This is a genomic window from Alkalicoccobacillus murimartini (assembly GCF_030813245.1).
Classification (GTDB): domain Bacteria; phylum Bacillota; class Bacilli; order Bacillales; family Bacillaceae_D; genus Alkalicoccobacillus; species Alkalicoccobacillus murimartini.
Window position 1 is genome coordinate 229,663 of record NZ_JAUSUA010000001.1, and the last position, 115,343, is coordinate 345,005.

Sequence of the window (115,343 nt, forward strand, 5' to 3'; positions counted from 1 at the left end):
TCTCAAGATCCATCCTCGTTTCTGGTTACGTTTTTAACTCACTTTTTTAAGGGATATCAGTCGGAGCATTGCCGTATCGAACAGTTTGGAGATTGGATTGAACAGCTACATCCGTTTCTGGCTTACCGGAGAATGTATTCCTATGAATATATGCAACTTTACCTGTCAGTGGAGAAAAAAAGGGAACATCAATCTTATTTCCATAAGATGAAACAAGATATCCTTACGCAATCGCCTGTATTAGAATATCCAAATTCCTTTTTCGAACGAATAATGGATGAGGTTTCCAAAAAAGAGAGAGGGGTATAGTATAATACGGTGGATGAAAGAGTCAACAACTAAGAGCTAAGGAGGTCTTAGAACATGCCAAACGATTTGTTAAAGAAAAAACTACTGCTTGTGAATGGATACGTCTGCTTCTGTTTATCTATTATGATATTGGTCATTTTCACACCAGTTGGAGGGAATAATCTTCATATTTGGTTGGGTGTATTCTTAGTATTAGTTGGGTTAAATCAGCTTGCTAAGTTTCGATTTCGTTACTATTTGACAAAATGGTCAAAAGAAATTACTGAATATAAATACAAAAAGCTTGGATCGATCGAGTGGAAGAAGTGGGATCGTCACTTGTTTTCCATTTGGGGCTGGATGATCCTTGGAGCTATCTATATCATGTCAGGATTGTTCGTTATGCCTCAAGTAGCACTCGAGACTATTCCAATCGCATTACTTCTTGGGGTTTGGCTAATTTTCATTCTTGTGATCAACCTGTATGTAGTGTCGGATAATAAGAGACTCAAAAAACTAATTCAAGGTGAAACGATTGATGCCTAAACAAAAACAGCCACTCTCTAGAAAGGAGAGTGGCTGTAGTCGTGTTAGGATAAGCCTATCCAAACAGCTACAAGTAAACCTAGAATCGCAATAATAATCCAAGCAACAACTAGCTTCCAAATATACTTAAACCAACGAGTATACGGGATGCCAGCAAGTGCTAGGCATGCCATAAGAACACCGTTTGTTGGATTCACCGTACTCATCACGCCGTCTCCATACTGATATGCCAGTACAGCTACCTGGCGCTGTATCTCTAATAAATCTGCAAGAGGTGTCATAATTGGCATGGTAGTAGCGGCTTGTCCACTGCCGGATGGAATAAAAAAATTGATAAAGAGTTGAACAAAAAACATACCGATCACAGCAAAGGCTCCTGGTATTTGACTAATAAGTGCAGAAAGCTGATAGACAATCGTGTCTAATACCTGACCTTGTTCCATCACCACAAGTATGGCCCGAGCAAATCCTACAATTAAAGCCCCATAAGCTACATCCTTCATTCCATTTGTAAAAGCTTCAAACGTGCCGTTAATACGTAGGCCACCAATTAAACCGGCAATTAATCCAATCGCAAGAAACGTACCAGTCATTTCTGTTAAGTACCAATCCCACTCAAAAATTCCGTACATGTTGATGGCAAATCCAGCTACTACAGACAATAGAACAAAGGCATGTCGCCGACTAAATGGTTTAATTTGATCTGGAGTAGACGAAGAGATGGTATCTTGTTGAGGTAAATCAGCTAAATAACTAGATGAAGGGTCTTTCTTTACCTTAGCAGCATATCTCATAACAAGAATAATAGCCGTAAGTAAAAAGAAAACATAGACTACTAAACGAAACCCAATTCCACTGAACAAGGGTACCTCAGCAATTGTTTGAGCAACCCCTACGGTGAATGGATTGGCCATCCCACCAACAAAACCGCAGACAGCACCAAGATTAAGCATTGACATACCAGTGATTGAGTCATAGCCTAATGCTTTGGCTACTGCAATTCCAATTGGCACAAATATAATAACCTCTTCCGATAATCCAATCGTGGCTCCAGGAATAGAGAAGGCAATCATAATAACCGGAATAAGTAATGCGCCGTTATGTTTAAGTCGACTGACTAATCCATACACAGCAGCGTCAATTGCTCCTGTTTTAGTAATTACACCAAATGTACCGCCAATTAAAAAAATATAAAAGATAATTTGTGCAGAGTCTTCCATTCCTAGAGGGATGGCTTGTAAGATTTCAAATGGACTAATAGGGTTGGACTCAACCGTCTGATAACTACCTTCAACAAGGATCGTTCGTCCATCTTGTTCCACTCTTTCGAAGCTTCCGGCTGAAAGAAAATACGTTGATAGAGCTGCTAATACAATCATAAAGGATAATAAAGCATAGGTATGTGGCAGTTCCCACTTACTCTTTTTCTTGTCTAGTTGTTGATCTTGATGTCTCACAATTCCACCTTACCATTCTAGTATAATTATACAGTGTGTTGTATTTTGTCTTTTATAAGAATAAAGGATACAATAAAAAAGTCAAGTTAGTAATTTTCACGGAGGAGATTTAAATGAAAGATCAAATTAAAGTACATATTGAAAATCAACGAGACCGTTATTATGAAATTAGCCAATATATTGGTCATCACCCAGAGCTTGGTCATCAAGAATTTAAAGCAGCTAAAACGCTAACAGATGAGCTCAGCCAACAAGGGTTTAAGGTAACAATGGGAACATGTGGATTGGATACTGCTTTTGAAGCGGTTTATGATAGTGGGAAGCCAGGAGCGAAAATTGGTTTCATGGCAGAATATGATGCCTTACCTGAATTAGGTCATGCCTGTGGTCACAATCTAATTGGAACAATGGCTATAGCCGCTGGAATTGGTTTAAGCAAGGCCATTTCAGAAACTGGTGGAGCAGTGTATGTGTATGGAACGCCAGCTGAAGAAACAACTGGAGCTAAGGTCAATATGTCTGACGAAGGTGTATTATCCCATTTAGATGCAGCCATGATGGTTCATCCTTCAGCTGAGCATATGGCAAGTGGTTCGTCACTCGCAATGGACGCCATTCAATTTGAATTTTTTGGTCGAGCTTCTCACGCTGCTAATTCTCCTCATAAAGGCATTAATGCACTTGATGCTGTTATCCAAACGTTTAATAGCATCAACGCGCTACGTGAGCATTTGCCTTCAGACGTTCGCATCCATGGCATTATTACAGATGGAGGCTATGCGGCTAATATTGTACCTGATTATGCAAAAGCTCAATTTTATGTACGTTCAGCCAAACGATCTGATTTGAATACAATTCTTGAAAAGGTAAAAAATTGTGCTAAAGGCGCATCACTTGCTACTGGTGCAAGGTTAGAGTCTTCATTTTATGAGTTTTCTTATGACGATATGAATACGAATGAGACCCTATCTGGATTGTTTACATCTAATGTTCTAGGCCTTGGTGTAACAAAAGATGAAATTAAAAAGGAAGAGGATGGAGGCTCATTAGATATGGGGAATGTGAGCCAGGTTGTTCCTTCGATCCATCCATACGTAAAAATATCCGATACGAATTGTGATTATCACACGCATGAATTTCGAGAAGCAGCGCTAAGTCAACAAGGGTTTGAGGGACTTATGCTCGGGGCTACGTCTATGGCCTTAACCGGCTATGATCTCATGACAAAACCAGAGCTATTAAAGCAAGTCAAAGATGAGTTTGAAGCGTGGAAGAATAAATAATTTTCTTATAATGAAGAAGATGGACATAACAAGATAAATGAGTGAAGAGGCGACAAATCAAATTTATAGAACATCTCCAGAAAAGCTTTATTAACCTGCAAATAACTCACCCTAGCCCGCGGGTGCGGAATGGATGTCCGGAGCGACTACTATTATCGAACAAAAACCGAAGCGCTATGCCTGTTAAACAGCATAATGCTTCGGTTTTTATAGTGAATAAAACAACTTTGTCTCAGGCTTTTACTTTTTACCTATACCTGTTTATACTTTGAAAATCTCTTCTCAAAATAATTTTGAGGGATGGTTAATAGTGTACATAGGGCCCAATAGATAAATGCTAGCAAGACATACATCGTGAAATAATCATATTCTCGTCCGCCAACTATTTTAGCCATTTGCATTAATTCGGGTACGGTGATCATCGCAGCTAGCGAAGTGGCTTTTACTAAGTCAAGAAACACATTAAAAAGCGGTGGAGTGGCCACAAGTGCACCTTGAGGAATGATAATACGTCTCAAGGTTTGCCAATATGTAAACCCGAGAGTTCGACTAGCTTCCCATTGTCCTCGATCAATCGAGGCAATCGCCGACCGATTAATTTCCGCTGTGTATCCAGCTACATTTAGTGTGAATCCAATTAATGCGGCAGTTACGGCATCAAATTGAATACCGATAGCTGGAAGACCTTGATAAAGCAAAAAAAGCATAACTAGGATTGGCACACCTCTAATAAAAGAAATATAGAGGCGTGCTGGCCAGCTAAGTAAAATAGACGCTGAATTTCTGGCGAGACCAATGAACAATCCGAGAACGAGTCCAATTCCCATACTGACTAAAGCAATAAGCATAGTATAGCCTAATCCTCTTAGTACATAGGGAATGGAGGTAATGGCAAGATCAAGATCAAACATGGTTTGGCTCCATTTGACTATTCCTCAATTTCTACATCTGGTTCTTGAGAAACATCTGCCCCAGCAAAGAATTGTTGTGAAATGTCTGAAATGGTCCCATCGTTAAGCATTTCTTCAATCGCACCATTAATATGCTCTTGCAGCTCTGTTTCATCTTTTTTCATGATTATTGCTTGACTGTTTGGGAAATAAGCCAATGTAGGATGTACAACCACATCGATTTCCGGAAGGGCTTCTACAGCTAAGGTCTGTAAGTAGTAATCATTTAAGACAAGATCAAGTCGACCATTTTCAATGTCACGTAGGTAGGTGTCGTTTGTGACATTATCATAGATGACTTCCTCAGCTCCGTGTTCAACTCCGATTTGCATGTAAACGGTAGTAGCAGCACCGCCTGCTTTTTTTCCTTCAAGGTCATCAAGTGTTTCAATCCCTGATAAATCATCAGCACGAACGACGGCTGAGCCATAAGAGTGTTTATATGGTTCAGAGAATGCAAACTTTTCTTCACGATCTTCAGTAATATCTATATCATTCGCAGCAACATCGACTCGACCATTATTCACAGCAGTTAGCATATTGTCGATGCCCATCTCACTGAACTCAATGTCTAGATCCAGTCGATTTGCTACTTCACGCAGGATTTCAACTTCAAATCCAGTTAATTCGTCACTATCTTCAGCATGGTAGGAAGCAGGATAAAGCGTGCCAGACGTAGCGGCTACTAATTTTCCTTCTTCTTGCACTCGATCCCAGACTGTTTCAGCTGTTTCATCGTTCGAATCAGACTGACCTCCGCAAGCTGCCAATAAACCAACCATAACGGACCCAGCTAATGCACCACTATAATGAAAAGTACGTTTTTTCTTATTAGATTTCAACATTCTAAGTTCCCCCGTAAAAGTAGTTAGATAAAGCCTCCTTAGTGATTATGTCATGAATGAGAGCGTATATCAATGAATGAAAAGGCAAAAAAGTTCAATTTTTGTCGAACGGAAATCCTTGATTAAGTTTTGTTTACTATTATACTAAGAACCAAAGACTTAGTTCGACCGATAAACAAACTTAATTAGGGATATTTTTAATTTACTGGTATTTTAACACTAAAAATGTAAGCGCTATCTTTTGTGCTGATAAGGAGGAAACTATGATACAAAACCCAGTTCTTAAAGGATTTAATCCGGATCCAAGCATTTGCAGAGTTGATGATGATTATTACATGGCAGTTTCAACGTTTGAGTGGTTTCCAGGTGTTCAAATTCATCATTCGAAGGACTTAAAAAATTGGAGACTTATAAGTAGACCGCTTAATCGTACTAGTCAACTTAACATGATAGGCAACCCCGATTCTGGTGGTGTTTGGGCTCCGTGTCTAAGTTATGCTGATGGCCAATTTTGGTTGATTTTTTCAGATGTGAAGGTAGTTGAAGGGAACACATGGAAAGATGGCCATAACTATTTGGTTACGTCAAAAGAAATTGATGGTCAATGGAGTGAACCTACTTACCTGAATAGTTCTGGATTTGATCCGTCCTTATACCATGATCATGATGGGAAGAAATATCTACTGAATATGATTTGGGATCAGCGCACGTATAATCATCGTTTTTATGGAATTGCATTACAAGAGTATGATGTGGCAAAGAATAGGTTGATTGGTGAAGCGGAAGTGATATTCAAAGGAACGGAATTAGGGTTAACCGAGGCACCACACCTTTATTTCATTCAAGGAACCTACTATTTGTTAACAGCAGAAGGTGGGACAAAATACGAACACGCAGCTACCATTGCTCGTTCAAAAACTATTAAGGGACCTTATGAAGTACATCCTGAAAATCCAATTTTATCGAGTTGGTCAAATCCAAGTAATCCTTTGCAGAAGTCAGGTCATGCATCAATCGTAGAAACGAAGGATGGTGAATGGTATCTAGCTCATTTGATGGCAAGACCACTTAAACGAAGAGGTAAAAAACTACTTGAGGAGAGAGGTTACTGCCCATTAGGAAGAGAGACATCTATCCAAAAACTAGAGTGGAAGTCTGGTTGGCCGTATGTAATAAATGGACCAGAACCATCCGAATTAGTTGAAGCTCCTGACTTACCAGAAGTAAAATGGGACCAGGATTTCAATACAATCGATCATTTCAACACAGATGAATTAAATCACCACTTTCAAACCTTGCGTATTCCATTTAATTCAGAAATCGGAAGTGTAACACAACGAGACAGTCATCTTAGGCTATACGGCAGAGAATCGTTACACTCAAAACACATTCAATCTCTTGTAGCACGCAGGTGGCAAAGCTTATCATTTAATGCTGAAACAAGGATAGAATTTCACCCTACTACTTTTCAACAGGCTGCTGGACTAATCTGTTATTATGACACACAAAATTGGGTATCTGCTCAGATTACTTGGTCTGAGAATAAAGGTAAAATCATTGATCTTGTCCAGTGTGCCCATTTTAACGTGACACACCCCATTGCATTTTCTGAGGTTATTGTCCCAGATGGGATATCATATGTTCATTTAAAAGTAGCCGTTCGTGATGAGGCATTTATTTTCTCTTATTCTTTTGATGGAGAAAGCTATAAGGAATTCCCTGTTCAGTTTGAAAGCTATAAGTTATCAGATGATTACATTTCCGAGGGTGGTTTTTTTACGGGAGCCTTTGTTGGAATGCACTGCTTAGATACTTCTGGAGCTAGAACCTATGCAGATTTTGATTCATTCTCGTATGAAGAAATCAACAAGGTATAGAGCGAAGAGGGAGGCACGTTAATGGAAAAAGTAATCGTAAATCCTGCTGATAAACAATCCAAGATTATCTTTTATAAACCATCAAAATGGAAGCGCATACAAAAAGACTGGCAGTTATATTCTCTTTTAATCCTGCCAGTTATCTATTTCATCATTTTTAAATATGGTCCCATGTTCGGAAATATTATTGCATTTAGGCGATTCATACCTGGTGGAAAGTTATACGGGGAGGAATGGGTTGGGCTCCGTTATATTATGATGTTCATTAATGATCCAACCTTTTGGAATGTGTTCAAGAATACGCTTGTTCTAGGTACGTTAAGCCTTGTGATTTGTTTTCCACTACCCATTATCTTTGCCTTATTATTAAATGAATTAACAAGCAAAAAGTTTAAGAAATTCGTACAAACAGTATCCTATTTACCTCACTTTCTATCAATTGTTATTATTGCTGGGATGGTTCTTCAGTTAACATCTGTAAACGGTACGATTAATACATTGGTTGAGTTCTTTACAGGCGAACGAATTAACTTTATGCAGGAAGCCGGATGGTTTCGGACGGTCTACATAAGCTCTGAAATCTGGCAGACTCTAGGATGGGGAGCTATTCTCTATTTAGCCGCTTTAACGAGTATTGATCACGGACTATATGAGGCAGCTAGAATTGATGGGGCCAATCGATGGAAACAAACGATACACATAACGATTCCAGGAATATTGCCAACCATTGTTACGCTACTAATTCTGAATATTGGTACTTTTCTGGCGGTGGGATTTGAAAAAGTTCTATTACTCTATAATCCATTAACCTATCAAACAGCTGATGTCATTTCCACCTATTTATACCGAGTAGGGCTAGAATCAAGTAATTTTAGTTATGCAACAGCTATTGGTCTATTTGAATCAATTATTGGATTAACCTTAATTCTCTCAGCAAATTTCATTTCCAGAAAGCTTACAGAACAAAGTCTTTGGTGAGGAGGGCTCCTATTGAAGGAATCAAGGCAGTATAAAGTATTTAAGGTATTTAATATTATCTTTTTGTTGGTCATTATGTTTCTTACCTTTTACCCATTTTTAAATGTTGTCGCTCAATCATTTAGTAGTGAGTCCTATATTAATGCCGGAGAAGTCAGTTTGATTCCAAAAGGATTTAATGTTGAAACATATAAAACAGTGATGAATGATTCGATGTTTTGGAACAGTTATAAAAATACAGTTGTTTACACCGTGGTGGCTACAGCTATATCCATGTTCATGACAACAATCTTTGCCTATGCATTAGCAAAAAAGCGTTTGATGGGAAGGAGTTTCTTCACAGCATTTGCCGTATTCACGATGTTTTTTAACGGAGGGTTGATTCCTAACTATGTGCTAATTCAATCACTTGGTTTTGGAAATACCATTTGGGCTATCGTTGTTCCTGGTGCCATTAGTGTATTTAACCTGCTAATCATGAAAGCATTTTTTCAGAACATGCCTGAAGAATTGGAGGAAGCTGCAGCTATTGATGGACTTGGAACGTACCGCATTTTATTAAAGGTTGTTCTGCCGCTTTCTAAAGCAGTTCTTGCCACAATGACTTTGTTTTATGCAGTTGGTAATTGGAACTCATGGTTTAGTGCGTTCCTTTATCTAGATAAGCAAGAGATGTTTCCCGTGACTATTTATTTACGCAATTTGATTACTGATGCTACAGGTGGCCTATCGTCAGGAGCGACAAGTGCTGATAACTTAACTCAAATTGCATCAAATATTAAGTCAGTGACGATGGTACTAACGGTGTTACCCATTATCATGGTGTATCCATACATTCAAAAGTACTTTGTTTCAGGCATTATGCTGGGGTCGGTAAAACAATAAATTTCTAGGGGGATTAGGTATGAACAGAAAAAAAGCGATCGTAAGTATGTTGGTGGGGTCCGCTGTTCTGATGACGGCTTGTTCTGGTGATACAGGAACAGAAGCAGAAGTAACTTCTGTTGGTGCAATGGAGAATTATGGGGTAGGAGACACATTCCAAGCGACAGAACCTATTACGTTTTCTCTGTTGTATAGCGAACATCCTAACTATCCATTTAAACGAGATTGGCTGTTTTTTGAAGAACTTGAAAAACGCACGAATATCACATTTGATGAAACCATTGTGCCAATGAGTGATTATGAGCAGAAGCGAAGTCTATTAGTTAGTTCGGGTGATGCCCCCCTTATCCTACCTAAAACATATCCTGGCCAAGAATCAGCCTTTGTGTCTTCTGGTGCTATCCTACCAGTGAGCGAGTATGTGGATCTGATGCCAAACTTCCTAGACAAAGTCGAGAAGTGGGGGCTAGAAGATGAATTGGATGGGTTACGTCAAGAAGACGGAAAGTATTATTTGTTACCAGGGCTCCACGAAGAGCTAAGACCTGATTATACATTAGCTGTTAGAACAGATATTTTTGAAGAAAACAATTTATCTATACCTGAGACATGGGATGAGCTACTTGAGTCACTAAAAGTATTAAAAGATGCCTACCCAGATATTACGCCATTCTCCGATCGCTATAGCTTTAATAGTACATTAAATGTTGCAGCCACGCCGTTTGGAACAATTGGAGGATGGGGATTCTCCTCTGGTTTAACATTTGATTCGGATCGTGATCAATTTGAATATAGCCCAGCAACGGATGAGTACAAAGAAATGCTAACGTACTTTAATGAAATGGTAGAGGAAGGCCTTATTGACCGAGAAAGTTTTACTCAAGATGATGAACAAGCAATTCAAAAGTTTGTAACAGGCAATTCGTTTGTCATCAATGCAAACTCACAGGATATTGTGACGTACCGTAATAGTTTAGATGATCGTTTGGGGGAGGATGAATATTCGATTTCAAAAATTCCTGTACCAGCAGGACCAGCCGGAAATGTGCAAGGTGGCGGGAGATTTGAAAATGGGATTATGATTTCTTCTAAGGCTTTAGAGAGTGAGAACTTTGAGGCGATGATGCAGTTTATAGATTGGTTATGGTACAGCGATGAAGGACTAGAATTTGCGAAGTGGGGCGTAGAAGACGTTACGTATACCAAAGCAGAGGATGGTACACGTACCCTTACAGAGAACATTAATTATATCGGGATGAATCCTGAAGGCACTGAAGCACTTAATGTTGACTACGGCTTCGCTAATGGTGTCTTCGCATATGGAGGTGCAACGGAGCTCACTCGTTCTATGATGAGCGAAGAAGAAATTGAGTTTCAAGAGGAAATGTCTAATAAAGATTCAATAGATCCGAACCCTCCTGTTCCATACTCTGATGATGTGAGAGAACGAGCGACGTTACTAAGTACTCCATTAAAAGATTTTGTAGATCAATCAACATTACAGTTCATTCTTGGAACTAGAGACTTAAGCGAATTTGATCAATATGTAGAAGAGTTAAAAGGAAGAGGCATGGATGAGTATGTAGATCTATCAAATGAAGCCTATGAGAATTATAAAGAAGCAGTTAAATAACATCTAAACAAAGAAGCTGTCTGTGCCTCAGGCAGCTTCTACCAAAGAAAGGTTGTGAGACGATGAACACACCACGAGAACAGGAATTTGGAGCTGGGTTCTTGTTTCAGTTTACAAATCGAGTCTATTGGTTACTCATCCTTAACTTTTGCTTCGTACTTGCAAATGGTCTATTCCTATTTTTTGTGATGTCTCTTCAACCAGATTTGTCTAATGTAATCTTTTATTATCTTGCCTTAATCCCAAGTGGCCCAGCTATTGCAGCACTCTTATATGCAACGCTAAAACTCATTCAAGAGAACGAAGAATCACCATTCCGAGACTTCATTCATGCGTACAAGGTTAATTTTAAAGACACGTTAAAATTTTGGATTCCAATCGTAACTTTTCTGTGTATTAGCATTGTGAATATAAACTACCTATCAAATCAATCGACGGTATTAAGTGAAATAATGACTATGGCGCTGTTTATGGTCATCCTTTTCTTGAGTGTACTGACAATTCAAATGTTTATCATTAACGCTAAGCTAACATTTAAAACAAAAGATTTGTTTCGGGTAGCCATTTATAGCAGTTTTAAAAATATAAAAATTACAGCAGGTAATGCGGCCATCATGTTTTTATTTTGGGTCTTGTTAAGCAGCACATCAGACTTCTTATTACTTTTTCTTGGAAGTGTTTTGGCTTATCTCATTATGTTAAATAGTCGGGCATTATTAAGATCAATTGAAGATCAATTTTGTCATAAGGAGTGATCGTTTTGGAGAAGATTTTGTTTGGTGGAGACTACAATCCAGAACAGTGGCCTAAAGAAATATGGGAAGAGGATCAGCAATTATTTGAAGAAGCAAAGATCGATACGGTTTCTATAGGGATCTTTGCGTGGGCATTGATTCAGAAGGATGAAGAGACCTATGATTTTTCGAAAATGGATGAGATGATGGAATATTTGTATCACACTAATAAGAAGATCATTCTCGCAACAGGGACTGCGGCCCATCCAGCCTGGATGGCCAACCGCTATCCAGATGTAACAAGAGTAGATTTTGAAGGTAGGAAAAGAAAATTTGGACAGCGACATAACTCTTCTCCAAATAGTCCTACGTACAAAAAATACTCTGCATTAATGGCAAGAAAAATGGCAGAGCGATACAAGGATTATGACAATATTATAGCTTGGCATATTAACAACGAATATGGTGGCGCATGTTATTCAGATGAATCTGCAATCGCGTTCCGAAGGTGGTTAAAAGAAAAATATCAATCGTTAGAAAAACTGAACGAAGCGTGGAACACGACTTTTTGGTCTCATACTTTTTATGATTGGGATGAGATCGTACCCCCAAATAATTTAAGTGAACACCTTGGTTCTGAGAATGTGACGGCATTTCAAGGAATTACATTAGATTATATGAGATTTAACTCTGATAGCATGTTAGATAACTTTATCCAAGAAAAAAAAGAAATCAAACGCTATACGCCTAATATCCCTGTTACGACAAACTTTATGGGGATGTATCGACCTTTGGATTATTTCAAATGGGCACCACATCTCGATTTTATCTCATGGGATAATTACCCGCCTGATTTGCAATCCCAGGCAAGGATGGCTTTGACTCATGATTTGATGAGAGGTCTTAAAAAAGGGAAACCATTCTGGTTAATGGAACAAACACCTAGTACAACTGCGTGTAGAGGTTTTAATCCGATTAAAAGGCCAGGCTTAAATCGACTATGGAGTTACCAAGCATTGGCGCACGGCTCTGATTCAGTTTTGTATTTTCAAATGAGAAAATCAAAAGGAGCTTGTGAAAAATATCATGGAGCCATTCTAAATCAGTCAGCTCGAAATGACACAAGAGTATTTAGAGAGTGTAAACAAATCGGGGAAGAACTTGTTACTTTAGGAGATGCATTTGTTCAAGCAGAGACCAAATCAAAGGTAGCATTTGTGTTTGATTGGGATAGCTGGTGGTCTGTTGAAATTTCAGATGGTCCATCCCGTCATGTCGGCTATCAAAAGACAATGATCAAATATTATAAGGCCATGTATGAACTAAATGTCGACATCGATGTCATTGGAGTGGATGATGACCTCACAGGATATGAGGTAGTGATTGCTCCATTGCTTCATATGATTAAAGACAATTATGATGAAAAGATTAAAGCGTTTGTGGATCAGGGTGGAACATTTATTACGACGTATTTGAGCGGGATTGTAGATGAACATGATAATTCCGTTTTAACCGATTATCCGGGGCCATTAAAGGAGTTATTAGGTATTTGGGTTGAAGAGACAGACTCGTTAGATCCAAAAGATTTCAACCAAATACATCTAAAGAATCAAGCAGAAGGCTATCAATCCTCTTATACATGTAACCTCATATTCGATATTATTCACGCTGAGTCTGCTGAAGTTTTTGCTGAATATGGTTCTGACTTTTATAAAAATACGCCAGTTGTGACAAGGAATACGTATGGGAAGGGAAACGCCTGGTATCTGGCTAGCGAGCCGGAATTTCAATTTTTAAAAGATCTATTTAATGATGTATGTGCGAATCATTCCATTCAATCCGCGCTTAATGCTCCATCAGATGTAGAGGTCGTCTCCAGGCATAAAGAGGGATTCACGTACACATTTGTATTAAATCACAACGCTAGTACTACACAAGTAGAGCTTCCGTTTACATGTGAAGATCTATTGAAAAACCGTCAGTATAGTGAAAAGACATCACTTACTATAGACGCTCATGATGCCGTCATTTTGAGATACAGAGGTGACCTTTGATGAATGCTTCTACATTCACGACCTGCTGGCTACCTAATGATAAACAAGTTCCTACAATAAGCAGTCTTCACATTACTCTTTGCTCTCAAGCTAAGGTGTTAGAAAGAGTCTGTTTAACCTATCTAAACAGACTCTACAACAAGATTGAAATAAGTCGAACAATGACGAGTCAATCAGAGATCATCATCGGAACGTTTAATGAAACAAATCAAGAGTGCCAAATTGAAATGGAATTAGATGGTTTTATCATTCGAAATGAGCAACGTAAGACATATGTTTTGTCTCTTTCTGAACAAGGATTGCTTTATGGTACGTTTCATCTAATTGAGCAACTTCAGCTTGGGTCCAAAAGAGAAGATATAAGCGTAGTGCAGAACCCATCGACGCATATTCGAATGTTAAATCATTGGGATAACATGGATGGAACCATTGAAAGAGGCTATGCAGGCCGCTCAATCTTTTTTGATCAAGACGAATTATCCTATGATGCAAAACGAATTCAACAGTATGCAGATTTACTTGCTTCAGTGGGTATAAACAAAATAAGTATTAATAATGTGAATGTTCATCGAGTAGAAACAAAGCTTATTACTGAAAGTAAACTACGTGAATTAAAGGAACTAGCAGATATTTTCAGTGAAAACTATATCACCTTATACCTGAGTATTAACTATGCTAGTCCAATTGAGCTGGGTGAATTACAAACAGCTGATCCATTAGATGATGAGGTAAAAACATGGTGGAAGCAGCAAACAAAACGAATCTATCAAACAATTCCTGGTTTTGGTGGGTTTATTGTGAAAGCAGATTCGGAACATCGACCTGGACCTTTCACCTATGGAAGAACACATGCAGATGGAGCGAACATGCTTGCAAAAGCACTAGCTCCTTTTGGCGGAAACGTATTTTGGCGCTGCTTTGTGTATGATTGTCTGCAGGATTGGCGAGATCGCACAACGGATCGTGCTAGAGCGGCGTTTGATCATTTTCAAAAGCTTGATGGGGAGTTTGACGACAATGTCATTCTACAAATTAAAAATGGTCCGATGGATTTTCAGGTGAGAGAACCCGTTTCTCCTTTAATAGGGGCCTTAAAGGCAACTAACTATGTGATAGAGTTTCAAGTGACTCAAGAATATACAGGTCAACAAATTGATCTCTGTTATCTAATGCCACAATGGAGTGAGGTCTTAGCCTTTGATACGCAAATAAAAGGTGAAGGTACAACGGTTTCTGATATTCTATCAGGGAACGTGTATCCTTCTATACAAACGGGGATAACTGCGGTTGTGAATGTAGGGAATGATTCAAATTGGACGGGTCATGAATTTGCCCAAGCGAATCTGTATGGGTATGGAAGACTTGCCTGGAATCCAAGACTCACTGCTCGTACTATTGCGAACGACTGGGTAAATAGTACGTATCCATCCGTAAACGAAGAAGTAAAGCAAATGATCGAGAAGATGTTGATGGAATCGTGGGTAGTATATGAAAACTATACGGCTCCTCTTGGTGTAGGGTGGATGGTGAAAACAGGTCATCATTATGGTCCTGATGTGAATGGATATGAGTATAGTCCATGGGGTACGTATCATTTTTCTGATCGGGACGGTATAGGAGTTGATCGTACTAAAAGTGGGAGCAACTATGTGAACCAATATACTGAGCCTGTTGCAGAAGTATATGAAGATATGACTACATGTCCTGATGAGCTTTTGCTTTTCTTCCACCATGTTCCGTATACTCACAAACTACACTCAGGGAAAACGGTCATCCAACATATTTATGATTCGCATTTTGAAGGAGTGAAACAAGTCGAACGCCTGATTTTGGCGTGGCAACAATCAAAAGACGAGCTCCCAGATGACTTATATGAACATATAAGTCATAAACTAAATGCTCAACTTGAGAATGCAAAGGAATGGCGAGACAAAGTTAATACGTATTATTATCGAGTGTCAGGAATCCACGATCAACACGACCGAAAGATTTATAGGTAGGATTAAATAAAATTTAGAAGATGATCACATCAAACTTCTTGTACATCTTCAGTAAAACCGAACCATGATGCTCGTTAAACAGCATCATGGTTTTAGTGGATGCCATTTATTTGACTAAAACAAACTAAAACTCATAAACTAGGCAAGTATGTAAAAAAGTTTTATTCCTACTTGACAGATATGATTAAGAGGGACTAAACTAACTAAGCCTATCGAAATTATTTAAGGAGTGGAGATCACTGGATATTTTATTTGTTATTATTATTTTAGCCGTTTTACTTGCCTTTGTAGGGCTGCTTTTCTTTATGCAAAAAAAGCATATATCTTTCTCAAAACGAGTATTTACGGGGCTTGGACTAGGGATTGTGTTTGGTTTGGCTCTTCAATTTTTATTTGAGCCTGACTCGTTTGTAATTGAAACCTCAGCAGACTGGATGAGTATTATTAGTTCTGGTTATGTTCGTTTCTTGCAGATGATTGTTATGCCACTAGTATTCATTTCTATTCTTTCTGCTTTTACTCGTTTGAAATTCACTAATAATCTAGGGAAAATTAGTGCGTTAATTCTTGCCACTCTAGTTGTTACCACAGCTGTTGCGGCAGGTATTGGAATCGCAGCAACAACTATTTTTGATCTGAATGCCGAACAAATTACGCAAGGTGAAGCCGAGACAGCGCGAGGCTCTTCACTTGAAGAAACGTCTGCTGGTATTGAAGCAGATACGTTGCCTCAACAGATTGTACAATTAATCCCATCAAATCCGTTTCTAGATTTAACGGGACAACGAGCGACATCAACTATTGCGGTTGTTATATTCGCTGCTTTTCTTGGCTTAGCTTTTCTTGGTATTAAGAGAAAGCAACCAGAACAGGCAGAGCATTTTGCTAAAATTACAGATACCATTTATAGCATTGTTATGCGTGTTGTAACGTTAATCCTACGTTTGACTCCATATGGTGTTCTCGCTATTATGACTCGAACGGTTGCAACAAGTGACCTCAATGCCATTGTGAGTCTCGGTGAGTTTGTAGCTGCTTCCTATGTCGCTCTTATTGCTATGTTTGTGATTCACTTGGTGATCTTATCGATCATTGGACTTAGCCCGATTACGTATGTAAAAAAAGCTTTTCCAGTGCTTGCTTTTGCCTTTACATCAAGAACAAGTGCAGGTGCCTTACCAATGAATATCCAAACGCAAAAGCAAATGGGTGTTCCTGATGGTATTGCAAACTTTGCAGGTTCATTTGGTCTTTCAATTGGACAAAATGGGTGTGCAGGAATTTATCCAGCGATGCTTGCTGTGATGATTGCACCAACAGTTGGAATCAATCCGTTAGAACCTGGTTTCCTACTCTTCTTAATTTTTGTAGTTGCCATTAGTTCATTTGGTGTAGCTGGAGTAGGGGGAGGAGCAACATTTGCTGCGATCCTTGTTTTATCTGCACTTGATTTGCCAATTGCTCTTGCAGGGGTACTAATCTCTGTAGAACCACTTATTGATATGGGACGGACAGCTTTAAATGTAAGTGGAAGTATGATCTCTGGATTGTTTACTAGTAAGGTGACTAAACAATTGGATCAAGACGTATATCAAGATCCTTCAAAGCGTTTAGATACACAAGAACTAGAAGCATAATAGGTGATGTCCATAAGCTCAGCACATTGAATCATGTGCTGAGCTTTTTTCTGTTATTGTTCTATTTTTATTAAATAGATAAGGGACTTTCTTGTTTAGCATCATCATCTGTTGCTTTTGCATATACTGTTATATGAAGAAATAGCTGAAGGAGCGAATGGTGGATGACCCTAAGACAATTCTATAATCTCCAACAAAAAGATATGACGTTTGAGCAGGTATTTCTTCAGATCAAAGCGTTTATGGAACAGCAGCCGATTGGTCATTATAAATTAATGCTTGGAACAGATTCGCAAGTTCATCCACGACAAACAAGGTTTATAACTGGCGTTGTAATCCAGCGTCTTGGTCAAGGGGTATGGGCCTGTGCGACAAAAACGATCGTCCAACGAAAAATGAATCATCTACACGAACGAATCTCCTTTGAAACCTCATTAACAGAAGAAATCGCAACCCTTTTCACAGAAAATCATAAAAATGAATTAATCCACATCATTCTTCCTCATATATACGATGGTGCTACATTTTCCATTGAAGGTCATATTGATATTGGTGCCGGTCAAAAAAATCGTACAAGAGAATTTGTTCGCGAGATGACAGGACGAATTGAATCCTCTGGACTTGAGCCAAAAATTAAGCCCGACTCCTTTGTAGCAAGCAGCTATGCCAATCGATACACTAAATAAAACAATCATTTTTAGTGCAGGTCACTGGACAGTAGATGCTTACTCACGTAGACTAACGTTGATTTGATTGATTAGAGAGAACGTGGTTTGAAGGAGAGTAAGAGAGATGGTACAAAACCCAACAGGGAAAGAACGGATTGCTTTAGCCTTTTTACTTAGTATGCTAGCTGTGCTAGGCCCGCTAAATATTGATATGTATTTACCTAGTTTTCCGGACATTGCAGAAGACCTGGGTGCACGAGAATCATTGGTGCAACTTAGCTTGACAGCTTGTTTGTTTGGTCTTGCTATTGGACAAGTCATAGTAGGACCCATTAGTGATTCAAAGGGTAGATTAAAGCCTTTAATTATATCGGTTCTATTATTCGCACTAGCGTCGTTGCTTTGTGCACTTGCCCCAAATATTACATGGCTTATTATAGGGCGCTTCCTCCAAGGACTTACGGCTGCAGGTGGTGTTGTTGTATCACGTGCGATCGTGAGAGATGTCTTTAGTGGAGCTGAACTAACAAAGTTTTTTGCACTGCTTATGGTCATAAATGCCGTAGCTCCGCTTGTTGCACCTATTGTAGGAGGGGCCATTCTTTGGTTACCTTTTACTGATTGGAGCACGATTTTTTACTTCTTAGCATTTGTAGGACTTGCTATTGTTGCTATGGTGATGTGGAAGCTAAAGGAGAGTCATCCACCAGAGCGTCGAACACCAAGCTCACTCCCCTTTACGTTAAAAACCTTTGGTGAACTATTTAGAGATAAATCGTTTATCGGTTATGCGTTAACACTTGGATTTGCTCATGGGGGTAGCTTTGCATATGTATCGGGAACACCATTTGTGTACCAAGGTATTTATGGAGTATCCCCACAAACCTTCAGTATTTTGTTTGGTATTAATGGGCTCGCTATTATTGGTGGGACGTGGCTTGTAGGGAGATACGTAGGTAGAATTTCAGAGCAGGCTTTTTTAAGAAGTGGTGTGATTCTCGCAACAGCCGCAACCGCGTTTCTATTAGTGATGACAGTATTAGAAGCTCCACTTGCTCTTATTGTTATTCCTATTTTCATTTACATGACGAGTATGGGAATGATTCTAACAACATCTTATACGTTGGGTATTAAAAAGCAAGCTCACCGAGCCGGAAGTGCGAGTGCACTATTAGGACTGTTTCCGCTTTTAATTGGGGCAATGGTAGCTCCACTTGTCGGTTTAGCAGAAGCATCCGCGGTTCCTATGGGAATCATTTTGTTTAGTACATGTCTAATTGCTCTTGGTTGTTTTTATTTTATTGCAAAAAAAGGTGATCAAGAAGACTCAATGGCAAACGCATAAACCTGAAAATTGCAGAGAGGCAAGCAGAGGTGTATGCTTTTAAAGAGAGATTTGATTTTGTTAAAAGAAATAGGAGGCGCTTCTGATCGACACATCAAATGATATTACCCTACACCTCATTCGTCATGGTCAAACAATTTTTAACTTTCAAGATAAGGTACAAGGATGGTCTGACACACCATTAACTGAAAAGGGACGTACGGTTGCAGCTCGCCTTGGTCGTGGATTAAAGGAAAGAAGTATTGATGCGATCTATTCAAGCGACAGCGGCCGAGCCATTGAAACGGCAACGCTAATACGTGAACATAGTGAAAAGACAGACCTTGCCTTAAAAACAGTAAAAGGACTCCGAGAAATGTATTTTGGAAACTATGAAGGTGGACCTAACCCTGTTTTATGGGACGAAGTGAGAGAAAAAATAGTTCAGAGATACGACAAGGATGGCATCACACGTTCTGACGCTGATATTGATGAAATATGCCAAACCGTTTCATTACTTGATCCAGAGGCCGAAGAATGGGATGCCTATACAAAAAGGTTATTCGATTCCTTGCAAGCCATCGTAGATGACGCTGAAAAGAATGGTCACAAAGATGTATACATTGTTTCGCACGGCCTAAGCATCCGAGTCATTCTTCATGTACTAAAATACGAAAGTGGCTATCTAAAAATCGAAAACACCAGCATATCCGAACTAATCTACAAAGCAGGAGCTTTCTCAGCATTCGGTTCCGTAAACAACACAGACCTACTAGTAGTAGAAGAAGAAATCATAACAGAATAACCTTCATATTAATGAAGAAAAAAACCTCTCAGAACAGTAAACTGAGAGGTTTTTTGATGTTGTTATTTTCTTCTTTGTCCCTCGAACTTAGCGGAAGGGATGGGGAGGCCGACTCCTAATGGAGTAAAGGGCAGTGTTGAAATACACTGGCGTAGCCAGTTTAGTTCAACGCCCGCCATTGGAAAGCGTACCCCCCATCCCTGGAGCGGGTTAGAAGCACTAATGATCGACGCTTCTCAACTTTTGAAAGTATACGTAACCAAAGGTATGCTTTGAATTATACCTTCTCAATAAACTCCACCTTAAATTCTCCAACCTCACCCTCGTGGTATAAATTAGTAATCGACGTAGAGTAAGAATGAATAGTAGCTTGAAAAGATAGCTCTTTTGAAGGAACTTGAATATGAAAATCATTTTTGTAAAGCAACACTGCAATATCATGGTACTGTTCATGTGTAACATCAAAAACAACACCAAGAATTTGTGATTCTCCTTTTGTATCTTCCCAATGTTGCTTCGCTATAATAACCGTATCATTTATGGTAATCGTTAATTGCTCAGACATAATAGTAAGTTCCTCCTTTTTGCATACCAAGTAATCCAGTATAGTGAAAGAGTACCTTAAAAAAAGCTAAGGGGGAATTAAAATGACTCACACAAAATCATGGAAAGATGTAGACTCATATTTTGAAGAGAAATTAATCCCAACAAATTCCGTAGTAGAAGACAATCTCAACAGAAATCGTAAGGCAAACCTGCCAGAGATTGACGTATCACCCACACAAGGCAAGCTGCTTCATTTGCTTGCTAAAATGAATCGATCCACTTCTATTCTCGAAATTGGTACACTTGGTGGATATAGTACAATCTGGCTTGCTAACGCATTGCCTGCAGAAGGACATTTACTTTCACTGGAACTAGAGGAATCCCATGCAGAAGTAGCACGTAAGAATATTCAAGCCGCAGGACTAGAATCTAAAGTGACCGTCCTCGTTGGTAAAGCGACTGACCTGTTACCCACTTTACAAAGGAACGGATATAGTCCGTTTGACTTTATATTTATTGATGCGGATAAACAGAACTACCCCACTTATTTCGAATGGGCTCTGAAGCTTGCTACCAATGGTGCAGTGATCATCGGAGACAATGTAGTTCGCAATGGTGAGGTGAGAAATAAGGATAGTGCTGATGATCGTGTCCAAGGTGTGCGTCACTTTATGGATCTCTTGCAACAATCCGACGAAATAGATGCAACCGCGATTCAAACGGTTGGTAGTAAAGGATATGACGGATTTGTATTAGGGATTGTAAATAAGAAGAATAATGAATAGAAATAGACCCCTTTGCTAATAAAGGGGGTTTTTATGTGTATTCCTAAAAAATAACTGAATTTATATAAAAGGATTTATATAAATTATACAGAATTTATACATACATATGACTTGAGAGGGTGCTGTGTATGAGTTTAAACTTGATTCCAGGTTTTACTGATTTTCAACGTACTTATTCAGAATTATCACAGCTTCCTTTTTTTCGAATAAATGAAGGGATTGCCTCTAATCACATTACAGTGAAAGGTAGAAAAATGATTAATTACTCCACCTATAATTATTTAGGTTTAAATGGAATGAGTGAAATTAATTATGCGGTAATGCAAGCGTTGAATCAATATGGTACCTCTGTTTCCGGTAGTCGGCTTTTAAGTGGGGAAATTTTGCTTCATCAAAAGCTTGAACAAAAAATAGCTGATTTTATTGGAGTTGAGGATTGTCTAGTTCAAGTAGGAGGACATAGCACTAATGTTAATACGATTGGCCAATTAGTTTGTACACAAGATTTGGTGGTATGTGATGCTCTTGTTCACAACAGCATAATTCAAGGTATTCGTCTCTCCGGTGCTAAAATGATTCGATTTAAGCATAATGATATGAGTCATTTGGAACAAATTCTTGAGAGGTTCAGAAAAAAGTTTCAAAATGTATTAGTGATTGTAGAAGGTGTGTACAGTATGGATGGGGATCTTTGTAAGCTACCCGAACTAGTCGTATTAAAGAAAAAATATCAAGCGTTATTAATGATAGATGAGGCTCATTCAATTGGAACAATAGGAGTAGGGGGTAGAGGGATCACGAGTTATTATCAAACTGACGCTGATGAGGTTGATATTCTTATGGGTTCTTTAAGCAAATCACTTAACAGCTGTGGTGGATATATTGCCGGGGGAAAATCATTAATTACGTTCTTGAGATATAATTTATCCGGTTTTGTTTTTAGTGTCGGTATGAGTCCTTCTAACGCAGCCGCAGCCTATGAATCTCTTGATATCATTGAAAAATGTCCTGATCTTATCGAGCGTTTAACAAAGAATGCAGAGTACTTTCTTAAAAAATTGAAGGCATTAGGTGTTGATACAGGTCTAAGCGATCAATCACCCATCATTCCGCTTTTAATTGGAGAATCAGAAAAAGCACTATGGTTTGCCGAAAAGCTGTACGATAAACAAATTAACGCGATGCCCATTATTTACCCCGCAGTTAAGGAAACAGAAGCAAGGATCCGTTTTTTTATGACAGCAGCGCATACAAAGCAGGATTTAGATCAAACAATACAAGCGATCAAAGAGATCTTAGAAGAAGAAAAACACATGCATTCAAATGAATGCTACATTTAAAATGTTCACCTATCGTTTATTCCATTTATAATCTTAGAGGTACAGACACAAGCAAGCCCACTCCAGCATAAGTATAAAAGATAGACTTATAGGAGGTGGGCTTGTGTCGGGAATTCTTGCAGCAATCTCTTTTTTTGTAAAAGAAGTGGTTGTGTTTGTATCTTATGTGAAAAACAATGCGTTTCCTCAGCCATTAAAAAAAGAGGAAGAGCGAAAATACTTAGCGCTAATGGCTGAAGGGGATCCGGAGGCTCGAAATTTACTTATTGAACACAATTTGCGATTAGTTGCGCATATCGTTAAAAAATTTGAGAACACTCGTGAGGATACAGAAGACTTAATCTCAATTGGGACAATCGGACTGATTAAGGCGATTGAAAGTTATTCTGAAGGCAAAGGGACAAAGCTCGCTACGTATGCAGCGCGCTGTATTGAAAATGAAATTCTCATGCACTTAAGAGCATTAAAAAAAGTAAGGAAAGACGTTTCTTTACATGATCCAATCGGAACAGATAAAGAAGGGAATGAAATTACTCTCATTGACGTTCTCCAAGAAGATGCTGCTGACATTGTGGATGTAATTCAAACAAAGATGGAGAAAAAGCAGATCTATGAGTATATCCATGTGCTAGATGACCGGGAAAAAGAAGTGATTGTTGGTCGCTTTGGCTTAAGCTTAGAGGAAGAGCGAACTCAGCGAGAAATTGCTAAAGAGCTAGGAATATCAAGAAGTTATGTATCCCGAATTGAAAAGAGAGCCCTCATGAAGCTGTTTCATGAGTTTTACAAACAAAGTAAAGGCAAAGGTTAATAAAGGAACGAAGACCATCTAGTTTACTGGATGGTCTAATGTGGTTACCTCAAGCATTTATTCATTTCATTCATATAAACATATTGAGTTAGATTAGGTAAAAAAGGGTAATAGAGATTTATAGAAAATATCTTCCGAATAGAAACGGAGGAAAGCTGAGGTGGTAGGGTGCGAGGTCCTGGTAGGGGATTCATTATATTTAATGCTTTGATTTTTTATGTTTGTTTCATTTTTGGTACATCTTTTCTTCTTATGAAAGGAAAAGATTTCATTAAATATGATGTAAGTCCTGGTCCAGTCCCTATACTCACAGTGCTCAGCTTAATTGGAGCGATATGGTTAACGTACCGATATAAAGTGATGAAAAAGAGAGGATTTTAGATTATGATAATGGGATAAATAGGCGGGTAGCTCTTTTAGCTATCGGTCTTTTTTTATTTAAATAATAGACTGAGAAATCAAATAGTTATTTTGAACTGCATTGATTTATGTTTAGTCTAAAGACTTATGTATTATATAAGTCTAAAATACTATAATATAAGTTTTTTATCTTGAATATTTAATACTTATTCTATAAGATACATAATATAGTAATATAATAGTCGTAAAGGAGTATTGTATGAAGTACAACGTAGAAGCATATTCATTTATATTAGTCATTCATCGAGGCATTATCAAACGATATTCGATCCCTTCCCATATGCATGAATCTTTAAGGTCAATGTCTACCTATTGCAAGGATTCAGTTGATACAACGATGTATAGAAAGATGGTTCATGCAGCGGATATTCATCATGATATGAGTAGGTTTAGAAAAATAACGAAACAGAACCTAGTCTTCCTTGATAAATTCTCGAAGGAATTTATTCAGCCATAATGTAAAGACACTTTCAAAGTTATGATTTTTAATAATGGGTTTAAGAACAGAATGATTAGGTTATATGAAGAGGGAAGCGAAATAAAGGGAGTCATGACTATGCTGGATACACTTGAAGTTCAGTTATTAAGAAGAGAGTTAACCCGCTTAAGTAGGGAGCGTTACAAAAATAGCTCTATGAAAAAAGAACTAACCATTCAGATCAACCTCATACGTACGGTGCTACTTTCTGAAGCGACGGGTTAAGGGAATCAAGTATTGTTAGTATTTTTATAAAAAAAGCCATAAGAGCTAACGGTTTGTGCCGACTCTTATGGCTGTTTGTTTTATACAGTTAAGATGGATCTGAAATTTTTACTAATTGTTTTCCAATGTTCTTTCCAGTGAATAAACCGTTAAAAGCTTCAGGGATGCGATCAAAGCCGTCAAGGATTGTTTCCTTAAATACGATCTCTTTGTTTTTTACATATTCGCTGAGCTCACTGTACGCTTTTTCATACTGGTCAGCGTAGTCGCCATAAAGAAATCCTTGCATTCTTGCACGAGTTTTGACTAAGTAGGTTTGGACACGGGGGCCACTATCCTTTTCCCCTTTTTTCAGATTATAAGCAGAGATTGCTCCGCAAACGGGAATTCGTGCTAATGGATTAAGAAGTGGCCAAATATGGTCAGACACTTCGCCGCCGACATTTTCAAAGTAAACATCAATTCCATCTGGACACGCTTGTTTCAGAGCTTCTTCCATATTGTCTTCTTTATAATTGATCGCCGCTGAAAAACCAAGTTCATTCACTAGAAAGTCTACTTTTTCCTGTGAGCCAACAATGCCTACTGCACGAGCTCCTTTTAGGCGTGCTAATTGTCCTGCAATTGAACCAACAGCACCAGCAGCGCCTGAGATGACAACCGTTTCGCCTTCTTTAGGTTTGCCGATATCATCTAGACCAAAATAGGCAGTTAAGCCAGGCATACCAAGAGCTCCAAGCGCCGCTGAAATAGGGGCACCATGCATCTCTAATGTACGTACTTGATCAGGCTTTACAACAACATATTCTTGAAAAGGGAGCAGGCCTGAAACGATAGTCCCTTTAGGTATAGATGATACGTTTGATTCAATTACTTCAGCAATGCTGCCGCCTGAGATGGCTTGGTTTAGTTCGAATGGGGCGATATACGATTTAGCATCGGACATACGGCCACGCATATAAGGATCAACAGAAAGGTACAATGTTTTTACTAATAGCTCGTTGTCATTAGGAGATCCTATTTCAATTTCTTTTGTAGAAAAAGTGTGTTCGTCAGGTAATCCATTAGGACGTTCTTGAAGTTGCAATTGTTTTTGCATGAAAAATCCTCCTGTATTTGAATTCAATCTAATGTAACACGGGTAAAGGTCAAAAATAAAAATATTTGCCTATCTATTCAGAGGAAGGACGGATAAGAATGAAAGCCAAAGGAATCATTATTTTAAGTGGAAGCATTATTGTTGCGGCACTGCTGGTCTTTTTAGTAGTGTCCCAACAAACGGATGAGTATGTAATAGATGAACAGGAGCAAATACCTTCACCCTCTGACGCGCTTTTTACAAAGTCGAATACCGAACAATCATTTGAAGACGAGTTACTTGAACGAGTAGATGGTGAAGATGATTTACAGGTGGCGGTAACTGGGAGCAGTGTGGCAGCTGGTGAAGGGGCCAGTGAGTATAATCAGTCATGGGCCGCACTTTTAGAAGGTGAGTTGAATAGGAATGAATCCTTGCCACCTGTAGAAGTAGAAAATTTTGGAGTGAGTGGGTTCAAGGTCAGTGATCTGCTTGCTGAGGGTGTGATTGATGATATGATCAACTCAGAGCCCGATGTGGTCATCATGGAAACGAGTGTTATCAACAGCTACTTTCATGAAGAACCTCTTGATGAGACGAAGCAATCTATTCAAACGGCTGTAGATCAAATTAAAAACGATCTACCAGATACGTATTTGGTTTTAATCGCTCCAAATCCAATTAGTGAATCGATTTTCTCATTTTCTACGAATGAATTAGAGTTTGAGGAATATGTTCTCGCTACAGAAGAATACATCCTCGAATCCGAATGGGATTATTTTGATAGTTACAATGCGTGGACAGAAGAATTAGAATATAGAGAAGAGGATTTGGATAATTTGCTAGGTGACGGTGTTCACCCAAATGATGAAGGGTATCATTTGTGGTATTCCTTACTTAATGAATCAGTTGTTCAGTATGAATAAAACAAAAAGCATGCTCATGGTTTGGTTAGTCAAACCATGAGCATGCTTGTTTTAATTGATTGATTGAATGTGGAATCTATCGATGTAATCTTGTAATTTAGAAAGATTTTGATTGTCACTGATAAAGGCAAGATGACCATCTGGGCGAATTAAATATAGCGTATCTTTTGTGAATCCAGCTTTTTTCATACTTGAATGCCATGGCCAGTTTTTTAAGGATATTGATGTGTTTTGAGCAAATGACTTTACGTTTTCAGAAGCCTCTCCATAAATATGAACTTGCCAGTCACCACTCTGAAGGGCTTCATAATTGTCTGCTGCTGATGGATCAAGCCATGGTAGCCGATCTCCTCCGCGCAAACGTCCTGATTTTCCGTGACTTAATATGCTTTTTCGATAGCGTATGTGAATTTGTGACATCATTCGAAAAGCTAGTTTACGACTAAATGTCAATCGACTGGCAAGTGGCACAATACGAGGAAGTACGATGCCTCGTAACAAAAGACCTCGCAAATTACGGCTTACCATCGCTTTAAATGCTTGATCCGTCGTAGCAACCAATTGACGTGCAAATCTTCTTCTTTCAGCTGTATATGAAGGAAGAATAGATGCGGCAGCTTTCTTTTTTAAGACGGCAGCAAGCTTCCAAGAAAGGTTCACAGCATCTCCAATGCCTGTGTTCATTCCTTGTGCCCCTGTCGGACTATGTATGTGAGCGGCATCCCCTAATAAAAAGACACGGCCTTTCATAAATTGTGAGGCTACTCGCTTGTGTACTTTAAATGTAGAGAACCAATTCATTTTTTTCACTTGTATGTCTAGAAGACTGTTTAGTGACGGCTGAATATCTTCAAAGGTTATATCGGGTTTTTCAGCTAGCAGTCTAGGAATAATACCGACAAGTCGCTGTGTTCCTTTGCTTCTTACAGGCAATACCATACAAAACCCTTTTTTTGATAGGGCAAGGTTAATATCTGTATTGGAGGTTGCTTGACCTTTTGCTTCTACATCAGCGATATAAAACAGATCCTTATACGTCGTTCCTTCGAATGGGACGTTAAGATCTTCACGAATAGTACTTGTTGAACCATCACAGCCACATAGATAAGCTGCTTGAATCGTTTCCTGACGGCCATTGTGCTCAATTACGGCCTCAACCCGATCGCTATGATTAGCAAATGAAATCAATTCAGTTTCCCAATCAACATGAATGCCAAGGCGTTTCAAATGGTGAACGAGCAGTTCTTCGTGTTCATCCTGAGGAAGACTGAGAACAAAAGGGAAGGGACTTAACCCTTTTCCGATATTACCTAGATTTACGTATCCTACTTCCTTTGATGCTTTATGAATATGAGCAGCTGGCATTTTGATACCTAAACTTACTGCGTCATCTGCAACATTTAATTGATCATAGTATTCGAGTGTTCTTGCGTGAACACCGATTGCTCGAGATTTATGATTGGGACCAGATCTCTTATCAATGATGCGGTAAGGAATCTGATAATGTGTGAGTCTGTGGGCAAGAGCTAACCCTGTTGGTCCTGCTCCAACAATTAATACAAGAGGCTGCGTCATCATTATCTCTCCTCGTCTTGCATCTATATTATTATAACGTTCCCTTAGTTCTACACTTTCAAACGAAAAAAAGAGCCTCGTGTGAAGGCTCTTTCTGGGTGTATTAGTAAACGTAGCTCGCTCCAATAATTACAAGCAAGATAAACAAAACGATGATAAACGCAAAGCCGCCTCCTGCAAAGCCGCCGCCTTTTCCTCCTTCATACTCTCCCATGTTGCCACCACCTTTCAAAAGCATAAGATAGCTTATGCAGAACAAGCGAAAGGGGTACTTAGTTTAGAAAAATCATGAAAAAGTCAATTCTACTCCCAATTCGTTTGGTGATAAGACATCTCCCAGAATAGATATTCAAAGCGGCTTGATGTGATAAATATAGTTTCTAATTGCTCTTGCTCTCTGTCGTTTAAAGAAGAGGCGAGTTGATCAAGTTTAGTACACAACCATTCTGCAATCGCTGCGAACTCATCATCCTGATACATTTGAATCCATTCCCCGTAATGAGCATGTTCGGATGCTCCAGGGATTTCTGCAAGCTTCTTGCCGATCTCTGAGTAGCTCCAAGCACAAGGTAGGATCACTGCAATGAGCTGAGCTAAAGAGCCTTTTTGCGCTTCGCTAATCATATAACTACTGTAAGCGATCGTTGTTGGAGAGGGTTGAGCGTGTTCTAATTCATCCTCAGTAATCCCAAGACGTTTAGCATATGAGCGATGCAAGGACATTTCTTCTGTGAGTGTAGATTGCAAATAGGTTGAAAAGGTAGCCATTGTCTCAAGATCGGGTGCCTTGAAAGCTCCAAGTGCAAAGACACGAGAGTATTCAATTAAATATAGATAGTCCTGTTTCATGTAGTATTTAAATGCTTCAAGATCTAAAGTGCCAGCTCCAATTTCTTGAACAAAGGGATGCTCATGATTCGCTTTCCAAATGGAATCTGCTTTCTGGCGTAATTGTTGGGTAAAAGACATAAGCTCACTCCTTAAAATTTAGGTTTGGCCAGGAAGGCCTTTTAGACGAAAACCCCAGTGGTTCGTTGGTCCATTTCCTGTTCCGAGTTCCAATGTATGAGTAATGGAATCAGTGATAAAAGCTTTTCCAGTCGCAACTGCACTTTCAATGGAGTGACCTTTTGCAAGCTCAGCAGTAATAGCTGCCGAAAAAGTACAACCAGTTCCATGTAGATGCTTAGTATTGGTGCGGTCTGCATGAAGGCGAGTGATTATGCCATTTGCATACAGGACATCTGTAGAATGATCCGTACGATAACCACCCTTTATGACCGCGGCCTGAGCACCAAGCTCATGTACAATCATTTTTGCTGCACGTTCCATATCATCAATTGTTTCAATGTTCATCTCTGTCAGTTCACTTGCTTCAGGAATATTTGGTGTAACAATAGTTGCAAGCGGGACGAGCGTTTGGCGTAAGGATTGTCTTGACTGAGCATCCATAAGAGGGTCGCCACTTTTGGCAATCATAACAGGATCACATATGTATGGAACCTGAAGATTTTTAAGATAATCAACAAGAAATTCCATCATTTCTGGCGTTGCGATCATTCCTGTTTTGACCGCAGAAGGGGGGATGTCGGTAATAACAGAGTCCAGTTGTTTCTCGATTAGTTCTAGCGGCATATGATTAATCATTTGTACACCTGTTGTATTTTGAGCTAAAACAGTTGTAATGACACTCATTCCAAAAACCTCTCGTTCCTGGAATGTTTTTAGGTCAGCTTGAATACCTGCGCCGCCTGTTGGATCCGTACCTGCAATTGTTAAGGCTGTATGAATGGACATGCTTGTTTCCTCATTTCTATTCTTCTCGTTTTGTATTACACCAGGTCGGAATAAACGTCAGCAATGTTTTTGTAAATTGGATGAGCTCATCAATCGAAATTCGCTCATTCACTGCATGTGCATGCGCTAATTGACCAGGTCCATAAATAACCGTAGGAATTCCTGCTTCACCAAGCCAACCTCCATCGTTCACAGAAGTAGACATCGATATCTCTGCTTCTTGCCCTGTGATTCGTTCATGCGCCGCTTTCAGTTCTTTCACACCGGATGACTGTTCATCAATTGCTAGAGAGGGAAATATCTCACCACGCTCTTCAATCATTGAACTACCTCCCCAAACAAAAGTAGGAGGGCATGTCTTCATCCATGGATCAGCTGCCGCCGCTTGCAATAAATGTTCCTCAATTTCTTTTGTGACCGATTCATACGTCTCATTTGGGTAAAAATGTACAGTGATCCAAAGCGAACATTTATCAGCAATAAAGGCAGCATGACGGCCTCCTTCAATAACTGCAGGATTGATGGTGTTTGTTCCGGGTAGAAACCCAGGATACGACTTTGTGACGGCCCAGTGCCGTTCAAGCTCTTGTAGGCTTGTAATTAGTTTAGCCATCTTTTCAATTGTACTAGCCGCGTGTAGATTCCCTCCAGCGTGCAACATCTGCCTTCTTTGACCGTCATGATGTGTTGTTGGACTTTGGAGAGTGATCCAGCCAGTGATGACGCCTCCCTGTCCTTGGATCTTGGAGGCACTTGTATCGGCTACAATAGCAAAGTCAGCTTCGTATCCACGTTCGCAGCACTCTTTGGTTCCGGCTTCTCCAACTTCTTCACCAACAACTGATTGTAAAATGAGGTCGCCTTTTATAGGGATATTGGCTTCGTGAAGCAGTTTCAGTGCAAACAAGCAAGCGGCCATGCCACCTTTCATATCTGCGGTTCCCCGGCCAAAAATGTGTCTATCTTTGACTATAGCTTCAAAAGGGGGAGAATCCCACGGTTCATCTTCTTCAATAGAAGCTACATCCACATGACCATTTAAGATCAAGCTTTGATAGGTTAGATGATCTTGCCCTTGTTTTTTGCCGACAATATTTGGATCACCCGGGTAGACATCCCACTGGTCAACGGAAAAATCGATGCCTTGTAAGTAATCAGATATAAAAGACTGAATGGGCTCGGTATTTCTGGCAGGGGGACTAGCCGTCTGAAATGAAACCAACTTTTTAACAAGTGCTATTAATTCATCTTCTCTTGCTTCAACTTGGTTTGAAAGATCAGTTAAATGACTCATCGTCTTCTCCTTTCCATAAAAAAAACACCGCTTCTAGTAAGAAGCGGTGGGCACGTCTGTCCAACAGATGAACCATACTAAATTATGTATGGAGTATCAAGTGCCACTTTCCTACGCTAGTACTAACTAGATCAGGTAATTAGGGTTAAGGCAACGCCTCTCTCAGCATGGTGCACCCCTAGTGGTTTTTTTGTAAAAGATCATTCTAAGAGTGAGTAGCTTGTCTACTCATCTTTTTCAGAAATGATTAATTAACAGCGTCTTTAAGTTGTTTACCTGGTTTGAACGCAGGGTTTTTTGTTGCTGGGATTTCGATTTCTTCCCCAGTTTGTGGATTGCGGCCTTTACGTGCAGAACGCTCACGTACTTCAAAGCTACCAAAGCCAACAAGTTGTACTTTTCCACCTTCAACTAGTGATTGTGTAATACTGTCAAATACTGCATCTACAGCTTTAGAAGCATCTTTCTTAGAGAGATCAGCTTGCTCTGATACTGCGTTAATCAAATCGGTTTTGTTCATGAGAAAACTCCCTTTCATTCCTTAAATTAGAAAAGACTATTAAACATCAAGTGTGTAACAATCTTGTTTCTGACAAGTCTATAATAACCTGCCCTTCAAATTTACTCATGAATGCTAATGGTGTCAAGACATTAGGGTTAAATAAACGCTTAATAGAGACTTTTTTATCATTTTTTAGCAAAAAACATTGAATGGTAAGAGGGTTCGAGTCTAATTGAATCACTTAATTAAGTGATTCAATTAGATCTTTCGAACACGAAATGGACTGACCATTAAAAGCGAAAGACCAATTATGGCATACATGAATACATAAATTGGAAGGTGATTGACGAATAGAGTCAAAAATGCAAGAATACAACCAGCAGCTGTTATTGGCAGTCCAACAAAAAAGCCACTTGAATCGGTTACATTAAACCTTGCAAGTCTTAATGCTCCACACATAATATAAATAATGGTGAAGATTCCTCCAGTAAGATTAAATTCACTGAGAGCAGCTTGATAGATTAACATTGCTGGAGCTACCCCAAATGAAATAATATCGCTTAATGAATCGAGTTGTTTACCAAGTTCTGACGTGGCATTAAATTTTCTTGCTGCCGCTCCATCCAGTCGATCAAATACTGCAGCAATCGCAATAAGTAGAAGTCCTACTTGTAATTGACCATGAAATACATAAATAATAGCTAAAGCACCAAATCCTAAATTAATCAGTGTCAAGGCGTTAGCGATTTGACCTTTAAGCTTCCTGAGTGAAGCGTCAAGCCGATGTAATAGGAACACCTTCGTTCACACTCCTTTGTTAATGCAAAAACGACCACACAGTTAGTAAAAACTGTATTATTATATAAGTATATCACGAGATTAGTTGAATAGAAACCGAGTCTGATTGAAATAGAAAATGTGATTGATGGGGGAAAGACGTAATGAAAGGTTTTCGCTGGTTCTTTTGTGCCTGTGTTGAATTAAGCAATCGTCCGTTTTTATCAAAACAACTTAAGGCATTTGCGACATCAAGCTTGAGTAAGCCATTTGTTCCTTTATTTGTGAAGACATTCAACATTAATATAGAGGAGGCTCAATATCCACTAAAACAGTATAGCAATCTTCATTCTTTTTTTATCCGTGAGCTTAAGGAAAATAGGCGGACCATTCATGCTCATTCAGATAGTGTAATCAGTCCTGTCGATGGGATCTTGGCGGAGCAAGGAAACTTGAGTGCAGATAGTAGTTTTGTTGTGAAAGGCCAACGCTACTCCATTCAAGATATGCTAGGCTCTGATACGTCTGCTTCGCTGTATGAGGGCGGACAATACCAAGTGTTGTATTTGAGTCCAAGTCACTATCATCGGTTCCATGCGCCACTTTCTGGGGCAATACAGAAGCGTTGGACACTTGGAGCGCGTTCTTATCCAGTGAACCATTGGGGGATGACCTACGGCAAAAAACCATTGTCAGGTAATTATCGAGTGATTTCTGAGTTTGCGACAGCTTATGGTGCAATGGCCATGGTGAAGGTAGGGGCCATGAACATTAATACCATTGAACTGACTCATCAGACAGACAAGCTAGAAAAAGGCGACGAGGTTGGGTACTTTTCATTTGGTTCAACGGTTGTCTTAATATGGAGCAAGGACATGGTGACCCTAAATGACTCAGAGTCTCCTAAAGAGGTTCAAATGGGGGAAGCAATTGGACGAGTGAATGTTCACAAGTCCGCATAAGCAGAAAGAAGAGGCTGAGATAAAAGTCTTCTAATTACAAAAAGGGCCGAACAATGGTTTGTCATTGTTCGGTCCTTTTACTTAAATAAAATGAAACTCTCTAGAAAATCGCTCCGTTTACTGTGGCGAGGGTGAGTCACGCAATACCCAAGTAAAGAAGGGTTCAGAGGTTATCTGAATTGGGGTCCTACGCTATCGCTCCCGAAAATGGGGGGCACGCTTACCGCGGGAAGGCATTGAACTAACCGGGCAAGCCCGTTCATTTCAATATGCCTTTTTATCCCGCAGGTGTCGGCCCTCCATTTTCGTCCGCTTGTTTAGTGGTAGGCGTCCAATTGACTAGACAACTTTAAGATCGTTGCGACTTCTTCTTATTCTTTGTCATACGTTTTCTTAAGGTCATCTACTGACTTAGGATCATGTAATGGAATGCCCACTCGATGGGCAGAGCGAGCAATCATTAATGCAGCCATTGGGGCTGTTAAGAATATAAACAATAAGGCTAATAAAATCTTGCCTACAACCATTTGTTGTTCAATAAGAAAAAACAAGAAAACTCCTATGAGGAGAAGAACAGTACCAAGAGTAGAACTTTTCCCCGCAGCATGTAATCGGGAATACACATCAGGAAAGCGATTTAAGCCAACTGATGCCACTAGACAAAATAGTGAGCCGATAACCAAAATAATTGAAATAACCCATTCAACGGCGTTCAAAGAGATCACCTCTCTCTAGAAACTTCGACATAGCGACTGAGCCAACAAACGCGAGAATCCCGATGACTAAGATGACTTCAGAATAGGCAATGGATTGCTGACTAACCATGATGGTTCCAATGAAGCCGACTAATATTAATCCAAAGGTATCAAGCGCTGCTATGCGATCAAACGTTGTTGGACCGAGCAGGGCTCGAGTGAAACAGAGCAGCATGGAGAGAGCAAGGATAAGTTGCACAACCATTATAACAGTTGAAAACATTAGCGTGTCACCTCCATAATTGCTCGTTCAAACGTATCGTGAAAGCCTTTAATCATCTCTTCCCGATTTGATATATCAAGTGCATGTACATAAATAATTTGGTTGTCCTCAGAAAAGTCCATGGATAATGTACCTGGTGTTAAAGTAATTAAAACCGCAAGTAAAGTAATTTCACCTGGTGACTCGAGTTTTGTTGGAACAGCAATGATTCCTGAATTCACATGGATCTTGGGAGAAAGAACGACTTTCAGCACATCAATATTTGCTTGGATAAGCTCTTTAATGAATAGCAGCAACAGCTTGATGACTGCCCATACTTTGTACAAGTAGACACGGTAGCCAAAAAATCGCTGAAATAGCCATAACGTCCCAATACCAATGACGAAACCGATCGTAAAGTCAACGAATGTAAAACTGTTATTGAATAACATCCAACTGAAGGTAACGATGACATGTATAAAAAGTTGAATACCCATCTGCTTACCCTCCTAGTACGGCTTTAATGTATTCGCTTGGTGTTAACAATTGCTCAGCAACTTCTAAAGAATACTGAAACATTGGTTCTGCCGCAAAACCGAGTACGATGGTTAAAACAACAAGTGGAATCACAGGCAAAAGAAGTTTCGTTGTCGGAATGCTCGCCTGTTCTTCTGTGTGTGCTTGTTTTCCCCAAAACGCATAGATGAAAATCTTTAGCATTGAGAAGAGAGTAAGTAGACCAACAAGTAAGGCTACGCCACCAATAACGTAGTGACCCGTTGTCATACTATCAAGAATTAAAGGAAACTTACTGAAAAAGCCGCTTAACGGTGGAATCCCAGCAAGTGAGATAGCCGAAATAAAGAACATCCAGGCAAGCAATGGGTGGGTTTTTAACAAGCCGCCCATTTTCTTTAAGTCTGTTGTTCCTGTTACATGTTGCGTAACACCGGCTAGCAAGAACAAGGCTGCTTTTACAATAATGTGATGGGCGATGTAGTAGACGGCCCCTGCAATCGCTACTTTTGTAAATAAACCAAGTCCCATAACCATATAACCTACTTGGCTAATGATGTGATAAGACAGAATCCGTTTGAAGTCAAATTGTGACACCGCACCAAGCACACCGAAAAACATCGTAAGACCTGCAAGGATGAGTATAAGTGTGTGGGTAAAGGCGATATCTTGATTAAAAATGAGTGTAAAGACTCGGATAATCGCATAGATCCCAACCTTTGTCAGCAACGCACCAAACAAAGCTGCTACAGCTGATGGAGGCCCGTAATAAGAACGAGGTAACCAAAAGTATAGTGGGAAGAGGGCACCCTTCATGGAAAACACGATCAATAGAATAATGGCCCCGACCTGCAACGCACCAGTTTGCCCAATTTCAGCCGTTCGTTCTGCTAAGTGTGCCATGTTCACAGTACCAGTGATACCATATATATAAGAGACAGCCACTAAGAAGAGAATGGAACCGAATACGTTTATTACAACATATTTAAATGATTCACGAAGTTGATAGCTTGTTCCTCCAAATACAATTAAGATATAGGACGCAATAAGCATAACTTCAAAGAAAACAAATAAATTAAACAAATCGCCTGTTAAAAAAGCCCCATTGACACCAGTTAAAAGAAAGAGGTAGAAGGGATAATAAAAAAATGATTCTCTTTTTTTAGATAGAGTCCCAAACCCATAAAATAAACAGATCGCTCCAATGAGAGAAGCTAGAACAACCATAAATGTAGCAAATAAATCAGCGACAAACACAATGCCAAATGGCGCTGGCCAATCTCCAAACTCTAACGTCATAATGCCTTGTTGATAAACAGTAATGGCTAGGTAAATGGAAATCGCCAACATCGCAAGAACGGTTATCGAACTTAGCACTCGTTGAACCATTGGCTTGTTTTGAAACAAGATGAGGAAAGCCCCCATAAATACAGGAATTAAAACGGGCAATATTAGAATGTTATTCATCGGCAGAACCTCTTAATTTCTCTAAGTCATCTGTTTTATGAACCTTATACGTTCGATACGCTAATACCAATAGAAACGCTGTAATTCCAAAGCTAATAACAATAGCTGTCAAAATCATAGCCTGTGGTAAAGGGTCAGTGAATGTTGTCTCACCCATATTTAACAAGGGGGCAGCACCGGTGTTTAGACCTCTAGTAGTTAAAAGTAACAAATGTGCACCATGTGACAGTAGAACAAGGGAAAGAACTACTTTTAGCAAGCTTTTGGATAAAAGCATGTAGGTGCCTACAGTAAATAGTACACCTGCTACAACGGACATTAAGATTTCCATTCGTTATCATCCTCCGCAATCGTTAAGGTGATGGTAATGGCAATCCCAACAACGATAAGATAGACACCTAAATCAAATGGTAATGCGCTTGTCAGTTCGACTTCTCCAAAGAAAGGTAGTTCAAAATAATCAAAGTAATGGGTCAGAAAAGGATCGTCATTAAAAAGCATACTCCACATACCTGTGCCTAAAGATAGCATCAAACCCACCGCAATAAATGATGTAAAGGCAAAAGGGATCGCTTTTTTGATTTTTTCTCGATCAAAATTTAGATACAAAAGAAGGACCGAACAAGCTGTCATTAACCCACCAATAAATCCTCCTCCAGGCTGATTATGACCAGCGAAAAACAAATAGATTGAGAAGGAGAAGACAAAAATGACGACAATTTTAGTTAAATAATGAAGCAAGATATCATTTGAATGTGATGGTTTTCTCAAGTGTCTTCTCCTCCTTTGAATCGAAGTTTAATCATTGCAACCACACTAAGCGCAGCAATAGCAAGGACAAGTCCTTCAAGAATGGTGTCAAGACCACGGAAGTCAACAAGAATGACGTTGACCATATTGTAGCCACCACCAAGTTCTTTACTGTTTTGAATGAAGTATTCAGACACAGAAGCTAAGTTCAGATCAGATCCCATAATAAAGGAGCTTATCCCCATAAGTGTTACAAGTGAGCCAACAGCTACAGAAATGACTACATTACGTGTAACAAGGCTTTGTTTAGCTGTTTCTTTTGGCAGCTCTGGTAAGTGATAAAAAGCTAACATAAACAATAGAATCGATACAGTCTCAACAAGTAACTGTGTTAACGCAAGGTCAGGTGCACGGAATATGACAAAGAACAAAGCCATTAAGAATCCAAGAATCCCAACCATAATGATTAACGTCATTCTCTTGCGAATAAATAGGATACTAATTGTTGCTGTGATAAAAATAACAGTAAGGACCCACACATAGATTGGAATCGGTGCAGTATGGCTAACACCAAAGATAAAAGCACCATATTTAATGGCAGTGTAAGTTAGGATGAACACGATAAAGGTGATCATATAGCTAAAATAATCACGAAGAAGTCCGGTCATCTGTAAACGAGTCACAAATTGTGATCCACTAATTAATCCATCTAGCCCTCGATCGTATACAACGTTAAGTGGATCGCGTTCACGTTGATACAATTGTAAGCTTTGCCATTTCTTCATCAATAACAGAAGTGAAATGGCACCGACAACTACGCCGATTGTCATGAACAGCTCTAGGTTAAACCCATGGAACATCGAGAGGCTAATATCAAAGGATGCGTTGGTTGAAAGAGCTGGCATAATTGAAGTGACCGCTGGTTTAATGATGCTGTCTGAGAGTAAGTTTGGAAAAAATCCAAATACCACTACAAGTGAAGCTAAAAGAATAGGACTAATTAACATACCGATCGGAGCTTCATGAGCTTTCTTTTCATGTTTCTCTGGTGTGTATGTACCAAGGAACGTCTTTATAAAAAGGATACCGCAGTATAAGAAGGTAAAGATACTTGCGATCCAAGCAATGATGGGTATGAGCACAGCCCAAGTTCCCATGTTAAAGCCTTCCAACGTAATCGCATGTAACATTCCCGTAAAGAACATTTCTTTGGAGATGAACCCATTAAACGGAGGCAGACCCGCCATCGCTGCAAGACCAATTAATGAAACAGTAAAGGTAACTGGCATAATGGCCATTAATCCGCCAAGCTTTCGGATATCTCTTGTTCCTGTTTCGTGGTCAATAATTCCCACTGCCATAAAAAGACTACCCTTAAAAGTAGCGTGATTAATTAGATGCAAGACAGCGGCTACAGTCGCAACTGAATAGTAAGCTGCAGCTTGATCTGAATCAACATAATACGCGGCTGAACCTAGCCCAAGTAATAGCATAATCATGCCTAGCTGACTGATTGTTGAATAAGCTAAAATGCCTTTTAAGTCTTTTTGCCTTACAGCAGAGAGTGATCCCCATAGGAGGGTAACTAAACCCACTATTGTAATAATCCAAAACCACTGTGCCCCTCCTGCAAACAAAGGAGTCAACCGAGCAACTAAATAAATACCTGCCTTAACCATGGTTGCGGAATGTAGATACGCGCTAACTGGCGTAGGCGCTTCCATCGCATCTGGAAGCCAAATATGGAATGGAAACTGGGCTGACTTTGTGAAGGCGCCAAGTAAAACCAAAATCATAGCAGGAATAAAGACAGAACTTGCTGCGATGATATCTGCTTGTGCAATTAGTTCTCGAATACTAAAGGTGCCACTTACTCCATACAAAAGACAGAACCCTGCTAGCATCGAAAACCCACCAAATACAGTAATCAACATTGATTTCTGTGCACCATAAATGGATTTCTTTCGACCGTACCAATAACTAATTAATAATGCAGATGCAAGACTGGTTAATTCCCAGAAGATATACAGGACAATTAAATTATCTGAAAGGACAACACCAACCATTGCCCCCATAAACATTAGTAAGTACACATAAAATTGATGTAAGGATTCCTTCTTTTTATCTAAATAAAAGATGGAGTACAAAACAACGAGTGCACCTACTCCGGAAATTAGGAGAGCAAACAATAGGCTTAGTCCGTCTATATAGGCTGTGAAGTTAATGCCGAGTGATGGAACCCAATTGATGGTCTCTTGAACGGTTTGTCCGGATGAAGTAGTGGATAAAAATCCAAGGAAATAGATGAAAAGTGCTAAAGGAATGGCGAATACAATCCAACCACTATGTACTCTTTTTATGTGAAGAGCCCAAAAGGGAATGATTAAAGCTCCAATAAATGGTGCAAGTATAGCCAAATGTAAAGTTGACAATAGGGTACCTCCTCACGTCAAAGATGTATGTTAAGACGACTTCACTTAAGACTCTAGCAAAGTATTATGCAAAAGAAAAGTAGTATGATGCTTTGTCTTATAAGGGTTTTAAGATGCTTTTAAATAAGAAGAAACAGCACTGAAACAGAAACGTAAATATAAATGTATAGTTTGTCTCTTTTTTTCCAAAGCTGAATGTATAAAGGAATTAGGGAGTAAATTATGAGAACTCGAACAAAGGCGTATGTCTGTGGAGGAATATTTCTACTTATGTTTGGAGCTGGTTGGTTTTCAGATCATGCGGTGGATGAAAAGCGGTTAGAGGAACGAAAAGGTCAACAGATTCAAGGTTTTTTTGATGAAGAGTTTGGTCCAAGGGAATATATTAAGATCCGTCCAAAACAAACAAAAGAGGAGTAGCCTAGGATGGGCACTCCTCTTTTTTGACTTGTGTATATTAGGATGACAACTTAATTTTTGCCTCAAGTGATCGTTTCATAAGCTCCAGCTTAATGAGTTCTACAAATTCATTACTCAGTTCTAGTTCAATGGCTTTATAATACGTTTCAATGAGAAGATCGTCGGATAGATGTTTCATCTTGTCCTGCTGTTTACTAGCAGCAGGGTCACCTCCCTTAAAAGATGGTATGTCCACAAAAATTGAAACCTTGAACCTCTCGTTGAATGAATCTCTTTGTTTTTTTTATCCTACCATGATCTGAATACGAGAACAATCGTTCGTTTTGTCCACAGGTGGGGGTGGATAACTTGTGGTTTAAATGTGTATAAAGAATGAGATGACGTGTTATGTGTGGATTTTTGTCGTGTATAAGGTTATCCACAAACAGGGCAATTGACAGAAAATGTCGAAAAACTTAATGAATATTGAACAGAATTGGTTTTAGACGGGTGATTTTTGTGGAAATCATTGATTAAAGTGGTTGTAGACGGTATAGTTTTAGATTGATAGAAAATACGGATCGAAATGAACGGATAATTATTATAATGAGGTGTAAGCAGTGCTAAAAAACCTTTTGCCCAATCAATATGTACAAAGCATATATGAAATTAATCTAGATGAGCTTCGCCAAAATGGAATTCGTGCGATTATTACCGATTTAGATAATACGCTAGTTGAGTGGGATCGACCAGAAGCAACGCCCGAAGTAAGGGAATGGGTTAAGCGACTGACAGAGCATGATATGGTTGTCACCATTGTTTCAAATAACTCAGAAAAGCGAGTAAAGGCTTTTGCTGACCCAGAAGAAATGGTGTTCATTCATAGTGCGAGAAAACCAATGCGACGTTCATTTGTTCGAGCATGTAAGCAAATGGGAGTGAAGCCTGAAGAGACGGTAGTGATTGGAGATCAAATCTTTACTGATGTATTAGGCGGTAATCGAGCAGGACTACAAACGATTCTGGTTGTGCCGGTTGCTAAATCAGATGGGCTTGCGACTCTGCTTAATCGTCGAGCAGAACGGTTCGTGTTAAGATGGATGAGAAAGAAAGGGATGATTCAATGGGAGAATCAAAAGTGACCTCAGAGCCTATTTTTTGTACAGGCTGTGGAGTTCAAATCCAAACAGAGAATAAAGGTGAGCTTGGATTTGCTCCTCCCTCTGCACTTAAGAGAGAAGTTATAATCTGTCAGCGTTGCTATCGTTTAACGCATTATAATGAAGTACAAGATGTTTCATTAACAGATGATGACTTTTATAAAATATTGAACACAATATCTGAAAAAAAAGCACTCATCGTTAAAATTGTAGATGTTTTTGATTTTACAGGGAGCTGGTTACCGGGCTTGCACAGATTCGCGGGCGGAAACGATGTTCTTCTTGTTGGAAATAAGGTAGATTTACTTCCAAAGCTTATTAATCGGAACAAGGTCATTAACTGGATGAAATTTTCGTCTAAGCAATTAGGCTTAACACCAAAATCTGTCTCACTCATGAGTACTAAATCAGGCGAAGGTGTTCTCGAGGTTGCTTCAGAAATAGATGAGTTACGTAAGGGAAGAGACGTATATATTGTAGGTTGTACTAACGTTGGAAAATCTTCGTTTATAAATCAGCTAATTAAACAATTTGCTGGAGACACAGACCAATTGATTACAACATCACATTTCCCTGGTACAACTTTAGATGTCATCGATATTCCATTAGATGATGGACAAACGATGTTTGATACACCTGGTATTATTAATCATCATCAGATGGCTCACTATGTTTCTGAAGCGGGTCTAAAAACCATTACACCAAAAAAAGAATCAAAACCAAGGGTGTATCAGTTAAATAGTGGTCAAACACTGTTTCTGGGTGGTTTAGCAAGGATGGATTTTACAAATGGAGAGCGAACTTCGTTTGTGTGCTATTTGTCGAATGAATTGACTATCCATCGCACAAAGATTGAAAAAGCAGATACGCTTTATCAACAACATGCAGGAACGCTTTTGACACCTCCAGAAGAGGAGCAAGGTCCACTTGAGATGGTGAAGCATACATTTAAGATTTCTGATCAGTTAAGTGATATTGTATTCTCTGGTCTTGGATGGATTACGGTAAGAGGGACAGGCTTAAAGATTGAAGCCTATGCACCAAAAGGTGTAGGTGTGTCTATTCGTCCATCTATAATGTCAAGCTGAGGTGAGAGTAGTATGAAGAAGGTATTTGGATTGCTTGGGCATCCTGTTGGACATTCAATGTCGCCAGTGATGCATCAGGCTGCCTACGAACAGCTTGATATGGACGCGACCTATGTGGCTTTTGATGTAGAGCCACATAGACTGGAAGAAGCAGTTAAAGGAATCCGTGCATTAAACATTCGTGGCTGTAATGTAACTATTCCTCACAAAGTTGAAGTCATGAAATACCTTGATGTAGTTGATGAGGAAGCGAGACAAATAGGAGCTGTCAATACGATCTTAAATGAAAATGGCCAACTAACGGGCTATAATACGGATGGTAGAGGCTATATACAATCTCTTTTGCAAGTGGTACCAGAGCTGTTGGGAGCATCTATTCTTGTAATTGGTGCAGGGGGAGCAGCAAGAGCTGTTCTCGCTTCATTGTTGCCACATCAACCTAAGCAAGTGGTAGTTGCGAACCGTACGATAGAGAAAGCAACTGACTTGGCTCGTGTATTTCAACGGGATACTACAGACGTGAATGCTTCGACAATTTCGAGTGCTGCAGCAAATCTAGAGGAATATTCAATTATTATTAATACAACATCCGTTGGCATGAGCCCTCATGTTGAAGACATGCCGATCTCTCTTGAACGATTGTCGCCAAACGCGGTAGTTAGTGACTTGATTTACAACCCACTTGAAACGAGGTTGTTAAAGGAAGCGAAGAAGCGGGGAGCGCGTGTGTTAAATGGTGTAGGCATGTTTGTTCATCAGGGAGCGTTATCCATCGAGCATTGGACGGGTATCTATCCAGAGTCAGAGCCTATGCGTAAGACAATTTTAAAGCAATTAAAGAATGAGTAAAGTTTGGTTTGGTATAAACCAAAGAAGGAGTACGTCATGTTAACTGGAAAACAAAAGCGATTTTTACGTTCGAAGGCGCATCATTTAAGTGCAATTTTTCAAGTAGGAAAAGGTGGCACAAATGAAAATATGATCGAACAAATAAAAGAAGCACTTGAAGCTCGTGAATTGATTAAAGTGAGCGTTTTACAAAATTGTGAATATGATAAAGATGAAGTAGCAAAAGCAATCACAAAAGGTGCGAAAGCTCAATTGGTTCAAGTCATTGGAAATACGATCGTTGTTTATAAAGCATCAAAAGAAAATGCCAGCCTGGTGCTGCCAAGATAGTTGTTGAAGAGAGTGAGATGTATGTCGGTAAAGAAAATCGGTTTATTTGGAGGGACGTTTGATCCTCCACACCTTGGACATATGCTGATGGCTGAAGAGGCATTGCATGAATGTCACCTCGATGAAATTTGGTTTATTCCTGTTTCTACGCCACCACATAAAGAGCGCGAGGTGACTCCTGGGGATATGCGATTTGAGATGCTTGTTCGTTCAACCTCGGAAGAGCCAAGATTCCAAGTATCAGATGCTGAAATCAAACGCCAAGGTCGATCGTACACTGTGGATACCGTAAAGCATTTCACTTCCCAGTACAAAGATCACGAATTTTACTTCATCATTGGTGGAGATATGGTAGAATCACTTAGTGAATGGAAAGACATTGATACCATTCTTGAGCTGGTTACCTTTATTGGATTCAAACGTTCAGGTAGTAGTCAAACACCACGACTATATAAAGATCGAATTCATCACCTTGATTTAGTGCAGGTTGATTTTTCTTCATCGCATATTAGAGAGAGAATTCAAGCGCAGAAGCCTATTCGTTATATGGTGCCTGATTCCGTACACTCATATATCATGGAGGGAGGTTTATATGGAGCAAAGCCGTGCATTAGAGCTCGTTAAACCTCACCTAACAGAAAGTCGTTACACACATACCATTGGTGTGATGGAAACGGCAATCATACTAGCCGAACGTTTTGGAGAAGATAAAAAAAAGGCAGAAATAGCTGCTGTATTTCATGATTATGCAAAGTATCGTGATAAAGAACAAATGAGACAGTTGGTTAGAGATGACCTTCCGTGTAAGGACATTCTTGAATACAGTAGTGAATTGCTTCATGCGCCTTGTGGTGCACATTATGTTGAAAAGGAATTAGATATAAGGGATCAAGAAATTATTGACGCCATTAAATATCATACAACCGGTCGCCCGAATATGAGCGGGCTGGAAAAAGTGATTTTTTTAGCCGATTACATTGAACCGAATAGACAATTTCCAGGCGTTGATGAGGTAAGGGAATTAGCTGAATCAAATTTGGACGAGGCAATTATTCAAATGCTAGAGAATATGATCTCCTTTTTGATCAGTAAAAGACAGTTGCTTTATCCGTTAACACTTGAGACATACAATCATTTAATTACACATTTTGAGGGGAGTTTTGATAAAGAGTGAGCGAAAATACATTATTATCATTAGCGATTAATGCAGTAGACGATAAACGTGGGGAACAGATTGTAGCATTAGATATGAAGGGGATCTCACCAATAGCCGATTATTTTGTTATTTGTCACGGTAATTCCGAAAAACAAGTACAGGCTATTGCCTTTGAATTAAAAAAAGTGGTACAAGAGCAAGGGATCGAAATTCAACGTCTTGAAGGATTTGATCAAGCGCGTTGGGTCTTGCTTGATTTAGGTGATGTGGTTGTACATGTATTCCATAAAGATGAACGCTTGTACTATAACCTGGAAAAACTATGGGGCGATGCTCCGACGGTTGAGATTGAGAAGGTACTTGGATAATGGAGCTTAAGCCAGGGTTAACAGCAACATTAACTGTAGCTCGTAAAGCTGAGTTTGGTTATTTTCTCACAGATGGTCAGACTGATGTTCTGCTTCACAAGCGTGAAGCAGGAGGGGATCATGAAATTGGTTCAACGCTAGAAGTGTTCCTTTATCATGATCACCAGAACAGACTCTCGGCTACGATGGAAAAAGCGATCGTCAAAAATGATGATTTCGCATGGCTTGATGTTATTCAAGTAAAGAAAGGTCATGGTGTCTTTCTTTATAATGGAATTACACGTGATTTGTTTGTATCCATGGATGAATTACCTGAAGATGAAGACTATTGGCCAGCTCGCGGAGATAAGGTTCCGGTTTCACTTGATTGGGATAAAAAAGGACGCTTAATGGGTGCGCTAGTAAGAGGGTTGCCACTTGAAAACGTTTCTGTTAAGGCAGATCCAATTGTTTTGAATCAAGATGTTTCTGGACACGTCTATCATTATGTTGATGAAGGTGCCCTCATTTTCACGGATAAGCAGCACTTCGCTTTTCTTCATGATGACGAAATGACTTCAAAACTTCGAATTGGTGAACGTGTGCGCGCACGAGTCGTTTTTGTACGTGAAGACGGACGTATTAACGTCACAATGAAGGCATTGCGCAGTGAACGTCAAAAGGACGATGCAGGACGTTTGTTAGACTATCTTAAAGCCCAGGATGGATCCATGCCATTTGGTGATAAATCTTCACCGGAGTCAATAAAAGGGGCATTTGATATGAGTAAGGCATCCTTCAAAAGAGCACTAGGTAAGCTTTTAAAGGAAGGGCAAATTGAACAGCGACATGGCTGGACCTATCTTAAGGATCAGACATGAGATACGCTGGCTTTGCCTCGCTTTATGATTATTTAATGTCAGAGGCACCATATGATCAGTGGGTAGAGTACGTAAGAAAGAATGTTCCAAACCAACAACTGGATGGCTTAACGTTGCTAGATGTTGGTTGTGGGACAGGTGAGTTAATGCTTGAGCTATTGAAGCAAAATGTAGAGGTAACGGGTTTAGATCTCTCGGCTGATATGTTAACTGTTGCGCGGACAAAAGCAGGTGAACAAGGTTTTAATCCGCTGCTCATTGAAGCGGATATGACGGAATTAGCTCCGCTTGCTGTCTATGACCTTGTGACTGTTTTTTGTGACTCATTGAATTATTTAGCAACGGAAGATGAAGTCAAGCTCGCTTTTGAAGGGTTTGCAAAGCAATTGTCCCCGGGTGGTCTACTTCTGTTTGATGTACATTCCCAACATAAGATTAACCACGAATTTATTGGGCATACGTTTGCTGATGCCGATGAAGATGTTTCGTACATCTGGACCTCCTTTGCTGGGGAGTATCCAGACAGCGTAGAACATGAACTGACTTTTTTCTCTATTAAAGATTCTGGAGAATATGAGCGTTTCGACGAAGTTCATGCACAGCGAACCTTTTCTATTAATCAATACAAACAGTGGCTTTTGGAAGCTGGTTTTCGGGTAGAATCTGTTACAGCTGATTTTTCACCCAATCCACCTTCAGAAAAAAGTGAACGAATATTTTTTAAAGCAATCAAGTTATAAGCAGGATTACTTAAAAGAATAGCGAATAGAACAAGGAAGGCTCTTTTATTAAGAAAGCCTTCCTTTGTTGTAGAAAGATTCTTGTATATGCTTCTGTTCCTTGTAGAATTTCTTATGAGTCCGTTGGAACAAGTGGTCAAACATCTGTCCCGTTTCATTTTTTAATACTTCTATTCCTTCTCCAGTTATTCCCCCAGGCACACAAATCCTTTGTTGAAGACTTGTTAATGTGAAACGCTCCTGTTCAAACAATTTCCCTAATCCAATCAGCATATTGGTTGCTAGCTCTGTGGCTTCTTCCTCTGATATGGCGGTTTGTCGAACGGCTGCATCTATAAAACTCTGCGTCAAATAACTAAAAAAAGCAGGACCGCAGCTTGCGATATCTGAGGACACACGTGTGATGTCTTCTTCTATTTCTAAGGGCTCAGAGATAAAGCTGAGAAGACTGGTTAAGTGATTACGATCAGACTGTGTGCATCGTTCACCATAGCTGAGCAAAGAAGGGCCAGACAATGTTTGATTGATCATGCTTGGTATAGCTCTTGCAACTTTACATGACACTTGAGTCTCAATAACGTCAACTTTTATTGGGCTTGTAATGGAAACAAGCAAGGTGGATGGTCTTAAACTCTGACTGATTTCTTCAAGTAATGAAGGGATTTGTAAAGGTTTCACACAAATAAACAACGTATCAGCGACTGCTGCAAGCCGACTAGCTGATGGCATCACATGAATGTCAGGGTAGGTTTCCTGTAAATGAATAGCCTTTTGAATGCTCCGATTGTAAATGAAGATCTCTTCCTCTTGTAACGCTTCCGCTTCTAGTAATGCTTCAACTAACAGTGTTCCCATACTTCCTGTTCCAATAATACCTATACGAGCCATAACAAACTCCTTTCTACGAGCAGGTTACTGTGCCAATATCATTATCACTATTCATATGCAAAGAACAGCACATTATGAGAGTTGATTTAAAAAAGGAGGGGTTCATGAATATGCTACGTGCTATCCAACCGTATCGTGTTCATCTAGTGGCTGGAGTAGCCTGCTGTATTGTTGTCATAGTATCTTTTTTGTTGTTTTCAAGCGGTCAATCACAAGGGGAAGCGAATCAAACGGAGCTTGACCCGTGGCTGACTCAAGAAGAGCCTGACACACCAAGCGAGGAAGATGTTGATACTGAAGAATCCTCTGTCATTATTGTAGATGTGAAGGGTGCTGTATCTTCACCTGGTATCTATAGGTTAGAAGCAAGTAGCAGAGTTGACGACGCAATCCGAGCGGCTGGAGGACTAACAGAGAATGCTGACCCAAACCAATTAAATTTTGCTATGATCCTATTTGATGAGATGCTGATATATGCACCAGAGATCGGCGAAGAAGGAGAACTGGTTATCGCTCAGGCCACTCAACCATCCAAGGAAGGGCAAGCGAGTGGCGATGATGGACCCCTTGTTAACTTGAATACAGCCACGGAAAAAGATTTAGAAACGTTAAATGGAATAGGCCCATCAAAATCAGCAACGATTATTGCTTATCGAGAAGAGCATGGTGATTTTCAAACTATCGAGGAACTGATGAATGTAAGTGGAATTGGAGAAAAATCATTTGAAAAACTTAAAGCAGAGATTACCGTAAAATAAGTGTCGATTTTTAGTTGACTGAAACCATTATCCTTTTTACACTTAGGAAGCAATGAATGTGACCGTTAATTAAGAGGAGACTGAATGATGGACAGAATTTCTTGGGACCAATATTTCATGGCGCAGAGCCATTTATTATCATTACGTAGTACATGCCCTAGGCTGATGGTAGGGGCAACAATTGTTCGAGATAAACGGATTATCGCAGGGGGCTATAACGGCTCTGTAAGCGGCGAAGCTCATTGTCTAGATGATGGATGTATGGTGGTAGATAATCACTGTATTCGAACGATTCATGCGGAAATAAATGCACTACTTCAATGCTCAAAATTTGGAGTTCCAACCGAAGGATCAGAATTATATGTCACGCATTTTCCGTGTGTACATTGTTCGAAATCAATTATTCAAGCGGGGATTCAACGTGTGTATTATGCAAAGGAATACAAAAATGATCCTTATGCTGAACAAATTTTTCAAGCAGCAGGTGTCGATTTAATTGCCGTAGAATTGGATGAAGCTATATTGGATCGTAAGTATCAGGATAAGTTAAATTTAACCGTATCTTTGTTAAAGGAACTAGAAAAAACAGATGTCTCGGAAGATGTTCTTCAAGATTTGTTACAGCAGACCCGCTCAATTTATACGAAATCATAATAAAGGAGGAGAGTAGTAATAAGACTACTAGTGATTTGTCTTGTTGCTTCCATACTTGGAATATGGGGAGGCATTCAAGGGTTTGATGTGGCAATTGTTCTGCTAACACTTATCCTACTAATCTATTGCTTACTACAAAAGCAACAGGTAAAGAAATCACTGCTCATTGCCATGATCTTTTTTATGGTGTTTTCGTTAAGAGGTATCAGCGCTGAAATGAATAATGAATCGATGTTATCTGAAGGTCATTTAGAGATTGAAGGTACAATTACAGGGGTACCTAGAATCAACGGAGACTCGATGCAGTTGCAGATTCGATTGGATGAAGGAGAACGACTACAAGCTTCTGGTTTCTTTAAAAGTGAAGCAGAGCAACACAAGTGGAGTCACATAAGACCTGGTATGTCCTGTCGATTTACAGGGAGTCTGACGCATCCTAGGTTACCCACAAATTTTTATCAATTTAATTATCAAACCTATCTATATGAACAATCGATTCATTGGGTTTACCAATTGAATCCGGAACAGACGTTTTGTAACGCTGAGAGTGGGACGTGGGCCGATCGATTCAACGGATGGCGAATGGATCGTATGGAACAAATTCTTTCGCGATATCATGAAGATGTCGCTGGGTTAATTATTGCCTTAACGTATGGCGATCGTTATTTTATTGACCAAGATATACTTCAGGCTTATCAGAAGCTTGGGGTGATTCATTTGCTTGCGGTCTCAGGTCTACATGTAGGCATGCTAACAGCTGCAGCGATGTATTTGTTAATTAGAATTGGCCTTACGCGAGAGCGGGCAATGGAGCTGTTACTGTTCGCTTTGCCGTTTTATGCATTTGCTGCTGGGGCTGCTCCACCTGTCATAAGGGCTGCTGCAATGAGTTTTGTTGTACTCTTGTGTTTGCGATTAAAAAAGAAAATTCAACCGATGCTTGGTATCTCCTTCATTTTTCTCCTTTATCTTCTGTTAAAACCCTATGTGCTTTTTCAGTTAGGCTTTCAGCTTTCTTTTCTCGTTTCGTTTTCTCTTATCCTTTCAGCTCAGTCTATTCAATCACTATGTACATCTTATTTGGGTAAAACCATGGCTGTTACATTAATCGCTCAGCTACTCACTTTACCATTGATTTTGTATCATTTCTTTGAATGGAATCTAATAAGCATCCCACTAAATCTTATATATATCCCTTTTGTCACACTGCTTGTTCTACCTGCCTCGTTTTTAGCTAGTCTCTTTGATATCTTCCTTCCAACTGCAGTAAACATCCCTTATTTTCTGCTTCAATCTGTTGTATCTCCTGTTCATCAAGTTCTTACGTATATAAATCAATTTCCGTTGTTATCTTACTCACCAGGAAAACTTCCAGTTTGGTTTATCGGTGTGTTGTATGTGTGTATTGTGCTCGTTATGTTGATGTGGGAGTCTCAAATTAAATATTGGTGGGCATTTGCCATGGTTCTACTGTTAGTGCCACTTGTAGGAATCAAGCTGCCTCCTTACTTTAATACGGAGGCGACTGTGACGATGCTTGATGTTGGGCAAGGAGATAGCTTTGTCATTGAACTGCCAAGACGAGAAGCGGTTTTTGTGATTGATACAGGAGGAGTCATTCGTTTTTCAGAAGAACCGTGGCGAAACCGAAGAAATCAATTTAATACCGGTAAGGATATCTTGATCCCCCATCTTAAAGCAAAAGGAATATCAACGATAGATTACCTAATACTGACCCACGGAGATCATGATCATATAGGAGGAGCAGAAGCATTATTAGATCGAATGAAAGTGAAAGAATTGATCTATGGTAAAGGTCCCGTTGAAAAGGAAAACGAAATTCAAGTATTAAGCGCATATAGAGACGCAGGTACAGTCATTCGTATGACTGAATCAGGAAAAACATGGTCATTTGGTGAAAATCGTTTCGCGATCCTAGCGCCTGATTCATCAGATCATGAGACCGATACAAATGAACGTTCCATTGTGCTCGCGGCCTCAATAAAGGGGGTGAATTGGTTATTTACTGGAGACTTAGGTGAAAAAGGAGAGCGGAGATTGTTAGAAAGGTATCCGAGCATCCAAACCGATGTATTAAAGGTTGGCCATCATGGAAGCTTAACATCTTCTTCTGAGGAGTTCTTAGATCAGCTTCAACCAAATGTGGTGATGATCTCTGCTGGCAAAGACAATCGTTATGGTCACCCACACCCTGAGATCCTTAGTCGGTTGCAAGAAAGACAGATGTCGATATGGAGAACGGATCTTCATGGCGCTGTTCAGTATCAATTAAATGGGCAGGGAATAAAAGTGAAGACGGCTCTACCACAAGACGAAACAGGACCTAAATGACAACAGGTCCTGTTATGAATATTGAATCGCATGTAGTTTACAGTAGACTGAAAACATCAACTAGCGAAGCAATGATAAAGAGGGTGGCAAAGAAACCAAAGGATGCGACAAACCCAATACCAGAGTCAATGGCATCATTCCGTTTGCTTTGTACTTCTTCTTCAAACTTATTCATCAAAATCCTCCTCTCTCTCTAAGTTTCAGTATAAGCGAAAGCGCTCTATTTTACTATGCTTGTTTCTAGATTTGACGCAAAATCTGACTTCTTTCACCGGTCATTGGTTACGCTGTTAAGAGTTGTCACCCATAATGTTTGCATGCATAGGATACGTTATAAAGAGACCGGTCTTGTATTTCGTGTAGAAGCGAAGATCCCGGGTTTCGTTTCTCTACGTTTATTATAAATGGAGGCTACCATTATGGTTAGTCTCCTCTTTATGTTTGTCTTGTTATTTGGCAAGATATTTTTTACACTAAACAGAAGAAGTAAAATCAAAAACGGGGTTATGATGATGGATTACATAAAGCAGTTAAAGAATATTCAAAAAGGAAAAGTGGATCCTGTTTATTTTGTGCATGGCACACAGGCATTTATTATTGAAGAAGTCATTCATGAGATCCTGTCGAGTACGTTGAGTAAAGAAGAGCAAGAGATGAATGTCCAACGTTTTCGATTGGCAGATACGCCACTTCAATTTATTATTGAGGAAGCGGAAACACTCCCGTTTTTTTCGAGTAAAAAAATTGTGATTGTTCAAGACTTTTACTTAGCAACAAGTCAAAAGGCTGAGTCCGCAATTGAACATCAAATAGAGAGTCTTGAACCTTATTTAAAACAACCATTATCTGAGACGACATTAATTATTGTCGCTCCTTATGAAAAGCTAGATGAACGGAAAAAGGTTACAAAGCAATTAAAAACACACGCAACGGTTGTTCGGGCTGCGGAATTGTCTGAACAAGAAACGATTGCATGGATACGCGAGCAGGCTGATTTACTCGGAATTGATGTACCTGATCCAGTTAAAAAACGTTTAGTAGAATTGGCAGGAACGAATTTGTTGCAATTGCGCTCTGAACTGACTAAATGTCAGCTTTATACAGGCGTAGGTGGAGAGGTAACAATGGAGGCTGTGGAGCAATTAGTAGCCAAAACATTAGAGCAATCTGTATTTGATTTGATTGACAGGGCAATGAAGGGGAAGACTGCTGCTGCGGTCACTCTTTACAAGGAAATGGTTAGAAGGAAAGAAGAACCATTAATGATTTTGGCTATGTTAACGAGACAACTACGGATATATCTACATGTTATGGAACTAAAACAGCGTTCCTATTCTGAAAAACAAATGGCTGGGATCTTGAAGTTACACCCTTATGTGGTGAAGCTTGCAGGAAAACAAGTATCGGGATATGAGGAAAAGCGATTAAAGGCCAGTATCATGGCAGCGGCAGATACGGATTATGCGATAAAAACAGGAAAACAGGAAAAGGAGTTTGCAGTAGAACTCTTTATTATTAAGTTAGGCACCCTTTCAATTTCACAAGGGGCGTAATTAATAAAAAAACGACTCCTAGGGAGTCGTTTTTTTGTGTGTGCATTAAGCAGAAAGTCCATTAAGCTGTCTAGCTAGACGAGACTTTGTACGTGCAGCATTGTTTTTATGGATAAGGCCTTTGCTTGAAGCTTTATCAATTTTCTTAGTCGCTTCAGCAAATGCTGTTTGAGCTCCTTCTGTTTCTCCAGCTTCAACGTGTTTCTCGAAGTTTTTGATGGCAGTACGTAGAGCAGACTTGTAAGCAACGTTTTGAGCACGACGCTTGTCATTTGTTTTCACGCGTTTGATTGCAGATTTAATATTCGCCATGTGTTTCACCTCCTGAGCAAACAGCCAATTCTCAATTTGTAACTAGTTTGTTCAAAGAAGAACGTCCTTTTACTCACAGTTATCAGCAATTGAAATGCCGTTTAGAATGACTTGTATAACAACAAGCATTTTATCAAAATCGCACCGTAAAAGCAATAGTTCTCTTTGGATTCTCTTAATGCATGAAATAGTGGCGCGGAGGAAGGCTACATGTATGATAAGAAAAATGGAGGAATAGACGATGGATAATCATTTAAACATGGAGCCGTTTCAAGTGCGTACAGATTTAGCGGTAGAGGCACATGAATTATATAAAGAAAAACAACCCGATACAAAGCCTGTTACGGGTATTCAAGTAAAATCAGATGAAATAGATGGGATAAAAGTGACGAAGGTTATAATTGATGAGCAGGCTGCTCCAAAGCTAGGAAAGAAGCCTGGTCATTATTTAACGTTTGAATCACAAGGCATTCGAGCGAAAGACACGGACTTGCAAGCAAAACTCGAAAAAGTATTTGCTACATCATTTCAACAGTTTTTAACTGAATCAGGTGTGGGTGAATCAGATAGTTGCTTAATTATTGGCTTAGGGAATTGGAATGTTACGCCAGATGCACTAGGTCCGATCGCCTTGGAGGAAATTCTTGTGACAAGACATTTGTTTGAATTAGCTCCGGAAGAAGTCCAGGATGGCTTTCGCTCAGTTAGTGCCCTAACACCTGGTGTTATGGGTTTAACAGGAATCGAAACAAGTGATATTTTATTCGGTGTGATTGAAAAAGTAAAACCAGATTTTCTGATTGTTATTGATGCTCTCGCCTCAAGGTCGGTGGATCGAGTGAATTCAACGATTCAGATCACGGATACCGGGATTCATCCGGGAAGTGGTGTAGGGAACAAACGAAAAGAAATTAGTAAGGAGACGCTCGGTATTCCAGTGATTGCGATTGGGATTCCTACGGTTGTAGATGCAGTAACAATTACTAGTGATACGATCGATTATGTCCTTAAACATTTTGGTAGAGAAATGAAAACAGGGAAAGTCCCTTCGAGATCGTTAGTCCCCGCTGGTATGACATTTGGAGAAAAGAGAACGCTGACGGATGAAGATTTACCAGACGAGAAAAAGCGTGAGACGGTTCTTGGTATTGTTGGAAATCTACCTGAACAGGAAAAAAGACAGTTAATCTCAGAAGTGCTTTCACCTATAGGTCATAATTTAATGGTGACCCCAAAAGAAATTGATGTATTTATTGAAGATATGGCACATGTATTGGCTGGCGGCTTAAATGCTGCGTTGCATAATCAAGTTGATCAATTAAATACAGGTGCTTACACACATTAATGCATGAATGCCCCTTATGTCTCCTTCCGGACAAAAGGGGCTTTTTTGTGTTCTAGCCTGTCCGAAACCTGAATAGGATGGCAGTAGTCACGTAATGGACTCGGGAGTGATAGAGATGAAGCCATCAGGATTTCGCGGCATGACAATCAAAGTAAATCGGACAAGCATCAAGCAGATGATGATAACGTCGGTGCTTGGTGTGATTAGTCTATTTATTCTTGTGAGTGTTCTAACCAGTTTTGGTCAGGGGCGTGGGTTTTCTTCTGAATACATCCATACATGGTCAGCAGGTCTTGCTGGAGAGCAGCTTTTGCAAGTGATGGGTATGGAGAATACTCATTTTACAGAACCGTTACCAGAGGGAAGTAGGCAGATGCAGCTTGCTCCTTTGGCCTTTCATATGGTGACCAGTCTAAATCCAGAAGATCCTCGTAGCTTTTTAGGGAGAGAGTTACCTGGATTTGCTTTTTTTGATTCTCAAATCTATATAGCAGGTGTTGGCACAGACTACACAACGCTGTCTCATGAATCTAGCCCGCCAATTGATGTCCAACTTGCTGAGCGAGATGCCAAGCAAGAAAGTTTAGAGAAAGTGATTCAGCTTGAGAAAGAAGCGGAAGAAGCCAAAAGACAGCAGGCTCAATCTGAACAAAATACAGGAGAGAAAAAAGTTGTCTACATCATAAATACGCATGACACGGAATCGTTTTTACCTGAACTTAATTCTGATGAAGCATTTAATAAAAAGGTCAACATTACACAAACCAGTGAAAAATTAAAACAAGAGCTTGAAAAAAGGGGCATCGGTGCCACACGAGAAGAACGAAGTGTTCAAGAGCGTGTGCATGAAAAAGGGTGGGAGTATACACAATCCTATGATGCAGCGCGGGAGTTTTTGACCGAAGCAATGGAGAGCTCACCTGATTTTGAATTATATTTTGATTTGCACCGCGACTCTTCCAATCGAAGTAAAACAACCGTAACCATTAATGGTGAAGAGTATGCCAGAACATTCTTTGTGGTTGGAGGTAATAATCCTAATTCTCAATACAATACGAAAATGGCAGAAGACCTCAACGCACTTTTAGAAGAAAAGTATCCAGGATTAAGCCGAGGAGTATTAACAAAAGAAGGTTCAAAAACCAACGGCGTATTTAATCAAGATTTAGCTCCACAATCGATGTTAATTGAAATTGGTGGCGTGGATAATACATTAGAGGAAACGTATCGGTCATCTGAAGCGTTAGCGGACGTAATTGCTGAGTACTATTGGACAATACAAGAGGGCGAGGGGTCTTGATGGGGAAAAAATGGCTCGTACAATTAGGATTACTAATGATTGCGATATTACTAGGGGCTGTCGGTGGTATTCAATATATGAATGAATATCTAGGGATTTCAGAGCCAACACCTTTGCCAAAGCAAGAAATGGTGAAGAAAGAAGTTCTTGAACACGAACCAAATTCGCGAATTGATTTAGTTTCTAAACAGCAAGTGACGCAAGAAGATCCACATTATAATGTTTTCTCACAAGCGGCCATGTCAAGTGCAACAGGATTGCAGGATCTGACAAGGAACTTACTTTCTACATTAGTAAATGCTGTAGAAGGGTTAAATGGCCGGGAAGAGCCGATTGATGAAACCATATAAAAAGGGAATCAATTAAAACATTTCGTTTCTTCGTATTGTACGCGCACCTGTGGCTTGCTATAATAGAGGATAGTGTATATTTGTACGTAAGCTGTAGGAGTGATTGTAGAATGAATAATGAAGACCGTATAGAAAGGCGAGAGAGGATTCGTAACTTCTCGATTATCGCCCATATTGACCACGGGAAGTCAACACTTGCCGATCGAATTCTAGAATTAACTGGGGCTCTGACGCACCGGGAAATGAAAGAACAAACGCTTGATGCGATGGATCTGGAGCGAGAGCGTGGAATTACCATAAAGCTTAATGCTGTGCAGTTGAAGTACAAAGCGAAAGATGGAGTAGAATATATTTTTCACCTGATAGATACGCCAGGACATGTCGATTTTACATATGAAGTATCGAGAAGTTTGGCGGCCTGTGAGGGCGCATTGCTAATTGTGGATGCAGCTCAAGGGATTGAGGCGCAAACACTGGCAAACGTGTATCTGGCACTTGATAACGACTTAGAGATTTTGCCGGTTATTAATAAAATTGATTTACCAAGTGCAGAACCTGATCGTGTCAAACAAGAGGTAGAGGATGTCATTGGTCTTGATACGTCTGAGGCTGTGCATGCATCCGCTAAAAATGGCATTGGAATTGAAGAGATCCTCGAGCAAGTGGTAGAAAAAGTACCGGCTCCAACGGGCGATCCAAATGCTCCGTTTAAGGCATTAATCTTCGACTCATTATACGATGCATACCGTGGTGTCATTGCTTATATTCGAGTGGTGGAAGGAACAATCAAACCAGGTGATCGCATTCGAATGATGGCGACAGGAAAAGATTTTGAAGTAAGTGAAATTGGGGTCTTTACACCTAAAGCCACTAAACAAGACGAATTAACAGTTGGAGATGTAGGGTTCTTAACAGCAGCCATCAAAAATGTTGGTGATACGCGCGTCGGTGATACGATTACAAGTGCTGATAACCCTACAAATGAGCCGCTTCCAGGCTATCGTAAGATGAATCCGATGGTTTATTGCGGGTTATATCCTGTAGATACAAATGAGTACAATGATCTGAGAGAAGCGTTAGAGCGTCTCGAACTAAATGATGCTTCGCTTCAGTATGAGCCTGAGACATCTCAAGCACTTGGATTTGGATTCCGTTGTGGATTTTTAGGTCTTCTGCACATGGAAATTATTCAAGAAAGAATTGAACGAGAGTTTGGCATTACGCTTATTACAACGGCTCCAAGTGTTATTTATTCGGTAACTTTAACAAATGGAGAGTCTTTACAAATAGATAACCCATCAAATATGCCTGATGCCCAAAAGGTAGACGAGGTAGAAGAACCTTATGTTCGTGCAAGTGTAATGGTCCCAAATGATTATGTCGGATCAGTAATGGAGCTTTGCCAGAAAAAACGTGGTAACTTCATAGATATGCAATACCTTGATGCAAACCGTGTTCAAATCACTTATGAGATTCCGCTCTCTGAGATTGTTTATGATTTCTTTGACCAATTAAAATCAAATACAAAAGGCTATGCGTCCTTTGACTATGAATTAATTGGCTACAAAGCATCGAAGCTAGTGAAAATGGACATTCTTCTAAATGGGGAGACAGTAGATGCTCTTTCAGTTATCGTACACCGTGATTCTGCTTATGACCGCGGAAAGATCATTGTAGAGAAATTAAAAGAGCTCATCCCGAGGCAACAATTTGAAGTGCCGATCCAAGCGAGTATTGGCCAAAAGATTATTGCTCGTTCCACGATAAAGGCGATGCGTAAAAATGTATTAGCTAAATGTTATGGCGGCGATATTTCACGTAAGCGAAAGCTACTTGAGAAACAAAAAGAAGGTAAAAAACGAATGAAGTCTGTTGGAAATGTCGAAGTACCTCAAGAAGCCTTCATGGCAGTTCTGCGGATGGATGACTAAAAGGGAGAGGGCTGGCTTTTGCCGGCTTTTTACCATGTTAGAAGACGTTATGAAAGAAGGAGGTCGGACTTTATGAATCATGAAGCAATATATGTCCACATCCCTTTTTGCGAGCATATTTGTCATTACTGTGATTTCAATAAGGTGTTCTTAAAAAATCAACCTGTACAGGAGTATCTGGATGCGCTCCTAAAAGAAATGAAAAAAGAACAAGCTGAACACCCGGCAACACGAATAAGGACGATTTATATTGGTGGAGGAACACCTACTGCACTGACACCCTCTCAACTGGCCTATTTGCTTAAAGGCATGAAGGAGATCTTCCCACTTGAAGAAGTAGAGGAATGGACAGTAGAGGTTAACCCCGATAGTGCAGAGCAAGAGAAGCTTCAGGTTCTCTTTGATGCAGGCGTTAATAGATTAAGTATTGGCGTACAAACCTTTGATCCTCAATTACTAGAGATCATTGGTCGAACGCATCGTGCAGATAGTGTGTATGAAGCTGTGCAAACCGCTCGACAAGTAGGCTTTGAAAATTTATCTATTGACCTCATGTTTAGTTTGCCTAAACAAACACCTGAATCGTTTCGCGATACATTAAAACAGGCATTTAGCTTAAATGTAGAACATATCTCTGCTTATTCATTAAAAATTGAAGAAAAAACCGTGTTTTATAACCGTCAGCGTAAAGGAAAGCTTCAGCTTCCTCCAGAAGAACATGAAGTGCAGATGTATCAAGATCTCCGGTCGATGACGAATGATGCTGGGTATGAGCAATACGAGATCAGTAATTTTGCAAAAGACGGATTAAAAAGCAGGCATAACATTGTTTATTGGGATAATGCTTCATATTTTGGTTTTGGAGCAGGAGCATCCGGTTATATAGAGGGAGTGCGCTATCAAAACATTGGGCCAGTGAAACAATATATTGATGCGGTCGAAGCTGACAAGCCTCCAAGATTGAACACTCATCACGTAACTAAGGTTGAACAATTAGAAGAAGCGATGTTCCTCGGACTTCGTAAAAGAGAGGGCCTTCACCCTGATGATTTTCTACAACGTTACGGTGTCCGATTTGAAGACATTTACAACGAACAAATTTCTGAACATCTTGGCAAAGGTCTACTAGAATATCACGGCGGAGCTTTAAGACTAACGGCGGAAGGACTGCTTCTTGGTAATGAAGTGTTTGAGTCTTTTCTTGCTGTATTAGAGGAAGATCCTACGCCTGTAGAGTAAGTTCTTTTTTTCGAAGCTTTCATATTGACAAACTCTGACCTATTTGATAACTTATCAATAGAATTAGCACTCGTAATTAGAGAGTGCTAACAGGGGTGATTCGGGATGCTGACAGAGAGACAGTTGTCCATTTTGAGTGCGATTGTTGATGAATATATTCGTTCTGCGGAGCCGATTGGATCACGCAGCATCTCTAAACGCCATGATATTTCCTTTAGTCCGGCGACCATTCGTAATGATATGTCGGATCTTGAAGAGCTTGGTTTTTTAGAAAAACCTCACAGCTCAGCCGGACGTATTCCGTCACAGAAGGGCTATCGATTTTATGTTGATCATTTATTGATGCCACACCGTCTGACGGTAAAGGAAAAAGAGAGCATTCATACAGTCTTTTCGTCTCAGGCTCAAGAGCTTGAAGAGATGTTTAGACAGTCTGCGCGTATTCTTTCAGAGATGACTAGTTACATTTCTATTGTACTTGGACCTGAAATGGAAGATGCCAGGTTGCGCAGTGTTCAAATTGTTCCGTTGTCTCAAGAGAAAGCGATTCTAATCCTAGTTAGTTCGACTGGTCATGTAGAAAACCAGATGCTTCATTTATCAGCAAGTGTAGAGCCTGCCGATTTGGAACGTGTGGTTAATATCATGAACAAACGTTTAATGGGTATTCCGCTTTATAAGCTTCAGACAGCGATTCAAACTGAATTGGCGCATGTGATGCAGGAGCATGTTACTGCTTATGATTCACTTTTAGAGAGTTTGCAGACCTCGCTTTCAATGGAGCGTCCTCATAAAGTTTTCTACAGCGGTAGAACCAATATTTTAAACCAGCCTGAATTTCGGGATCTGGATAAGGTGCGTCTATTGTTCAACTTCCTAGAAGAAGATCAAACGATGCATCAACTTCTGCGCACCCAAGAGACAGGATTACAAGTGAAGATTGGTCACGAAAACAAGCTAGAAGCTTTTGATGACTGTAGTATGATTACTGCGGCTTATTCCATAGGCGACCAGCATGTTGGAACGATCGGTATCATCGGTCCTACTCGAATGGAGTATCATCGAGCAATAAAAGTCGTAGATTATTTATCTAAAGACTTGACCAGGTTATTGACGAGGTTGTATCAATAACACATTAATTGGTAATATTGACTAGAGCGTAGCTAAGGCCGTTCTAGTCATCAATACATAGTGAATGTTTTATGGAGGTGAGTGTGAAAATGAGTAAAGAACAAGAGGATCAAAACAAGCATGCTGATCAACAGGAGCAAGCAGAGCAAAAAGAGCAGGATCAAGAACAGGAAATGGCTGATGTAATGGAAGGTCAAATCCTTGAAGATCAAGAAGCAGCAGATGAAGAATCTGTTGAAGCTGCACATAAGGCAGAGATCGCTGATCTTAACAACCGTTTGCTTCGGGTACAAGCTGATTATGATAACTTCCGCAGACGTTCCCGTGATGAAAAGGAATCAGCGGCTAAATACAGAGCACAAGGTTTTGTTGAGGAATTGCTTCCGGCTCTAGATAATTTTGAGCGTGCCCTTTCTGTTAAACCAGAAGGCGAAGAAGCAAAATCATTGGCTCAAGGCTTGAATATGGTGTATAACCAACTTCAAGAAGCCTTAAAAAAAGAAGGCGTTACTGTCATTGAGACAGTAGGAGAAGCATTTGACCCTCACTTACATCAAGCTGTTATGCAGGTTGAAGAAGAAGGGTTTGAATCGAATCAAGTTGTGGAAGAACTGCAAAAGGGCTATAAGTTAAAAGACCGTGTATTACGTCCTTCCATGGTGAAAGTGAACGCATAATAACAAATACAATGAACAATTAGGAGGAAGATCCGGAATGAGTAAGATTATCGGAATTGACTTAGGTACAACCAATTCATGTGTTGCAGTAATGGAGGGGGGAGAAGCAACAGTTATCCCTAACCCAGAAGGTAACCGCACTACGCCATCTGTTATTGCATTTAAAGATGGTGAAAGACTTGTTGGGGAAGTTGCTAAGCGTCAAGCAGTAACAAATCCAAACACTGTCATTTCAATTAAGCGTCAAATGGGTACGGATTACAAAGAAACAATTGAAGGTACTGAATTTACTCCACAAGAGCTTTCAGCGATCATTCTTCAAAAATTAAAATCTGATGCAGAAGCATACCTTGGTGAGACGGTAACAAATGCAGTTATCACTGTTCCTGCCTATTTCAATGATTCTCAGCGTCAAGCAACAAAAGATGCTGGTAAAATTGCTGGACTTCAAGTAGATCGTATTGTGAATGAGCCAACAGCTGCAGCACTTGCATACGGACTAGAAAAAGAAGAAGACCAAACGATCCTTGTATACGACCTTGGTGGTGGTACATTTGACGTTTCGATTCTTGAGCTTGGAGAAGGATTCTTCGAAGTTAAAGCTACTTCTGGAGATAACAAACTAGGTGGAGATGACTTTGATGAAGTAATCATTAGCTACCTTGTTGAGCAATTCAAAAAGGATAATGGCATTGATCTTTCTCAAGATAAAATGGCTATGCAACGTTTGAAAGATGCAGCTGAAAAAGCGAAAAAAGATTTGTCTGGTGTCACTCAGTCTCAAATCTCACTTCCTTTTATCACAGCTGACTCTACAGGACCTAAACACTTAGAAATCAGCCTTAGCCGTGCGAAGTTTGAAGAGCTATCGTCTGATCTTGTTGAGCGTACGCTTGGACCAACTCGTCGTGCGATGCAAGATGCTGGTCTTTCTGCTGGTGAAATTGACAAGGTTGTATTAGTTGGTGGTTCTACACGTATCCCAGCAGTACAAGAAGAGATCAAGAAACTAACTGGTAAAGACCCTCACAAAGGTGTAAACCCAGATGAAGTAGTAGCTCTTGGTGCTGCAATTCAAGCAGGTGTTTTAACTGGAGATGTAAAAGACGTTGTTCTTCTTGACGTAACTCCACTATCACTTGGTATTGAAACAATGGGCGGAGTATTTACAAAGCTAATTGATCGTAATACAACAATCCCTACATCAAAATCACAAACATTCTCGACAGCTGCTGATAACCAGCCATCTGTTGATATTCATGTGCTACAAGGTGAGCGTGAAATGGCTGCTCATAACAAAACATTAGGTCGCTTCCAATTGGCTGATATTCCACCAGCACAACGTGGTGTTCCACAAATCGAAGTAACATTCGATCTTGATGCTAATGGAATTGTGAATGTTAAAGCGAAGGATCTTGGAACGAATAAAGAGCAATCTATTACGATCACTTCATCTTCAGGTCTTTCTGATGAAGAAGTTGAACAAATGGTGAAAGATGCAGAAGCGAACGCTGAAGAAGATAAAAAGCGTCGTGAAGAAGTAGAGCTTCGTAATGAAGCAGATCAACTTGTATTCTCAACAGATAAAACGCTTAAAGATTTAGGCGATAATGTTGAACAGGAAGAGAAAGACAAAGCAGAAGCTGCAAAAGAGAAGTTAAAAGCAGCTATTGAAGCAGACAATCTTGAGGAAATCCGCACAGCGAAAGATGAGCTTCAAGAAATCGTAATGGCTCTTACAACTAAAATGTATGAGCAAGCAGCTCAACAAGCTCAAGCTTCACAAGAAGGCGGAGCGGAGCAAACAGAAGAAGATGATTCTGTTGTAGATGCTGAATATGAAGATGTAACAGATGAAGATCAAGATAAGAAAGACAACTAAGTAACACAGCTAAAAACTCTTATTGAAAAAGTCAAAGTCAGCATGTATGGCTTTGGCTTTTTCTTTGAGTGAATGGTATCTTGCGCCTTTTGGCATTGAGATGATATGATGAGCGTTATGAGTAATTAGCGTATTTTATGAGTCGGGAGTGGATGACGTGAGTAAACGAGATTACTATGAGGTACTCGGGGTAGACAAAAACGCATCTGTTGATGAGGTTAAAAAAGCCTATAGAAAGCTAGCACGTACGTACCATCCAGACGTGAACAAAGCTGACGATGCTGAAACGAAATTTAAAGAAGTGAAAGAAGCCTATGATGTATTAAGTGACCCACAAAAGAAAGCTCAATTTGATCAATTCGGTCATACCGATCCAAACCAAGGTTTTGGAGGCGGTGGAGCTGGCGGAGACTACGGTGGCTTTAACGATATCTTTGATATGTTCTTTGGTGGTGGAGGCGGACGCCGTAATCCAAACGGACCGCGCCAAGGTGCTGACCTGCAGTATACAATGACACTGGAATTCAAGGAAGCTGTGTTTGGTAAAGACACAGAAATTGAGATTCCACGTGAAGAAAATTGTAATACATGTTCTGGTTCAGGTGCGAAACCAGGAACCAAGCCGGAAACATGTTCTCACTGTGGCGGATCTGGTCAGTTAAATGTTGAACAGAATACGCCATTTGGTCGAGTGGTAAACCGTCGAGTATGTAATCATTGCGAAGGTACAGGCAAAATGATTAAGGATAAATGCGCAACTTGTGCTGGTAAAGGTAAAGTACGTAAGCGCAAAAAAATTAGTGTTAAAGTTCCAGCGGGAATTGATCACGGTCAACAAATGCGCGTATCGGGACAAGGTGAAGCAGGAGCCAATGGTGGTCCAGCTGGCGACCTTTATGTCGTTTTCAATGTAAAATCACATGAGTTCTTTGAACGTGATGGGGAAGACATTCATTGTGAGATGCCTTTGACGTTTACCCAAGTTGCGTTAGGTGATGAAATCGAAGTACCTACTTTAAATGGAAAAATAAAACTGAAAATCCCTGCAGGAACTCAAACAGGTACAAACTTTAGACTGCGTGGGAAAGGTGTTCCAAATGTACATGGTCGAGGACAGGGAGATCAGCATGTCATTGTCCGTGTTGTGACACCTAAAAACCTTAGTGAAAAAGAAAAAGATATTATGAGAGAATTTGCTGAAACAAATGGCAGTCATACAATTGAAGAGCAAGATTCCTTTTTTGCTAAAGTGAAGCGAGCATTCAAAGGAGAGTAAGGAACGTAACAAAAGAATTTCGGGAGTGATTTAAGTTTGAAATGGGCAGAGTTCAGTATTCATACAACACAAGCAGCTGTGGAACCGGTTTGTCATATTCTTCATCAGTCTGGTGCAAGTGGAGTTGTTATTGAGGATCCAAGTGATCTTGTTAAGGATTGGGATTTAGAGTTTGGAAAAGTATATGAACTTTCACCAGATGATTATCCAGAAGAAGGAGTCATGGTGAAGGCCTATTTTCCAGTAAATAGTTTTCTGAATGAGACAATTGAAGAAACTAAAGGTGAAATCAATGGACTAATTGCTCATCAGATTGATTTAGGAAAAAACACGGTGACTGTATCTGAAGTGGATGAAGAAGACTGGGCGACTGCCTGGAAGAAGTACTATCATCCCATTAAAGTTTCAAGTCGGTTAACAATTATTCCTACATGGGAAGAATACACACCGAACGAAGGCGAAATGATTATTGAGTTGGACCCAGGTATGGCTTTTGGAACCGGGACGCATCCAACAACGATTTTGTCCATTCAAGCTCTCGAAAAAACCATTCAACCAGAGGACCGTGTCTTAGATGTAGGCACGGGTTCTGGTGTGCTTGCGATTGCTGCAGCTAAGCTTTCTGCTTCAAAAGTGGATGCATTTGATCTGGATGATGTGGCTGTTACAAGTGCAATAAGTAATGTTGCGCTCAACCAAGCGGAGACGATTATTTCAGTGAAACAGAATGACTTAGTTAAGAATGTACAACCTGATTCTTATGACGTCGTTGTTGCAAACATTCTGGCAGAAATTATTACTTCGTTTACAACGGATGTATTTAGTATTCTACGTCCAGGTGGAACCTATGTGACTTCGGGTATTATTAAACGTAAGAAACAAGATGTAAAAGATGCGCTAACTGAAGCGGGTTTCAGTATTAAAGAAGTGACTGAAATGGATGATTGGGTAGCTATTACAGCCATAAAACCAGAGGATCAGGTGTAATGCAGCGTTATTTTGTGCCGAATGATCAAATGTCAGACAAGCAGGTAACCATTAAAGGGGACGACGCCTCACACATTACTAGAGTGATGCGCATGCAGCCTGGCCAATCCATTGTTTGTATTAATCAAAAGCAGCGTGTTGTTTTATGTATGCTTGAATCGGTGGATTCAACGGAAGTTTCGGCTTCTATCAAAGAGGAACAGTCGGTTCAAACTGAACTTCCAATTGAAGTTACCATTGCCCAAGCGCTTCCAAAAGGGGATAAGTTTGATTTAATCGTTCAAAAAGGGACGGAGCTTGGCGCGTCAGGATTTTTGCCTTTTTCTGCAGCACGTTCAATTGTGAAATGGGATGCTAAAAAAAGCGCAAAAAAGATAGAGCGACTGGAGAAAATTGCAAAAGAGGCAGCGGAACAATCCTACAGGATGAAGCTACCTGTTATCTATCCAAATGCATCAACTAAACAAGTAATAGAGACCTTTCACGAATATACAGCATGCCTTATCCTTGCAGAAGAACAAGCAAAAGCAGGTGAAACATCCATCCTGGCACATCAGTTAACAAACATGAAACCTGGGGATAAACTGTTGGTTTTAATTGGCCCTGAAGGTGGATTTAGTGAGGATGAGATTGTGTTGTTTGAACAGGCGGGGGCGAAAGCCTGTGGTCTTGGGCCTAGAATACTTCGCACAGAAACAGCGTCGCTAGCAGTGTTAGCGGCTATTTCGTACCATTTTGAATTAATGAGGTGAAGAGTATGGCAAAGGTTGCGTTTCATACCTTAGGCTGTAAAGTAAATCACTATGAAACAGAAGCTATCTGGCAACTATTTAAAAGTGAGAACTATGAGAAAGTAGAATTCGAACAAGCGTCAGACGTCTATGTCATTAATACCTGTACAGTAACGAATACAGGTGATAAAAAAAGCCGTCAAGTGATTCGGAGAGCAATACGTAAAAACCCAGACGCCGTTATTTGTGTAACTGGTTGTTATGCTCAAACGTCTCCTGCTGAAATTATGGCAATCCCTGGTGTGGATATTGTTGTAGGTACGCAAGACCGTTCAAAAATGCTTGGATATATTGAAGAGTTTAAAAAAGAACGAACACCGATAAATGGGGTAGGGAACATCATGAAATCCCGTGTCTACGAGGAATTAGATGTACCTGCGTTTACGGACCGGACTCGTGCTTCTTTGAAGATTCAAGAAGGGTGTAATAACTTTTGTACATTCTGTATTATTCCTTGGGCAAGGGGATTAATGAGATCTAGACAACCTGAGGACGTCATTAAACAAGCTAATCAACTAGTTGATGCTGGTTATAAAGAGATCGTCCTAACAGGCATACACACAGGTGGGTACGGAGAAGACTTAAAGGATTATAGCCTTGCAAGGCTTTTGCGTGACTTAGAGCAAGTAGAAGGACTCAAGCGTATACGGATTTCTTCAATTGAAGCGAGCCAGCTTACGGACGAAGTAATTTCTGTTATTAATGATTCCAAGAAAGTTGTTCGTCATCTGCATATTCCGCTACAGTCAGGTTCAGATACGGTTCTAAAACGGATGAGACGTAAATACACAATGAGCTTTTTTGCTGAACGCTTAGAGCGATTGAAGGAAGCACTTCCAGGTCTTGCAGTGACATCGGACGTAATTGTCGGGTTCCCAGGTGAAACCGAGGAAGAGTTTAAGGAAACCTATGATTTTATTGCTCATCATAAGTTTAGTGAGCTTCATGTATTTCCTTATTCAAAACGTACAGGAACTCCTGCAGCTAGAATGGACGATCAAGTCGATGAAGGTGTTAAGAACACCCGCGTACATCAATTAATTGAACTGTCCGATCAGTTAGCTAAGGAATACGCTTCAATGTTTCATCATGAAGTACTTGAGATGATTCCAGAAGAAACGGATCAAGAGAATCCTGATATGCTTGTTGGCTACACGGACAATTACTTACGTGTGCGTGTACAAATGAGTGCAGAGCATATTGGACAAATTGTTAAGGTGAAATTAACTGAGCCAGGCTATCCAGTTAACAAAGCAGACTTTGTACGGGTACTTGAAGACCAAGAACAACAGTTAAATCAAACAGCCGCTAATTATTAAAGGTAATGGAGGATGACACATGACAGAGCAAAGCTTAGCAAACATGATTGATCATACAGCACTAAAACCTGATACGACGGAAGAACAAATTCGTACATTATGTGAAGAAGCATTAACACATACATTTGCGTCGGTTTGTGTAAATCCTACATGGGTACCGCTTGCTTCAACATTGCTTAAAGAATCTGATGAAGTTAAGGTATGTACTGTGATTGGCTTTCCTTTAGGTGCATCTCAAACAGCGACTAAAGCATTTGAAACCACTCAAGCCATCAAAGATGGAGCGACAGAAGTGGATATGGTCATTAATGTTGCTGCTTTAAAAGCCGGTCATCACAAGGAATTAGAAGAAGATATTCAAGCGGTTGTCCATGCAGCAAAAGGACAAGCCTTGGTCAAAGTTATTATTGAAACGTGTCTCCTGACAGATGAAGAGAAGCGAACAGCTTGTGAAATTTCTGTTAAAGCGGGAGCTGACTATGTCAAAACCTCGACTGGTTTTTCAACTGGAGGAGCAACTGTAGCAGATATCAAGTTAATGCGCGAAACAGTTGGACCGAAGATTGGTGTGAAAGCATCAGGCGGAGTAAGAAGCTTAGAAGATGCTGAACAGATGATTCAAGCCGGCGCCACTCGAATTGGGGCAAGTTCTGGTGTGGCTATTATGAATGGTCAACAAGGTGGAAGCAGTTATTAATTATAAAAAAAGATCATCCGCTCATTTTGAGTAGATGATCTTTTTTTAAGTACTGGCACTTTTTCTTCTACGTACTTCTTCCATGCAAAGCACCCACAAACAGTGAAAATGGTCTGACCAGAGGAAGTAGTAGTAATGAGCAGGCAACATTGAATATCACACTTGCGTGAGCGAGCTGTGTGGAAGGGTCTGAAGTTAACATCATCGAGAACCAAGCAAGGCCATTTATAAACGGTAAAAATAACAGAGCACCAAGAACATTTAGCCAAATATTTGCATAGGCAACTTTTCTGGCAGAAGAGCCAGATCCAATGCTTGCCAAAAGAGCTGTCAAACATGTTCCGATATTCGAGCCAATCATTATGGCAATGGCAGTTGGCAAGGCCATGCTTTTCTCAGCTAGAAACCCCATTGCAATAGCAATACACGCTGTACTTGACTGCACGACAGCTGCGAGGGTAGCGCCAAGGATTGCCCCATAAGCAGAGTGAGAAGCAGCCCAATCAAATAATTCACGGGCGACAGTTAAAGTAGAGACTGGTTCAGCAAGCGATGATAACCCACTCATAGATAAAAACAAGCATGCTAATCCAACAAAAAGGCAACCGATTGAGTAACAAACTTGCTGACGAAAGAGTAAAAGTAATACACCTGCAAGTAACACCCATAAGGCATGAGAACCAATTTGAAAGGTGATGAGCTCTGCTGTGACGGTTGTACCAATATTTGCTCCAAGTATGACACCGATCGTATGGGTGAATGGAATAAGTCTAGCAGCCACGAGTCCAACAAGCATGACCATAACGGCAGAGCTACTTTGAAGAAGCGCTGTGATCAAGATGCCCGCAAGCATTCCTTTCCATGCTGAGTTAGTCAGCTGCGTTAATAGCATCTGCAGCTTAGCTTGTGCTAACTGAAACAAGCCGTGCCGCATGACAATAAGACCAAACAAAAAGATAGCCAGGTAGGCAACAAAACGTGTAAAAATCTCAGCGGACATGTTTTCACCTCCTTGCCATGTATATGGACAAGAGATGTCATTCATGTGTAGTCTTTTAAATGAAAAGAAATCATGTGTAAAAAGCACATTTTTTTGAATAAGGGTTGCCGAATTAGTATTGACCGATTATAATCATATGTATTATAATAGCTAAAGACGTGTATTAGGTAACTAATTCGTCTTGAGCTTGGTTGTTTTCGGAGGGAGGGAAATATCATGGCAGAAACTCGCGTTCGCAAAAACGAATCGATTGATGCTGCACTTCGTCGCTTTAAGAAGTCTATCTCTAAAGAGGGAACGATGGCTGAGGTTAAAAAGCGTAAGCACTATGAAAAGCCTAGTGTGAAACGTAAAAAGAAATCAGAAGCCGCTAGAAAACGTAAATTCTAAGTAGTTTCTTTTGAGAGGGTGGATTCACCTGATTCTTCTTGATTGGTTAAACCAGGATATGAAGTTGGCGATGAAGAGTAAAAACAAACTAGAACTTTCTGTAATACGTATGGTTAAAGCTTCTATTCAGAATGAGCAGATTAAATTGGGACATGATTTATCTGAAGAAGATAGCCTAACGGTGCTGAATCGTGAGCTTAAACAGCGCAAGGATTCCCTCCATGAGTTTGAGCAGGCAGGTCGTGAAGATCTGGCGATACGGCAACGTGAGGAAATTGCTATTCTTCATAAATATTTGCCCGAGCAGCTTACTGAGGAAGAAGTACGACAAATTGTTATAGAAACGATTGCCGAAACCGGTGCTTCGCAAAAATCGGACATGGGTAAGGTAATGGGCGCCATTATGCCTAAGGTAAAAGGTAAGGCAGATGGATCTGTTATTAATCGTCTTGTTCTAGAATCATTATCATAATAGCCTATTCAAAGTCGGTCTCCAAATGGAGCCGGCTTTTTGTCATGTCGAACTGTCATGAAAGCGTCACTCTCCAAAAGTGGAAACGGTTCCTTCATCCGTGCTACACTTAAAGGGAGTTGAATAAGGTGGAATCCTTGTGTTTGCGATCTTAAATAATGTGAATAATAAGTTGAAACCAAACGAATGCTCATACGTACATACTATTATAAACAACCAGAAAGGGGGGAGAAGGTGAATTGGAGTAGTAAGGCAATATTGTCCTTGTCACTTGCTGCTATTTTCCTTGGTTTTTTACTTGTTCCTGTTCAACTCTTTATGGTGGCAGATACAGAAGATGATCAATCAACTGTTTTTGTGATTCCGATAGAGCAGACGGTTGAACGAGGGCTTGAAAAATTTCTTGAGCGTGCTCTCTCTGATGCTGAAAGTAATGGGGCTGACCATATTATCCTCGATATTGATACCCCAGGTGGTGCTGTTGATGCTGCAGGAAATATTGCTCAACTCTTAAATCAGACAGAAACAGAGATTACTGCTTACGTAAACCCGAATGCAATCTCAGCTGGCGCGTATATTGCTTTGAATGCAGATCGTATTGTCATGCACCCTCAAGGTAGTATGGGTGCAGCTGGTGTGATTGATGGTTCAGGGAATGCGGCTGAGGATAAGGCACAATCGTACTGGTTAAATCAAATGAAAAATGCCGCAGAAAAAAATGGTCGTGATCCTGCTTTTGCATTAGCCATGGCTAGCACGAATCATGATCTTCCTGATTATAACTCTCCAGAAGGTACATTCTTAACTTTAGGTGCAGCAGATGCAATTGAAGTTCGCTACTCAGAAGGAACAGCAAGTTCAATTGAAGAATTGCTTGCCTTGGATGATGTTGGATTAGAAGGTGCAGCTATCGAGTATTCAGAGGTAAGCTTTGCTGAAAAAATTGCTCGATTTGTAACAAATCCAATTGTGATTCCTATTCTTTTGACACTAGGAAGTCTTGGATTAGTGCTTGAGTTATATACTCCGGGATTTGGTATACCAGGAATGGTAGGACTTTCAGCTCTTGGGCTCTTTTTCTTCGGCCATTTATTTGCTGGTTTTGCAGGATGGGAAGCCATTATTCTCTTTGCTGTTGGTGTCGTTCTCATTGTGATTGAGATTTTTGTTCCAGGTTTTGGGGTTTTTGGGGTGCTTGGTGTAGCTGCAATGATTGGTGGCATGTTCCTCGCATCCTTCTCGACGGCTACTATGCTCTTAGCAATTGGGGTAGCATTAGCTGTATCAATCGTAGCGGCTGTTATCTTGTTTAGGTACCTTGGTAATCGAGGTCCTTGGAAGAAGATGGTTTTAAATGCAGCAACAACAACGGAAGAAGGATATATTTCAAATGAAACTCAGAGTGAGCTAATCTCTATGCATGGCAGGGCTTTGACTATGTTGAGACCAGGTGGGTCTGCACAGTTTGGTGAAGAACGTCTTGACGTTGTATCAGAGGGTGGATATATTGAACAAGGTAGCTTACTAAAGGTTGTCTACACATCAGGATCACGGATTGTGGTTCGAGAAGTGGAGAATGACCGAAATCATAAGGAGGAATAAAGGATGCCAATTGATGAAGGAACAATATTTATTCTCATCGCTATAGCAGTTGTAATCATACTTCTTGCTGTACTATTCACTTTTGTTCCTGTAGCGCTATGGATTTCAGCCATTGCAGCAGGAGTAAAAATCAGTATCTTTGAACTAATCGGAATGAGGCTTCGTCGGGTTGTACCTGCTCGAGTTGTAAATCCATTAATCAAAGCTGTTAAAGCAGGTATTGACTTGGATACTTCAAGACTTGAGGGTCACTATCTAGCAGGTGGTAACGTTGACCGCGTTGTTAATGCACTAATTGCTGCACAACGTGCGAACATCGAACTACCATTTGAGCGTGCGGCAGCGATTGATTTAGCTGGACGTGACGTTTTAGAAGCTGTACAAATGAGTGTAAATCCAAAAGTAATCGAAACACCATTTATTGCTGGTGTGGCGATGGACGGGATTGAAATCAAAGCTAAATCAAGAATTACCGTTCGTGCAAACATTGACCGCCTAGTTGGGGGTGCTGGTGAAGATACAGTTATCGCTCGTGTTGGTGAGGGGATTGTATCAACAATTGGTTCTCAGGATAATCACAAAAAAGTTCTTGAAAATCCAGACATGATTTCACAAACAGTTCTTTCAAAAGGTCTAGATTCAGGTACTGCGTTTGAAATTCTATCGATTGATATTGCTGATATTGATATCGGTAAAAACATCGGTGCGGAGCTTCAAACGGACCAAGCTGAAGCAGATAAAAATATTGCACAAGCAAAAGCAGAAGAACGTCGTGCAATGGCTGTAGCACAAGAACAAGAAATGAAAGCCCGCGTAGAAGAAATGCGTGCGAAAGTAGTGGAAGCAGAAGCAGAAGTACCAATGGCTCTTTCTGAAGCTCTTCGTTCAGGACGTATGGGTGTCATGGATTACATGAACTATCAAAACGTGATGGCCGATACGGATATGAGAGATTCAATCAGCAAGTCTACAGATGATGATTCTACATCGAACGAAAATAACTAATAAGCCTTTCCTTAGCAAAGGAGGGAATGTCCATTGGATCAATTAATTAATCTTTTTCTTTCAAACCCACTGTTTATTATCATCGGTATATTTGCTTTGATTAGTTTTATGAGTAGAATATCCAAGGCTGGACAAACCAATCAGAGACAAGAACAGCAGGGACAAAGAGAACCGAATAAAGAAGAACCGCAGAAGATTGACTGGCGCGATATCTTTAACCAAGAAGAAGAGAAAGCAGAACCTTCTCCTGTTCGTCAAGAGCAGGTTGAACCGTCATCTTATGCACCTTCACAGCACCAAGAAAGCGAAGTACGAAACGATCTTTACGATCGTTTAGAAGAAATGAAGACTAAGAAACGCGAAGCTCAAGAGAGAGTGTCGAGGCAGAAGCAAGCTGTTTCTGCTCAACAGACTCAATCTAGTAGCTCAGAACTTAGTTTGAACTTCAAAAATGTGACTGGTAAGGAAGCGATGAAGGCGGTTGTTTGGGCTGAAGTATTAGGAAGTCCACGTTCAAGAAAGCCGCACAAATCTTTTGCGCAACCACCACGAAAATACTAATAGATAGACAAAAAAGCACAAACAGAAGTCCTGGAGACTGATGTTTGTGCTTTTTTTATTTGTCTGTATGTGATCCAAGTGAAAAAGTGATATCTGCCTTCCTCCACTCATATGCATACATAGAGGGGGAATGGTGCATGGGAAAACTGATGGGACCTGTACGAAAATGGATGATGCAACATATGCAGCTTCCCGCAGATGTCATGATGGACCTGCCCAGAATTACAATGATTGGACAGTTGCATATTTATATCGAAAATCATAAAGGCGTTTTGCGTTTCTCGAAAAATGAACTGCGACTGTTGCTTAAACAGGGGCAGGTGTTAATTAAAGGAGATCAATTTGTCATTAAAACAATATTTCCAGAAGAACTCCTGCTTGAAGGGCGAATTGATCAAGTCATTTATGTGAATGAAACCAGTGATGATGAGACAAAAAGGTAGAGGAGAAGGAGGGAACACATGAAAAATCAATGGATGACTTTTATTAAAGGCTATGTCTATGTTGAAGTAACAGGCGTTTATACAGAACGTCTGTTAAACGCATGTTTGCAAAAAGGACTAGCTCTGTGGTCCATACGTAAGTTAGACTCGAATCGTTTAGGTTTCTATATGCCCCTTAATGATATCTATTTAGTGAAGCCTTTATTAAAGAAGCATGAATGTAAGGTGCGATTCACTAAAAGGCGTGGTGGCCCTTTTTTACTTTCAAAAATGAAGAAGCGGACTGGCTTTACCTTAGGCGTGTTGAGTTTTCTTATCCTGATCATAGTATGTTCACAGATGGTCTGGGGCATACAGGTGAAAGGAGGGTCTCCTAAAATAGCTAATGAGGTAGAAACTGCTGCAGTAGAATTAGGGATCAAACGAGGTACATTCAGACAAATGCTACCACCGGTTGAAGTCATTCAACAAGAGATACAACAACGAGTGACAGATGCTACGTGGATTGGAGTAAGGCAAAAGGGTACAACATATGAATTTGAAATTGTTGAACACCAATTGCCTGAAGAAGCGGAGTTACTTTCTCCTAGACATCTTGTTGCCAAGAAAAAAGCTGTGATACACAAGATGTTTGTTGAACACGGCCACGCAGAAGTAAAAGTTCATGATTATGTGCAGCCAGGTGATCTACTTGTATCAGGTGTCATTGGTACAAATGAAAAAAATCAACAGACCGTGCCTGCTAAAGGACAAGTATTAGGAGAAATATGGTACACTTCTAATGTGAGTGTCCCTATTGAAGCGACTTTTTCGACCTTAACAGGTAAGAATCACTCTCGATATAATTTAACCTTCATGGATTATGATTGGCCAATTTGGGGTTTTGGAAAACCAAAATACCAGAGCCAACAAGAGTTTGAAGACATAAAGACATTGGACCTATTTGGTTGGAGAGTTCCGATTGCATTAAAAGAGAGACAGATTCATGAAACAAATGTATATGAACGAACGTATACTGTAGAGGAAGCCAAGCAAATAGGAATGCAACAAGCCGAATTAGAATTAGCTGAGAGAGTGCCACAAGACGCTGAGATCAAAAGCGGAAAACTTTTGCACGAATCAGTGGACAATGGTAAAGTGAATTTAAAGATTCACTATCAGGTTATTGAAGATATTACGATGGAAAAACCAATTATCCAAGGAGATTGAGGCGATTTGTCAGAAACCAAAATGCTCCAATTAGAGCCTAAAAACACAAATGAAACACAATTGTTATTTGGTCCAAATGATTCACATATAAAGAGAGTTGAAGAAGCTCTTGATGTTTCGATTGTGAGCCGTGGAGAAGAAGTAGCAGTTACTGGAGAAGCTGAACCTATTCAGCAAACAGCAGAGGTATTTCAAACGCTGTTGCATTTATTGAGAAAAGGGCTTAGTATCTCTGAGCGAGACGTTGTTTATGCTGCAGGGCTAGCCAAAAAAGGTCAGTTGGATGAGTTATACGACTTGTATGATGAAAAGATTGCAACGTCTGTTAAAGGCAAGGTTATCCGTGCGAAGACATTGGGACAAAAACATTATGTCACTCAGATTCGCAAAAAAGATATGGCGTTTGGCATTGGTCCAGCAGGTACAGGAAAAACGTACTTGGCTGTTGTGATGGCTGTAAACGCATTGAAAGATGGAGCCGTACAGAGAATTGTCTTGACTAGACCAGCAGTGGAAGCTGGTGAAAGCCTAGGTTTTCTGCCAGGAGACCTAAAGGAAAAGGTAGACCCTTATTTGAGACCGCTTTATGATGCGTTGCACGATGTACTTGGGGTTGAACAAACAACAAGGTTGATGGAACGCGGAACCATTGAAGTGGCACCACTTGCCTATATGCGAGGTAGAACATTAGATGATGCGTTTGTCATTTTAGATGAAGCTCAAAATACTACGCGTGAACAAATGAAAATGTTTATTACAAGACTAGGTTTTGGCTCCAAAATGGTTATCAATGGAGACCTTACTCAAATTGACCTTCCTAAAGGCAAACAATCAGGCCTTGAAGCAGCATGTAAGATATTAAAAAATGTAAGTGGCATAGGTATGATCTACCTACAACAATCAGATGTTGTACGCCACACCCTTGTCCAACAAATCATTCAAGCTTATGATACGTCCGGTCAGTCAAATTAGCTGACTGGATGGTTTTTATTACATACAGAATGAATCAGTAAGCAGACCAATTTTATTGGTCTGCTTCTCTTACCGCTTTCTCCTTACCTATACGACTTCTAATCGAAAGCTGAGGTGAACATATGTGGAAAATCGCAAAAAAACAATCAAACAATGGTGGAACGGAGTTAAACAGCAACGATACATAAAAGCAATTTTAATTACATTTACAGCTGTTTTTCTCTACTTTATCATGTTAGGCAACGTCATCCCTGAACAAATAGACGTTCACTTATCTGATGTAGCAGAAGAGGACATTCGTTCTCCGATTACAATTGAAAATAGACAAGCTACAGATAGATTACGGGCAGAAGCCGTAGATAATGTTGAGCCAAACTACGTGTTGAAACAAGATTATGCAGAGACTCAAGGCGGACGTGTGAATGACATCTTTGAACTCATTGGTCAAGTTAAGAATGAGCAGGAGCCTACAGATGAAGAAGCTGACAGTGAGACTTCGGAAGAAGAGGATCTTGAAGAAAAATTAGCGACAGTTAATGAGGCTCTTTCTTCAGATACTAGTCAGCAATTGTCTGATACGACGATTCGTACACTTTTAGAGACATCAGATTCTCAGCTAGTTTTGGCCAAAGAAGCGACCTCAAATACCGTATTTGAAGTAATGAGTGAGCGAATTGAGGCGAATAACCTTCAAGAGGCTAAAGACAACGTGGATGAGCTCATCAATATTTCTACGGTTAGCAATAAGCTAAGAGACGCAATGGTTGAGGTTGCCCAGTTTGCGATCATTCCTAATTATGTATACGACCGAGATTCAACAGAACGGCTCAGAGAGGAAGCATCTGAGAGCGTCGAGGCTGTTATGATTAGAGAGGGTCAATTATTAGTTAAACAAGGAGATATCATTGATAATGAGATCTATGCCCAGCTCAGATTAGTTGGTTTACTAGATGAATCATTGAATATATACCCTTATGTTGGACTTGCGATGTTTGTAGTCTTATTAATGGGAATGATGATGTATTTCATTCAAGAATCCAATAGCACCGTCAAAAATAATAATTCTCATTTTCTCTTATATCTCTTAATATTTATTATTGCGGTTTGTTTGATGAGAGTTACGAGTTTTACGGAGCTATTAGGCATTGGTGGTCTTGGGTATGCAGTTCCAGTTGCAGCAGGTACGATGCTTCTGACGTTACTGTTAAATACTCGTATTGCTTTATTCTCAAGTGTCTTATTTGCGATAGTTGGAACAGTTTTATATAGTCAAGACGGTACATCGACGTTTAACGTCACCTACGGATTCTATTTACTTGTAAGCTCTTTGGCTGGTGCATTGTTTTTGAGTACATCCAATCGAATCACTCGACTGTTAAGAGCAGGATTTCTTGTATCTTGTATTAATGTTGCAGCTGTTATGACACTTCTTTTTATTAAAGGATTACAGAACGGATGGTTAGAAGTAGGTTTTCATCTTGGTAGTGCAGCTTTTTCAGGTGTAGCAGCGGCTGTATTAACCATTGGTCTTCTTCCGTTTTTTGAAGCTGGTTTTTCTATTCTTTCGGTCTCAAAGCTTATTGAGTTGTCTAATCCAAATCATCCGTTATTACGAAAAGTGTTAACGGAAGCTCCAGGAACATATCATCACAGTGTTGTGGTAGGGAATTTAGCCGAGGCAGCATGTGAGCGACTAGGTGAGAATGGATTATTGGCTAGAGTCGGTGCGTACTATCATGATGTCGGGAAAACAAAGCGACCACATTTCTTTATTGAAAACCAAATGAGTCAAGACAATCCACATGATAAGATATCACCTCAGCTCAGTAAAACAATCATCATTTCTCATCCTTATGATGGGGCGGATCTTCTGAGGGAACATAAGATGCCTAAAGAAATTGTAGAAATTGCTGAGCAACATCATGGTACAAGCTTATTGAAATATTTTTATCATAAAGCCAATCAGGAAGTTGAACAGCCTTTACCAGAATCTCAATTCCGCTATCCTGGACCGAAACCGCAGAATAAGGTAGCGTGTATCGTGGCCATTGCAGATAGTGTTGAGGCGGCAGTGAGGTCCATGCAAAAGCCAACGCCGGACAAAATTGAAGCATTAGTAAATAAAATTATTAAGGATAAACTCGAAGACGGGCAATTTGATGAATCTGAAATTACCCTAAGGGAATTAAATGACATTTCGTTATCGATGTTAGAGACCTTAAAAGGAACGTTTCATCAGCGTATTGAGTATCCAGATGAATTAAGAAAAGGTGGGAAAGAACATGGCGATTCTCGTGGAAGTAATCGATGAGAACGACACGATCACAGAAAAACAACAAGAGCTCTTACAGGCAGTCATAGCACACGCAACAGAGCTGGAATCATTAAAAGGTGATTATGAAGTATCAATTAGCTTTGTTGATGATGAGGAAATTAGACTGCTGAACAACGAACATCGTGGTATTGATCGGGGAACCGATGTCCTATCCTTTGCATTAAATGAAGGGGAAGAACCTCTTCAAGAAATAGAGGGAATGCCAAATCTGCTCGGAGATATCGTCATTTCCATCCCTAGAATTCAACAACAGGCGGATGAGTTTGGCCATTCATTTGAAAGAGAGCTTGGCTTTCTAACCGTCCACGGCTTTCTTCACTTGCTTGGTTACGACCATCTAAATGAGCAGGATGAGAAGATCATGTTTGGGCGCCAGGAGGAGATCCTTACAAGTTATGGGCTTGTCAGATAGAAATCAAAGAGGCTTTAAACGACTGCTTCGGTCCTTTGTGTTTGCCAGTCATGGGTTAAAACACGTGCTGGAACGTGAACAAAATATGCAGATTCATCTTGTATCTGCCATTGTGGTATTTGCAGCTGCTTGGTGGCTTGCTATTCCTTTAGACCATTGGCTTATTCTGTTGCTTCTGATTGCTGGTATGTTTTCCTTAGAGATTATGAATACAGCGATTGAGCGTACGGTGGATTTGTATACACAAGAATTTCATCCTCTTGCTAAACGAGCTAAGGATGTTGCGGCAGCGGCCGTGTTTGTTTACGGTGTGTTTGCTGTTATTATTGGTCTAATTATCTTTGGTCCACCTTTATATCAATTATTGTTTTCTTAAAAAGGAGAATGTACGACATGCAAAAGCAATTAATGGATGAGGCTACAAAGGCAAGAGAGCAAGCCTATGTTCCCTACTCTAAGTTTCAAGTAGGGGCAGCTCTTCTTATGAAGGACGGCTCGATTTTTCACGGAGCTAATATTGAAAATGCTTCCTTTGGATTAACGAACTGCGCGGAGAGAACAGCCTTATATAAAGCGTACTCAGAGGGAAATAGAGAGGTTCAAGCGATTAGTGTGATTGCAGATACTGAGCAGCCTGTATCACCTTGTGGAGCGTGTAGACAGGTCATGATGGAGTTATGCGGACCAGATGTGACTGTATACTTAGGTAGTATAAATGGTAAGATGGTAAAAACAACGGTAGGAGAACTTCTACCTGGAGCATTTAAAGCGGGGGATATGAATGAATAATCAACAAGAGAATGAACATAAGTCAGGCTTTGTCTGTCTCATTGGCAGACCAAATGTAGGAAAATCTACATTATTAAACCGAGTGATTGGTCAAAAAGTTGCGATCATGTCGGACAAGCCACAGACAACTCGAAATAAAATTCAAGGGGTCTTCACGGATCAAGATTCACAAGTTGTATTTATCGATACGCCAGGTATTCATAAACCCAAGCACAAGCTGGGAGATTTTATGATGAAGGTGGCCAAAGATACATTAAGAGAAGTTGATATTATTCTATATCTTGTTGAAGCGAATGAAGCTTTTGGTCCAGGAGAACAGTATATTATTAATCGCTTAAAAGAAACGTCAACACCCTCGTTTTTAATTATTAATAAGATCGATTTAATTCATCCGGACGAACTTTTCGCATTAATCGATACCTATAGAGCTAAACACGACTTTGAAGAAATCATTCCGATTTCAGCATTAAGTGGAAACAATGTTCCGGTATTGTTGGAGCAGATCAAAGAAAAGCTTGAAGTTGGGCCACAATATTATCCGGCTGATCAAGTGACAGATCACCCAGAGCGATTTATCGTAGCTGAGTTAATTAGAGAGAAAGTTCTTCAATTAACACGCGAAGAAATTCCTCATTCTATTGCGGTTGGAATAGAAAGTATGAAGACACGCGAGCACAAGGATATGGTTGATATTCAAGCGACGATTGTAGTGGAACGCTCCTCACAAAAAGGAATTGTGATAGGAAAACAGGGCGCGCTTCTTAAAGAAGTTGGAAAATTAGCGAGAGCAGATATTGAAGCATTACTTGGAACTAAAGTGTATTTAGAGCTTTGGGTAAAGGTCGAGAAGGACTGGCGTAATAAACCTGCTCAACTTCGAGACTTTGGATTTAGATCTGATGAATACTAAAATATGAACAAGCCCTTTTTAACGATGGTTAGGTTTCTAGCCATTGTTTTTTTGTTAAGAAAGCCTTATCATAAAAAGAAAGTCCCGAAAAATGTAAATTGTAGTGTTGCACATTTGTCAAGATTGTTTTTTTAGTAATATTTCCTTATCATGTTCTGACTCAATCAGGTGAAACTAGATGTACAGGCGGAAATATTTTTTGGCAAAGGGGTGGATTCTGATATGCTCGATTTATCCTGGAAGGTGTTTACGAATACCGGTAATTTAGATACGTATTTATTAATTAAGGAACTTGAGCGCGATTCAGAAACAGTGAACGAATCACAACAAACTAGTGGCTCTGACCTGTCCATTGACTCATCCTCTCAGTAACTGACAGCTAGGTGGTTAAGAATGCTAGACCGAGTAGAAGCAATTGTCATTAAAACCGTTGATTACGGAGAAACCAATAAAATTATCACTCTCTATACAAAGGAACGCGGAAAAATAGGTGTAATGGCAAGAGGAGCAAAAAAGCCGAAGAGTCAGCTTTCGGCTGTTTCTCAGCCATTTATCTATGGGTCATATGTAATATATAAAGGCAGTGGCTTAGGTACATTAAATCAAGGTGATCCAATTAAAACATTTCGTAAAGTGCGCGAGGATTTAGTTAATGCTTCTTATGCGATGTATATGGCAGAGCTCATTGATAAGCTGACTGAAGAAAATAAGCGGTATATGTGGTTGTTTGATTGGTATTATTTGTGCCTTGTTCATATGGAAGAAGGAGCAGATCCAGAAGTACTTACACGTATTTTTGAAATGAAAATGCTTGATGTAGCTGGGATTAGTCCTCAGCTTGAGAAATGTGTCTGTTGTGGATCACATGATGATCCACAGGCATTTTCAATTCGTTATGGCGGCTTTATATGTAGACGTTGTATAGATAAGGATACTCATGCTTTCCCTTGTTCTATGCAGACTGTGAGACTGCTGCGTTTATTTTATGACATGAACTTACACCGTTTAGGTAACATTTCTTTAAAAGCAGAAACAAAGCAGGAATTAAAACAAATTATTCGAGCTTATTATGATGAATATTCAGGGGTTGTACTGAAATCCAGACGATTTTTGGATCAGTTAGACCGTATGAATCTAGGACCGAATATTGACACGTAGTTCGATCTTATGTATGATTTTACTAATACTATAAGGTGCGTTGAAGAAAAGAAGTATCTGTCATAAGCTGAACAAAGCGACCTAGGGCCGGTGAAAGCCTGGGATTCAGTCGGCAGAGAAGGGCATTTTGGAGCACATACGACGAAAGTGGTTCGTACGAAATGTACGGATAAGTAGGGTGGAACCGCGGGATTAGCTCCCGTCCCTACGCTGATATTCAGCGTAGGGACGGGAGCTTTTTTCTATTTGTGACCTACTCTACGCGTAATTACTGACAGGAGGCAAGCAAAAAATGAATGTACAAAACATGATTATGACATTACAGCAATACTGGGCAAAGCAAAACTGTATCATTATGCAAGCCTACGATACTGAAAAAGGGGCAGGAACGATGAGTCCTTTCACCTTGTTAAAAACGATCGGACCAGAGCCGTGGAATGTGGCATATGTTGAACCTTCCAGACGACCAGCAGACGGACGATATGGAGAGAACCCAAACCGTTTGTATCAGCATCATCAGTTCCAAGTTGTAATGAAACCTTCTCCTTTAAATATCCAAGAGTTGTACTTAGACAGCTTAAAAGAAATTGGAATTAACCCGTTAGAGCACGATATTCGTTTTGTAGAAGACAACTGGGAGAATCCAACACTTGGATGTGCAGGACTTGGTTGGGAAGTATGGCTAGACGGAATGGAAATTACTCAATTCACGTATTTTCAACAAGTTGGTGGAATGGAAGCTAGTCCTGTATCAGCGGAAATTACGTACGGACTAGAACGTCTTGCTTCTTACATTCAAGATAAGGAAAATGTGTTTGATCTTGAATGGGTAGAAGGATTTACGTATGGAGACATTTTTAGCCAAGCTGAATATGAGCACTCAAAATACACATTTGAAGTGTCGGATACAAATATGCTGTTTACTTTGTTTTCAACCTATGAAAAAGAAGCCGGGCGAGCTTTAGATGAGCAACTTGTATTGCCGGCATATGATTACATTCTCAAATGTTCGCACAGCTTTAACCTGCTCGATGCAAGAGGTGCGATTTCAGTTACAGAGCGAACTGGATATATAGGCCGTGTCCGTACACTGGCTAGACGTGCAGCACGTTTGTATTATGAGGAACGTGAACGCCTAGGATTCCCTTTGTTAAAAGGAAAGGAGGAGTCAACTCATGAGTAAGCATGACTTTTTATTAGAAATTGGTTTAGAAGAGCTTCCTGCTCGCTTTGTCACTTCGTCCATTAAACAGTTAAAACAGTCAGTAACAGCATGGTTAACTGACCAACGCTTACAATTTGGTTCTGTTGAAGCCTATTCCACACCAAGACGTTTAGCTATTATTGTCAAAGACCTTGGAGAAAATCAATCGAATTTGGAAAGCGAAGCACGGGGCCCAGCAAAAAAAATTGCTGTCGCCGAAGATGGAAGCTGGTCTAAAGCAGCTTTAGGCTTTGCCCGTGGCCAAGGCTTATCTGCGGATGACCTATTCACTAAAGAAGTAAAAGGCGTAGAGTATGTCTTTGCGAAGACTTTCCAAGAAGGTAAAAAAACAGAAGAGCTACTGCCTGAATTAAAAGAATTAATTACATCCATGCACTTTCCTAAAAATATGAGATGGCATGATTATTCCTTACGTTTTGCTCGTCCCATTCAATGGATGGTGTCCCTTTATGGATCGCAAGTTATTCCCTTCTCCATTACATCTATTGAAACAGGTAACACTAGTCGTGGACACCGCTTCTTAGGTGAAGATCTAGTTATAAGTGAACCGAAAGAATATGTGGAATTGCTGCGTAACCAGTTTGTAGTTGCAGATGCAGATGAGCGTAAACAAATGATTCGTTCACAGCTAGAGGAACTTGCAGAAAACGCAGGTTGGGTCATTCCAGTGAATGAAGAGCTACTTGAAGAAGTGAATAACTTAGTAGAATGGCCAACAGCATTAAGTGGTCAATTTGAAGAAAGCTTCTTATCCCTGCCACGTGAGGTATTATTAACAACGATGAAGGAGCACCAACGCTATTTTCCTGTTGAGAATATGGACGGGGAATTGCTCGCTCATTTTATAACTGTTCGAAATGGAGACGCCAACCACTTGGAGAATGTCGCCAGAGGAAATGAAAAAGTACTTCGGGCTCGTTTTTCTGATTCTGCCTTTTTCTTTAAAGAAGATCAAAAGCTTAATATTGATGCAGCAGTTAAGCAACTTGATTCAATTGTTTATCACGAGGAACTGGGTTCACTTGGTGATAAAGTCAATCGGATACAAGAAATCGCTGACAAGTTATCAATTCAATTTGGTTATACACCATCAGAACAAGAACTGAGTCACCGTGCAGCAAAGATTAGTAAATTCGATCTGGTTTCTCAGATGGTTGGAGAGTTCCCAGAGCTCCAAGGCTTAATGGGTGAAGTCTATGCCTCTCATTTAGGTGAAGCAGAAGAAGTAGCAACAGCTGTAAGAGAACACTATTTCCCACGCTTTGCAGGTGATCAACTACCTACAACGAAGATTGGTCTGGTTGTTAGTATGGCAGATAAGCTCGATACAATCGTTTCGTGTTTCGCTATTGGATTAATCCCAACAGGTTCACAGGACCCTTATGCATTAAGACGTCAAGCATTGGGATTAGTACAGATGGCAGTAGATAAGCAGCTGGATACGACTCTTGATACCCTGCTCACACTTGCCGTTGATACAGCTAAAAACCAAGGATTAAAAATGACTAATATAGATGAATTGATGAGTCAGCTTCGTGAGTTCTTTGGATTACGTATGAAACATGCTATGACAGACAAAGGGATTGAATATGACATTATTGATGCGGTTTTAACAGACGAAGATCATACGCTTCCTTGGATTTTTTCTAAAGCTGCATTACTTTCAGAAGCACGAAACAAAGAAAGCTTTAAAAAAGTAGTAGAAGCGTTAAGCCGGGTCACAAACATAGCAAAAAAAGCGGCAGACTCCGTAGAGATTAATCCTGAGCTTTTTGAAAAAGAGGAAGAACATCAATTATACAAACGGTATCAGCAATTACACTCTGAACTAAAGCAATCTAAAGAACTGGGTCAAGTAACAAAGTCATATGAAGCATTAGAACAGACTGCGCCACTTGTTGATCAATACTTTGAACATATAATGGTTATGTCAGATCAGGAAGATGTGAAAGCGAATCGTCTTCAGTTGATGAAACAACTATCTACTGAGATCGAAGCCTTTGCCTTGTTCCACAAAATTGTATTCTAAAAGGGTAGATATTTGTTATTGAAAAAGGCGGTGAGTTCCCATCGAACTATCTAGCAGGCAAGAACAGATTCTTACCATTGTAAAAGACAACGGTCCGATCACAGGTGAGCATATTGCAGAAAGGCTCTCGTTAACGAGAGCTACTCTGCGACCTGATTTGGCTATTTTAACAATGTCCGGTTACTTAGATGCACGACCGAGAGTGGGGTATTTCTACACAGGTAAAACAAATGCCCACATTCTATCTGAGAAAGTTAAATCGATCACGGTTGATCATTATAAATCTCGACCAGTTGTTGTCAATGAAGCATCTTCTGTTTATGAAGCCATAACAACGATGTTTCTAGAAGACGTTGGGACACTATTTGTGGTTGATAAGCTCGCCACTCTTTCTGGAGTCGTTTCGAGAAAAGACTTGCTCCGTGCAAGCCTCGGTCAGCATTCGTTAGAAACCATTCCTGTAGGTGTAATTATGACCAGGATGCCAAATGTCACGTTTTGTGAAGAAAGTGATTTCATTATTGATATTGCTAAAAAACTTATTACAAAACAAATTGATGGTCTACCCATTGTAAAAAAGGTGCCTCATGGAAGTGGATATGAAGTCACAGGCCGCATAACAAAAACCAACATCACAAGTTTACTTGTCGATTTGGCTAACAATGAAACCATTTAATCAAGACAATAGCTATTTTTACAAGGAGAGGGTCTTATGGAGGAAATCAACCATCGTCCGATTGTCTATGTTGTATCAGATTCTGTTGGGGAAACGGCAGAGCTAGTAGTGAAAGCTGCAGTTAGTCAATTTAGCGAATCAGGAGTAGAGCTTAGAAGAATTCCTTATGTTGAAGATAAGGGAACAATTGAAGAGGTTGTCTTTTTGGCTTCACAGGCAAAAGCGTTAATTGCATTTACACTAGTGGTTCCTGATATGAAAAACTATTTACTAACAAGAGCGGCTGAAGAAAAAGTTGAAACGGTTGATATTATCGGACCTATGCTTAACAAAGTGTCTGAGCTAACAAATAAAAAGCCGAGATATGAGCCTGGTGTTATTTATCGTCTTGATGAAGATTACTTCAGAAAAGTGGAAGCGATTGAGTTTGCTGTAAAATATGATGATGGACGAGACCCTAGAGGAATTATCCGCGCTGACGTAGTGTTGATAGGTGTGTCACGTACATCCAAAACACCTTTGTCACAATACTTAGCTCATAAACGATTAAAGGTCGCAAATGTACCTTTGGTTCCTGAAGTTGAGCCGCCTGCAGAACTCTTTAAAATCTCGCCTCAAAAATGTATCGGTTTAAAGATTAGTCCAGAGAAGCTTAATAGTATTCGTACAGAACGCTTAAAAGCACTCGGTCTAAAATCTGAAGCGAATTATGCCAATATTAACCGTATCAAAGAAGAGCTTGCTTACTCTGAAAGTGTCATGACTCGAATTGGCTGTCCAGTTGTAGATGTATCTAATAAAGCAGTAGAAGAAACCGCAAACTTAATCTCGAATATGTTTCAAAGAAAGTAATACATTGTCTCTTAGCTCTTAGTGTTTTCGATTATACTGAGAGCTTACTTTATTTATTATCCTTTTTTAAAATAAAATCCTGTTCAAATGAACAATATTTACGTATAATTAAGAATTGTGATTTCAACTCTATTTCACATATAAATGGTCTATTTTGATAAGAGAACAAATAAATTTGAAAAGTCAAGACTTTTTCCAGTTATTTTGGTAATGATAGTAAGGGATACGTTGAACTTAAATAGTAATAATTGGTATTTACCTTACATGATTCGACGAAAATCATCTTTTTCTGCTTTTTTAGCAGGATTTTTTAAAGGAGTGTGGAATCAACTAAATACGATGGATGAAACTAAACCAACAATCTCTCTTTTTATTGATGCAGATTCCTGTCCTGTAAAGGAAGAAATTCTTACCTATCGCTTTCTATCTGATCTAAGGATTGTGTTTGTGATGTCTTATGCACACATGATGAATCTTCCGCAAGAAGTTGACCAGGTAATGGTCGATTCAGACAAAGAAGCTGTTGATTTATACATTATGAATAAGATTAAGGCAGGGGATGTCTGCGTTACACAGGATCATGCCTTAGCATCGCTGCTTCTTAGGAAAAAGGTAAGAGTTTTATCTCCTAGAGGTATCCAGTACCTTGAAGAGAGTATTGAACAGCTATTGGACGTTCGATATATGTCAGCTCAGAAACGCAGAAGAGGCATTCGGACTAAGGGACCAAAACCGTTCACAGAAGAAGATCGGAATCGGTTTGTGCAGGAATTAAAGATTATTTTGCAGAAATAGAAGGATTATAGAAAAAAAACTCGAATCTTAAAGACTTGTGGTAAATTTTATTTGCAAACGGTGATGTATATGAGTACACGCATTCCAGAAGAGAAGATTGAAGAAGTACGTAAATCAAGTGATATTGTTGAAGTAATTAGCCAATATGTTCAACTAAAGAAACAAGGTAAGCAATATACCGGTTTATGTCCATTTCATGGAGAGAAGTCTCCCTCCTTTTCCGTATCACCTGAGAAACAGGTTTATCATTGTTTTGGCTGTGGAGCTGGAGGAAATGTCTTTACATTTCTGAGAGAGCATGAAGGCTATTCATTTACAGATTCGGTTAAATATCTGGCTGATAAAGGGAGCATATCATTACCTGAGATTCATCAGGAATCAAATGCTAAACCTACGGAGCGTTTTACAGAACTATTTAAAAGTCATGAGGCAGCAGCGACATTTTACCAGCGTGTATTTGCCTTAACAGATGAAGGGACAGCAGGAAGAGAGTATGCGGAAGAACGCGGTTTTACTCCTGAACAACTCCATCACTTTCAAATTGGTTTTGCTCCAGCAGGTTGGGAGAATCTCTCCATCTTTTTAGGGAAAAAGGATTTTAAAGAGAGTGATATGGTGCAGGCTGGTTTGTTAGCAGAGCGTGATCAGTCGGAAGGGGTTTACGACCGATTTCGAAGTAGGCTGATGTTTCCAATCTGGGATGGACAGGGTAAAGTTGTTGGCTTCAGCGGTCGATTAGTTGGTGAAGGTAAACCAAAGTACTTGAATAGTCCTGAAACGCCTATCTTCCATAAAAATAAGCTACTATATGGCCTTCATCTTGCACGTCCAGCAATTAGGAAATCAAACACTGCGGTTTTGTTTGAAGGAGCAGCAGATGTAGTTGCAGCTTGGGGGGCAGGGGTTGATAATGGCGTAGCAACTCTAGGTACAGCTTTTACAGATGAACATGCCAAACTATTAAGGCGTAATGCCGAGAATGTGGTAGTTTGTTATGATTCTGACCAAGCAGGCCAAAGTGCTGCATTCCGTTCAACAAGTGTCTTGGAACAGGCAGGCTGTGTAGTGAGTATTGCTCATATGCCTGATGGATTGGATCCCGATGACTACATTAGAAAATTTGGAGCAGAACGCTTCCAAACTGATGTTATAGGGGCAACCCAAACGGTTATGGCATTTAAGATGAGATACCTTCGTTTGGAGAAAAATCTCCGGAATGAAGGAGAACGAATGGTTTATATCGAAGAAGTACTGCAAGAGCTTGCAAAATTGCCACGGGCGGTTGAACGGGATCACTACCTAAGGCAACTTGCTGACGAATTTTCTTTATCTCTTGATGTACTTAAGCAGGAGCAATACCGATTGTATCGGGAAAAGAAGACAACTCATACTGCCAAAGAAGCAATAGGTAAGAAGAGTGTCAGTGAGCATAGGCAAGTTAGGCAAAAGAGACTTCTACCGGCATACCAGAACGCAGAGCGTATTCTGCTAGCTTTGATGATGAATGATGAAGATCTAGCTTGGCGAATCGAGGAACGTCTTGGAGCCGCCTTTAATGTGGATGAACACCAGGCCTTGTTTGCCTATTTAATTGCCTATTATGGAAATGGTAAAGAGGCAAGCCCAAGGGAATTCTTGCAAAGCATAGAGGATCGCTCGCTTGTGCGTTTGGCTTCAGAGTTATCAACGATCACGATTAATGCTGAGTGCTCTGAAGAGGAACTTGAGGATTATGTCAAACAGATTGAAAACTATCCAAAGAGGGTAGAGATACAAGAGAAACAAGCAGCTTCTAAGCTCGAACAGGATCCACTTACACAAGCACGTCTTTTAACTGAAATACAGCAGCTCAAGAGAGAGCTTTCGTAGAGAGCTTGCATAAAGTCAGGTTTTGAACAATGGAAGGAGGGGATCGCATGGCAGATAAACCACTACGTCCTGTAACGGAAGGTGAATTATCCATCGATCAAGTGAAAGAACAATTAGTGGAGGTAGGCAAAAAACGCGGAGTTTTAAGTTATGCCGAGATCACAGAGAAAATGGCTAGCTTTGAGCAAGACTCCGAGCAAATGGATGAATTTTTTGAGTATCTCGGAGAGCAGGGTATTGATTTGCAAAACGAATCAGAAGAAGGCCCTCAAGCTCCAGAGGCAGCAAAAGAAGAAGAATTCGATTTGAACGATCTTAGTGTGCCTCCAGGCATTAAAATAAATGATCCGGTTCGTATGTATTTGAAAGAAATCGGCCGTGTACATCTTTTATCTGCAGCTGAGGAAATTGAATTAGCTAAACGAATTGAGCAGGGTGATGAAGAAGCAAAGCGTCGACTTGCTGAAGCAAATCTTCGTTTAGTTGTTTCAATTGCCAAACGTTATGTTGGTCGTGGAATGCTGTTTTTGGATCTAATCCAAGAAGGTAATATGGGACTCATTAAAGCAGTAGAGAAGTTTGACTTCCAAAAAGGATTTAAGTTCAGTACGTATGCTACATGGTGGATTCGTCAAGCCATTACTCGTGCAATTGCTGACCAAGCACGTACGATCCGAATTCCTGTTCATATGGTTGAAACAATTAATAAATTAATTCGAGTTCAACGTCAATTGCTACAGGATTTTGGACGAGAGCCAACACCAGAAGAAGTAGCTGAAGAAATGGAACTGACACCTGAGAAGGTCCGTGAGATTCTTAAGATTGCTCAAGAGCCTGTTTCTTTAGAAACACCAATCGGTGAAGAAGATGACTCTCACCTCGGTGACTTTATTGAAGACCAAGAAGCTCTTGCGCCTTCTGACGCAGCTGCTTATGAGTTACTTAAAGAACAGCTTGAAGACGTACTTGATACGTTAACTGATCGTGAAGAGAACGTACTTCGTCTTCGTTTTGGTCTTGATGACGGCCGTACTAGAACTCTTGAAGAAGTTGGTAAGGTATTCGGTGTTACGCGTGAGCGTATTCGTCAAATCGAAGCCAAAGCCCTTCGTAAGCTTCGCCACCCAAGCAGAAGCAAACGTCTTAAAGACTTTTTAGAATAGGTTGATCTAAAAGGTTTACTCCAACAGGGGTAAGCCTTTTTTTTATAGCAGGAGGCATAGATGGATAAGCAGAGACGCGATATTATTATAAATGAGATTCGTTATTGGCAGAAATCAAAGCTTTTGCCGGAACAACAATGTCATTTTCTCTTAGCTTTGTACAGTGAAGGGGAAGATACACTTCCTGATAAAGATAGAAAACCAATGATTCGTATGATCTTTTGGCTTTTGTTAACACAACTTTCTTTTCTTATCTCCGTCTTTATTCTATATTTTACTGATATTGTGAGTGTAATGCAAATGGCTCTCGTAATTCTCTGTGTTTGTATTACAGGTTTAGCTTGGTACATTAGAAGGAATAATGCGTATGAGCCGGTTCTTTATCTCATGACGTTAACATTGATTTTATTTATATCTTGCTTAAAGTTTTCAATGTTGTATTGGCAAGGTTCGTCTATTTGGCTCGTAAGCTCAATATTTATTGTGATATGGCTGATAATAGGCAACGTGTGGAAGAAACAGTTATTTAATGTGTTAGCTGGTTTTGTGCTTATTTTATTGCTTGGATTACTGTTTTTTTACCGTTAATTCCAAGTTTTTAAAAGTAGTGCTTTTCAGATATAGGCTTTTCAAGTAAACTATAGAAGACGTCTGTTTAAAGGTTGTACATAGTTTTAAATGTTAAATTGTAAACGTCATCTTTTGGGAGGGTACGTATATGAAAGGCAGTCCGCTTATACCTTTTGCACTTATTGCTTTAATTGGTATTTTACTGATGGCCGGATTATCGGCTTATGGAGTGTTGGAACGAAGCGCACAAGAGGAACAAGAGAATGGAAATGGTGAAGAGGAACCTGTAGAGATTGATGATCCAATTGTAGCAGGTGAGGAACTTGCACAGCAATCCTGTATCAATTGCCATGGTGGTGATTTAGCAGGAGGGATGGGACCAGCTATTAACGGTCTAGAAGGTGAGTTATCACTAGAAGAAATCTCAACGATTATTAAAGAAGGTATTGGTTCAATGCCACCTCAGACTCAGTATAGTTCAGAAGAAGCAGACGCTATCTCTGAATATCTATTGTCTATTTCTGAATAGGTTCAATTAAAAAACTTCCTGATCCGGCTTTCATAAGCTGAATCAGGAAGTTTTTTTCGCGAAGGAAGCTTTGTACAAAGTATGATATGATGGAAAACGTAAATTAACAAGTATAAAGGTGATAAAAGATGAATGAACGACAACTTTCGAATCGATTAAAGACAGTAGCAGGATATGTTCAGCATTTAAAAAAAATAGCTGATATTGGGTCAGATCACGCCTATCTTCCAAGCTATCTGTGTCTTAACCAGCCTGCTATGCATGCAATTGCTGGTGAAGTCAGTGAAGGGCCATTACAGGCAGCTAGAGCACAAGTAGCTGAATTAGAAATAGAGCACAGGATTGATGTAAGAAAAGGTTCAGGATTAGCGGTAATTTCCAGAGGTGAGGTAGAAGGAATTACGATTGCAGGTATGGGGGGAGCTTTGATTACCTCTATTCTTGAGGACGGAAAGAGTAAGCTTGAAGGCGTTACTCGTTTAGTTCTGCAACCGAATAATGCCGCCCGCTCCATTCGAATATGGCTACTTGAAAATGACTGGCGTTTGGTAAAGGAAGAAATTCTTTTAGAGAACGAGAAGTATTATGAAATTTTAGTAGCTGAACCGGGTACGGACCGATTGAGGTATGAAGAGGATCGAGATAAAAAGCTGCTGTTTGGACCTCATCTCATGGTAGAGCGTAATGAGGCATTCCAGAAAAAATGGCTTGGAGAACAAGAGAACTGGCGGAGAGTGTTGATGTCACTTAAACAGGGTAAAGAGCAAGAGGCGTTGTATAAGCGGGAACAACAGATACAAAAGCAGATTCAATTGGTTCAGGAGGTATTTGGCGATGATTAAAACAGCAACAGGCAATGAAATCATTGAAATCTTTGAGAAATGGTCTCCGCAAAACCTAGCTGTAGAAGGGGATCGTGTAGGCTTAATGGTCGGAACATTAGAGAAGCCTGTTCAACGAGTAATGACAGCACTTGATGTAACAGAAGCAGTGATAGATGAAGCGATTGCCAAAGAAATTGATCTTTTAATTGCGCATCATCCTTTATTATTTCGTCCAGTCAAAAAGATTGATACGAATACTACTCAAGGTCGGATCATTCAAAAAGCCTTGCAGCATGAATTAACCATTTATGCGGCTCATACGAATTTAGATGTAGCAGAGGGGGGCGTGAATGATATGCTCTCTGATGCGTTATCATTAAATGAAGTTAAGGTCTTAGCCCCTACAAAAGACGTTTCATTAAAGAAATTAGTGGTGTTTGTTCCTGAGACACATGCTGAGGCGGTCTGTGAGGCGTTAGGGGAAGCGGGAGCAGGGCATATTGGAGCATACAGTCATTGTTCCTATTCGTTACAAGGCACAGGGACGTTTAGACCAGGAGACGATTCAGATCCCTTTATCGGAGAGGTAGGAAAACAAGAATATGTGCAGGAGGCAAGGATTGAAACCGTAGTTCCTGAAACAATCGTACAAGACGTCCTTAACGTCATGCATAAGGTTCATCCTTATGAAGAGGTTGCCTATGATCTTTATTCGTTGGATCAACCGCATCAGCAGTTAGGATTGGGGCGTATTGGAACATTGGATCAAGCAGTTACGCTTTCTACACTGGCAGAAAAAGTGAAGATCGCTTTTCAGGTGGACATTCTTCGATTAATTGGCGATCCGAATAAACGCATTCAACGTGTGGCCATTTTAGGTGGAGACGGCAATAAATATGTTCAAATGGCTATGGATAAAGGGGCCGATGTTTTAATTACGGGAGATATATATTATCACACAGCGATCGATGCAATCGAGGATGGATTTGCTTTACTAGATCCGGGACACAATATTGAAAAGATCATGAAAAAAGGGGTCGCAGACTACCTGAACAAGGTAGTGAAAGAAGAAGGCATTGAAGCAACAATCATTGCTTCAGAAGTAAGTACAGACCCGTATCAATATATCTAAATGAATCAACGCAAAAAAAGCTATCCCATCTTACATAGAGGGATAGCTTTTTTGTGTTTATTTAATTTTTACTTTAGGAAGTAATTTTTCGAGATTCACAGTACGCTTAAGCGGCCATGTTGTTGGGTCCTCTTGATCGAACTGTGTGAGATAAGCAATAACCTCTTTTGTAATTGGTGTTGGAGTAGAGGCACCAGATGTTACGCCAACCACTTCGACACCTTTTAACCATTCAAGGTCAAGCTCGGTAATATCACCAATCCGATAAGCCGTTGTTCCAGCGATTTGCTCAGACACTTGTGCAAGTCGATTAGAGTTATTACTTTTTGGATCGCCCACAACAACAACGAGGTCGCATTCTTTCGCTTGCTCAGCTACAGCTTCCTGGCGAACTTGAGTAGCTAGACAGATTTCATTATGAACTTCTGCATGGGGGTAGAGCTCCATTGCTTTTTTCATAATATCTGATACGTCCCACTGACTCATTGTTGTTTGGTTTGTGATAATAATCTTATCTGTAGTAAGACCAAGGTTCACAACATCTTCTACAGATTCAACTAGATGCACTGCATCTGGAGCAACACCAATGGCTCCTTCTGGTTCAGGATGTCCTTTTTTACCCGCATAGATAAATTCATAGCCTTCACTGCGCTTATCTCTAATTAGGTCGTGTGTTCTCGTGACATCAGGGCAGGTTGCATCAACAACGGTTAGGCCTTTTTCTTTGGCAAGTACACGGACCTCAGGTGAAACACCATGAGCGGTAAATATAACCGTTCCCTTATCAATATCTCTTAAAATTTCAAGGCGATTAGGTCCATCTAACGAAATGATTCCATCTGTTTCAAATGCATCCGTTACATGTTGGTTATGAACAATTTGTCCAAGTATATAAATCGGCCTGGGTAGATCTAGGTTTTGTGCAGCTTGTCTAGCTAAAACCATTGCGTCTACTACGCCATAGCAATAACCACGTGGTGAGATCTTTTTTACATTCATGTAAGTTGTCCTCCTATAGAAAAGCTTCCCGGCCATTTTAACAGGTGGGAAGCTGTCTTATACCATTATTGTAATGGAGATAGAGGTCGTTGACAATCGTTGTGCTTATGACAATTCAAGCAAATTGCTGTCAATAAACTCATATGCCTGTTCTTCAGACATATCATTGACTAATACAAGCTCACTTGCGATCATCTGTTTAGCCTTCTGTAGGTGGTTTCGATCTTGTATATGAAGACCATTTGACCTTCCAGCCTGTTTCTTAGAAAGCGAAGAGATTAGATGAGCTGCATCAAAAATACTTCCGCTTTTTAGAAGGTTTTCGGTTTCTCTGGAGAAGTGGCTAGTAGAAGGGGGAAGCTCCGGCCCATTTTTTAATGCTTCTACAACATTGTCTATCTCATCCTGTGCAATGATTTTACGCAAACCTGAGTTGTCAATCTTACTCTCTGGTAGCATTAATTTCACATCTACTAGTGGGAAATGCAGAACAAAATAAGAGTGAGTTTCACCTAATACGTCTTTTTCTTCAATGTCTCTAATTGTTCCAGCCCCATGGTAAGGATAAACAACGTGGTCACCGACTTTAAACATGAGCATTCCTCCATTCGAGTTGTCAGTATTTAGTATAACACAAATTGATGAAAATTTGAAATTATACTATTCGGGTATAAAGCTTGTCAACTATTTAATTAAAATCACGAGAAATTCCTCGTGAATGGTCGAATGGTTATACATAAAGTTTCGGACCAGGCATACCTCCAACAACCGATTCTGGTGTGGAAGGAGAAGGAGGCTGAACTTGGTTTTGTGAAAAGATAACTTGTGAAGGTGGCTGTTCAGGTGAAGGGATAGGAGCTGAATCTTGAAGTATGATCGGTTGACTTTCGTCATTCGGTTCAGTTTCTTGCTCAGAGGATTGACTACGCATAATTCTCCATAGAGTAGGGGCGTTACGAATAATCGGTCCATATTGCTGAACCATTGGCATAACTTGTTGAGTAATGCCCATTATCCTTTGAGCATTTTGAAGGATTGATGAGAAATTGATTCCACTTAAGAAACTCCCTCCGCCTGCAGCAGCTGTTGATGGGAACGCAGAACTAGCAAGAGCACTTCCGGCGCCGCCACCTCCACCAAAAAGTCGTGCGAGTAAGCCAACTCGTCCTCCTGCGCCCTGAATAAACCCCTGCGCTGCCTGAGGTCCCTGTCCAAAGAAGGCAGTAGGAGGTGGCATGCCTGGACCAGGTCCAAACATAAAAGGATTTCGTGCATACGGCTGCATAGGTGTAGGGTTAGCAGGTGGTCCAAATATACGTTGCATACGTGGTCTCCTTTCATAATATGTCCATATAGTTGTATATATGCATAGACCCATCGAGATGTGAGCCCTTATTCCTTTCTGTAAAATAAGAACAGCAATCGTGTTTGGTGTGATTCTGTGGTAAAATAAGCTATTGTAAATACCTAAAGCTTAGAGAGTAGGAAATAATAATGATTTCAGAGAATTTCAAACGGTTTGGACTAGAGCCGTTTTTACTAGAGGCACTTGATGCACAAGGTTTTTCGAAACCAACAGAAATACAGGAGCGTTTAATTCCAGCGATCATAAATGGAAAAGACGTAATTGGACAATCACACACTGGAACAGGTAAAACTTTGTCGTTTTTCTTGCCGATTTTGCAGGTGATTAAACCAGAACGTCAGGAGCTTCAAGCGATTGTAACAGCACCTACCAGAGAACTAGCTACCCAGCTATTTAATGAATTACGATTGTTAACGGATCACACGGAAGAAGGAAAAGCAATTGTAAGCCAGCTACTAGTTGGTGGTACGGATAAAACACGTTCGATCGAGAAGCTGAAAAATCAACCTCATATTGTTGTTGGTACAGCAGGTCGAATTTCGGATTTAATTAAAGAGAAGGCGCTTAAAGCGTATAGTGCAGAGATTTTAGTTGTTGATGAAGCGGATCAAATGCTAGACATGGGCTTTATTGATGATGTTGATCATACAGCTTCTCACATGGCACAGAACCTGCAAATGCTTGTTTTCTCTGCAACGATTCCAGAAAAGCTTCAGCCATTCCTTAAGAAATATATGAATGATCCGAGGCATGTGAAGGTTGATCCAGAGCAAGCTACAGCGGGGAAAATAGAGCACCAATTATTACCTCTTCGTCACCGCGATCGTCTAAAAGTGATTGTGGAAGCTGCGCAAGCCATTAACCCGTTTCTAGCAGTCATTTTCACGAATACAAAGGATCAAGCTGATGAAGTATCTCAAGCTTTACTTGATGCCGGGTTAAATACCGAACGAATTCATGGTGGACTACAGCCTCGTGAACGTAAGCAAATCATGAAAAAAGTTAGAGAAAATAAAATTCAATACTTAGTGGCGACAGATTTGGCTGCTAGAGGAATTGACATTAAAGGTATTACTCATGTCATCAACTACGACCTTCCAAAAGATCTAGATTTCTATGTTCACCGCACAGGTAGAACAGCTAGAGCTGGAATGAGTGGAATTGCGATCACGTTCTATTCTGATGGAGATCAACAATCAATTGAGCGTTTAGTGAAAAAAGGAATTAGCTTTAAATATGTAGACTTTAAAAAGGGTGAGTGGATGACTTTAGACAAACCACCTGTAGGCTTAGGACGTTCTCCTGTCCGTAAGCAAGAAACATCAGGTTCAAAAAAAGCAGTAGCAAAACCTAAAAAAGTGAAGCCTGCTTATAAGAAAAAAGCTAGATACCGTCAAGCAAAAGAAGAACAGAGACAAAGACGTGTTAAAAGCCGCACAAAAAAATAATAGGTATTAGAATGGAATCAACAACGAGGTGATTGTATGACTGTAAAGATTGGCTCGCATGTGTCAATGAGTGGGAAAAAAATGCTGCTTGGTGCAAGTGAAGAGGCAGCAAGTTATGGTGCAAATACGTTTATGATCTATACGGGGGCGCCCCAAAATACTCGACGTAAAGCAATCGAAGAGTTAAATATTGAAGAGGGACTTGAGCATATGAGGCAGCATGGTATGACTGACATTGTGGTCCATGCTCCTTACATCATTAATATTGGTAACACGGAAAAGCCAGCTACCTTTAGACTTGGAGTAGATTTCCTGCAATCCGAAATTGCCAGAACTGAAGCGCTAGGATCTGAGCAGATTGTTTTGCATCCTGGTGCTCATGTGGGTGCAGGTGCAGATAAAGGAATTCAACAAATTATTACCGGTCTAAATGAAGTTCTAGAAACCAAAAACAATGTCCAAATTGCATTGGAAACAATGGCTGGAAAAGGAACTGAATGTGGTCGTAGCTTTGAAGAGCTTGCTGCGATTATTGATGGAGTTACACATAATGAGCGTCTATCTGTTTGTTTTGATACGTGCCATACCCATGATGCAGGGTATGATATTATCAATGATTTTGATGGTGTGTTAAACCAGTTTGACAAGCTTATTGGCATTAATCGCTTGAAGGTGTTGCATGTGAACGATAGTAAAAATGTCCGTGGTGCCGGAAAAGATAGACATGCAAATATTGGTTTTGGTCATATTGGATTTGAGGCTCTTCATTATATCGTGAAGCATGATCAGCTTTCTTCTATTCCAAAAATCCTCGAAACGCCTTACGTTGGAGAAGACAAAAAAGATAAAAGACCTCCATATAAGCATGAAATCTCGATGCTAAAAGAAGGCCAGTTTGACGAACAAGTTTTAGAAAAAATCATGCAATAAATCTACATGATCTTTATGGAAGCAGATGGCTGTATTGTTGAAGCAATTGTTGGATTGTGCTAGCAACGTGGCTATCTGTTTCTGTTTGTAATTTAGTAAGTAATCTTTCTACCTGTTCTGCGTTTCCGACATCAATTTTTTCAGTTTTTAGAATAGATACCACTTTTTTAGCTTGGCTTTCAGTTAGTGGTATTTGATTTTTTTCTGCTTGTTTAACTAATTCAGGTACCGTAATCGAATTAATTTTTTGATTAATTAATTGCTGGATAAATACATTCATTAGAAAACCCTCCTCTGCTTTTGCCTACACTTTTATTACTATGGGCGAATGAAGATTTTGTGCAGAAAAAAAGGAAATACGTAGAAAATCTCGAATACAATAACTAGAAGCATCTCTTGAGTAATAGTCTTTTTGATTGAATTTTTTACTGAAATGTAATGATTAGCTTAATTGATATAATGAAATCGTATATAAAAGGAGGGGCTAGTATGTGGGATAATCATTCAAACAACAAAGAAGCCTCTAAAAAAGGGAGCTATAGTCTGATGACCAACTCTAGTTCAACACTTTTTTCAGCATTCACAATACCACAAGTACACCAATCATCCTCGCAGCCACATAGACCTTACATAGAAGACATTGGCTTTCCCTTCCTTAAATTAGATGATCAATTTACGATAAAAGGATGGAATCAACCGTTCTTAAAAACGTGCCAAATCGATGAGTGTACGATTGAAAACGCCTCCTTTTTAGAGCTTGCTGATCAACATGATTTGTTTCAAAAAACAAAAGAGTTGATTATGCTAACGACTTTAACTCAAAAGGTAGAGGAACGACTATTCGAGGATGATGACTCACTTATTCGCATATGTGTGTTTCCATATTCATATTTCAATAACCACTATATTATGTTTGAAGATCTTTCATTCCAAAAGAAATTCGAGCATTTGTTGACGTTTCATCATCAAATGGAGGCCGTCTCACACATCGCAGCAGGTGTAGCACATGAACTTCGGAATCCCTTATCCGTCATAAAAGGTTTTCTCCAATTAGCGAAGCTTACGGACGACTTTCATAAATATTACGATACAATCTTGTCAGAACTGAATCGAATGAATCTAATTATTGAAGACTTTTTATCCGTATCACGACGTAAGTTAACACGTAGCTGGCAGTCTCCGAATGTCATTATCGAATCGCTTGTGCAAATATTAAAATCAGAATGTATCCTTCATGACGTAGATCTAAAACTTGATTTAGCAGCTACGGAACACAATGTAAATGTTCACGTGAATGAATCAATGATCAAACAAGTGATTTTAAACCTTTTAAGAAATTCAATTGAAGCATATGGAACATCGAACACGACTCGTATGTTTAGTGTAGAGACTTCGATTGATGAGTATTATTTTGTTATAGTCATTAAGGATAATGGAAAAGGCATGCCTGACGAGATTTTAAAACAGTTAGGAAAACCATTTTTTACAACAAAAGAAAAAGGAAATGGAATTGGTATTCCTCTTTGCAAGAAAATCATCGAAGACCACGGTGGTGAATTTCAGATTAAAAGTGAGTACAATGTGGGAACAGAAGTTGAAATTACTTTACCACTTGTAGAGTAAAGATTGGATAAAAGCGGTTTTGGAGGAAAAAGGTTTTCTTGTTGATTTAATTGATACGGGTAGTTGTTTTATGGTTTGTAATGGTACACTCAGTAGCGCAAAAGTGTTTATAAAAAATGATAAAGGGTATCCACAAGTTGGTGACCAAGTTATTTTTGAGGAGTGAGTAACCATGCTACAACGATTTGTCTATGCAAGCTTAATTGCATTTGCTATGCTAACAGGCTTTTTTGCCTACAACACATACAGTTTAAATCAGATAGTTCAGGAAAAAGATCAAGAGCTATTTCATCTCACTAGAGAAAAGGATGAAATGGAACTTCAAACAAACACAAAACTATCTGGATCGACGGAACCCAGTTATACGAATTGGATACAGTCAAGTGAACTGGCGGATCAGTTATATAAAGAGAGTGAAGGTCGTTTTGAAAAGGAGTGGGGTCTTTTTCTAGGAGAGCTCACACAGGAGAAAGGTATGGATCCATACATTGTTTATGAATTATTAAAGGTAGAAACAGGTGGAAGCTTTGATCCGAATGTGGAAGGGCCTAAAACAAGGTTTGGCGTCGCATATGGAATGGCTCAATTTATGACGAATACAGCGCCCTGGATTGCGGACAGAGCAAATCTTGAATATAAAAAAGAGTTGTTGTTTGAGCCTCTGTATTCAATCCAGTTATCTGTGGAATATTTAGATTACCTTTATGAAGAATACGAAGACTGGGACTATGCTTTAACGGCTTACAACCGAGGGATGACTGGTCTGAAAAATTATGTCGAGAAGAATGGTCATGCTCGAAGTGACTATGCTGTAACGATACAGCAAGGTGTTATGCACCACGAAAGCATTGCTTTTAATAATTAAGTAAGAGATCTCATCGAAGAACCCATCCACTTGCACAAGCATGTGAATGGGTGTTTTTTGTTTATATCGGCCTCATGGGTGGACAGAATGATAAAAAGCTTTATAATAGGGAAGGTCAAATAAATCGGAATCATTCTTACTCGGGTCATATGTTTATAAAAAAGGAGAGGGCGTCCATGGCAAATCAGACGATCCTAGCAGAGCTAAAGAACGTACATTTTCATTATGAAAACCGTCATGTCTTGGAGGATGTATCCCTTCAATTAGAAAAAGGTTCATTTTTAGGATTGGTTGGACCAAATGGTTCAGGCAAATCAACCTTAATACGACTATTATTAGGACTGCTCCAGCCTGATAAAGGACATATTGAATTGTTTGGAGAACGTGTATCTGCGTTTAGTATGTGGGACAAAATTGGGTTTGTCTCTCAAAAAGCGAGTAGTTTTAATTCTGGATTTCCAGCCACCGTTTATGAAGTAGTATCGATGGGGCTGTATGGAAAAGTAGGTCTGTTTCGCTTTCTATCAAAAAAAGATAAGAATAAAGTACATGAAGCGATCGCTCAAGTAGGAATGCAGGATTATACACAGGAAAACATAGGAGAATTATCTGGTGGTCAGCAGCAACGAGTATTCATCGCTCGGGCATTAGTAAGCGAACCAGAACTACTCATTCTTGATGAACCAACTGTTGGTGTAGATGTTTCAAGTGTTAAAACCTTTTATGAACTATTAAGAACGTTAAACAGAGAGAATGGTCTCAGTCTTTTACTTATTACTCATGATACTGGCATCATGACAAAATATGTATCAAAGGTTGCTTGTTTAAATAAAACGATCCATTTTCATATGCCACATGATTTTGAAAAAAATCAAGATATGCTACATGTTTATCGAAATGAAGATAATGAAGGTCGTACAATCGATAAAGAGGAAGTGCACGTATGATTGAGACGTTTTTGAGATTTGATTTTCTTCAATATGCCTTATATACTGGCATGATGATTGGGCTATTAGCCCCGCTACTTGGTGTGTTTTTGGTTGTTAGAAGAATGTCTTTAATTGCAGATGCCTTATCACACATCACCTTATCAGGCATTGCACTTAGTTTGTTATTGGGGAAATATGTGACGTTATTTGCAGGGTTAAATCCATTATATTTAGGAATGGTCTTCTCAGTAGGAGGATCGTTATTAATTGAACAATTAAGACGTGTCTATACATTTTACAAAGAAATTGCTATTCCAATTATTATGTCCGCAGGTATTGGCCTTGGTGTTATCTTTATTTCATTAGCAAATGGATTTAATAATGACCTATTTAATTATTTATTTGGAAGTGTGATAGCCGTTTCTCAATCTGACTTTATGACCATTGGTATCATTACAATCTTAGTAATTGTTGTGCTTATTTTCTTTTACAAAGAATTATTTTTCTTGTCATTTGATGAAGAACAAGCTGTTATATCGGGTGTGAATCGCAAATTAGTGAACATGGTTTTTGTAGTACTGGTTGCACTGGTCATTGCAGCTTCTATGAGGGTGGTCGGAATTCTTCTAGTATCATCATTAATGACATTACCTGTAGCAAGTGCCATGCGCTTTGCAAAAGGGTTTAAACAGTTATTTTTCTATTCCGTTTTATTTGGGGAAACGGCCGTTATCGGTGGTTTAATTGCGGCTTTCCAATTAGACTTAGCGCCTGGTGGAACAATCGTGATGATTTCTGTTATTCTTTTGCTTCTTTCGATTCTATTTGGACGAAACAAAAAAACGAGGTGGTTTAAGAAACAACCTCCAACATCTTCAGTTGAGCAATTGTAGATGACGCATGTAGTCAATTCCACTATAATAAAGGAATAACCTATGCATAAGGGAAGGGTGTTCAGCAGATGAAGGTATCTGATGCGTTAGAGCGCTTAAAAAACCGCGGCTATAAATATACAGGCAAACGAGAAAAAATGATTCAATTGTTTGCGGATGAAGATAGATATATACCAGCAAAAGAAGTACTAGAACATATGCAAAAGGATTATCCAGGTCTGAGTTTTGATACAATCTATCGAAATCTTTCTTTGTTTCAGGAACTGGATATTCTTGAAGAAACCGAACTTGAAGGGGAGAAGCGATTCCGCATTACATGCCAAACGAACTCCCACCACCATCATCTTATTTGTTTAGCGTGTGGTCGGACAGAGCATTTCCATACATGTCCAGTAAGTGAAGAAACGATTGCGGCTCAATTTCCTGCTTTTCAGGTAGAAGGCCACAAATTCGAAGTGTATGGAACATGTGCAACATGTATTAAAAATTGATGAGATAAAAAGCGTGAGCCCAAGGCTCACGCTTTTTTCATTGCACGTCTTTCAGCATATTCAAGGCACTTTTCACAAACTTTTACCTGCTTGCCCGTATCAGAAATGTATGTTCGCATGTATGGTGTTTTCTTCTGACAGAATATACAGCTTCTTTTTTGAAACAATGATTTCCAATTAATCATTTGCATCATGCTCAAACTGCTTAGTCCAATCGAGGACCCACTGTTCCGCTTCAAGCCAATTCTTCACCCGAATTACTCCATCTGGATCTTCTCCTTGATTATAAGGTGTATCGAGTAAAATAACAGGAATCGAACACGCTGTAGCAATCTCTACGGCATTGTCATGTTTATCCTCGAAGAACAAATCAATACGATGTGTATTCACAGCTTCGATTTTATCATGCTGTCCGAGAAGCTCTATATGGTGGTAAGGTAGTTTGTTTAATTCAAACCAATCTTGTGTGACTGATTCGAGATAAGAACCCCGTGCAGTCACGTAATAAAGCTCATATTGATCCTGCCACTTCTCTAGGATTGATTTGACGTGTGAGGCGAGTTCTACTTTCGCATAGATCTCGGATTCATGATCTTTCATCCATTGTCCGAACTCCTCACGGCTAATGCCAAGAATACCAGTCAAATCAAACGAAGTGAGATCCTCTAGAACTAACTCTTTGTTAAATGATTTGTTTAATGCAGGCACAAAGGCAGCGGGATCGGTAACTGTACCGTCTATATCTAAACCCAATCGTAGTTTCTTCATTATGCACATCCCTCCGGACACTATTGTATCATTTCACTCATTGCCGTTAACAGGATCAACTGTTGGACTTCCAACATTAGGATCAGTGAATTCAAGTGATCTGGTTACACTATAAAAGCTCCCTGCATTAGAAAGTGAGGAGGAACCACTATGTCGTTAGATAAAGATCCAAATCAAGTACCAGTGAGATTGGTCGATCCTGAAGATCCGACTTATACAAATTTGGATCCAGAAGTCTACCAGGATGGATTCGATAAGGAAGGCGAACCGGATGGGGTTTCTAATTTTAGAGAAGAAACTGCAGCTGAATTTCCAGCACCGCAAGCGCCAACTCAAGAGAAGAGAGACGCAGATCAAGATGAATCTGTCGGAAGTCTAATGAATGGAAGAGCATTAGGAACGTTTTCCATTACGTTAGCAATTCTTTCCTTGTTTTTTCTTCCGCTACTTCTAGGATCAGCAGGTATCATTGTTGGTTTTATTGCTCAAAGAGGCGATTCAAAAGTGATGGGTCGATGGGCGATAGGGATAGGGGTAGTGTCAATAATAACTTCATTGTTTTTCTCAACTATCATTTAACGGTAAAACGTGAGTGTAGGGAGCCAGTAAGCAAAAAAATCCCGCTGTCTGATAGTCAGTACAGCGGGGTTTTCCTTATTTAGAACTTTCTAATTCTGCAGCAGCGGCAGCTTGTTTTTTGTAATGTTCTTCGGCAATAATGTCGATTTCTTTTTTAAGTTCCTCGACCATCGTTTCTTCAGGAACCTTACGGACAATTTCACCATGACGGAAGAGTAAACCTTCTCCACGAGCACCAGCTATACCGATATCGGCTTCCCTGGCTTCTCCTGGCCCGTTAACGGCACAACCGAGAACAGCAACCTTGATAGGGGCTTTAATCGTGGCAATATACTCCTCAACCTCATTGGCGATACTAATTAAGTCAATCTCAATTCGTCCACACGTTGGACAAGAAATTAATGTAGCTGCATTTGCAGCTAAACCAAATGACTTTAATAGTTCACGAGCTACTTTCACTTCTTCTACTGGATCAGCACTTAATGAAATACGTAAAGTATTTCCGATACCCATATTAAGGATAGCACCTAGTCCGGCAGCACTTTTAACGGTTCCAGCAAATAGAGTTCCAGACTCTGTAATACCTAAATGAAGGGGATAATCAAAAGCTTTTGATGCTTTTTCGTAAGCTTCAATCGCTAAATGAACATCCGATGCTTTCATCGATACGATAATATCGTGAAAATCAAGGTCCTCAAGAATTTTGATGTGGTGCAACGCGCTCTCCACCATACCATCAGCTGTAGGATATCCATATTTCTCTACGATTTTGCGTTCAAGTGAACCAGCATTAACACCAATTCGAATCGGTATGCCTTTTGCTTTAGCGGCTTTAACTACTGCCTCCACTTTCTCACGGCGTCCAATGTTACCCGGGTTAATCCGGATCTTGTCTGCTCCACCTTCAATGGCTTTTAGTGCCAGCTTGTAATCAAAATGAATATCAACAACCAAAGGAATGGAGATCTGAGCTTTAATATCTTTAATCGCTTCGGCTGCTTTCATATCTGGGCAAGCCACTCGGACAATTTGACATCCTGCTTCCGCCAGTCGATTAATCTCAGCTACCGTTGCTTCGACATCATGAGTTTTTGTTGTTGTCATACTTTGAATGACGACTTCATCATTGCCGCCAATCGTCAAATTGCCGACCTTAACTGGGCGGGTCTTCGTACGATGTGTAAGTTCGGTCATTGACCAATCGCTCCTTTATTCAACAAGTAACATTCACTAGTTGGTTAGTCTCTTAAAGAGATACGACTTCATTTTATCAATGACCTGTTCGATTTGGCAAGGAAATTCACTCTTTCTCATAAATCGGAAACAAATACGTCTTACCAATTTGAATGGCGTCTGGTTCAAGTGCGTGATTCAATGCTTTAAAATCGTCAATGATTTGTTGAATACTGGCCGTTACGGGACCTTGATGCAAATGTTCTACAACGGACAAAACCGTATGTCCTGGTTCCACGATAACTTCTTGTGAGGACATTGTTGACATCATTTGATCTTCTTTAATCGGCTGCCGCTGATTAGCAGATTGATTCAGCTGTGTTGGCTTTATTGCTGACTGATCAGGCAAAGAACCAGATTTTAGATCAGCCACAATGCCAGCAACTAAAATCAGCAAGCCAATACATATAAATAAACGCTTCACAGCTTGTCCTCCTTAGGAAAAATACAGATAGTAAAAGTCTATGCAAGCAAAGCCTGTATTATGACAAATAAATAAGAAATCCTACTAAAAAAGTAGAGGAGCCATTTTAATGAGTGGAACATATGTATCCAAAATAGGAATTGGAAGTTTTACAATGATTATGGTTGTCGGTAACGGACTATTTATTCCAATGATGCCTGCGATTCAACAAGATTTACAGTTAACAGCTTCACAAACAAGCTTACTATTAAGTGTTTTCTCGTTTGCCGGTGCGATTATGATTCCGCTGAGTAGTTGGCTCTCTAATGTATTTGGGCGGAGGAAAGTCATCATAAGTTGTTTAGTTATATTAACTCTAGGTTGTGTAACTTCTTCATTATCAGGTTTTACGAGTCATTCAAATGTAGCCTATATGACTATTTTGATCGGACGGATCTTACAAGGTGTAGGTGCGGGTTCGGCAGCGCCGCTTGGCTTTATTCTTGCTTCAGAGCTTTATAGAGGAACTGAACAAATGAAACTGTTTAGTCTGCTAGAAGTCATTAATGGCGTCACTAAGGCTGTCAGTCCTATTTTAGGCAGCTTACTAGTGGCGTATGCCTGGCAACTAGGTTTTGTGTGGTATTTGGCAATCGCCATCGTTGCACTAGTATCGGCCATTACGTTATTGCCCCAACAATCGCAGACTTTAAGTAACCATTCTACTCTTTCTCATGGAGGCTTACTTCATTATTGGAGATGGTTCGTTCCAGGATTAACCATCGGATTTGTCGTGATGTTTTTACTTTATGGACTCTTATTTGTGACAGCTTCTGATATACAACATACAGGGCAAAGAGGATTGTTCATTTCTTTGCCACTTGCTATTCTTGTAGTGGTGTCCTATCTTTATGGCAGAACCTCTAATCGGTCTTCAAAACAATTAAAAGAAACGATGATAGCAGGGATGAGTCTATTATTGGTGGCATCTTGTCTCGCATGTTTTGGTTATCTAGGGTTCATGTATACAGTACTTTCTACTTGTGTAGTTGGGGGAGCAGCAGGTATTTTGCTACCGGCTTCTTCAAGTTCTTTAGCTCAATTTTTACCTGAAGAACTTAGTGAGAGGGCATTGACGTGGCTAACAACAGTCCGTTTTTTAGGAGTCGCCAGTGGACCCGTTGTATTTTCAATTTGGATGAGCGAGTGGCAAAATCATGTCTTTTATTTAATTGGTTTAACAGGAATTTCGAGTCAGATACTTTTGATATGTTGGGGCAAATGGTTCAAAAAAATCCAGTTTGAGGAATCGAATGAATTTTAAAATAGGTCAAAAGTCACTTTTCTTTTCCTCTGAAAAAAGGTTACCTAGTGAGAAGGGTATCGATATAAAGAGGATACCTCTTGCAGAATGACCTAATTCTGTAATAAAAAAGGGGACGATTATTAAATGATGAAGAAATTACAAAAAAGTATGATTGGATTTATGATACTATTGCTTTTTGTTCCGGCCGTTGCTCAAGCTGATGCCGTTCCGGGTGACGTGATTGTGACATTAGGTGCAGATTTATCTCCAGCTCAGAGAGAAGATCTCTTAGAGGAAATGGAAGTAGCTGAAGATGTTGAGACTCTTGAAGTAACAAATGAAGAAGAGCACATCTACTTAGGAGATTATATAAGTAGTACTAATATTGGAAACCGCGCTCTTTCCTCTTCTAAGATTACGATGACAAGTCCTGGAGAAGGAATTAATGTGACTAGCAACAATATTACGTGGGTTTCAGATAAGATGTATGCTAATGCACTTGTTACAGCTGGTGTTGAAGATGCTGATGTCTATGTGACGGCTCCGTTTGATGTGTCGGGTACAGCTGGATTAACGGGCTTAATTAAAGCATATGAAGTGGCTGCTGGGATTGATATTCCAGAAGAACAAAAGCAAGTGGCTAACGAAGAAATGGTAAAAACAGCGGAACTTGCTGAATCAATTGGAATTGATGAAGCAACCGAATTGATCAACCGGATCAAAGAAGAAATCGGGGATCAAAACATTGAATCGGAAGACGATTTAAGAGCATTAATTGAACGACTTGCGAACGAGCTTGGAATTACACTGACAGAAGAAGAATTAAACGGCTTAGTTTCACTTTTCATGCGAATGAAGGATTTAAATATTAACTGGGATCAAGTGCAAGATCAAATTTCAAAGGTTCGCGATAATCTTGGGGAGTTTCTTGCAAAAGAAGAAACACAATCATTTTTAACTAGTTTCCTTGATTTCATCAATAAGATTATTGATTCCATAAAAGGCTTTTTTAGTTCATAATTCAACTAGAGAAGGGAGCGGTCTCCCTTCTCACAAAATGATGTAAGAATGAGAACGGTTTAATTTTATAAAATGTTGAAACTTATTCTGTCATCATTCGTATACAAAGATAAAAAGGGGGAGATGGCCAAATGGAGTGGCTTGACATAGCAAGTATAGGTTTTATTGTCATCTTTTTAGGTACGTTGTTTCTGTTTGGTGAGCTGTTAGTTAAAGCACGCGGCTTATTTGCTTTACTTGGGGTCGGAATGACTGCTATGTATTTTCTACATCATTTAACAGGTGATACAGGATTTTGGGTAGTGATCCTATACTTGATCGGGATCGTTTTGATCATATTGGATGGGAAGCTATTTTCAGATGGAACGGTAGGATTAATTGGAGTCATTCTAATGGTTGTGGGATTAGCTATTCCAGCACCATCCCTTGTATATGGAATTTTAGTTGGTATGGCCTTTATCTTAGGTGGATTAAGCTCATTGTTTTTCTTAAAAGTATTTACGCGTCGACAAATGTGGTCAAAACTTACTTTTAAAGATCGATTAACGAGTGAAAGAGGCTATAACTCGATTAATATGGAATACAAAGAGCTTGTTGGCAAAAAAGGTAAGACACTGAACTCTCTAAGACCAACAGGTACGATTAATATTGAGGGGCAACCATATAGCGCTACAAGTGGTGGACAGTGGATTGAAGCCGAAGAAGAAATAGAAGTAACATCAGTGGATGGTACAAGAATATTAGTCGCACGAAGTAATCAAGAAAAAGAAGAGTAGAAAAACGCTATGCCGTTTTTCTACTCTTTTTTTTGCGTGGAAGTTTAAAAAGAAGATAGAGATACAAACTAGTTAGGGTAATAAAAAGAAAAAGAATGGGTAAATCATTTAAAAAAACGACAATCCAAGCATATAAAATAACCGGTAATGGCATCGTATGTGCAGCAATTTTCCATAGTTGGATGAAGTGAATACTTGAATTTTGACGGAAGAATAACGACGCCACCATGGCTAAAATACTCGTTCCTAAAAAAGCAGAACCGATCATAACGGAGATGATCATCAGACTCATTATAATAAACAGAATTGGCAAAAATGATTGGATACTATCCAACTGTTCTAGTATCTCTATTTTGGATTTGCTTTCCTCTCCAAGTAAAGAATAAGTCACTCGTTGATCAAGATTATTAAAGTGAAGGGAGGCATATTCACCTTGCATAAGTAAGCCGTTTCCTGAAATAGCTTCTGTCGTTAATTGACTATTAGGATCAAGAATCAATTGAAAGGAATCATTCGTCTCTAGGTGATAAGGGATTGAGTCCATATCCGTTTGCAACTGTTGATTTTCAATTGAAAATTCTATTTCTTGATGACTTAAGGCATTATTAACATGGTTAAATCCTGAAGAAATAGTAAAAGTTAAGTAGAGGCAGTATGGCAGTAAAGCAATGACAATTGTAAAACATATGTGACCTATTACATGAATACTCGGACGAAATCGTGAAGCAAGAATAGCCTGTCTGTTGTATAGACATTTTAAAAAAAACGTAAAAAAACTCATAAGGACTCTCCTAAATATCATTTTATTTTTAATGATAGCGGAAGCGTATACATACAGCAATAGCAAGAATAAATGTGAATTAAAGTTCATATGTGAAAAAGATAACGTACTTTCTTTTGTAAATAGTGGTTTACAAACAAATAATAAATGTTTAATAATAGATGCGTATGTGCGTGATAAATGTCGAACAAACGTATTTTTGTAGATGAAGGGATGAGATTGTGTGGATGTTCAATCGCTCGTATTTACGTTTCTTGGAGGCATAGGTATCTTTCTATTTGCTGTAAAGTTTATGGGAGATGGTCTTCAAAAAGCGGCAGGCGACCGTTTGCGGGATTTGTTAGATAAATTTACGACGAATCCTTTTATGGGAGTATTAACTGGTATATTAGTAACTGCACTTATTCAAAGTAGTACAGGGACAACGGTTTTAACAATCGGTCTAGTTAATGCAGGTTTTATGACTCTTAGGCAAGCCATTGGTGTCATCATGGGTGCCAATATTGGAACAACAACTACAGCCTTTATCATTAGTATTAATGTTTCTGAATACGCCTTGCCAATAATAGCACTAGGCGCTTTTATGCTGTTTTTCTTCAAAGCTCCAAAGATCCAAAATATTGGACAAGTTGTGTTCGGAATAGGGTCCCTATTTTATGGTTTAAAACTAATGGGACAAGGTCTTGCTCCATTACGTGATTTGCCTGCCTTTGCAGAATGGACGGTTACCCTCAGCGATAATCCACTTTTAGGTGTTCTAGTCGGTACAGTCATGACTGTGGTGATTCAAAGTTCTACAGCTGCCATTGGAATTATTCAGCAGCTTTATGCACAAGGAGCTATTGATCTTTCAGCAGCACTTCCTGTTTTGTTTGGTGATAATATTGGAACTACAATTACGGCTGTTATTGCTGCAATAGGAGCAACCGTAGCTGCTAGAAGAACAGCTCTTACACATGTTATTTTTAACTTAGTAGGTACAGCAATTGTCTTAATATTTTTAAGGTATTTCCAGCGATTGGTTGAATATCTCGCGGAAACCTTTAACTTGAATCCGATGATGCAAATCGCAACCGCACACGGAGTATTTAATGTTGCGAACGTTATTATGCTTTTCCCATTCATTGGTGTGTTGGCTTGGATTGTGACAAAGCTAATTCCTGGTGAAGACGCGATTGTTGAATTTAAGTCAAAGCATTTAGATACTCGATTTATTGGCAGCTCACCTTCCATTGCGCTTGGACAAGCACAACAAGAAGTGCTGCGTATGGCTGAATATTCTTATGAAGGACTTGAGAATGCAGCTCAATATCTAGTATCTGGAGATAAAAAACAAGCCGAAAAAACGGTTCAGTACGAGCAAGCGATTAATAATCTTGATCGTGAAATTACGGAATACTTGATTCAAGTTTCGTCACAATCATTATCTGATCAAGATTCTAAGAAACACTCAACCCTTTTGGATTCCATTCGTGATATCGAACGAATTGGTGACCACATGGAGAACATTGTTGAATTAAAGGATTACCAAAAATCTAATAAAGTCACGATGTCAGAAACAGCAATCTCCGACTTAAATGAAATGTTTGACCTAACAAAAGATACGTTAAAAGCAGCAATCTCAGCCCTTGAACATCATGATGTAGAGAAAGCAAAGGGTGTATTAGAAAAAGAAGAATTAATTGATAAGATGGAACGTCGCCTAAGAAAGCAGCACATCACACGTATGAATGATGGCAGCTGCACAGGTGGATCTGGAATTGTATTCGTTGATATCGTAAGTAACCTTGAGCGAATCGGTGATCACAGTGTGAACATTGCTGAAGCCGTAATTGGGGAATACTAATTAATCGATTGCTGGGATGAGGGGAGACCTCATTCCAGCTCTCTTTTATACCAAATAAACTTGTCTCACTCATGTGCATATGGTAAAGTATTCATGCAGCAGAGAAATTAATAAAAAAAGATTTTAAAAACCTATTGCACAATTTTTAACCACATGGTATTATAGTTCTTGTCTTGATAAACACATTGTTCCACAGTAGCTCAGTGGTAGAGCAATCGGCTGTTAACCGATCGGTCGTAGGTTCGAGTCCTACCTGTGGAGCCAAATATGGCGGTGTAGCTCAGCTGGCTAGAGCGTACGGTTCATACCCGTGAGGTCGGGGGTTCGATCCCCTCCGCCGCTACCATATATACATAGTTTGGATGAATGACATGGCGGTTGTGGCGAAGTGGTTAACGCACCGGATTGTGATTCCGGCATTCGTGGGTTCAATTCCCATCAGCCGCCCCATTTTGGACCCTTAGCTCAGTTGGTTAGAGCACTCGGCTCATAACCGATCGGTCGTAGGTTCGAGTCCTACAGGGTCCACTCTTACTGAGCTAATCGCTCATCATACTTTGGAGGAATACCCAAGTCTGGCTGAAGGGATCGGTCTTGAAAACCGACAGGCGGGTCAAACCGCGCGGGGGTTCGAATCCCTCTTCCTCCTTCCGAATGAAAAAAACCTGAACGCATTGTGCGTTCAGGTTTTTTTGTGTTTTTTGGGAGGGGTGGTGTGGAGGAGGGGCTTGCGTGCGGGGAGAGGCTCTCGCGTGAAGAGAAGGAGGTCTTGCATGTAGGTAGAGGATCTTGCGTGTAGAGAAGGAGGTCTTGCATGTAGGTAGAAGCTCTCGCATTTAGCGAAGGGGATCTTGCATGTAGGTAGAGGCTCTCGCATGTAGAGAAGAAGATCTTGCATGTCGAAAGAGGCTCTTGCATGATGAGAAGGAGATCTTGTATGTAGGTAGAGGCTCTCGCATGTAGAGAAGAAGATCTTGCATGTCGAAAGAGGCTCTTGCGTGTAGAGAAGGAGATCTTACATGTCGAAAGAAGCTCTCGCATGTAGAGAAGGAGGTCTTGCATGTAGGTAGAGGATCTTGCGTGTAGAGAAGGAGGTCTTGCATGTAGGTAGAAGCTCTCGCATGTAGAAAAGGAGGTCTTGCATGTAGGTAGAAGCTCTCGCATGTAGAAAAGGAGGTCTTGCATGTCGAAAGAGGCTCTCCCATGTATAAATGGCGATTCCGTAGGATTTAACTTAATCTCTCACTTTTACTCCTTCAGCCAAAGAAGTTTTTGCAGGTTAATCAGGTATTATGGCGAATAGGGTTAGGGATTTATTCTAAAAGAAGGAGGTTTACTCGTTTGATTGTAAAAAAGCGGACTGTACCGATACGGCTTTTGCAACTTAGGGCTTTAAAAAGACGGTTAGCAAAAACTCACCCTGTTTATCCTAAGATAGCAGAAGAGCTTTCTCTAAGAGAGGCGGGATATAGGGGAGAGCAGAGTTTAGACTATCATCTTAATTTTCTAAGCGAAAAAGACTTTTTTATTCTAAATGATGTTCACTTGATATCAAAAAAAGGCTATGGGTTTCAAATGGATACTATTGTTTTATGTGCTCAGTTCATTGCAATCCTAGAGATAAAAAATATTGCAGGAAACATTCGTTTTAATGATGCTACAAAACAGATGGTACGAACGTTTAAAGAAGATAAGCAAGTGCTGCCAAACCCAATCATCCAACTCAGAAGACAGCGGATCCAATTAACGGATTGGCTTCTTGAACGGAATTATCCTCTAAAACCAGTTGTTGAGCTCATTGTCCTCACACATCCTTCAGTAATTATTGAGTCCGACCACCTAAATAATCAAACAATAAATCGATTCATTATTTCAGATCACCTACCTGAAAAGTTAGAACAACTTCAAAGGAGATATTCTACCGAGAAGCTAACACAAAAAGATTTAAGAAAAATGGCCTCCTTGCTGAACAGCGAGCACTATAAAGAAAAACCACCCTCTCTTCAATCTTACCAATTACATTTTCACGATCTGCAAAAAGGTATTCGGTGCCCTGAATGTCACCAGTACATGATGGAGCGAGTAGTCGCCAAATGGCAGTGTAAAAGATGCCGTACTTATTCAAAATACGCTCATTATGAAGCAATTGAGGACTATTCTCTATTAATAAAATCTACAATTACGAATCAAGAATTAAGGTCATTCCTAAAAATAACCTCATCCACGGTTTCTCATCTTCTGCTTACTCAAATGAAATTGCCGCGTACCAAAAAAAATAAATATACCTTCTACACTTTAAATATTCCCATCTCACCATAATGTTAGGATTACATGTTTAACCTCACCCACCTCGTGGAAACCATAAAATAAGACGTGATAGTGTAAAGTCGTTTTATTTGCATATCACGGTTTATTTTGGTAACTTAAATAGGCAGACTTATGAAACGTTTTTGTTTCAAAAGTTCGGCAACAAAAAATGGAAACTCATTCAAGGAGGAGAATATTAACATGGCATACGAACTACCACAATTACCTTATGCAGCAAATGCACTTGAACCTCACATCGATGAGCAGACAATGAACATTCACCACGACAAGCATCATAATACTTATGTAACAAAACTTAATGCAGCTCTTGAGGGTCATTCTGATCTTTCAAGTAAGTCTGTAGACGAGCTAATCAGTAATATTGATGCTCTACCTGAATCTGTACGTACAGCAGTACGTAATAATGGTGGCGGACATGCTAACCATACGTTCTTCTGGGAGCTTTTAACTCCAGGCGGAAGCAGCGCTCCAACTGGTGAGCTTGCAGATGCGATTACTAAAGACTTCGGAAGCTTCGATGCTTTCAAAGAAGAATTTGCAGCAGCAGCAGCTAACCGTTTTGGATCTGGCTGGGCATGGCTAATTGTTGATGGTGGCAAGCTTGCTATCACTAGCACACCTAACCAAGATACTCCTGTAATGGAAGGCAAATCACCTGTAGTTGGTTTGGATGTTTGGGAGCACGCTTACTATCTTAACTACCAAAACCGTCGTCCTGACTACATCAACGCTTTCTGGAATGTAGTAAACTGGGATGTTGCAGCAAAGAATTACGCAGCAGCAAAATAAATAGGTACAGTCAAACCGTCATACATCATGTATGGCGGTTTTTTTGATGTCTGAAAGTACCTGCATAACCCTTCAAGAGAGTGACACACTACTCACGAAGGGGGTGAGTTCATGCATAGAAAAACCCTGGATCGTGTATTGGGTAACATTGATATTACTAAGGATCTGGTTATGCTTTTGGTCATCGGTGGATTATATGCGCTAAGCATTGCTCTGTCTAATACGTTTGTAAATGTTTATTTGTGGAAACAATCGGGCGAGTTCATGGACTTAGCTCTTTATAACTTAGCGGCGGTCATTTGCCAGCCTATTGCTTTTCTTTTAGCTGGAAGATTATCAAAAAAAATTGACCGTGTCTTTGTACTACGCATAGGCGTGGCGATATTATCACTGTTTTATTTTTCAGTATTATTTATTGGTGGAGGGTCTGTCTTTAAGATTTTGATATTAGGCGCTTTAGTTGGGTTGGGGCTTGGGTTTTATTGGCTCGCATTTAATGTGCTGACTTTTGAGGTAACAGAGCCGGATACCCGTGATTTCTTTAATGGATTTCTAGGGCTGTTAACATCTTTTGCTGGCATGATAGGACCTCTTGCAGCGGGTATCATCATTACAGGCATGGAAAAATCTACAGGGTACACCGTCATTTTTAGTGTATCCCTTGTCATTTTTGTCGTTGCCGTGTTTTTGAGCATGACTCTAAAAAAACGAAATGCAAAAGGCCGATTTCTCATTAGACGAATTTTAGAGGAAAAAAAGCAGAATCGCGCATGGAGTCGAATTTTAAATGCTCACTTCTTTCAAGGTTTACGTGAAGGGACTTTTGTCTTTGTCATTGTTGTATGGGTTTATACTGTCACAAACAGTGAGCTAGCGCTTGGAACATATGGATTAGTTACGTCTGCAACTCAACTTATTATTTATTATGCAGCTGGAAGGTTAATCAAAACAAAGTTACGAAAAAAGGCCATTTTAGTTGGAGGGCTTATCCTTTATGGAGCAATCTTCCTGCTTGTATTTAACCTCACATTTCCAAAATTAATTCTATACGGAA

At 39.8% G+C, this 115,343-nt stretch carries 121 protein-coding genes, 5 tRNA genes and 1 riboswitch (2 of these 127 only partly in view); of the genes, 94 read left to right on the forward strand and 32 right to left on the reverse strand.

The annotated features are described in order from the left end of the window. Both J2S05_RS01250 and J2S05_RS01255 read left to right on the forward strand, forming a co-directional pair. Positions 1-309, forward strand: the 3' portion of a protein-coding gene (locus tag J2S05_RS01250; RefSeq protein WP_306979160.1) for a phosphotransferase enzyme family protein. It extends 693 nt beyond the left edge of the window; only the last 309 of its 1,002 coding nucleotides appear in the window; its start codon lies beyond the left edge, outside the window; the stop codon is at positions 307-309. A gap of 54 nt (positions 310-363) precedes the next feature. After that, positions 364-834: a hypothetical protein gene (locus J2S05_RS01255; RefSeq protein ID WP_306979161.1), complete on the forward strand. Its 471-nt coding sequence runs from the start codon at positions 364-366 to the stop codon at positions 832-834. A gap of 44 nt (positions 835-878) precedes the next feature. Here the strand turns inward: J2S05_RS01255 and J2S05_RS01260 are convergent, their stop codons facing one another. Continuing rightward, a complete protein-coding gene (locus tag J2S05_RS01260) occupies positions 879-2,291 on the reverse strand; it encodes a YfcC family protein (protein WP_306979163.1) in 1,413 nt (470 codons plus the stop codon). 113 nt (positions 2,292-2,404) lie between these two features. On the opposite strand from J2S05_RS01260, the gene J2S05_RS01265 reads away from it, so the two are divergent. Next, the gene (locus J2S05_RS01265; RefSeq protein ID WP_306979165.1) at positions 2,405-3,574 is read left to right on the forward strand and encodes a M20 family metallopeptidase; all 1,170 of its coding nucleotides are present in this window, start codon (positions 2,405-2,407) and stop codon (positions 3,572-3,574) included. A gap of 251 nt (positions 3,575-3,825) precedes the next feature. Here the strand turns inward: J2S05_RS01265 and J2S05_RS01270 are convergent, their stop codons facing one another. Together J2S05_RS01270 and J2S05_RS01275 are read right to left on the reverse strand one after the other, a co-directional pair. After that, positions 3,826-4,485: an amino acid ABC transporter permease gene (locus J2S05_RS01270; RefSeq protein WP_306979167.1), complete on the reverse strand. Its 660-nt coding sequence runs from the start codon at positions 4,483-4,485 to the stop codon at positions 3,826-3,828. Between the two features lie 17 nt (positions 4,486-4,502). Then, a complete protein-coding gene (locus J2S05_RS01275) occupies positions 4,503-5,306 on the reverse strand; it encodes a transporter substrate-binding domain-containing protein (protein ID WP_306981038.1) in 804 nt (267 codons plus the stop codon). A gap of 326 nt (positions 5,307-5,632) precedes the next feature. Here J2S05_RS01275 and J2S05_RS01280 point away from each other — a divergent pair, with 326 nt between their 5' ends. The 11 genes from J2S05_RS01280 (at position 5,633) to J2S05_RS01330 (ending at position 19,964) form a co-directional block, all read left to right on the forward strand. Continuing rightward, on the forward strand, positions 5,633-7,246 hold the full coding sequence (locus J2S05_RS01280) for a glycoside hydrolase family 43 protein (protein WP_306979168.1): 1,614 nt from the start codon (positions 5,633-5,635) through the stop codon (positions 7,244-7,246). 21 nt (positions 7,247-7,267) lie between these two features. Then, positions 7,268-8,224, forward strand: coding sequence for an ABC transporter permease (locus J2S05_RS01285; protein ID WP_306979170.1), 957 nt, complete (start codon positions 7,268-7,270; stop codon positions 8,222-8,224). Positions 8,225-8,236: 12 nt separating this feature from the next. Then, positions 8,237-9,109, forward strand: coding sequence for a carbohydrate ABC transporter permease (locus J2S05_RS01290; RefSeq protein ID WP_306979172.1), 873 nt, complete (start codon positions 8,237-8,239; stop codon positions 9,107-9,109). 19 nt (positions 9,110-9,128) lie between these two features. Then, positions 9,129-10,742, forward strand: a complete 1,614-nt coding sequence (locus tag J2S05_RS01295; RefSeq protein WP_306979174.1) for an ABC transporter substrate-binding protein — start codon at positions 9,129-9,131, stop codon at positions 10,740-10,742. A gap of 62 nt (positions 10,743-10,804) precedes the next feature. Beyond that, entirely contained in the window at positions 10,805-11,497 is a 693-nt protein-coding gene (locus J2S05_RS01300) for a YesL family protein (RefSeq protein WP_306979176.1), read from the forward strand. Between the two features lie 5 nt (positions 11,498-11,502). Beyond that, positions 11,503-13,530, forward strand: coding sequence for a beta-galactosidase (locus J2S05_RS01305; RefSeq protein ID WP_306979178.1), 2,028 nt, complete (start codon positions 11,503-11,505; stop codon positions 13,528-13,530). After that, the gene (locus J2S05_RS01310; RefSeq protein WP_306979180.1) at positions 13,530-15,530 is read left to right on the forward strand and encodes an alpha-glucuronidase family glycosyl hydrolase; all 2,001 of its coding nucleotides are present in this window, start codon (positions 13,530-13,532) and stop codon (positions 15,528-15,530) included. Before J2S05_RS01305 ends, J2S05_RS01310 begins: the two co-directional genes overlap by 1 nt. Before the next feature lie 239 nt (positions 15,531-15,769). Next, positions 15,770-17,167: an L-cystine transporter gene (locus tag J2S05_RS01315; protein ID WP_306981039.1), complete on the forward strand. Its 1,398-nt coding sequence runs from the start codon at positions 15,770-15,772 to the stop codon at positions 17,165-17,167. A gap of 164 nt (positions 17,168-17,331) precedes the next feature. Further along, the gene (locus J2S05_RS01320) at positions 17,332-17,853 is read left to right on the forward strand and encodes a ribonuclease H-like YkuK family protein (protein ID WP_306979182.1); all 522 of its coding nucleotides are present in this window, start codon (positions 17,332-17,334) and stop codon (positions 17,851-17,853) included. A 106-nt stretch (positions 17,854-17,959) separates the two neighbouring features. After that, positions 17,960-19,180: a Bcr/CflA family multidrug efflux MFS transporter gene (locus tag J2S05_RS01325; protein WP_306979183.1), complete on the forward strand. Its 1,221-nt coding sequence runs from the start codon at positions 17,960-17,962 to the stop codon at positions 19,178-19,180. A 118-nt stretch (positions 19,181-19,298) separates the two neighbouring features. Then, a complete protein-coding gene (locus tag J2S05_RS01330) occupies positions 19,299-19,964 on the forward strand; it encodes a histidine phosphatase family protein (RefSeq protein WP_306981041.1) in 666 nt (221 codons plus the stop codon). A 277-nt stretch (positions 19,965-20,241) separates the two neighbouring features. Here J2S05_RS01330 and J2S05_RS01335 read toward each other — a convergent pair whose 3' ends face one another. After that, the gene (locus J2S05_RS01335; protein ID WP_306979185.1) at positions 20,242-20,529 is read right to left on the reverse strand and encodes a DUF3219 family protein; all 288 of its coding nucleotides are present in this window, start codon (positions 20,527-20,529) and stop codon (positions 20,242-20,244) included. An 82-nt stretch (positions 20,530-20,611) separates the two neighbouring features. Between J2S05_RS01335 and J2S05_RS01340 the strand changes: the two genes are divergently transcribed. From J2S05_RS01340 to J2S05_RS01360, 5 genes are all read left to right on the forward strand, one after another. After that, positions 20,612-21,295 carry an O-methyltransferase gene (locus tag J2S05_RS01340; RefSeq protein ID WP_306979187.1) on the forward strand — a complete coding sequence of 228 codons (684 nt, stop codon included), beginning with the start codon at positions 20,612-20,614 and terminating at the stop codon, positions 21,293-21,295. Between the two features lie 128 nt (positions 21,296-21,423). Continuing rightward, the gene (locus J2S05_RS01345) at positions 21,424-22,635 is read left to right on the forward strand and encodes an aminotransferase class I/II-fold pyridoxal phosphate-dependent enzyme (RefSeq protein WP_306979188.1); all 1,212 of its coding nucleotides are present in this window, start codon (positions 21,424-21,426) and stop codon (positions 22,633-22,635) included. A gap of 103 nt (positions 22,636-22,738) precedes the next feature. Beyond that, positions 22,739-23,446, forward strand: a complete 708-nt coding sequence (sigK, locus tag J2S05_RS01350; RefSeq protein ID WP_306979190.1) for an RNA polymerase sporulation sigma factor SigK — start codon at positions 22,739-22,741, stop codon at positions 23,444-23,446. 619 nt (positions 23,447-24,065) lie between these two features. Continuing rightward, positions 24,066-24,323, forward strand: a complete 258-nt coding sequence (locus J2S05_RS01355) for a hypothetical protein (protein ID WP_306979191.1) — start codon at positions 24,066-24,068, stop codon at positions 24,321-24,323. Positions 24,324-24,422: 99 nt separating this feature from the next. Continuing rightward, positions 24,423-24,569 carry a hypothetical protein gene (locus tag J2S05_RS01360; RefSeq protein ID WP_306979193.1) on the forward strand — a complete coding sequence of 49 codons (147 nt, stop codon included), beginning with the start codon at positions 24,423-24,425 and terminating at the stop codon, positions 24,567-24,569. 88 nt (positions 24,570-24,657) lie between these two features. Here the strand turns inward: J2S05_RS01360 and J2S05_RS01365 are convergent, their stop codons facing one another. Beyond that, positions 24,658-25,668, reverse strand: coding sequence for an NADP-dependent oxidoreductase (locus tag J2S05_RS01365; protein WP_306979195.1), 1,011 nt, complete (start codon positions 25,666-25,668; stop codon positions 24,658-24,660). Positions 25,669-25,766: 98 nt separating this feature from the next. Between J2S05_RS01365 and J2S05_RS01370 the strand changes: the two genes are divergently transcribed. Continuing rightward, a complete protein-coding gene (locus tag J2S05_RS01370; protein ID WP_306979197.1) occupies positions 25,767-26,573 on the forward strand; it encodes an SGNH/GDSL hydrolase family protein in 807 nt (268 codons plus the stop codon). 51 nt (positions 26,574-26,624) lie between these two features. Here J2S05_RS01370 and J2S05_RS01375 read toward each other — a convergent pair whose 3' ends face one another. The 7 genes from J2S05_RS01375 to pssA all read right to left on the reverse strand — a co-directional run bounded on the left by J2S05_RS01375 (position 26,625) and on the right by pssA (position 32,539). Continuing rightward, positions 26,625-28,151 (reverse strand): FAD-dependent monooxygenase, encoded by a 1,527-nt coding sequence (locus J2S05_RS01375; protein ID WP_306979199.1) that lies wholly within the window; start codon positions 28,149-28,151, stop codon positions 26,625-26,627. Positions 28,152-28,251: 100 nt separating this feature from the next. After that, on the reverse strand, positions 28,252-28,362 hold the full coding sequence (locus J2S05_RS01380) for a YjcZ family sporulation protein (RefSeq protein ID WP_370873591.1): 111 nt from the start codon (positions 28,360-28,362) through the stop codon (positions 28,252-28,254). Between the two features lie 89 nt (positions 28,363-28,451). Next, positions 28,452-29,117 (reverse strand): thiaminase II, encoded by a 666-nt coding sequence (gene tenA, locus J2S05_RS01385; RefSeq protein ID WP_306979204.1) that lies wholly within the window; start codon positions 29,115-29,117, stop codon positions 28,452-28,454. 18 nt (positions 29,118-29,135) lie between these two features. Further along, positions 29,136-29,945: a bifunctional hydroxymethylpyrimidine kinase/phosphomethylpyrimidine kinase gene (gene thiD, locus J2S05_RS01390; RefSeq protein WP_306979206.1), complete on the reverse strand. Its 810-nt coding sequence runs from the start codon at positions 29,943-29,945 to the stop codon at positions 29,136-29,138. Positions 29,946-29,961: 16 nt separating this feature from the next. Beyond that, positions 29,962-31,239, reverse strand: coding sequence for an acetylornithine deacetylase (locus J2S05_RS01395; protein ID WP_306979208.1), 1,278 nt, complete (start codon positions 31,237-31,239; stop codon positions 29,962-29,964). Between the two features lie 91 nt (positions 31,240-31,330). After that, positions 31,331-31,429: riboswitch (TPP riboswitch) on the reverse strand. Positions 31,430-31,486: 57 nt separating this feature from the next. Next, positions 31,487-31,759: an HU family DNA-binding protein gene (locus J2S05_RS01400; protein ID WP_306979211.1), complete on the reverse strand. Its 273-nt coding sequence runs from the start codon at positions 31,757-31,759 to the stop codon at positions 31,487-31,489. Positions 31,760-31,999: 240 nt separating this feature from the next. After that, a complete protein-coding gene (gene pssA / locus J2S05_RS01405; protein ID WP_306979212.1) occupies positions 32,000-32,539 on the reverse strand; it encodes a CDP-diacylglycerol--serine O-phosphatidyltransferase in 540 nt (179 codons plus the stop codon). A 143-nt stretch (positions 32,540-32,682) separates the two neighbouring features. On the opposite strand from pssA, the gene J2S05_RS01410 reads away from it, so the two are divergent. Beyond that, entirely contained in the window at positions 32,683-33,480 is a 798-nt protein-coding gene (locus J2S05_RS01410; protein WP_306979214.1) for a phosphatidylserine decarboxylase, read from the forward strand. 371 nt (positions 33,481-33,851) lie between these two features. Here the strand turns inward: J2S05_RS01410 and mnhG are convergent, their stop codons facing one another. From mnhG to J2S05_RS01445, 7 genes are read right to left on the reverse strand one after another with little or no spacing between them, the layout of a single operon-like run. Then, positions 33,852-34,205 carry a monovalent cation/H(+) antiporter subunit G gene (gene mnhG / locus J2S05_RS01415; RefSeq protein WP_306979217.1) on the reverse strand — a complete coding sequence of 118 codons (354 nt, stop codon included), beginning with the start codon at positions 34,203-34,205 and terminating at the stop codon, positions 33,852-33,854. Next, the gene (locus J2S05_RS01420; RefSeq protein ID WP_306979219.1) at positions 34,183-34,458 is read right to left on the reverse strand and encodes a Na(+)/H(+) antiporter subunit F1; all 276 of its coding nucleotides are present in this window, start codon (positions 34,456-34,458) and stop codon (positions 34,183-34,185) included. Before J2S05_RS01420 ends, mnhG begins: the two co-directional genes overlap by 23 nt. Further along, complete coding sequence (locus J2S05_RS01425; protein WP_306979221.1) at positions 34,458-34,934, reverse strand: Na+/H+ antiporter subunit E; 477 nt, start codon at positions 34,932-34,934, stop codon at positions 34,458-34,460. The genes J2S05_RS01420 and J2S05_RS01425 overlap by 1 nt, the downstream gene beginning before the upstream one ends. A 4-nt stretch (positions 34,935-34,938) precedes the next feature. Next, positions 34,939-36,420, reverse strand: coding sequence for a Na+/H+ antiporter subunit D (locus tag J2S05_RS01430; protein WP_306979223.1), 1,482 nt, complete (start codon positions 36,418-36,420; stop codon positions 34,939-34,941). Continuing rightward, a complete protein-coding gene (locus tag J2S05_RS01435) occupies positions 36,413-36,751 on the reverse strand; it encodes a Na(+)/H(+) antiporter subunit C (RefSeq protein WP_306979225.1) in 339 nt (112 codons plus the stop codon). Before J2S05_RS01435 ends, J2S05_RS01430 begins: the two co-directional genes overlap by 8 nt. Continuing rightward, complete coding sequence (locus tag J2S05_RS01440) at positions 36,739-37,191, reverse strand: Na(+)/H(+) antiporter subunit B (RefSeq protein ID WP_306979226.1); 453 nt, start codon at positions 37,189-37,191, stop codon at positions 36,739-36,741. Before J2S05_RS01440 ends, J2S05_RS01435 begins: the two co-directional genes overlap by 13 nt. Next, positions 37,188-39,602, reverse strand: a complete 2,415-nt coding sequence (locus J2S05_RS01445; protein WP_306979227.1) for a Na+/H+ antiporter subunit A — start codon at positions 39,600-39,602, stop codon at positions 37,188-37,190. The genes J2S05_RS01440 and J2S05_RS01445 overlap by 4 nt, the downstream gene beginning before the upstream one ends. A gap of 222 nt (positions 39,603-39,824) precedes the next feature. On the opposite strand from J2S05_RS01445, the gene J2S05_RS01450 reads away from it, so the two are divergent. Next, positions 39,825-40,022: a hypothetical protein gene (locus J2S05_RS01450; protein ID WP_306979229.1), complete on the forward strand. Its 198-nt coding sequence runs from the start codon at positions 39,825-39,827 to the stop codon at positions 40,020-40,022. 37 nt (positions 40,023-40,059) lie between these two features. Here the strand turns inward: J2S05_RS01450 and J2S05_RS01455 are convergent, their stop codons facing one another. After that, positions 40,060-40,200, reverse strand: coding sequence for a sporulation histidine kinase inhibitor Sda (locus tag J2S05_RS01455; RefSeq protein WP_306981043.1), 141 nt, complete (start codon positions 40,198-40,200; stop codon positions 40,060-40,062). 421 nt (positions 40,201-40,621) lie between these two features. Between J2S05_RS01455 and J2S05_RS01460 the strand changes: the two genes are divergently transcribed. The 9 genes from J2S05_RS01460 to J2S05_RS01500 are packed head-to-tail and all read left to right on the forward strand — an operon-like array spanning position 40,622 to position 46,552. After that, positions 40,622-41,143, forward strand: coding sequence for a YqeG family HAD IIIA-type phosphatase (locus J2S05_RS01460; protein ID WP_306979231.1), 522 nt, complete (start codon positions 40,622-40,624; stop codon positions 41,141-41,143). Then, positions 41,125-42,249, forward strand: a complete 1,125-nt coding sequence (gene yqeH / locus J2S05_RS01465; protein ID WP_306979233.1) for a ribosome biogenesis GTPase YqeH — start codon at positions 41,125-41,127, stop codon at positions 42,247-42,249. The genes J2S05_RS01460 and yqeH overlap by 19 nt, the downstream gene beginning before the upstream one ends. Positions 42,250-42,261: 12 nt before the next feature. Beyond that, positions 42,262-43,098 (forward strand): shikimate dehydrogenase, encoded by an 837-nt coding sequence (gene aroE / locus J2S05_RS01470; RefSeq protein ID WP_306979235.1) that lies wholly within the window; start codon positions 42,262-42,264, stop codon positions 43,096-43,098. A 36-nt stretch (positions 43,099-43,134) separates the two neighbouring features. Then, positions 43,135-43,428, forward strand: a complete 294-nt coding sequence (yhbY, locus tag J2S05_RS01475; RefSeq protein WP_306979237.1) for a ribosome assembly RNA-binding protein YhbY — start codon at positions 43,135-43,137, stop codon at positions 43,426-43,428. A 21-nt stretch (positions 43,429-43,449) separates the two neighbouring features. Next, positions 43,450-44,052: a nicotinate-nucleotide adenylyltransferase gene (gene nadD / locus J2S05_RS01480; protein ID WP_306979239.1), complete on the forward strand. Its 603-nt coding sequence runs from the start codon at positions 43,450-43,452 to the stop codon at positions 44,050-44,052. Continuing rightward, complete coding sequence (yqeK, locus tag J2S05_RS01485; protein ID WP_306979241.1) at positions 44,021-44,602, forward strand: bis(5'-nucleosyl)-tetraphosphatase (symmetrical) YqeK; 582 nt, start codon at positions 44,021-44,023, stop codon at positions 44,600-44,602. Before nadD ends, yqeK begins: the two co-directional genes overlap by 32 nt. Further along, on the forward strand, positions 44,599-44,952 hold the full coding sequence (gene rsfS, locus J2S05_RS01490; RefSeq protein WP_306979243.1) for a ribosome silencing factor: 354 nt from the start codon (positions 44,599-44,601) through the stop codon (positions 44,950-44,952). The genes yqeK and rsfS overlap by 4 nt, the downstream gene beginning before the upstream one ends. Next, positions 44,952-45,812: a CvfB family protein gene (locus tag J2S05_RS01495; protein ID WP_306979245.1), complete on the forward strand. Its 861-nt coding sequence runs from the start codon at positions 44,952-44,954 to the stop codon at positions 45,810-45,812. The genes rsfS and J2S05_RS01495 overlap by 1 nt, the downstream gene beginning before the upstream one ends. Continuing rightward, the gene (locus J2S05_RS01500; RefSeq protein ID WP_306979247.1) at positions 45,809-46,552 is read left to right on the forward strand and encodes a class I SAM-dependent DNA methyltransferase; all 744 of its coding nucleotides are present in this window, start codon (positions 45,809-45,811) and stop codon (positions 46,550-46,552) included. The genes J2S05_RS01495 and J2S05_RS01500 overlap by 4 nt, the downstream gene beginning before the upstream one ends. A 48-nt stretch (positions 46,553-46,600) precedes the next feature. Here the strand turns inward: J2S05_RS01500 and comER are convergent, their stop codons facing one another. Next, the gene (gene comER / locus J2S05_RS01505) at positions 46,601-47,440 is read right to left on the reverse strand and encodes a late competence protein ComER (protein ID WP_306979251.1); all 840 of its coding nucleotides are present in this window, start codon (positions 47,438-47,440) and stop codon (positions 46,601-46,603) included. A 104-nt stretch (positions 47,441-47,544) separates the two neighbouring features. Between comER and J2S05_RS01510 the strand changes: the two genes are divergently transcribed. The 3 genes from J2S05_RS01510 to J2S05_RS01520 all read left to right on the forward strand — a co-directional run bounded on the left by J2S05_RS01510 (position 47,545) and on the right by J2S05_RS01520 (position 51,204). Continuing rightward, complete coding sequence (locus J2S05_RS01510; protein WP_306979253.1) at positions 47,545-48,198, forward strand: helix-hairpin-helix domain-containing protein; 654 nt, start codon at positions 47,545-47,547, stop codon at positions 48,196-48,198. Positions 48,199-48,285: 87 nt separating this feature from the next. Further along, positions 48,286-48,852: a ComE operon protein 2 gene (locus J2S05_RS01515; RefSeq protein WP_306979254.1), complete on the forward strand. Its 567-nt coding sequence runs from the start codon at positions 48,286-48,288 to the stop codon at positions 48,850-48,852. 30 nt (positions 48,853-48,882) lie between these two features. After that, on the forward strand, positions 48,883-51,204 hold the full coding sequence (locus J2S05_RS01520; RefSeq protein WP_306979255.1) for a DNA internalization-related competence protein ComEC/Rec2: 2,322 nt from the start codon (positions 48,883-48,885) through the stop codon (positions 51,202-51,204). Between the two features lie 37 nt (positions 51,205-51,241). Here J2S05_RS01520 and J2S05_RS01525 read toward each other — a convergent pair whose 3' ends face one another. Further along, positions 51,242-51,379: a YqzM family protein gene (locus J2S05_RS01525; RefSeq protein WP_306979257.1), complete on the reverse strand. Its 138-nt coding sequence runs from the start codon at positions 51,377-51,379 to the stop codon at positions 51,242-51,244. A 244-nt stretch (positions 51,380-51,623) separates the two neighbouring features. Between J2S05_RS01525 and holA the strand changes: the two genes are divergently transcribed. Then, a complete protein-coding gene (holA, locus tag J2S05_RS01530; RefSeq protein WP_306979259.1) occupies positions 51,624-52,757 on the forward strand; it encodes a DNA polymerase III subunit delta in 1,134 nt (377 codons plus the stop codon). Positions 52,758-52,802: 45 nt separating this feature from the next. Here holA and rpsT read toward each other — a convergent pair whose 3' ends face one another. Then, positions 52,803-53,069 carry a 30S ribosomal protein S20 gene (rpsT, locus tag J2S05_RS01535; protein WP_306979261.1) on the reverse strand — a complete coding sequence of 89 codons (267 nt, stop codon included), beginning with the start codon at positions 53,067-53,069 and terminating at the stop codon, positions 52,803-52,805. Between the two features lie 241 nt (positions 53,070-53,310). Here rpsT and gpr point away from each other — a divergent pair, with 241 nt between their 5' ends. The 13 genes from gpr (at position 53,311) to deoC (ending at position 67,994) form a co-directional block, all read left to right on the forward strand. After that, positions 53,311-54,414 (forward strand): GPR endopeptidase, encoded by a 1,104-nt coding sequence (gene gpr / locus J2S05_RS01540; RefSeq protein WP_306979263.1) that lies wholly within the window; start codon positions 53,311-53,313, stop codon positions 54,412-54,414. Positions 54,415-54,529: 115 nt separating this feature from the next. Continuing rightward, complete coding sequence (locus J2S05_RS01545) at positions 54,530-55,714, forward strand: stage II sporulation protein P (RefSeq protein WP_306979264.1); 1,185 nt, start codon at positions 54,530-54,532, stop codon at positions 55,712-55,714. Beyond that, a complete protein-coding gene (locus J2S05_RS01550) occupies positions 55,714-56,064 on the forward strand; it encodes a hypothetical protein (RefSeq protein WP_306979266.1) in 351 nt (116 codons plus the stop codon). Before J2S05_RS01545 ends, J2S05_RS01550 begins: the two co-directional genes overlap by 1 nt. Before the next feature lie 110 nt (positions 56,065-56,174). Further along, positions 56,175-57,995, forward strand: coding sequence for a translation elongation factor 4 (gene lepA / locus J2S05_RS01555; protein ID WP_306979268.1), 1,821 nt, complete (start codon positions 56,175-56,177; stop codon positions 57,993-57,995). A gap of 72 nt (positions 57,996-58,067) precedes the next feature. After that, positions 58,068-59,234 carry a radical SAM family heme chaperone HemW gene (hemW, locus tag J2S05_RS01560; protein WP_306979270.1) on the forward strand — a complete coding sequence of 389 codons (1,167 nt, stop codon included), beginning with the start codon at positions 58,068-58,070 and terminating at the stop codon, positions 59,232-59,234. 105 nt (positions 59,235-59,339) lie between these two features. Then, on the forward strand, positions 59,340-60,365 hold the full coding sequence (hrcA, locus tag J2S05_RS01565) for a heat-inducible transcriptional repressor HrcA (RefSeq protein WP_306979272.1): 1,026 nt from the start codon (positions 59,340-59,342) through the stop codon (positions 60,363-60,365). Positions 60,366-60,454: 89 nt separating this feature from the next. Then, positions 60,455-61,042, forward strand: coding sequence for a nucleotide exchange factor GrpE (gene grpE, locus J2S05_RS01570; RefSeq protein ID WP_306979273.1), 588 nt, complete (start codon positions 60,455-60,457; stop codon positions 61,040-61,042). A 37-nt stretch (positions 61,043-61,079) separates the two neighbouring features. Beyond that, entirely contained in the window at positions 61,080-62,924 is a 1,845-nt protein-coding gene (dnaK, locus tag J2S05_RS01575; RefSeq protein ID WP_306979274.1) for a molecular chaperone DnaK, read from the forward strand. 157 nt (positions 62,925-63,081) lie between these two features. After that, positions 63,082-64,200 carry a molecular chaperone DnaJ gene (dnaJ, locus tag J2S05_RS01580; protein WP_306979276.1) on the forward strand — a complete coding sequence of 373 codons (1,119 nt, stop codon included), beginning with the start codon at positions 63,082-63,084 and terminating at the stop codon, positions 64,198-64,200. A gap of 36 nt (positions 64,201-64,236) precedes the next feature. After that, entirely contained in the window at positions 64,237-65,187 is a 951-nt protein-coding gene (gene prmA, locus J2S05_RS01585) for a 50S ribosomal protein L11 methyltransferase (RefSeq protein ID WP_306979278.1), read from the forward strand. Further along, positions 65,187-65,939, forward strand: a complete 753-nt coding sequence (locus tag J2S05_RS01590) for a 16S rRNA (uracil(1498)-N(3))-methyltransferase (protein WP_306979279.1) — start codon at positions 65,187-65,189, stop codon at positions 65,937-65,939. Before prmA ends, J2S05_RS01590 begins: the two co-directional genes overlap by 1 nt. Before the next feature lie 5 nt (positions 65,940-65,944). Further along, entirely contained in the window at positions 65,945-67,297 is a 1,353-nt protein-coding gene (gene mtaB / locus J2S05_RS01595; protein WP_306979281.1) for a tRNA (N(6)-L-threonylcarbamoyladenosine(37)-C(2))-methylthiotransferase MtaB, read from the forward strand. Positions 67,298-67,316: 19 nt separating this feature from the next. Next, the gene (gene deoC, locus J2S05_RS01600; RefSeq protein WP_306979282.1) at positions 67,317-67,994 is read left to right on the forward strand and encodes a deoxyribose-phosphate aldolase; all 678 of its coding nucleotides are present in this window, start codon (positions 67,317-67,319) and stop codon (positions 67,992-67,994) included. Positions 67,995-68,061: 67 nt separating this feature from the next. Here the strand turns inward: deoC and J2S05_RS01605 are convergent, their stop codons facing one another. Beyond that, positions 68,062-68,994, reverse strand: a complete 933-nt coding sequence (locus tag J2S05_RS01605; RefSeq protein WP_306979285.1) for a Na/Pi symporter — start codon at positions 68,992-68,994, stop codon at positions 68,062-68,064. Positions 68,995-69,210: 216 nt separating this feature from the next. Here J2S05_RS01605 and rpsU point away from each other — a divergent pair, with 216 nt between their 5' ends. The 26 genes from rpsU (at position 69,211) to J2S05_RS01735 (ending at position 92,916) form a co-directional block, all read left to right on the forward strand. Then, positions 69,211-69,384: a 30S ribosomal protein S21 gene (gene rpsU, locus J2S05_RS01610; RefSeq protein ID WP_059102666.1), complete on the forward strand. Its 174-nt coding sequence runs from the start codon at positions 69,211-69,213 to the stop codon at positions 69,382-69,384. 28 nt (positions 69,385-69,412) lie between these two features. After that, entirely contained in the window at positions 69,413-69,856 is a 444-nt protein-coding gene (locus tag J2S05_RS01615; protein ID WP_306981045.1) for a GatB/YqeY domain-containing protein, read from the forward strand. A 234-nt stretch (positions 69,857-70,090) separates the two neighbouring features. Next, complete coding sequence (locus J2S05_RS01620) at positions 70,091-71,458, forward strand: NfeD family protein (RefSeq protein ID WP_306979287.1); 1,368 nt, start codon at positions 70,091-70,093, stop codon at positions 71,456-71,458. A gap of 3 nt (positions 71,459-71,461) precedes the next feature. Next, positions 71,462-72,463: a flotillin-like protein FloA gene (floA, locus tag J2S05_RS01625; protein ID WP_370873592.1), complete on the forward strand. Its 1,002-nt coding sequence runs from the start codon at positions 71,462-71,464 to the stop codon at positions 72,461-72,463. 33 nt (positions 72,464-72,496) lie between these two features. Next, a complete protein-coding gene (locus J2S05_RS01630) occupies positions 72,497-73,024 on the forward strand; it encodes a hypothetical protein (protein ID WP_306979288.1) in 528 nt (175 codons plus the stop codon). 137 nt (positions 73,025-73,161) lie between these two features. Then, the gene (yqfC, locus tag J2S05_RS01635) at positions 73,162-73,467 is read left to right on the forward strand and encodes a sporulation protein YqfC (RefSeq protein ID WP_306979289.1); all 306 of its coding nucleotides are present in this window, start codon (positions 73,162-73,164) and stop codon (positions 73,465-73,467) included. Positions 73,468-73,485: 18 nt separating this feature from the next. Then, positions 73,486-74,676 (forward strand): sporulation protein YqfD, encoded by a 1,191-nt coding sequence (yqfD, locus tag J2S05_RS01640; RefSeq protein WP_306979290.1) that lies wholly within the window; start codon positions 73,486-73,488, stop codon positions 74,674-74,676. Between the two features lie 6 nt (positions 74,677-74,682). Continuing rightward, positions 74,683-75,648 (forward strand): PhoH family protein, encoded by a 966-nt coding sequence (locus J2S05_RS01645; RefSeq protein ID WP_306979291.1) that lies wholly within the window; start codon positions 74,683-74,685, stop codon positions 75,646-75,648. 124 nt (positions 75,649-75,772) lie between these two features. Beyond that, positions 75,773-77,959 carry an HD family phosphohydrolase gene (locus tag J2S05_RS01650; RefSeq protein WP_306979292.1) on the forward strand — a complete coding sequence of 729 codons (2,187 nt, stop codon included), beginning with the start codon at positions 75,773-75,775 and terminating at the stop codon, positions 77,957-77,959. Continuing rightward, positions 77,931-78,395, forward strand: a complete 465-nt coding sequence (gene ybeY, locus J2S05_RS01655) for an rRNA maturation RNase YbeY (protein ID WP_306979293.1) — start codon at positions 77,931-77,933, stop codon at positions 78,393-78,395. Before J2S05_RS01650 ends, ybeY begins: the two co-directional genes overlap by 29 nt. Continuing rightward, entirely contained in the window at positions 78,379-78,771 is a 393-nt protein-coding gene (locus J2S05_RS01660) for a diacylglycerol kinase family protein (RefSeq protein WP_306979294.1), read from the forward strand. Before ybeY ends, J2S05_RS01660 begins: the two co-directional genes overlap by 17 nt. Positions 78,772-78,788: 17 nt before the next feature. Continuing rightward, on the forward strand, positions 78,789-79,184 hold the full coding sequence (locus tag J2S05_RS01665; protein WP_306979295.1) for a cytidine deaminase: 396 nt from the start codon (positions 78,789-78,791) through the stop codon (positions 79,182-79,184). Beyond that, the gene (gene era, locus J2S05_RS01670) at positions 79,177-80,094 is read left to right on the forward strand and encodes a GTPase Era (RefSeq protein WP_306979296.1); all 918 of its coding nucleotides are present in this window, start codon (positions 79,177-79,179) and stop codon (positions 80,092-80,094) included. Before J2S05_RS01665 ends, era begins: the two co-directional genes overlap by 8 nt. Positions 80,095-80,316: 222 nt before the next feature. Further along, the gene (locus J2S05_RS01675; protein WP_306979297.1) at positions 80,317-80,466 is read left to right on the forward strand and encodes a YqzL family protein; all 150 of its coding nucleotides are present in this window, start codon (positions 80,317-80,319) and stop codon (positions 80,464-80,466) included. Positions 80,467-80,487: 21 nt separating this feature from the next. Then, a complete protein-coding gene (recO, locus tag J2S05_RS01680) occupies positions 80,488-81,252 on the forward strand; it encodes a DNA repair protein RecO (RefSeq protein WP_306979298.1) in 765 nt (254 codons plus the stop codon). Between the two features lie 292 nt (positions 81,253-81,544). Continuing rightward, the gene (glyQ, locus tag J2S05_RS01685) at positions 81,545-82,435 is read left to right on the forward strand and encodes a glycine--tRNA ligase subunit alpha (protein WP_306979299.1); all 891 of its coding nucleotides are present in this window, start codon (positions 81,545-81,547) and stop codon (positions 82,433-82,435) included. Beyond that, on the forward strand, positions 82,428-84,506 hold the full coding sequence (gene glyS, locus J2S05_RS01690) for a glycine--tRNA ligase subunit beta (protein WP_306979300.1): 2,079 nt from the start codon (positions 82,428-82,430) through the stop codon (positions 84,504-84,506). Before glyQ ends, glyS begins: the two co-directional genes overlap by 8 nt. Positions 84,507-84,546: 40 nt before the next feature. Beyond that, complete coding sequence (locus J2S05_RS01695) at positions 84,547-85,182, forward strand: helix-turn-helix transcriptional regulator (RefSeq protein ID WP_306981049.1); 636 nt, start codon at positions 84,547-84,549, stop codon at positions 85,180-85,182. A gap of 45 nt (positions 85,183-85,227) precedes the next feature. Beyond that, positions 85,228-86,034 carry a pyruvate, water dikinase regulatory protein gene (locus J2S05_RS01700; protein WP_306981050.1) on the forward strand — a complete coding sequence of 269 codons (807 nt, stop codon included), beginning with the start codon at positions 85,228-85,230 and terminating at the stop codon, positions 86,032-86,034. 264 nt (positions 86,035-86,298) lie between these two features. Next, entirely contained in the window at positions 86,299-86,829 is a 531-nt protein-coding gene (locus J2S05_RS01705; protein ID WP_306979301.1) for a YaiI/YqxD family protein, read from the forward strand. A 69-nt stretch (positions 86,830-86,898) separates the two neighbouring features. Beyond that, positions 86,899-88,698: a DNA primase gene (gene dnaG, locus J2S05_RS01710; RefSeq protein WP_306979302.1), complete on the forward strand. Its 1,800-nt coding sequence runs from the start codon at positions 86,899-86,901 to the stop codon at positions 88,696-88,698. 47 nt (positions 88,699-88,745) lie between these two features. Further along, entirely contained in the window at positions 88,746-89,861 is a 1,116-nt protein-coding gene (gene rpoD / locus J2S05_RS01715; protein WP_306979303.1) for an RNA polymerase sigma factor RpoD, read from the forward strand. Positions 89,862-89,921: 60 nt separating this feature from the next. Beyond that, entirely contained in the window at positions 89,922-90,449 is a 528-nt protein-coding gene (locus J2S05_RS01720) for a hypothetical protein (RefSeq protein WP_306979305.1), read from the forward strand. Positions 90,450-90,579: 130 nt separating this feature from the next. Then, positions 90,580-90,960, forward strand: coding sequence for a c-type cytochrome (locus J2S05_RS01725; protein WP_306979307.1), 381 nt, complete (start codon positions 90,580-90,582; stop codon positions 90,958-90,960). Between the two features lie 128 nt (positions 90,961-91,088). Beyond that, positions 91,089-91,802 carry a tRNA (adenine(22)-N(1))-methyltransferase gene (locus J2S05_RS01730; protein WP_306979308.1) on the forward strand — a complete coding sequence of 238 codons (714 nt, stop codon included), beginning with the start codon at positions 91,089-91,091 and terminating at the stop codon, positions 91,800-91,802. Then, positions 91,795-92,916 (forward strand): Nif3-like dinuclear metal center hexameric protein, encoded by a 1,122-nt coding sequence (locus tag J2S05_RS01735; protein WP_306979310.1) that lies wholly within the window; start codon positions 91,795-91,797, stop codon positions 92,914-92,916. Before J2S05_RS01730 ends, J2S05_RS01735 begins: the two co-directional genes overlap by 8 nt. A 57-nt stretch (positions 92,917-92,973) precedes the next feature. On the opposite strand, the gene J2S05_RS01740 is transcribed toward J2S05_RS01735, so the two are convergent. From J2S05_RS01740 to vrrA, 3 genes are all read right to left on the reverse strand, one after another. Continuing rightward, on the reverse strand, positions 92,974-93,915 hold the full coding sequence (locus J2S05_RS01740) for a 4-hydroxy-3-methylbut-2-enyl diphosphate reductase (RefSeq protein ID WP_306979311.1): 942 nt from the start codon (positions 93,913-93,915) through the stop codon (positions 92,974-92,976). Positions 93,916-94,020: 105 nt separating this feature from the next. Next, entirely contained in the window at positions 94,021-94,509 is a 489-nt protein-coding gene (locus J2S05_RS01745; protein ID WP_306979312.1) for a CarD family transcriptional regulator, read from the reverse strand. A 136-nt stretch (positions 94,510-94,645) separates the two neighbouring features. Next, the gene (gene vrrA, locus J2S05_RS01750) at positions 94,646-95,239 is read right to left on the reverse strand and encodes a VrrA/YqfQ family protein (RefSeq protein WP_306979314.1); all 594 of its coding nucleotides are present in this window, start codon (positions 95,237-95,239) and stop codon (positions 94,646-94,648) included. A gap of 170 nt (positions 95,240-95,409) precedes the next feature. Here vrrA and J2S05_RS01755 point away from each other — a divergent pair, with 170 nt between their 5' ends. Together J2S05_RS01755 and J2S05_RS01760 are read left to right on the forward strand one after the other, a co-directional pair. Next, on the forward strand, positions 95,410-96,729 hold the full coding sequence (locus J2S05_RS01755) for a DEAD/DEAH box helicase (protein ID WP_306979316.1): 1,320 nt from the start codon (positions 95,410-95,412) through the stop codon (positions 96,727-96,729). 36 nt (positions 96,730-96,765) lie between these two features. Further along, positions 96,766-97,659 (forward strand): deoxyribonuclease IV, encoded by an 894-nt coding sequence (locus J2S05_RS01760; protein ID WP_306979317.1) that lies wholly within the window; start codon positions 96,766-96,768, stop codon positions 97,657-97,659. A gap of 13 nt (positions 97,660-97,672) precedes the next feature. Here J2S05_RS01760 and J2S05_RS01765 read toward each other — a convergent pair whose 3' ends face one another. Then, complete coding sequence (locus tag J2S05_RS01765) at positions 97,673-97,939, reverse strand: DUF2624 domain-containing protein (RefSeq protein WP_306979319.1); 267 nt, start codon at positions 97,937-97,939, stop codon at positions 97,673-97,675. Between the two features lie 209 nt (positions 97,940-98,148). Between J2S05_RS01765 and J2S05_RS01770 the strand changes: the two genes are divergently transcribed. From J2S05_RS01770 to J2S05_RS01790, 5 genes are all read left to right on the forward strand, one after another. Beyond that, entirely contained in the window at positions 98,149-99,282 is a 1,134-nt protein-coding gene (locus J2S05_RS01770) for a two-component system sensor histidine kinase NtrB (RefSeq protein ID WP_306979320.1), read from the forward strand. 172 nt (positions 99,283-99,454) lie between these two features. Beyond that, a complete protein-coding gene (locus tag J2S05_RS01775) occupies positions 99,455-100,147 on the forward strand; it encodes a lytic transglycosylase domain-containing protein (RefSeq protein WP_306979322.1) in 693 nt (230 codons plus the stop codon). Between the two features lie 176 nt (positions 100,148-100,323). Further along, positions 100,324-101,094 (forward strand): metal ABC transporter ATP-binding protein, encoded by a 771-nt coding sequence (locus J2S05_RS01780; RefSeq protein ID WP_306979324.1) that lies wholly within the window; start codon positions 100,324-100,326, stop codon positions 101,092-101,094. Further along, the gene (locus tag J2S05_RS01785) at positions 101,091-101,969 is read left to right on the forward strand and encodes a metal ABC transporter permease (protein WP_306979326.1); all 879 of its coding nucleotides are present in this window, start codon (positions 101,091-101,093) and stop codon (positions 101,967-101,969) included. Before J2S05_RS01780 ends, J2S05_RS01785 begins: the two co-directional genes overlap by 4 nt. 68 nt (positions 101,970-102,037) lie before the next feature. Next, positions 102,038-102,460, forward strand: a complete 423-nt coding sequence (locus tag J2S05_RS01790) for a Fur family transcriptional regulator (RefSeq protein WP_306979330.1) — start codon at positions 102,038-102,040, stop codon at positions 102,458-102,460. 177 nt (positions 102,461-102,637) lie between these two features. On the opposite strand, the gene J2S05_RS01795 is transcribed toward J2S05_RS01790, so the two are convergent. Then, on the reverse strand, positions 102,638-103,228 hold the full coding sequence (locus tag J2S05_RS01795; protein WP_306979332.1) for a 5' nucleotidase, NT5C type: 591 nt from the start codon (positions 103,226-103,228) through the stop codon (positions 102,638-102,640). A 150-nt stretch (positions 103,229-103,378) separates the two neighbouring features. Between J2S05_RS01795 and J2S05_RS01800 the strand changes: the two genes are divergently transcribed. Continuing rightward, positions 103,379-103,807, forward strand: coding sequence for a DUF4190 domain-containing protein (locus J2S05_RS01800; protein ID WP_306979334.1), 429 nt, complete (start codon positions 103,379-103,381; stop codon positions 103,805-103,807). Between the two features lie 75 nt (positions 103,808-103,882). Here the strand turns inward: J2S05_RS01800 and ispG are convergent, their stop codons facing one another. Continuing rightward, the gene (gene ispG / locus J2S05_RS01805; RefSeq protein ID WP_306979335.1) at positions 103,883-105,001 is read right to left on the reverse strand and encodes a flavodoxin-dependent (E)-4-hydroxy-3-methylbut-2-enyl-diphosphate synthase; all 1,119 of its coding nucleotides are present in this window, start codon (positions 104,999-105,001) and stop codon (positions 103,883-103,885) included. A gap of 106 nt (positions 105,002-105,107) precedes the next feature. Then, positions 105,108-105,464, reverse strand: a complete 357-nt coding sequence (locus J2S05_RS01810) for a hypothetical protein (RefSeq protein ID WP_306979337.1) — start codon at positions 105,462-105,464, stop codon at positions 105,108-105,110. Between the two features lie 109 nt (positions 105,465-105,573). On the opposite strand from J2S05_RS01810, the gene J2S05_RS01815 reads away from it, so the two are divergent. The 3 genes from J2S05_RS01815 to J2S05_RS01825 all read left to right on the forward strand — a co-directional run bounded on the left by J2S05_RS01815 (position 105,574) and on the right by J2S05_RS01825 (position 108,545). Next, the gene (locus J2S05_RS01815; RefSeq protein WP_306979339.1) at positions 105,574-106,767 is read left to right on the forward strand and encodes an MFS transporter; all 1,194 of its coding nucleotides are present in this window, start codon (positions 105,574-105,576) and stop codon (positions 106,765-106,767) included. A gap of 126 nt (positions 106,768-106,893) precedes the next feature. Next, complete coding sequence (locus tag J2S05_RS01820) at positions 106,894-107,769, forward strand: DUF1002 domain-containing protein (RefSeq protein WP_306979340.1); 876 nt, start codon at positions 106,894-106,896, stop codon at positions 107,767-107,769. Between the two features lie 131 nt (positions 107,770-107,900). Beyond that, positions 107,901-108,545: an NfeD family protein gene (locus J2S05_RS01825; RefSeq protein ID WP_306979342.1), complete on the forward strand. Its 645-nt coding sequence runs from the start codon at positions 107,901-107,903 to the stop codon at positions 108,543-108,545. A gap of 7 nt (positions 108,546-108,552) precedes the next feature. Here J2S05_RS01825 and J2S05_RS01830 read toward each other — a convergent pair whose 3' ends face one another. Further along, positions 108,553-109,326, reverse strand: a complete 774-nt coding sequence (locus tag J2S05_RS01830; protein ID WP_306979344.1) for a DUF1189 family protein — start codon at positions 109,324-109,326, stop codon at positions 108,553-108,555. Positions 109,327-109,549: 223 nt separating this feature from the next. Here J2S05_RS01830 and J2S05_RS01835 point away from each other — a divergent pair, with 223 nt between their 5' ends. From J2S05_RS01835 to J2S05_RS01875, 9 genes are all read left to right on the forward strand, one after another. Next, positions 109,550-111,172, forward strand: a complete 1,623-nt coding sequence (locus J2S05_RS01835; RefSeq protein ID WP_306979346.1) for a Na/Pi cotransporter family protein — start codon at positions 109,550-109,552, stop codon at positions 111,170-111,172. 189 nt (positions 111,173-111,361) lie between these two features. Beyond that, positions 111,362-111,436, forward strand: a tRNA-Asn gene (locus J2S05_RS01840). Between the two features lie 5 nt (positions 111,437-111,441). Then, a tRNA-Met gene (locus tag J2S05_RS01845) sits at positions 111,442-111,518 on the forward strand. 28 nt (positions 111,519-111,546) lie between these two features. Further along, positions 111,547-111,622, forward strand: a tRNA-His gene (locus tag J2S05_RS01850). Between the two features lie 4 nt (positions 111,623-111,626). Continuing rightward, a tRNA-Ile gene (locus tag J2S05_RS01855) sits at positions 111,627-111,700 on the forward strand. Between the two features lie 31 nt (positions 111,701-111,731). Continuing rightward, a tRNA-Ser gene (locus J2S05_RS01860) sits at positions 111,732-111,821 on the forward strand. Positions 111,822-112,513: 692 nt separating this feature from the next. After that, positions 112,514-113,491, forward strand: coding sequence for a nuclease-related domain-containing protein (locus J2S05_RS01865; RefSeq protein WP_306979348.1), 978 nt, complete (start codon positions 112,514-112,516; stop codon positions 113,489-113,491). 189 nt (positions 113,492-113,680) lie between these two features. Beyond that, positions 113,681-114,289, forward strand: coding sequence for a superoxide dismutase (locus J2S05_RS01870; protein WP_306979350.1), 609 nt, complete (start codon positions 113,681-113,683; stop codon positions 114,287-114,289). A gap of 111 nt (positions 114,290-114,400) precedes the next feature. After that, positions 114,401-115,343: the 5' portion of an MFS transporter gene (locus J2S05_RS01875; protein ID WP_306979352.1), read on the forward strand. It continues 350 nt past the right edge of the window; 943 of the gene's 1,293 nt are visible here — the first part of the coding sequence; it begins with the start codon at positions 114,401-114,403; its stop codon lies beyond the right edge, outside the window.

Bases quoted from the DNA above. Each gene is read 5' to 3' on its own strand.
- J2S05_RS01255 (WP_306979161.1), top strand. From the start codon at position 364: ATGCCAAACGATTTGTTAAAGAAAAAACTACTGCTTGTGAATGGATAC.
- J2S05_RS01265 (WP_306979165.1), top strand. From the start codon at position 2,405: ATGAAAGATCAAATTAAAGTACATATTGAAAATCAACGAGACCGTTAT.
- J2S05_RS01270 (WP_306979167.1), bottom strand. From the start codon at position 4,485: ATGTTTGATCTTGATCTTGCCATTACCTCCATTCCCTATGTACTAAGA.
- J2S05_RS01275 (WP_306981038.1), bottom strand. From the start codon at position 5,306: ATGGTTGGTTTATTGGCAGCTTGCGGAGGTCAGTCTGATTCGAACGAT.
- J2S05_RS01280 (WP_306979168.1), top strand. From the start codon at position 5,633: ATGATACAAAACCCAGTTCTTAAAGGATTTAATCCGGATCCAAGCATT.
- J2S05_RS01285 (WP_306979170.1), top strand. From the start codon at position 7,268: ATGGAAAAAGTAATCGTAAATCCTGCTGATAAACAATCCAAGATTATC.
- J2S05_RS01295 (WP_306979174.1), top strand. From the start codon at position 9,129: ATGAACAGAAAAAAAGCGATCGTAAGTATGTTGGTGGGGTCCGCTGTT.
- J2S05_RS01300 (WP_306979176.1), top strand. From the start codon at position 10,805: ATGAACACACCACGAGAACAGGAATTTGGAGCTGGGTTCTTGTTTCAG.
- J2S05_RS01310 (WP_306979180.1), top strand. From the start codon at position 13,530: ATGAATGCTTCTACATTCACGACCTGCTGGCTACCTAATGATAAACAA.
- J2S05_RS01320 (WP_306979182.1), top strand. From the start codon at position 17,332: ATGACCCTAAGACAATTCTATAATCTCCAACAAAAAGATATGACGTTT.
- J2S05_RS01325 (WP_306979183.1), top strand. From the start codon at position 17,960: ATGGTACAAAACCCAACAGGGAAAGAACGGATTGCTTTAGCCTTTTTA.
- J2S05_RS01335 (WP_306979185.1), bottom strand. From the start codon at position 20,529: ATGTCTGAGCAATTAACGATTACCATAAATGATACGGTTATTATAGCG.
- J2S05_RS01340 (WP_306979187.1), top strand. From the start codon at position 20,612: ATGACTCACACAAAATCATGGAAAGATGTAGACTCATATTTTGAAGAG.
- J2S05_RS01345 (WP_306979188.1), top strand. From the start codon at position 21,424: ATGAGTTTAAACTTGATTCCAGGTTTTACTGATTTTCAACGTACTTAT.
- J2S05_RS01355 (WP_306979191.1), top strand. From the start codon at position 24,066: ATGAAGTACAACGTAGAAGCATATTCATTTATATTAGTCATTCATCGA.
- J2S05_RS01360 (WP_306979193.1), top strand. From the start codon at position 24,423: ATGCTGGATACACTTGAAGTTCAGTTATTAAGAAGAGAGTTAACCCGC.
- J2S05_RS01365 (WP_306979195.1), bottom strand. From the start codon at position 25,668: ATGCAAAAACAATTGCAACTTCAAGAACGTCCTAATGGATTACCTGAC.
- J2S05_RS01370 (WP_306979197.1), top strand. From the start codon at position 25,767: ATGAAAGCCAAAGGAATCATTATTTTAAGTGGAAGCATTATTGTTGCG.
- J2S05_RS01375 (WP_306979199.1), bottom strand. From the start codon at position 28,151: ATGATGACGCAGCCTCTTGTATTAATTGTTGGAGCAGGACCAACAGGG.
- J2S05_RS01380 (WP_370873591.1), bottom strand. From the start codon at position 28,362: ATGGGAGAGTATGAAGGAGGAAAAGGCGGCGGCTTTGCAGGAGGCGGC.
- tenA (WP_306979204.1), bottom strand. From the start codon at position 29,117: ATGTCTTTTACCCAACAATTACGCCAGAAAGCAGATTCCATTTGGAAA.
- thiD (WP_306979206.1), bottom strand. From the start codon at position 29,945: ATGTCCATTCATACAGCCTTAACAATTGCAGGTACGGATCCAACAGGC.
- J2S05_RS01395 (WP_306979208.1), bottom strand. From the start codon at position 31,239: ATGAGTCATTTAACTGATCTTTCAAACCAAGTTGAAGCAAGAGAAGAT.
- J2S05_RS01400 (WP_306979211.1), bottom strand. From the start codon at position 31,759: ATGAACAAAACCGATTTGATTAACGCAGTATCAGAGCAAGCTGATCTC.
- J2S05_RS01410 (WP_306979214.1), top strand. From the start codon at position 32,683: ATGAAAGGTTTTCGCTGGTTCTTTTGTGCCTGTGTTGAATTAAGCAAT.
- J2S05_RS01420 (WP_306979219.1), bottom strand. From the start codon at position 34,458: ATGTTTTCAACTGTTATAATGGTTGTGCAACTTATCCTTGCTCTCTCC.
- J2S05_RS01425 (WP_306979221.1), bottom strand. From the start codon at position 34,934: ATGGGTATTCAACTTTTTATACATGTCATCGTTACCTTCAGTTGGATG.
- J2S05_RS01430 (WP_306979223.1), bottom strand. From the start codon at position 36,420: ATGAATAACATTCTAATATTGCCCGTTTTAATTCCTGTATTTATGGGG.
- J2S05_RS01435 (WP_306979225.1), bottom strand. From the start codon at position 36,751: ATGGAAATCTTAATGTCCGTTGTAGCAGGTGTACTATTTACTGTAGGC.
- J2S05_RS01450 (WP_306979229.1), top strand. From the start codon at position 39,825: ATGAGAACTCGAACAAAGGCGTATGTCTGTGGAGGAATATTTCTACTT.
- J2S05_RS01455 (WP_306981043.1), bottom strand. From the start codon at position 40,200: ATGAAACATCTATCCGACGATCTTCTCATTGAAACGTATTATAAAGCC.
- yqeH (WP_306979233.1), top strand. From the start codon at position 41,125: ATGGGAGAATCAAAAGTGACCTCAGAGCCTATTTTTTGTACAGGCTGT.
- aroE (WP_306979235.1), top strand. From the start codon at position 42,262: ATGAAGAAGGTATTTGGATTGCTTGGGCATCCTGTTGGACATTCAATG.
- yhbY (WP_306979237.1), top strand. From the start codon at position 43,135: ATGTTAACTGGAAAACAAAAGCGATTTTTACGTTCGAAGGCGCATCAT.
- nadD (WP_306979239.1), top strand. From the start codon at position 43,450: ATGTCGGTAAAGAAAATCGGTTTATTTGGAGGGACGTTTGATCCTCCA.
- yqeK (WP_306979241.1), top strand. From the start codon at position 44,021: ATGGAGCAAAGCCGTGCATTAGAGCTCGTTAAACCTCACCTAACAGAA.
- J2S05_RS01495 (WP_306979245.1), top strand. From the start codon at position 44,952: ATGGAGCTTAAGCCAGGGTTAACAGCAACATTAACTGTAGCTCGTAAA.
- J2S05_RS01500 (WP_306979247.1), top strand. From the start codon at position 45,809: ATGAGATACGCTGGCTTTGCCTCGCTTTATGATTATTTAATGTCAGAG.
- comER (WP_306979251.1), bottom strand. From the start codon at position 47,440: ATGGCTCGTATAGGTATTATTGGAACAGGAAGTATGGGAACACTGTTA.
- J2S05_RS01510 (WP_306979253.1), top strand. From the start codon at position 47,545: ATGAATATGCTACGTGCTATCCAACCGTATCGTGTTCATCTAGTGGCT.
- J2S05_RS01515 (WP_306979254.1), top strand. From the start codon at position 48,286: ATGGACAGAATTTCTTGGGACCAATATTTCATGGCGCAGAGCCATTTA.
- J2S05_RS01525 (WP_306979257.1), bottom strand. From the start codon at position 51,379: ATGAATAAGTTTGAAGAAGAAGTACAAAGCAAACGGAATGATGCCATT.
- holA (WP_306979259.1), top strand. From the start codon at position 51,624: ATGGTTAGTCTCCTCTTTATGTTTGTCTTGTTATTTGGCAAGATATTT.
- rpsT (WP_306979261.1), bottom strand. From the start codon at position 53,069: ATGGCGAATATTAAATCTGCAATCAAACGCGTGAAAACAAATGACAAG.
- gpr (WP_306979263.1), top strand. From the start codon at position 53,311: ATGGATAATCATTTAAACATGGAGCCGTTTCAAGTGCGTACAGATTTA.
- J2S05_RS01545 (WP_306979264.1), top strand. From the start codon at position 54,530: ATGAAGCCATCAGGATTTCGCGGCATGACAATCAAAGTAAATCGGACA.
- J2S05_RS01550 (WP_306979266.1), top strand. From the start codon at position 55,714: ATGGGGAAAAAATGGCTCGTACAATTAGGATTACTAATGATTGCGATA.
- lepA (WP_306979268.1), top strand. From the start codon at position 56,175: ATGAATAATGAAGACCGTATAGAAAGGCGAGAGAGGATTCGTAACTTC.
- hemW (WP_306979270.1), top strand. From the start codon at position 58,068: ATGAATCATGAAGCAATATATGTCCACATCCCTTTTTGCGAGCATATT.
- hrcA (WP_306979272.1), top strand. From the start codon at position 59,340: ATGCTGACAGAGAGACAGTTGTCCATTTTGAGTGCGATTGTTGATGAA.
- grpE (WP_306979273.1), top strand. From the start codon at position 60,455: ATGAGTAAAGAACAAGAGGATCAAAACAAGCATGCTGATCAACAGGAG.
- dnaK (WP_306979274.1), top strand. From the start codon at position 61,080: ATGAGTAAGATTATCGGAATTGACTTAGGTACAACCAATTCATGTGTT.
- J2S05_RS01590 (WP_306979279.1), top strand. From the start codon at position 65,187: ATGCAGCGTTATTTTGTGCCGAATGATCAAATGTCAGACAAGCAGGTA.
- mtaB (WP_306979281.1), top strand. From the start codon at position 65,945: ATGGCAAAGGTTGCGTTTCATACCTTAGGCTGTAAAGTAAATCACTAT.
- deoC (WP_306979282.1), top strand. From the start codon at position 67,317: ATGACAGAGCAAAGCTTAGCAAACATGATTGATCATACAGCACTAAAA.
- J2S05_RS01605 (WP_306979285.1), bottom strand. From the start codon at position 68,994: ATGTCCGCTGAGATTTTTACACGTTTTGTTGCCTACCTGGCTATCTTT.
- rpsU (WP_059102666.1), top strand. From the start codon at position 69,211: ATGGCAGAAACTCGCGTTCGCAAAAACGAATCGATTGATGCTGCACTT.
- floA (WP_370873592.1), top strand. From the start codon at position 71,462: ATGCCAATTGATGAAGGAACAATATTTATTCTCATCGCTATAGCAGTT.
- yqfC (WP_306979289.1), top strand. From the start codon at position 73,162: ATGGGAAAACTGATGGGACCTGTACGAAAATGGATGATGCAACATATG.
- yqfD (WP_306979290.1), top strand. From the start codon at position 73,486: ATGAAAAATCAATGGATGACTTTTATTAAAGGCTATGTCTATGTTGAA.
- ybeY (WP_306979293.1), top strand. From the start codon at position 77,931: ATGGCGATTCTCGTGGAAGTAATCGATGAGAACGACACGATCACAGAA.
- J2S05_RS01660 (WP_306979294.1), top strand. From the start codon at position 78,379: ATGGGCTTGTCAGATAGAAATCAAAGAGGCTTTAAACGACTGCTTCGG.
- J2S05_RS01665 (WP_306979295.1), top strand. From the start codon at position 78,789: ATGCAAAAGCAATTAATGGATGAGGCTACAAAGGCAAGAGAGCAAGCC.
- era (WP_306979296.1), top strand. From the start codon at position 79,177: ATGAATAATCAACAAGAGAATGAACATAAGTCAGGCTTTGTCTGTCTC.
- J2S05_RS01675 (WP_306979297.1), top strand. From the start codon at position 80,317: ATGCTCGATTTATCCTGGAAGGTGTTTACGAATACCGGTAATTTAGAT.
- recO (WP_306979298.1), top strand. From the start codon at position 80,488: ATGCTAGACCGAGTAGAAGCAATTGTCATTAAAACCGTTGATTACGGA.
- glyQ (WP_306979299.1), top strand. From the start codon at position 81,545: ATGAATGTACAAAACATGATTATGACATTACAGCAATACTGGGCAAAG.
- glyS (WP_306979300.1), top strand. From the start codon at position 82,428: ATGAGTAAGCATGACTTTTTATTAGAAATTGGTTTAGAAGAGCTTCCT.
- J2S05_RS01705 (WP_306979301.1), top strand. From the start codon at position 86,299: ATGATTCGACGAAAATCATCTTTTTCTGCTTTTTTAGCAGGATTTTTT.
- dnaG (WP_306979302.1), top strand. From the start codon at position 86,899: ATGAGTACACGCATTCCAGAAGAGAAGATTGAAGAAGTACGTAAATCA.
- rpoD (WP_306979303.1), top strand. From the start codon at position 88,746: ATGGCAGATAAACCACTACGTCCTGTAACGGAAGGTGAATTATCCATC.
- J2S05_RS01720 (WP_306979305.1), top strand. From the start codon at position 89,922: ATGGATAAGCAGAGACGCGATATTATTATAAATGAGATTCGTTATTGG.
- J2S05_RS01725 (WP_306979307.1), top strand. From the start codon at position 90,580: ATGAAAGGCAGTCCGCTTATACCTTTTGCACTTATTGCTTTAATTGGT.
- J2S05_RS01730 (WP_306979308.1), top strand. From the start codon at position 91,089: ATGAATGAACGACAACTTTCGAATCGATTAAAGACAGTAGCAGGATAT.
- J2S05_RS01735 (WP_306979310.1), top strand. From the start codon at position 91,795: ATGATTAAAACAGCAACAGGCAATGAAATCATTGAAATCTTTGAGAAA.
- J2S05_RS01740 (WP_306979311.1), bottom strand. From the start codon at position 93,915: ATGAATGTAAAAAAGATCTCACCACGTGGTTATTGCTATGGCGTAGTA.
- J2S05_RS01745 (WP_306979312.1), bottom strand. From the start codon at position 94,509: ATGTTTAAAGTCGGTGACCACGTTGTTTATCCTTACCATGGGGCTGGA.
- vrrA (WP_306979314.1), bottom strand. From the start codon at position 95,239: ATGCAACGTATATTTGGACCACCTGCTAACCCTACACCTATGCAGCCG.
- J2S05_RS01755 (WP_306979316.1), top strand. From the start codon at position 95,410: ATGATTTCAGAGAATTTCAAACGGTTTGGACTAGAGCCGTTTTTACTA.
- J2S05_RS01760 (WP_306979317.1), top strand. From the start codon at position 96,766: ATGACTGTAAAGATTGGCTCGCATGTGTCAATGAGTGGGAAAAAAATG.
- J2S05_RS01765 (WP_306979319.1), bottom strand. From the start codon at position 97,939: ATGAATGTATTTATCCAGCAATTAATTAATCAAAAAATTAATTCGATT.
- J2S05_RS01770 (WP_306979320.1), top strand. From the start codon at position 98,149: ATGTGGGATAATCATTCAAACAACAAAGAAGCCTCTAAAAAAGGGAGC.
- J2S05_RS01775 (WP_306979322.1), top strand. From the start codon at position 99,455: ATGCTACAACGATTTGTCTATGCAAGCTTAATTGCATTTGCTATGCTA.
- J2S05_RS01780 (WP_306979324.1), top strand. From the start codon at position 100,324: ATGGCAAATCAGACGATCCTAGCAGAGCTAAAGAACGTACATTTTCAT.
- J2S05_RS01785 (WP_306979326.1), top strand. From the start codon at position 101,091: ATGATTGAGACGTTTTTGAGATTTGATTTTCTTCAATATGCCTTATAT.
- J2S05_RS01790 (WP_306979330.1), top strand. From the start codon at position 102,038: ATGAAGGTATCTGATGCGTTAGAGCGCTTAAAAAACCGCGGCTATAAA.
- J2S05_RS01795 (WP_306979332.1), bottom strand. From the start codon at position 103,228: ATGAAGAAACTACGATTGGGTTTAGATATAGACGGTACAGTTACCGAT.
- J2S05_RS01800 (WP_306979334.1), top strand. From the start codon at position 103,379: ATGTCGTTAGATAAAGATCCAAATCAAGTACCAGTGAGATTGGTCGAT.
- ispG (WP_306979335.1), bottom strand. From the start codon at position 105,001: ATGACCGAACTTACACATCGTACGAAGACCCGCCCAGTTAAGGTCGGC.
- J2S05_RS01815 (WP_306979339.1), top strand. From the start codon at position 105,574: ATGAGTGGAACATATGTATCCAAAATAGGAATTGGAAGTTTTACAATG.
- J2S05_RS01820 (WP_306979340.1), top strand. From the start codon at position 106,894: ATGATGAAGAAATTACAAAAAAGTATGATTGGATTTATGATACTATTG.
- J2S05_RS01825 (WP_306979342.1), top strand. From the start codon at position 107,901: ATGGAGTGGCTTGACATAGCAAGTATAGGTTTTATTGTCATCTTTTTA.
- J2S05_RS01830 (WP_306979344.1), bottom strand. From the start codon at position 109,326: ATGAGTTTTTTTACGTTTTTTTTAAAATGTCTATACAACAGACAGGCT.
- J2S05_RS01870 (WP_306979350.1), top strand. From the start codon at position 113,681: ATGGCATACGAACTACCACAATTACCTTATGCAGCAAATGCACTTGAA.